Source organism: Microbacterium sp., from assembly GCF_047606685.1.
GTDB lineage: Bacteria > Actinomycetota > Actinomycetes > Actinomycetales > Microbacteriaceae > Microbacterium.
Genome location: NZ_JASGEC010000061.1, coordinates 1 through 115,343, shown reverse-complemented (window position 1 = coordinate 115,343; position 115,343 = coordinate 1). Strand labels below are relative to the sequence as shown.

General features: G+C 70.0%; 99 protein-coding genes, 3 tRNA genes and 1 other RNA gene (1 of these 103 running past the window's edge). 46 read left to right on the top strand and 57 right to left on the bottom strand.

Features of this window, described 5'->3' with window-relative positions:
* The 3 genes in view from QM611_RS07510 to QM611_RS07500 are tightly spaced (at most 20 nt apart) and all read left to right on the top strand, a layout consistent with a single transcriptional unit that may run on beyond the window.
* Window positions 1-274, top strand: the end of a protein-coding gene (locus QM611_RS07510; RefSeq protein ID WP_415079287.1) for a thiolase family protein. The gene continues 935 nt to the left of window position 1, outside the view; only the last 274 of its 1,209 coding nucleotides appear in the window; the start codon falls outside the window, past its left edge; it ends in the stop codon at window positions 272-274.
* Entirely contained in the window at window positions 271-2,415 is a 2,145-nt protein-coding gene (locus QM611_RS07505) for a 3-hydroxyacyl-CoA dehydrogenase NAD-binding domain-containing protein (protein WP_415079286.1), read from the top strand. The genes QM611_RS07510 and QM611_RS07505 overlap by 4 nt, the downstream gene beginning before the upstream one ends.
* A gap of 20 nt (window positions 2,416-2,435) precedes the next feature.
* Entirely contained in the window at window positions 2,436-3,113 is a 678-nt protein-coding gene (locus QM611_RS07500) for a TetR/AcrR family transcriptional regulator (RefSeq protein WP_415079285.1), read from the top strand.
* Window positions 3,114-3,206: 93 nt separating this feature from the next.
* Here the strand turns inward: QM611_RS07500 and dxs are convergent, their stop codons facing one another.
* Window positions 3,207-5,144, bottom strand: a complete 1,938-nt coding sequence (gene dxs, locus QM611_RS07495; RefSeq protein ID WP_415079284.1) for a 1-deoxy-D-xylulose-5-phosphate synthase — start codon at window positions 5,142-5,144, stop codon at window positions 3,207-3,209.
* A 226-nt stretch (window positions 5,145-5,370) separates the two neighbouring features.
* On the opposite strand from dxs, the gene QM611_RS07490 reads away from it, so the two are divergent.
* A complete protein-coding gene (locus QM611_RS07490) occupies window positions 5,371-6,399 on the top strand; it encodes an iron-siderophore ABC transporter substrate-binding protein (RefSeq protein ID WP_415079283.1) in 1,029 nt (342 codons plus the stop codon).
* A 177-nt stretch (window positions 6,400-6,576) separates the two neighbouring features.
* Window positions 6,577-7,428, top strand: a complete 852-nt coding sequence (locus QM611_RS07485; RefSeq protein WP_415079282.1) for an erythromycin esterase family protein — start codon at window positions 6,577-6,579, stop codon at window positions 7,426-7,428.
* An 18-nt stretch (window positions 7,429-7,446) separates the two neighbouring features.
* Here the strand turns inward: QM611_RS07485 and QM611_RS07480 are convergent, their stop codons facing one another.
* From QM611_RS07480 to dut, 4 genes are all read right to left on the bottom strand, one after another.
* Complete coding sequence (locus QM611_RS07480; protein WP_415079281.1) at window positions 7,447-10,296, bottom strand: aconitate hydratase; 2,850 nt, start codon at window positions 10,294-10,296, stop codon at window positions 7,447-7,449.
* Between the two features lie 135 nt (window positions 10,297-10,431).
* Entirely contained in the window at window positions 10,432-11,166 is a 735-nt protein-coding gene (locus QM611_RS07475) for a DUF3159 domain-containing protein (protein ID WP_415079280.1), read from the bottom strand.
* On the bottom strand, window positions 11,163-11,759 hold the full coding sequence (locus QM611_RS07470; RefSeq protein WP_415079279.1) for a DUF3710 domain-containing protein: 597 nt from the start codon (window positions 11,757-11,759) through the stop codon (window positions 11,163-11,165). Before QM611_RS07470 ends, QM611_RS07475 begins: the two co-directional genes overlap by 4 nt.
* Window positions 11,756-12,205, bottom strand: coding sequence for a dUTP diphosphatase (gene dut, locus QM611_RS07465; protein ID WP_415079277.1), 450 nt, complete (start codon window positions 12,203-12,205; stop codon window positions 11,756-11,758). The genes QM611_RS07470 and dut overlap by 4 nt, the downstream gene beginning before the upstream one ends.
* Window positions 12,206-12,236: 31 nt before the next feature.
* On the opposite strand from dut, the gene QM611_RS07460 reads away from it, so the two are divergent.
* Window positions 12,237-12,740: a DUF3093 domain-containing protein gene (locus QM611_RS07460; protein WP_415079276.1), complete on the top strand. Its 504-nt coding sequence runs from the start codon at window positions 12,237-12,239 to the stop codon at window positions 12,738-12,740.
* Here QM611_RS07460 and QM611_RS07455 read toward each other — a convergent pair.
* The gene (locus tag QM611_RS07455) at window positions 12,737-13,030 is read right to left on the bottom strand and encodes a DUF4193 domain-containing protein (RefSeq protein ID WP_415079275.1); all 294 of its coding nucleotides are present in this window, start codon (window positions 13,028-13,030) and stop codon (window positions 12,737-12,739) included. The two genes, QM611_RS07460 and QM611_RS07455, sit on opposite strands and share 4 nt — an antisense overlap.
* A gap of 203 nt (window positions 13,031-13,233) precedes the next feature.
* On the opposite strand from QM611_RS07455, the gene sepH reads away from it, so the two are divergent.
* Window positions 13,234-14,262: a septation protein SepH gene (gene sepH / locus QM611_RS07450; protein WP_415079274.1), complete on the top strand. Its 1,029-nt coding sequence runs from the start codon at window positions 13,234-13,236 to the stop codon at window positions 14,260-14,262.
* 3 nt (window positions 14,263-14,265) lie between these two features.
* On the opposite strand, the gene QM611_RS07445 is transcribed toward sepH, so the two are convergent.
* The gene (locus QM611_RS07445) at window positions 14,266-15,408 is read right to left on the bottom strand and encodes an alkaline phosphatase family protein (RefSeq protein WP_415079273.1); all 1,143 of its coding nucleotides are present in this window, start codon (window positions 15,406-15,408) and stop codon (window positions 14,266-14,268) included.
* 73 nt (window positions 15,409-15,481) lie between these two features.
* Between QM611_RS07445 and QM611_RS07440 the strand changes: the two genes are divergently transcribed.
* The gene (locus tag QM611_RS07440) at window positions 15,482-17,923 is read left to right on the top strand and encodes a DNA gyrase/topoisomerase IV subunit A (RefSeq protein ID WP_415079272.1); all 2,442 of its coding nucleotides are present in this window, start codon (window positions 15,482-15,484) and stop codon (window positions 17,921-17,923) included.
* Between the two features lie 282 nt (window positions 17,924-18,205).
* Here the strand turns inward: QM611_RS07440 and QM611_RS07435 are convergent, their stop codons facing one another.
* Window positions 18,206-20,335 carry a DNA gyrase/topoisomerase IV subunit B gene (locus QM611_RS07435; protein WP_415079271.1) on the bottom strand — a complete coding sequence of 710 codons (2,130 nt, stop codon included), beginning with the start codon at window positions 20,333-20,335 and terminating at the stop codon, window positions 18,206-18,208.
* 202 nt (window positions 20,336-20,537) lie between these two features.
* On the opposite strand from QM611_RS07435, the gene QM611_RS07430 reads away from it, so the two are divergent.
* The gene (locus tag QM611_RS07430; protein ID WP_415079270.1) at window positions 20,538-20,765 is read left to right on the top strand and encodes a hypothetical protein; all 228 of its coding nucleotides are present in this window, start codon (window positions 20,538-20,540) and stop codon (window positions 20,763-20,765) included.
* Window positions 20,766-20,804: 39 nt separating this feature from the next.
* Here the strand turns inward: QM611_RS07430 and QM611_RS07425 are convergent, their stop codons facing one another.
* The 4 genes from QM611_RS07425 to QM611_RS07410 form a co-directional block, all read right to left on the bottom strand.
* Entirely contained in the window at window positions 20,805-21,557 is a 753-nt protein-coding gene (locus QM611_RS07425) for a hypothetical protein (RefSeq protein WP_415079269.1), read from the bottom strand.
* Complete coding sequence (locus QM611_RS07420) at window positions 21,554-22,867, bottom strand: MurT ligase domain-containing protein (protein ID WP_415079268.1); 1,314 nt, start codon at window positions 22,865-22,867, stop codon at window positions 21,554-21,556. The genes QM611_RS07425 and QM611_RS07420 overlap by 4 nt, the downstream gene beginning before the upstream one ends.
* Entirely contained in the window at window positions 22,860-24,269 is a 1,410-nt protein-coding gene (locus tag QM611_RS07415) for an RNA polymerase sigma factor (protein ID WP_415079267.1), read from the bottom strand. The genes QM611_RS07420 and QM611_RS07415 overlap by 8 nt, the downstream gene beginning before the upstream one ends.
* Window positions 24,270-24,488: 219 nt before the next feature.
* Window positions 24,489-25,418: a proteasome assembly chaperone family protein gene (locus QM611_RS07410; protein WP_415079266.1), complete on the bottom strand. Its 930-nt coding sequence runs from the start codon at window positions 25,416-25,418 to the stop codon at window positions 24,489-24,491.
* A gap of 53 nt (window positions 25,419-25,471) precedes the next feature.
* On the opposite strand from QM611_RS07410, the gene QM611_RS07405 reads away from it, so the two are divergent.
* The 3 genes from QM611_RS07405 to sucB all read left to right on the top strand — a co-directional run bounded on the left by QM611_RS07405 (window position 25,472) and on the right by sucB (window position 30,046).
* Window positions 25,472-26,962 (top strand): leucyl aminopeptidase, encoded by a 1,491-nt coding sequence (locus tag QM611_RS07405; protein WP_415079265.1) that lies wholly within the window; start codon window positions 25,472-25,474, stop codon window positions 26,960-26,962.
* Window positions 26,959-28,332 carry a dihydrolipoyl dehydrogenase gene (gene lpdA, locus QM611_RS07400; RefSeq protein WP_415079264.1) on the top strand — a complete coding sequence of 458 codons (1,374 nt, stop codon included), beginning with the start codon at window positions 26,959-26,961 and terminating at the stop codon, window positions 28,330-28,332. Before QM611_RS07405 ends, lpdA begins: the two co-directional genes overlap by 4 nt.
* Window positions 28,333-28,402: 70 nt before the next feature.
* Window positions 28,403-30,046 (top strand): 2-oxoglutarate dehydrogenase, E2 component, dihydrolipoamide succinyltransferase, encoded by a 1,644-nt coding sequence (sucB, locus tag QM611_RS07395; protein ID WP_415079263.1) that lies wholly within the window; start codon window positions 28,403-28,405, stop codon window positions 30,044-30,046.
* Between the two features lie 11 nt (window positions 30,047-30,057).
* On the opposite strand, the gene QM611_RS07390 is transcribed toward sucB, so the two are convergent.
* Window positions 30,058-31,344: a hypothetical protein gene (locus QM611_RS07390; protein ID WP_415079262.1), complete on the bottom strand. Its 1,287-nt coding sequence runs from the start codon at window positions 31,342-31,344 to the stop codon at window positions 30,058-30,060.
* Between the two features lie 128 nt (window positions 31,345-31,472).
* Between QM611_RS07390 and QM611_RS07385 the strand changes: the two genes are divergently transcribed.
* The 4 genes from QM611_RS07385 to QM611_RS07370 all read left to right on the top strand — a co-directional run bounded on the left by QM611_RS07385 (window position 31,473) and on the right by QM611_RS07370 (window position 34,962).
* Window positions 31,473-32,183, top strand: a complete 711-nt coding sequence (locus tag QM611_RS07385) for a DUF4191 domain-containing protein (RefSeq protein ID WP_415079261.1) — start codon at window positions 31,473-31,475, stop codon at window positions 32,181-32,183.
* A 128-nt stretch (window positions 32,184-32,311) separates the two neighbouring features.
* Window positions 32,312-33,202, top strand: a complete 891-nt coding sequence (locus tag QM611_RS07380) for a MetQ/NlpA family ABC transporter substrate-binding protein (protein WP_415079260.1) — start codon at window positions 32,312-32,314, stop codon at window positions 33,200-33,202.
* 70 nt (window positions 33,203-33,272) lie between these two features.
* On the top strand, window positions 33,273-34,310 hold the full coding sequence (locus tag QM611_RS07375) for a methionine ABC transporter ATP-binding protein (RefSeq protein ID WP_415079259.1): 1,038 nt from the start codon (window positions 33,273-33,275) through the stop codon (window positions 34,308-34,310).
* A complete protein-coding gene (locus QM611_RS07370) occupies window positions 34,303-34,962 on the top strand; it encodes an ABC transporter permease subunit (protein ID WP_415079258.1) in 660 nt (219 codons plus the stop codon). Before QM611_RS07375 ends, QM611_RS07370 begins: the two co-directional genes overlap by 8 nt.
* 18 nt (window positions 34,963-34,980) lie before the next feature.
* Here the strand turns inward: QM611_RS07370 and QM611_RS07365 are convergent, their stop codons facing one another.
* Complete coding sequence (locus QM611_RS07365) at window positions 34,981-35,382, bottom strand: RDD family protein (protein ID WP_415079257.1); 402 nt, start codon at window positions 35,380-35,382, stop codon at window positions 34,981-34,983.
* Window positions 35,383-35,511: 129 nt separating this feature from the next.
* Here QM611_RS07365 and glnA point away from each other — a divergent pair, with 129 nt between their 5' ends.
* On the top strand, window positions 35,512-36,936 hold the full coding sequence (gene glnA / locus QM611_RS07360) for a type I glutamate--ammonia ligase (RefSeq protein WP_415079256.1): 1,425 nt from the start codon (window positions 35,512-35,514) through the stop codon (window positions 36,934-36,936).
* Between the two features lie 144 nt (window positions 36,937-37,080).
* On the opposite strand, the gene QM611_RS07355 is transcribed toward glnA, so the two are convergent.
* Genes QM611_RS07355 through QM611_RS07345 form a run of 3 tightly spaced genes read right to left on the bottom strand, consistent with a single transcriptional unit; the run spans window position 37,081 to window position 41,678 of the window.
* A complete protein-coding gene (locus QM611_RS07355) occupies window positions 37,081-40,083 on the bottom strand; it encodes a bifunctional [glutamine synthetase] adenylyltransferase/[glutamine synthetase]-adenylyl-L-tyrosine phosphorylase (RefSeq protein ID WP_415079255.1) in 3,003 nt (1,000 codons plus the stop codon).
* 14 nt (window positions 40,084-40,097) lie between these two features.
* Window positions 40,098-41,435: a glutamine synthetase family protein gene (locus tag QM611_RS07350; protein WP_415079254.1), complete on the bottom strand. Its 1,338-nt coding sequence runs from the start codon at window positions 41,433-41,435 to the stop codon at window positions 40,098-40,100.
* Between the two features lie 57 nt (window positions 41,436-41,492).
* Window positions 41,493-41,678, bottom strand: coding sequence for an SPOR domain-containing protein (locus QM611_RS07345; protein WP_415079253.1), 186 nt, complete (start codon window positions 41,676-41,678; stop codon window positions 41,493-41,495).
* A 90-nt stretch (window positions 41,679-41,768) separates the two neighbouring features.
* Between QM611_RS07345 and ppgK the strand changes: the two genes are divergently transcribed.
* Window positions 41,769-42,530, top strand: a complete 762-nt coding sequence (gene ppgK / locus QM611_RS07340; RefSeq protein WP_415079252.1) for a polyphosphate--glucose phosphotransferase — start codon at window positions 41,769-41,771, stop codon at window positions 42,528-42,530.
* 35 nt (window positions 42,531-42,565) lie between these two features.
* Here ppgK and rnpB read toward each other — a convergent pair.
* Window positions 42,566-42,935: RNase P RNA component class A (gene rnpB, locus QM611_RS07335), an RNA gene on the bottom strand.
* A 211-nt stretch (window positions 42,936-43,146) separates the two neighbouring features.
* On the opposite strand from rnpB, the gene QM611_RS07330 reads away from it, so the two are divergent.
* Window positions 43,147-43,683, top strand: coding sequence for an LPXTG cell wall anchor domain-containing protein (locus QM611_RS07330; protein WP_415079251.1), 537 nt, complete (start codon window positions 43,147-43,149; stop codon window positions 43,681-43,683).
* A gap of 9 nt (window positions 43,684-43,692) precedes the next feature.
* Window positions 43,693-45,480 carry a DUF4012 domain-containing protein gene (locus tag QM611_RS07325; RefSeq protein ID WP_415079250.1) on the top strand — a complete coding sequence of 596 codons (1,788 nt, stop codon included), beginning with the start codon at window positions 43,693-43,695 and terminating at the stop codon, window positions 45,478-45,480.
* 3 nt (window positions 45,481-45,483) lie between these two features.
* On the opposite strand, the gene QM611_RS07320 is transcribed toward QM611_RS07325, so the two are convergent.
* Both QM611_RS07320 and QM611_RS07315 read right to left on the bottom strand, forming a co-directional pair.
* The gene (locus tag QM611_RS07320; protein ID WP_415079249.1) at window positions 45,484-47,190 is read right to left on the bottom strand and encodes a bifunctional 3'-5' exonuclease/DNA polymerase; all 1,707 of its coding nucleotides are present in this window, start codon (window positions 47,188-47,190) and stop codon (window positions 45,484-45,486) included.
* A gap of 31 nt (window positions 47,191-47,221) precedes the next feature.
* Window positions 47,222-47,953, bottom strand: a complete 732-nt coding sequence (locus QM611_RS07315) for a zinc ribbon domain-containing protein (protein WP_415079248.1) — start codon at window positions 47,951-47,953, stop codon at window positions 47,222-47,224.
* 41 nt (window positions 47,954-47,994) lie between these two features.
* On the opposite strand from QM611_RS07315, the gene QM611_RS07310 reads away from it, so the two are divergent.
* Window positions 47,995-48,067, top strand: a tRNA-Val gene (locus tag QM611_RS07310).
* A gap of 1,028 nt (window positions 48,068-49,095) precedes the next feature.
* Complete coding sequence (locus tag QM611_RS07305; RefSeq protein WP_415079247.1) at window positions 49,096-49,662, top strand: hypothetical protein; 567 nt, start codon at window positions 49,096-49,098, stop codon at window positions 49,660-49,662.
* A 15-nt stretch (window positions 49,663-49,677) separates the two neighbouring features.
* Here the strand turns inward: QM611_RS07305 and QM611_RS07300 are convergent, their stop codons facing one another.
* A complete protein-coding gene (locus QM611_RS07300; protein WP_415079246.1) occupies window positions 49,678-50,445 on the bottom strand; it encodes a hypothetical protein in 768 nt (255 codons plus the stop codon).
* Window positions 50,446-50,619: 174 nt separating this feature from the next.
* Here QM611_RS07300 and QM611_RS07295 point away from each other — a divergent pair, with 174 nt between their 5' ends.
* Entirely contained in the window at window positions 50,620-54,309 is a 3,690-nt protein-coding gene (locus QM611_RS07295) for a hypothetical protein (protein WP_415079245.1), read from the top strand.
* A gap of 48 nt (window positions 54,310-54,357) precedes the next feature.
* Here QM611_RS07295 and QM611_RS07290 read toward each other — a convergent pair whose 3' ends face one another.
* Window positions 54,358-54,888, bottom strand: a complete 531-nt coding sequence (locus QM611_RS07290) for a ribonuclease H family protein (RefSeq protein WP_415079244.1) — start codon at window positions 54,886-54,888, stop codon at window positions 54,358-54,360.
* A 185-nt stretch (window positions 54,889-55,073) separates the two neighbouring features.
* Between QM611_RS07290 and aceE the strand changes: the two genes are divergently transcribed.
* From aceE to QM611_RS07260, 6 genes are all read left to right on the top strand, one after another.
* Window positions 55,074-57,803, top strand: coding sequence for a pyruvate dehydrogenase (acetyl-transferring), homodimeric type (aceE, locus tag QM611_RS07285; protein ID WP_415079243.1), 2,730 nt, complete (start codon window positions 55,074-55,076; stop codon window positions 57,801-57,803).
* Between the two features lie 29 nt (window positions 57,804-57,832).
* On the top strand, window positions 57,833-59,035 hold the full coding sequence (locus tag QM611_RS07280; protein WP_415079242.1) for a PucR family transcriptional regulator: 1,203 nt from the start codon (window positions 57,833-57,835) through the stop codon (window positions 59,033-59,035).
* Between the two features lie 95 nt (window positions 59,036-59,130).
* Complete coding sequence (locus QM611_RS07275) at window positions 59,131-60,054, top strand: ACP S-malonyltransferase (protein ID WP_415079241.1); 924 nt, start codon at window positions 59,131-59,133, stop codon at window positions 60,052-60,054.
* Window positions 60,051-61,049 carry a beta-ketoacyl-ACP synthase III gene (locus QM611_RS07270; protein WP_415079240.1) on the top strand — a complete coding sequence of 333 codons (999 nt, stop codon included), beginning with the start codon at window positions 60,051-60,053 and terminating at the stop codon, window positions 61,047-61,049. Before QM611_RS07275 ends, QM611_RS07270 begins: the two co-directional genes overlap by 4 nt.
* 68 nt (window positions 61,050-61,117) lie before the next feature.
* Complete coding sequence (locus QM611_RS07265) at window positions 61,118-61,366, top strand: acyl carrier protein (RefSeq protein ID WP_415079239.1); 249 nt, start codon at window positions 61,118-61,120, stop codon at window positions 61,364-61,366.
* A 65-nt stretch (window positions 61,367-61,431) separates the two neighbouring features.
* Window positions 61,432-62,670: a beta-ketoacyl-[acyl-carrier-protein] synthase family protein gene (locus QM611_RS07260; protein WP_415079238.1), complete on the top strand. Its 1,239-nt coding sequence runs from the start codon at window positions 61,432-61,434 to the stop codon at window positions 62,668-62,670.
* A 214-nt stretch (window positions 62,671-62,884) separates the two neighbouring features.
* Here the strand turns inward: QM611_RS07260 and QM611_RS07255 are convergent, their stop codons facing one another.
* Window positions 62,885-63,388 (bottom strand): DUF3145 domain-containing protein, encoded by a 504-nt coding sequence (locus QM611_RS07255; protein WP_415079237.1) that lies wholly within the window; start codon window positions 63,386-63,388, stop codon window positions 62,885-62,887.
* Window positions 63,389-63,570: 182 nt separating this feature from the next.
* Between QM611_RS07255 and QM611_RS07250 the strand changes: the two genes are divergently transcribed.
* Window positions 63,571-63,644: transfer RNA gene (locus tag QM611_RS07250), tRNA-Ile, on the top strand.
* A gap of 60 nt (window positions 63,645-63,704) precedes the next feature.
* Here the strand turns inward: QM611_RS07250 and QM611_RS07245 are convergent.
* Window positions 63,705-64,481, bottom strand: a complete 777-nt coding sequence (locus QM611_RS07245) for a hypothetical protein (protein ID WP_415079236.1) — start codon at window positions 64,479-64,481, stop codon at window positions 63,705-63,707.
* A gap of 168 nt (window positions 64,482-64,649) precedes the next feature.
* Between QM611_RS07245 and QM611_RS07240 the strand changes: the two genes are divergently transcribed.
* Window positions 64,650-66,653, top strand: coding sequence for a DUF262 domain-containing protein (locus QM611_RS07240; protein WP_415079235.1), 2,004 nt, complete (start codon window positions 64,650-64,652; stop codon window positions 66,651-66,653).
* Here the strand turns inward: QM611_RS07240 and QM611_RS07235 are convergent, their stop codons facing one another.
* Window positions 66,654-67,742 carry a DMT family transporter gene (locus tag QM611_RS07235; RefSeq protein WP_415079234.1) on the bottom strand — a complete coding sequence of 363 codons (1,089 nt, stop codon included), beginning with the start codon at window positions 67,740-67,742 and terminating at the stop codon, window positions 66,654-66,656. It lies immediately after the preceding gene.
* A gap of 42 nt (window positions 67,743-67,784) precedes the next feature.
* Between QM611_RS07235 and def the strand changes: the two genes are divergently transcribed.
* Window positions 67,785-68,351, top strand: a complete 567-nt coding sequence (gene def, locus QM611_RS07230) for a peptide deformylase (RefSeq protein ID WP_415079233.1) — start codon at window positions 67,785-67,787, stop codon at window positions 68,349-68,351.
* 53 nt (window positions 68,352-68,404) lie between these two features.
* Here def and QM611_RS07225 read toward each other — a convergent pair.
* From QM611_RS07225 to dusB, 5 genes are all read right to left on the bottom strand, one after another.
* Window positions 68,405-68,477: transfer RNA gene (locus QM611_RS07225), tRNA-Asn, on the bottom strand.
* Between the two features lie 75 nt (window positions 68,478-68,552).
* Complete coding sequence (locus tag QM611_RS07220) at window positions 68,553-69,344, bottom strand: ATP-binding cassette domain-containing protein (RefSeq protein ID WP_415079232.1); 792 nt, start codon at window positions 69,342-69,344, stop codon at window positions 68,553-68,555.
* Between the two features lie 42 nt (window positions 69,345-69,386).
* Window positions 69,387-71,246: a DNA primase gene (gene dnaG / locus QM611_RS07215; protein ID WP_415079231.1), complete on the bottom strand. Its 1,860-nt coding sequence runs from the start codon at window positions 71,244-71,246 to the stop codon at window positions 69,387-69,389.
* A complete protein-coding gene (locus QM611_RS07210) occupies window positions 71,246-72,601 on the bottom strand; it encodes a deoxyguanosinetriphosphate triphosphohydrolase (RefSeq protein ID WP_415079230.1) in 1,356 nt (451 codons plus the stop codon). The genes dnaG and QM611_RS07210 overlap by 1 nt, the downstream gene beginning before the upstream one ends.
* Window positions 72,591-73,733: a tRNA dihydrouridine synthase DusB gene (gene dusB / locus QM611_RS07205; protein ID WP_415079350.1), complete on the bottom strand. Its 1,143-nt coding sequence runs from the start codon at window positions 73,731-73,733 to the stop codon at window positions 72,591-72,593. The genes QM611_RS07210 and dusB overlap by 11 nt, the downstream gene beginning before the upstream one ends.
* A 144-nt stretch (window positions 73,734-73,877) precedes the next feature.
* Here dusB and QM611_RS07200 point away from each other — a divergent pair, with 144 nt between their 5' ends.
* From QM611_RS07200 to QM611_RS07190, 3 genes are all read left to right on the top strand, one after another.
* Entirely contained in the window at window positions 73,878-74,375 is a 498-nt protein-coding gene (locus QM611_RS07200; protein ID WP_415079229.1) for a glutathione peroxidase, read from the top strand.
* 897 nt (window positions 74,376-75,272) lie between these two features.
* A complete protein-coding gene (locus tag QM611_RS07195) occupies window positions 75,273-75,566 on the top strand; it encodes a hypothetical protein (RefSeq protein ID WP_415079228.1) in 294 nt (97 codons plus the stop codon).
* Window positions 75,567-75,573: 7 nt separating this feature from the next.
* Complete coding sequence (locus QM611_RS07190; RefSeq protein WP_415079227.1) at window positions 75,574-76,128, top strand: MauE/DoxX family redox-associated membrane protein; 555 nt, start codon at window positions 75,574-75,576, stop codon at window positions 76,126-76,128.
* A gap of 289 nt (window positions 76,129-76,417) precedes the next feature.
* On the opposite strand, the gene QM611_RS07185 is transcribed toward QM611_RS07190, so the two are convergent.
* From QM611_RS07185 to QM611_RS07165, 5 genes are all read right to left on the bottom strand, one after another.
* Window positions 76,418-77,101: a DsbA family oxidoreductase gene (locus tag QM611_RS07185; protein WP_415079226.1), complete on the bottom strand. Its 684-nt coding sequence runs from the start codon at window positions 77,099-77,101 to the stop codon at window positions 76,418-76,420.
* A gap of 54 nt (window positions 77,102-77,155) precedes the next feature.
* Window positions 77,156-77,953 carry an isoprenyl transferase gene (locus QM611_RS07180; RefSeq protein WP_415079225.1) on the bottom strand — a complete coding sequence of 266 codons (798 nt, stop codon included), beginning with the start codon at window positions 77,951-77,953 and terminating at the stop codon, window positions 77,156-77,158.
* Window positions 77,950-78,687 (bottom strand): DNA repair protein RecO, encoded by a 738-nt coding sequence (gene recO, locus QM611_RS07175; protein ID WP_415079224.1) that lies wholly within the window; start codon window positions 78,685-78,687, stop codon window positions 77,950-77,952. Before recO ends, QM611_RS07180 begins: the two co-directional genes overlap by 4 nt.
* 203 nt (window positions 78,688-78,890) lie before the next feature.
* On the bottom strand, window positions 78,891-80,651 hold the full coding sequence (gene leuA / locus QM611_RS07170) for a 2-isopropylmalate synthase (RefSeq protein WP_415079223.1): 1,761 nt from the start codon (window positions 80,649-80,651) through the stop codon (window positions 78,891-78,893).
* A gap of 162 nt (window positions 80,652-80,813) precedes the next feature.
* Window positions 80,814-81,266 (bottom strand): nuclear transport factor 2 family protein, encoded by a 453-nt coding sequence (locus QM611_RS07165; RefSeq protein ID WP_415079222.1) that lies wholly within the window; start codon window positions 81,264-81,266, stop codon window positions 80,814-80,816.
* 52 nt (window positions 81,267-81,318) lie between these two features.
* Between QM611_RS07165 and QM611_RS07160 the strand changes: the two genes are divergently transcribed.
* Complete coding sequence (locus QM611_RS07160) at window positions 81,319-81,942, top strand: TetR/AcrR family transcriptional regulator (RefSeq protein WP_415079221.1); 624 nt, start codon at window positions 81,319-81,321, stop codon at window positions 81,940-81,942.
* A gap of 67 nt (window positions 81,943-82,009) precedes the next feature.
* Window positions 82,010-83,401, top strand: a complete 1,392-nt coding sequence (locus tag QM611_RS07155; protein WP_415079220.1) for a DUF222 domain-containing protein — start codon at window positions 82,010-82,012, stop codon at window positions 83,399-83,401.
* Window positions 83,402-83,679: 278 nt separating this feature from the next.
* On the opposite strand, the gene era is transcribed toward QM611_RS07155, so the two are convergent.
* The 11 genes from era to lepA all read right to left on the bottom strand — a co-directional run bounded on the left by era (window position 83,680) and on the right by lepA (window position 95,130).
* Window positions 83,680-84,612 (bottom strand): GTPase Era, encoded by a 933-nt coding sequence (gene era / locus QM611_RS07150; protein WP_415079219.1) that lies wholly within the window; start codon window positions 84,610-84,612, stop codon window positions 83,680-83,682.
* Window positions 84,602-85,885, bottom strand: a complete 1,284-nt coding sequence (locus QM611_RS07145; RefSeq protein WP_415079218.1) for a hemolysin family protein — start codon at window positions 85,883-85,885, stop codon at window positions 84,602-84,604. The genes era and QM611_RS07145 overlap by 11 nt, the downstream gene beginning before the upstream one ends.
* The gene (gene ybeY / locus QM611_RS07140) at window positions 85,882-86,352 is read right to left on the bottom strand and encodes an rRNA maturation RNase YbeY (RefSeq protein WP_415079217.1); all 471 of its coding nucleotides are present in this window, start codon (window positions 86,350-86,352) and stop codon (window positions 85,882-85,884) included. The genes QM611_RS07145 and ybeY overlap by 4 nt, the downstream gene beginning before the upstream one ends.
* Window positions 86,349-87,389: a PhoH family protein gene (locus QM611_RS07135; RefSeq protein ID WP_415079349.1), complete on the bottom strand. Its 1,041-nt coding sequence runs from the start codon at window positions 87,387-87,389 to the stop codon at window positions 86,349-86,351. The genes ybeY and QM611_RS07135 overlap by 4 nt, the downstream gene beginning before the upstream one ends.
* Before the next feature lie 52 nt (window positions 87,390-87,441).
* Window positions 87,442-87,789 carry an HIT domain-containing protein gene (locus tag QM611_RS07130; RefSeq protein ID WP_415079216.1) on the bottom strand — a complete coding sequence of 116 codons (348 nt, stop codon included), beginning with the start codon at window positions 87,787-87,789 and terminating at the stop codon, window positions 87,442-87,444.
* 494 nt (window positions 87,790-88,283) lie between these two features.
* Window positions 88,284-89,012 (bottom strand): 16S rRNA (uracil(1498)-N(3))-methyltransferase, encoded by a 729-nt coding sequence (locus QM611_RS07125; RefSeq protein ID WP_415079215.1) that lies wholly within the window; start codon window positions 89,010-89,012, stop codon window positions 88,284-88,286.
* Between the two features lie 12 nt (window positions 89,013-89,024).
* Window positions 89,025-90,146, bottom strand: a complete 1,122-nt coding sequence (dnaJ, locus tag QM611_RS07120; RefSeq protein WP_415079214.1) for a molecular chaperone DnaJ — start codon at window positions 90,144-90,146, stop codon at window positions 89,025-89,027.
* A 43-nt stretch (window positions 90,147-90,189) separates the two neighbouring features.
* Window positions 90,190-91,227, bottom strand: a complete 1,038-nt coding sequence (gene hrcA / locus QM611_RS07115) for a heat-inducible transcriptional repressor HrcA (RefSeq protein ID WP_415079213.1) — start codon at window positions 91,225-91,227, stop codon at window positions 90,190-90,192.
* Between the two features lie 93 nt (window positions 91,228-91,320).
* On the bottom strand, window positions 91,321-92,538 hold the full coding sequence (gene hemW, locus QM611_RS07110; RefSeq protein ID WP_415079212.1) for a radical SAM family heme chaperone HemW: 1,218 nt from the start codon (window positions 92,536-92,538) through the stop codon (window positions 91,321-91,323).
* Between the two features lie 12 nt (window positions 92,539-92,550).
* On the bottom strand, window positions 92,551-93,195 hold the full coding sequence (locus QM611_RS07105) for a DUF1990 family protein (RefSeq protein ID WP_415079211.1): 645 nt from the start codon (window positions 93,193-93,195) through the stop codon (window positions 92,551-92,553).
* Between the two features lie 75 nt (window positions 93,196-93,270).
* Entirely contained in the window at window positions 93,271-95,130 is a 1,860-nt protein-coding gene (gene lepA, locus QM611_RS07100; RefSeq protein WP_415079210.1) for a translation elongation factor 4, read from the bottom strand.
* A gap of 91 nt (window positions 95,131-95,221) precedes the next feature.
* Between lepA and QM611_RS07095 the strand changes: the two genes are divergently transcribed.
* Together QM611_RS07095 and rpsT are read left to right on the top strand one after the other, a co-directional pair.
* On the top strand, window positions 95,222-95,965 hold the full coding sequence (locus QM611_RS07095; protein ID WP_415079209.1) for an alpha/beta fold hydrolase: 744 nt from the start codon (window positions 95,222-95,224) through the stop codon (window positions 95,963-95,965).
* A gap of 109 nt (window positions 95,966-96,074) precedes the next feature.
* Window positions 96,075-96,335, top strand: a complete 261-nt coding sequence (gene rpsT, locus QM611_RS07090) for a 30S ribosomal protein S20 (protein WP_415079208.1) — start codon at window positions 96,075-96,077, stop codon at window positions 96,333-96,335.
* Window positions 96,336-96,403: 68 nt separating this feature from the next.
* On the opposite strand, the gene holA is transcribed toward rpsT, so the two are convergent.
* The 4 genes from holA to leuS form a co-directional block, all read right to left on the bottom strand.
* Window positions 96,404-97,441 carry a DNA polymerase III subunit delta gene (gene holA, locus QM611_RS07085; RefSeq protein ID WP_415079207.1) on the bottom strand — a complete coding sequence of 346 codons (1,038 nt, stop codon included), beginning with the start codon at window positions 97,439-97,441 and terminating at the stop codon, window positions 96,404-96,406.
* A 57-nt stretch (window positions 97,442-97,498) separates the two neighbouring features.
* Window positions 97,499-99,838, bottom strand: a complete 2,340-nt coding sequence (locus QM611_RS07080) for a ComEC/Rec2 family competence protein (RefSeq protein ID WP_415079206.1) — start codon at window positions 99,836-99,838, stop codon at window positions 97,499-97,501.
* Entirely contained in the window at window positions 99,835-100,458 is a 624-nt protein-coding gene (locus tag QM611_RS07075) for a helix-hairpin-helix domain-containing protein (protein WP_415079205.1), read from the bottom strand. Before QM611_RS07075 ends, QM611_RS07080 begins: the two co-directional genes overlap by 4 nt.
* A gap of 103 nt (window positions 100,459-100,561) precedes the next feature.
* Window positions 100,562-103,162 (bottom strand): leucine--tRNA ligase, encoded by a 2,601-nt coding sequence (leuS, locus tag QM611_RS07070; RefSeq protein ID WP_415079204.1) that lies wholly within the window; start codon window positions 103,160-103,162, stop codon window positions 100,562-100,564.
* 79 nt (window positions 103,163-103,241) lie between these two features.
* Between leuS and QM611_RS07065 the strand changes: the two genes are divergently transcribed.
* Both QM611_RS07065 and QM611_RS07060 read left to right on the top strand, forming a co-directional pair.
* A complete protein-coding gene (locus QM611_RS07065; RefSeq protein WP_415079203.1) occupies window positions 103,242-103,904 on the top strand; it encodes a DedA family protein in 663 nt (220 codons plus the stop codon).
* A 4-nt stretch (window positions 103,905-103,908) separates the two neighbouring features.
* Window positions 103,909-104,943, top strand: a complete 1,035-nt coding sequence (locus QM611_RS07060; RefSeq protein WP_415079202.1) for an App1 family protein — start codon at window positions 103,909-103,911, stop codon at window positions 104,941-104,943.
* A gap of 210 nt (window positions 104,944-105,153) precedes the next feature.
* Here the strand turns inward: QM611_RS07060 and QM611_RS07055 are convergent, their stop codons facing one another.
* Genes QM611_RS07055 through QM611_RS07045 form a run of 3 tightly spaced genes read right to left on the bottom strand, consistent with a single transcriptional unit; the run spans window position 105,154 to window position 106,411 of the window.
* Window positions 105,154-105,588, bottom strand: coding sequence for a hypothetical protein (locus QM611_RS07055; protein ID WP_415079201.1), 435 nt, complete (start codon window positions 105,586-105,588; stop codon window positions 105,154-105,156).
* On the bottom strand, window positions 105,581-106,006 hold the full coding sequence (locus tag QM611_RS07050; protein WP_415079200.1) for a VOC family protein: 426 nt from the start codon (window positions 106,004-106,006) through the stop codon (window positions 105,581-105,583). Before QM611_RS07050 ends, QM611_RS07055 begins: the two co-directional genes overlap by 8 nt.
* Window positions 106,007-106,015: 9 nt before the next feature.
* Window positions 106,016-106,411: a helix-turn-helix transcriptional regulator gene (locus tag QM611_RS07045; protein ID WP_415079348.1), complete on the bottom strand. Its 396-nt coding sequence runs from the start codon at window positions 106,409-106,411 to the stop codon at window positions 106,016-106,018.
* Window positions 106,412-106,502: 91 nt separating this feature from the next.
* Between QM611_RS07045 and QM611_RS07040 the strand changes: the two genes are divergently transcribed.
* The gene (locus QM611_RS07040; protein ID WP_415079199.1) at window positions 106,503-107,228 is read left to right on the top strand and encodes an SOS response-associated peptidase; all 726 of its coding nucleotides are present in this window, start codon (window positions 106,503-106,505) and stop codon (window positions 107,226-107,228) included.
* On the opposite strand, the gene QM611_RS07035 is transcribed toward QM611_RS07040, so the two are convergent.
* The 3 genes from QM611_RS07035 to QM611_RS07025 all read right to left on the bottom strand — a co-directional run bounded on the left by QM611_RS07035 (window position 107,225) and on the right by QM611_RS07025 (window position 111,298).
* Window positions 107,225-108,355 (bottom strand): glycoside hydrolase family 3 N-terminal domain-containing protein, encoded by a 1,131-nt coding sequence (locus QM611_RS07035; RefSeq protein ID WP_415079347.1) that lies wholly within the window; start codon window positions 108,353-108,355, stop codon window positions 107,225-107,227. The two genes, QM611_RS07040 and QM611_RS07035, sit on opposite strands and share 4 nt — an antisense overlap.
* Before the next feature lie 179 nt (window positions 108,356-108,534).
* The gene (locus QM611_RS07030; protein ID WP_415079198.1) at window positions 108,535-109,011 is read right to left on the bottom strand and encodes a VOC family protein; all 477 of its coding nucleotides are present in this window, start codon (window positions 109,009-109,011) and stop codon (window positions 108,535-108,537) included.
* A gap of 91 nt (window positions 109,012-109,102) precedes the next feature.
* Window positions 109,103-111,298 (bottom strand): MMPL family transporter, encoded by a 2,196-nt coding sequence (locus QM611_RS07025; protein ID WP_415079197.1) that lies wholly within the window; start codon window positions 111,296-111,298, stop codon window positions 109,103-109,105.
* Window positions 111,299-111,455: 157 nt separating this feature from the next.
* Between QM611_RS07025 and QM611_RS07020 the strand changes: the two genes are divergently transcribed.
* A complete protein-coding gene (locus tag QM611_RS07020; protein ID WP_415079196.1) occupies window positions 111,456-112,643 on the top strand; it encodes a carbohydrate-binding domain-containing protein in 1,188 nt (395 codons plus the stop codon).
* Window positions 112,644-112,696: 53 nt separating this feature from the next.
* On the opposite strand, the gene QM611_RS07015 is transcribed toward QM611_RS07020, so the two are convergent.
* Window positions 112,697-113,296 (bottom strand): TetR/AcrR family transcriptional regulator C-terminal domain-containing protein, encoded by a 600-nt coding sequence (locus tag QM611_RS07015; protein ID WP_415079195.1) that lies wholly within the window; start codon window positions 113,294-113,296, stop codon window positions 112,697-112,699.
* A gap of 95 nt (window positions 113,297-113,391) precedes the next feature.
* Between QM611_RS07015 and QM611_RS07010 the strand changes: the two genes are divergently transcribed.
* From QM611_RS07010 to QM611_RS07000, 3 genes are all read left to right on the top strand, one after another.
* On the top strand, window positions 113,392-114,336 hold the full coding sequence (locus QM611_RS07010) for a hypothetical protein (RefSeq protein ID WP_415079194.1): 945 nt from the start codon (window positions 113,392-113,394) through the stop codon (window positions 114,334-114,336).
* The gene (locus QM611_RS07005; RefSeq protein ID WP_415079193.1) at window positions 114,336-114,530 is read left to right on the top strand and encodes a hypothetical protein; all 195 of its coding nucleotides are present in this window, start codon (window positions 114,336-114,338) and stop codon (window positions 114,528-114,530) included. Before QM611_RS07010 ends, QM611_RS07005 begins: the two co-directional genes overlap by 1 nt.
* A gap of 541 nt (window positions 114,531-115,071) precedes the next feature.
* On the top strand, window positions 115,072-115,343 hold a 272-nt coding region (locus QM611_RS07000; RefSeq protein WP_415079192.1), incomplete at its 3' end, for a RidA family protein.

The window sequence follows — 115,343 nt, the reverse complement described above, 5'->3', positions numbered from 1 at the left end:
GCTGAACGAGGCCTTCGCGATCCAGGTGATCTCGCTGCTCGACCACTTCGGCATCGCCGACGACGACCCGCGCGTCAACCCGTGGGGCGGCGCGATCGCCGTGGGCCACCCGCTGGCGGCCTCGGGCGTGCGCCTCATGATCCAGCTCGCCGCGCAGTTCGCCGAGCGACCGGACGTGCGCTACGGGCTCACCGCGATGTGCGTCGGGCTCGGCCAGGGCGGCTCGGTCGTGTGGGAGAACCCGCACTTCGACGGCAGGAGGCGGAAGCGATGACCGACGACGACGAGATCGACTTCTCCCCGTTGGCGGGCCTGGCCGCCGACGAGGTGGTCACGCACTCCGTCGTGCGCGACATCCCGCTCCCCTCCGGGCGCGTGCTCGCCCTCGTGACGCTCGACAATGGACGCGACCACACGCGGCCGAGCACGCTCGGGCCGGCGACGCTGGCCGAGCTCGGCGCCACGCTCGACGGGCTACGCGAGCGTGCGGCCGCGGGCAAGATCCAGGCGGTCGGCATCACCGGCAAGCAGTACATCCTCGCCGCCGGGGCCGACCTCAGCGACATCACCAAGCTCGGCTCGAAGGCGAACGCGAAGCTCATCGCGCAGCTCGGCCACAAAGTGCTGGGGTCGCTCGGCGAGCTCGGCGTGCCATCGTTCGCCTTCGTCAACGGGCTCGCGCTCGGCGGCGGGCTCGAGATCGCCCTGAACGCGACCTATCGCACGGTGGACGCCTCGGCGGCGGCGCTCGCGCTCCCTGAGGTTTTCCTCGGCCTCATCCCGGGCTGGGGCGGCGCGTACCTGCTGCCGAACCTGATCGGAATCGAGAACGCTCTCGAGATCGTGATCTCCAACCCGCTGAAGCAGAACCGGATGCTGCGGCCCGCGCAGGCGCTCGAGCTCGGCATTGTCGATGCGCTCTTCCCCCCGGCCAACTTCCTCGAGGACTCACTGCGCTGGGCCGACGGGGTGCTCGGCGGCGCCGTCAAGGCCGACCGCAAGAACGAGCCGGGCAAGCTCGAGCGGCTCACGAAGTGGCCGATCGCCGTCAAGATGGCGCGCGGAATGCTCGAATCGCGCATCGGAACGATCCCGCGCTCGCCCTACGTCGCGCTCGATCTTCTCGACAAGGCCAGAAGCGGCACCAAGGCCGAGGGCTTCGCCCGCGAGGACGACGCGCTCGCCGAACTCGTCGCCGGCGACCAATTCGCGGCATCCATGTACGCCTTCGACCTCGTGCAAAAGCGCGCCAAGCGCCCGGTGGGCGCGCCGGACAAGGCGCTCTCCCGGCCGGTCGCGAAGGTCGGGGTGATCGGGGCGGGGCTCATGGCGAGCCAGTTCGCGCTGCTGTTCGCGCGCAAGCTGCAGGTCCCCGTGCTCATCACCGACCTCGACCAAGAGCGCGTCGACCGGGGTGTCGCGCACATCCGCGACGAGATCGGCACGCTGGAGGCCAAGGGCCGGCTCGACGCCGACGCCGCCAACCGCCTGCGCTCTCTCGTGCGCGGCACGACCGACAAGAGCGAGTACGCCGACTGCGACTTCGTGATCGAGGCGGTCTTCGAGGAGCTCGGCGTCAAGCAGCAGGTGTTCGCCGAGATCGAGGGCATCGTCGCGGAAGACGCGATCCTCGCCACGAACACGTCGTCCCTGTCGGTGGAGGAGATCGGCGCGAAGCTGGCGCACCCCGAGCGCCTGGTCGGCTTCCACTTCTTCAACCCGGTGGCGGTGATGCCCCTGGTCGAGATCGTGCGCACGCCGCACACCGCCGACGGCGCGCTTGCGACGGCGTTCGTGGTCGCCAAGGGACTTGGCAAGAACGCTGTACTCACCGCCGACGCGCCCGGATTCGTGGTCAACCGCCTGCTTGCCAAGGTCATGGGCGAGGCGGCGCGCGCGGTCTACGAGGGCACGCCGCTGCTGAGCGTGGAGCGCGCGTTCGCGCCGCTCGGCCTGCCGATGACGCCGTTCCAACTCATCGACCTCGTCGGCTGGAAGGTCGCCGCGCACGTGCAGGACACGATGGCGCACGCCTTCCCCGACCGCTTCTACGCGAACGAGAGCTTCCACCGGCTCGCCGAGCTGCCCGGTGTCGTGGAGAAGGACAAGACGGGCCGGGTCACCGGGTGGACCCGGGCGGCAGAGAGGGTGTTGAAGGATGCCGTCGGCCAGGCGCCGGCGGCGGAGGACGAGATCCTGCGCCGCGTGCAGGACGGACTCGCGCAGGAGATCCGGATCATGCTGGACGACGGAGTCGTGCCCGAGGTGGAGGACATCGACCTGTGCCTCATCCTCGGCGCTGGCTGGCCGTTCATCGACGGCGGCGCGACGCCGTACCTCGACCGCGAGGGAGCGTCCGAGCGGGTCTTCGGCGACACGTTCCACCATCCGGTGATCCGGGGCGTCGGAGAGTAGCACTGTGCTAATTTCCGAACATGTTCAGTTCTAGCGCGCCCAAGACGGCCAAGAGCGAGCGCACCAGCGCACGCATCCGCGACACCGCATTGCGCTCGTTCCGCGAGCGCGGCTACGACGCCACCACGGTGCGCGCCATCGCCGCCGAAGCTGGGGTGTCGGTCGGGGTGCTCAACTACCACTTCCCGTCGAAGAACCATCTCGTCCAAGAGCTCTACGTCCAGGTGCAGGAGGCGCACCGGCAGGCGGCAGCGCCGGCCCTCGCGGCATCCGATGATCTGATCGACCGGCTGCGCGCCGTGTTCGCGACGGGGCTCGACGGGCTCTCGCCGTACCACGCGCACGCGCCGGAGTTCCTCGCCGCGGCGGTGTCGCCGCGCTCGCCCGTCAATCCGTTCGCGGAGGACTCCGCTCCGGCGCTGGCGATCGTGGAGTCGTTGTTTCGCGAGGCGGTCGACGGGGCCGACACGACGCTGCCCGACGAGCTCACGGCAGCGCTGCCGCGGGCCCTTGTCGTCGGCCATCTGCTTCTCGCGCTGTTCTGGGTCTACGACCGCTCCCCGCAGCAGCGCAAGACGCGGCTGCTCCTCGACCATGGTCTGCGCCTGCTGCGCACCGCCCTGCCGCTAGCCCGGATTCCACTGCTGCGCCGCCCCCTGCAGGATCTCCTCGCCCTGATCGCCGACGCGAGGGGCTGACCTCGCCGCCGACCCCACCCCTTGCTGCCCACCCCACCGCGTGCAAACCGGTTTTTCGGGGTGGGGTCGGCAGCAGAGGGTGGGGTCGGCGCGTCAGGCGGTGTCGTTCGCGAGCCAGATCGCCCCAGCGTCCTCCGCGGGGCGGGCGACGGGCAGGCGGGTGCCGAGCACCTGGGCGACGACGTTGTGCGCGATCTGCGCGGCGGTCAGTCCCGCGTCCTCGAGGATCTGCTCGCGGGTCGCGTGGGCAATGAACTCGTCGGGCACGCCCAGCTCGTCGACGGCGGTGTCCACACCCGACTCGCGCAGCACTTGGCGCACGCGCGTGCCGATGCCGCCGACGCGGATGCCGTCCTCGATCGTGATGACCAGCCGGTGCGCCGCCGCGAGCTCGACGAGCGACTGCTGCACGGGAACGACCCAGCGCGGATCGACCACCGTCGCCCCGATGCCCTGCGCCCGCAGGCGCCCCGCGACATCCACCGCCACGTGCGCCATCGGGCCGATGCCCACGAGCAGCACATCCGGCGAGTCGCCGCGAACGAGCACCTCGACGCCGTCGGCGAGACGCTCCGCCGCGGGCAGCTCGGCGTTCACCGCCCCCTTGGGGAAGCGGATCACGGTCGGCGCGTCGTCGACCGCGACCGCTTCGCGCAGTTCTTCGCGAAGCCGCGCCTGGTCGCGGGGCGCGGCGATGCGGATGTTGGGCACGAGCTGCAGCATCGCCAGATCCCACACGCCGTGATGGCTCGGGCCGTCGGGCCCGGTCACTCCGGCCCGGTCGAGCACGAACGTGACCCCCGCGCGGTGGAGCGCGACATCCATCAGCACCTGGTCGAACGCGCGGTTCATGAAGGTGGCGTAGATTGCGACCACGGGATGCAGCCCGCCGAAGGCGAGTCCTGCGGCGGAGGCGACGGCGTGCTGCTCGGCGATGCCGACGTCGTAGACCCGGTCGGGGAAGCGCTGCGCGAACGGCAGCAGGCCCGCGGGCCGCAGCATGGCGGCGGTGATCGCGATGATGTCGTCGCGCTCGGTGCCGATGTCGGCCAACTCGTCGGCGAAGACATCCGTCCACGCGGTGCCGCCCCCGCCGATGGCCTCGCCTGTCAGCGGCTCGATGCGCCCGACCGAGTGGAACTGGTCGGCCTCGTCGAGCACGGCCGGCGCGTATCCCCGGCCCTTCTCGGTGATGGCGTGAACGATGACCGGCGCGCCATACTCCTTGGCGAGCTCGAGCGTTTCGATGAGCGCGTTGAGGTCGTGGCCGTCGACCGGACCCAAGTACTTGATGTCGAGGTTCGAGTAGAGCGCCTCGTTGTTGACGAAGCGGGCGAGGAAGCCGTGCGTTCCGCCGCGCACCCCGCGATACAGGGCGCGCGCCGCCGGCCCCAGCTTTCGGGCCACCGTCGACGAGCCGCGGTACAGGTTCTGGTAGCTGTCCGCCGTGCGCACACGGTTGAGGTAGCGGGCCATGCCGCCGATCGTCGGGGCGTACGAGCGGCCGTTGTCGTTGACGACGATGACGAGGTTGCGGTCGTTGTCGTCGGAGATGTTGTTGAGCGCCTCCCACGTCATACCGCCAGTGAGGGCGCCGTCGCCGACGACCGCGACCACGTGCCGGTCGCGGCGGCCGGTGCGCGTGAGCGCGCGGGACACGCCGTCCGCCCAGCTCAGCGAGCTCGACGCGTGCGACGACTCGACGACGTCGTGCGGGCTCTCCGCGCGCTGCGGGTACCCCGCGATGCCGTCGCGTGCGCGCAGGCGCGAGAAGTCCTGGCGGCCGGTCAGCAGCTTGTGCACGTACGACTGGTGGCCGGTGTCGAAGATGAACGGGTCGTTCGGCGAGTCGAACACGCGGTGCAGCGCGATGGTGAGCTCGACCACCCCGAGGTTCGGGCCGAGGTGGCCGCCGGTGCGGGCCACATTCTCGATGAGGAAGTCGCGAATCTCCTGCGCCAGCTGTTCCAGCTGCTCAGTCGTCAGGGCGTCGAGATCACGCGGACCGCCGATCTCCTGCAGAATCGCCATCCGGGCTCCTCCCTCCTCCGCGGATCGCTCTGGGCTCGCGGCGGATGCGCGGCGGGCAGTCCCGAGTCTATCCACGGCGCCCGTGAGAGCGGCGAGCGCGCCGTGCGTCCACTTCACCGCCGGATTCGACGGCCGACCCGGCCAGCATTAGTTAGGTAAGCTATTCCTTACCGGATTGATGTTCCGGCCCATCCCTTGACTGTCAGCGATGAAAGGACGACCATCCATGAAGACGACCACGGGAGTACGGCGCATGCTCGCCGGGTGCGCGATTCTCGCGGCGGTGACGACCTCCGCCGTCGCCTGCAGTTCGGACGCCGGATCGACGGCCGCGTCGGAGGGCTCCGCCGCGAGCGCCTTCCCCGTCACGATCGACTCCGCGCTGGGATCGGTCACCATCGAGCAGGAGCCGGAACGCGTGGTCACGATCGGGTGGGGAAGCCAAGACGTGGCACTCGCGCTGGGCGTCGTCCCGGTCGGTATGCAGGACATGACCGGTGACACCGGCGACGACACCGGCATCCTGCCCTGGGATGCGGAACTGCTGGGCGACACCGAGCCCGAGCTGCTCTCCTACACCACGGACGAAGTTCCCTACGAACAGATCCTGGCGCTGGAACCCGACGTGATCCTTGCCGTGAACTCCGGACTGACCGCCGAGCAGTACGCGCGGCTGAGCGACATCGCCCCGACCGTGGCGTACCCCGGCGAGGCGTGGCTGACCAGCTGGGAGGATCAGACGACCATCGTCGGTCAGGCGCTGGGTCTGAGCCAGGAGGCCGAAGACCTCGTCGACCAGACCAACGATCTCATTGCCCAGGCGAAGGCAGATCATCCGGAGTTCACGGGCAAGACCATCGCGTTCGCCTCGGGGACGACAGCCGACGCCCTGAATGTCTACCTCGCCACCGATGCCCGTGTGACGCTGCTGCAGCAACTGGGCTTCACCATCTCCTCCAGCGTCCCGACCGAAGCGGACTCCTTCGCGGTGCCGGTCAGCCTGGAGAACCTCGCCTCGATCGACTCCGACGTACTCGTCTCGTGGTATCTGAGCACCGACATCCAGGAATCGCTGGAATCGTCTCCGCTGTTCTCATCGATCCCGGCCGTGGCCAGGGACGGGTACGTGGCTATCACCGATCCGCCCCTGGTCTATGCGACCAGCGCGGTGTCGGTGCTGAGCCTGCCCTGGATGCTCGATGCCTACCTGCCGCTGTTGCAGGCAGCGGCTGAAGGCGCCTCGCCACCCGCATGACGTGAGGCGCCGACGGGGCGTCGTCGCCACGCAGGGGTGCACGCCGAGAGTTGCCGAGAGCTGATTCTGCCGCACATTGACTCTCTCGGCGTGGTACGCCTCCATCCCGGTGGGACTGGTCACCGTATGCAGTGCCCGCCTCATCTGACTGCCGATCCGCGAAAGCGGGAGGACTCTATGACGCGCTTGCCGAGCCGCGTCGCGACGTCACTGACTGGGCTCGTCATGCCGACGCGCGTGTTCGGCTGGGCGGAGGGGCTGCACAATCGCTCGGAGTACCTCGTCGCGCGCAACGCCGTCGTCGCGCACGGCGTCGATGCCGGCTGGTTCCGGATCCTCACTGCCGAAACGAACTTCGCCGCGTCCCGCGCAGTGGACGCCTATCTCGGCGGCGCCGGCGCGGATGAGCCGTCCCGCGAGATCGTGGCGGCCGCGTGGTCGTGGCATCCCGCACCGCTTCGAGATAACGCGAAGCTGCTGCGGTGGCTCCGGGCTCGCAACCGGCGGAGGGAGGATGGGGCCCGCATCCGGTTCTACGGTCTCGACATGTTCGGCGACCAGCACCATCCGAACCCGCCGGTCTCCGACGAAGCGGACCGTGCTGCCGTCGCGGCGCTGGCCCGGCGCCTCAGCCGTCACCGCGCCGCCGGCGGCGACCATCGCGACCTGACTGTACGGGGCGCCGCACAGTACGCCGTGCTGCGAGAGGTCGCGCGCCGCCACCCGGGTGAGCGGCTGCTGGTGTTCGCGCAGACCGAGCACCTCGATCCGGCTCGTCCGGCATCTCTGGGCAAGCGGCTGGCACGTGGTGCGCTCGGCACGTACACCGCGGTGGGCGCGGTGTGGGATCCGGACGACCCCACCGCGCGGTATCCGCTCGGCCGCTACGCGGCGCTGGCGCAGCACGCCGCACAGACCACGTCGATGGCGCTGCCCGGCGGCGCCGTCTTCTGCGCGCCGACGCCGGCCGGCGCTCCGTTCCCCGCCGTCGTGCACGCATCGCGACTGCATGCGGCGCCCGAGCTGTGACCAGGGCACCCTACGCGGTCAGACCAGCGAGCGCAGCACGTACTGGAGGATGCCGCCGTTGCGGTAGTAGTCCGCCTCGCCGGGCGTGTCGATGCGCACCACCGCGTCGAACTCGACCGTCTGCTTGCCCTCGGGCGAAAACTCGCTCGGCTCGGCGACGACGTGCACCGTCTTAGGGGTGACCCCCTCGTTGAGCTGCTCGATCCCGGTGATCGACACGATCTCGGTGCCGTCCAGGCCGAGCGACTCCCACGACTGCCCGGCCGGGAACTGCAGGGGCACGACGCCCATGCCGATGAGGTTCGAGCGGTGGATGCGCTCGAAGCTCTCGGTGATGACGGCCTTCACACCGAGCAGCGACGTGCCCTTCGCTGCCCAGTCGCGCGACGAGCCGGAGCCATACTCCTTGCCGCCGAACACGACGAGCGGGGTGCCCTGCGCCTGGTAGTTCATGCAGGCGTCGTAGATGTAGGACTGCGGGCCGCCCGGCTGTGTGAAGTCGCGTGTGTAGCCGCCCTCGACGACCGCGCCGTCGTTGACCGCGCTCACCAGCAGGTTCTTCAGACGGATGTTCGCGAACGTGCCGCGGATCATGACCTCGTGGTTGCCGCGCCGCGAGCCGTACGAGTTGAAGTCCTTCTGCGCGACGCCGTGCTCGGTCAGGTACTGCGCGGCGGGCGTGCCGGCCTTGATGTTGCCGGCCGGGCTGATGTGGTCGGTGGTCACCGAGTCGCCGAGCGTCGCCATGACGCGCGCGCCGTGGATGTCGGAGACGGGCGTGAGCTCCATCGTCATCCCGTCGAAGTACGGCGCTTTGCGCACGTAGGTCGAATCGGCGTCCCACTCGAAGACCGGCCCGGTCGGGGTCGGGAGGTTCCGCCAGCGATCGTCGCCGTCGAAGACGGTGGCGTACTGCTTGATGAACTGCTCGCGCGAGATGGACGAGTCGATGATCTCCTGCACCTCGTCGGGCGCGGGCCAGATGTCCTTCAAGAACACGTCATTGCCGTCGCTGTCCTTGCCGAGCGGGTCGGTGTCGAAGTCGAAGTTCATCGAGCCCGCCAGCGCGTAGGCGACCACGAGCGGCGGCGAGGCGAGGTAGTTCATCTTCACGTCGGGGCTGATCCGGCCCTCGAAGTTGCGGTTGCCCGACAACACGGCGGTCACAGCCAGGTCGTGCGTGTTGACGGCGGAAGAGACCTCCTCGATGAGAGGCCCGGAGTTGCCGATGCAGATCGTGCAGCCGTACCCGACGGTGTAGAAGTCGAGTCCCTCCAGCGCCTTGTCCAGTCCTGACTTCTCGTAGTAGTCGGTGACCACCTTGGAGCCCGGCCCGAGCGTGGTCTTCACCCACGGCTTGCGCTTGAGCCCCCGCTCCAGCGCCTTCTTGGCGAGCAGGCCCGCCGCGATCATGACCGACGGGTTGGACGTGTTGGTGCACGACGTGATCGCCGCGAGGGTCACGGCGCCGTTGTCGAGGGTGTACTGCTCGCCGGCGGGCGTGGTCACCGGCACCGGCGTCGACCACGCGGCGCGGGTGCCGCTGTTGATGTGCACGGGGCGCGTGGTCGGCTGCTCCTCCCCGGGGCCCTGGCCGGGATCGGATGCCGGGAACGAGTGCTTCCCCTCCAGGTCGACGATGTCGTCGGTCGTGGAGGCGGCGGCGTAGTTCAGGATGTCTTTGCCGAACTGCTCCTTCGCCTCGGAGAGCAGGATGCGGTCTTGCGGGCGCTTGGGGCCGGCGATCGACGGCACGACGGTGCCGAGGTCGAGTTCCATGTACTCGCTGTAGACCGGCTCGTGGGCCGGGTCGTGCCACAGCGACTGCTCCTTCGCGTACGCCTCCACGAGGGAGACCGCCTGCTCGTCGCGCCCGGTGAGGCGCAGGTAGTCGAGAGTCACGTCGTCGATCGGAAACATCGCGGCAGTGGAGCCGAACTCGGGGCTCATGTTGCCGATCGTCGCGCGGTTGGCGAGCGGGACGGATGCCACGCCCGCGCCGTAGAACTCGACGAACTTGCCCACGACCCCGTGCTTGCGCAGCATGTCGGTGATCGTGAGGACCACGTCGGTGGCGGTGACGCCGGCCGGGATCGACCCGGTCAGCTTGAACCCGACCACGCGGGGAATGAGCATCGACACGGGCTGGCCGAGCATCGCGGCCTCCGCCTCGATGCCGCCGACGCCCCAGCCCAGCACGCCGAGGCCGTTGACCATGGTCGTGTGCGAGTCGGTGCCCACACAGGTGTCGGGGTACGCGCGCAGGACCGTCTCGCCCCCTGAGCTTGTCGAAGGGCGGTCGTAGACGACCTTCGCGAGGTGCTCGATGTTGACCTGGTGGACGATGCCGGTGCCGGGAGGCACAACCTTGAAGTCGTCGAACGCCGTCTGCCCCCAGCGGAGGAACTGGTACCGCTCGCCGTTGCGCTCGTACTCGATCTCGACGTTGCGCTCCAGCGCGTTCGGCGTGCCGAACAGGTCGGCGATCACGGAGTGGTCGATGACCATCTCGGCGGGCGAGAGCGGGTTGATCCGTTTCGGGTCTCCGCCGAGCGCCGTCACGGCCTCGCGCATGGTGGCGAGGTCGACGATGCACGGCACGCCCGTGAAGTCCTGCATGACCACGCGCGCCGGCGTGAACTGGATCTCGGTGTCGGGCTCGGCATCCGCGTCCCAGGTGCCTAGCGCCTCGATCTGCGCCTTGGTGACGTTCGCGCCGTCCTCGGTGCGCAGCAAGTTCTCCAGCAGCACCTTGAGGCTGAACGGCAATCGCTGATAGCCGTCCACCGTGTCGAGGCGGTAGATCTCGTAGTCGGTTCCCCCGACCGTCAAGGTGCTCTTCGCACCGAAGCTGTCAACCGTGGACACGTCTGCCTCCTTTGTCGGCCAGCGAGGCGGGAACGCCCGGCATCCCCATCTTTCCCCCGCGCGCACGCTCTGGCTAGTGAGGTTCGCCTTACCGGCGTGGCTCGAGTATTTATCTTGATATCAAGATAAATACTATCACTCGGCGGGGGCCGTCGCTGCCGCCGAAGGGCGCGCGTGGAGCGCGCGCACGGTGAGCCACGTGACGGCCAGCATGGGAGCGAACAGCGGTAGGCCCATGGCGATCTTCAGCGTGCCGAGAGCCGTGATGTCCGCCGCGAAGTAGAGCGGCAGCTGCACGGCCAGCCGCGCCGCGAACAACCCCGCCCACGCGATCGTCAGCCAGAAGTAGGCGCGGCGCTTGCGCCGGTCTGTCCGCCACGCCGTGCCTTCGCCGAGCAGGAAGCCCGCAGCCAGCCCGATGAGCGGCCAGCCGATGAGCGCGGAGACGAGAAGCGCCGACCCGTAGACGCCGTTGGTGACAAAGCCCCACACGAAGTTGTCCTGCGCGCGGCCGGTCCACAGCGCGAGGCCGGCGGCGGCCGCGGTCGCGACGAGGCCGCCGAGCGCGGCGCTGGGCGTGGACCGGCCGATGAGCCGGGCGGCGGTGAACACCACTGCCAGCCCGACCGAGACCAGCAGCGCCAAAACGAGGTCTTGCCACGCGGTGTAGACGACGACGAACGCGAGGCTCGGCAGGACGGATTCGAGGATGCCGCGCCATCCGCCCATCGCGCCCCACACGACATGCCCGGTGGACGCCTCGGCGGCAGGATCCACGCCCGCCCGGCGCGCCGCCGCGCCGAGCGCCGCGCCCACGAGCTCGGACGCGGAGGGCTGCGCCTGCTCGTCGCCTCGGTTCGGGTCGGTCACGCCGCGCCCGGGGTGGTGGGCATCCGCAGCGGGATCAGATCCCGTGGCGGCATCGGCGAGCCGCCGCGCACCACGACGATCGAGCGGAAGAGGTCCTCGACCTGCTCGGCGGCGGCGACGTCCGAGGTCGCCGCGCCGCCGATGACGCCCCGCAGGAACCAGCGGGGGCCGTCGACGCCGACGAAGCGCGCGAGCCGCCGGCCGACCTTGCCGTCGCTGTTGGACACCACCGGCACCTCGGCCAGCAGCTCCGGCCCGAACGGGCCTTCGCGCTCCTCCACGCGGCCGCCCTGCTGGCGCACCTGGTCGCGGATCTGCTCGCGCGTCTCGTCCCACAGCCCCGTCGTGCGCGGCGCGGCGAACGGCTGGACTTGCAGGGTCGAGTCGGCGTAGTCGAGTCCGACGGCGACGATGCGCTTGGTCTGCTCCTCGACCTCGAGGCGGAGGTTCAGGCCCTCGCGGGGAAGGATCTTCACGCCGCCGAGGTCGATGTAGGGGCGCACCGGGTTCGCCTCGGCCTCGTCGAACGGCCCCTCCGCCGCGCGGTCGGCGGGGGCGGACTTGTCTGCGGGGGCGGTCTGGTCGTCGCTCATGAGGTCGTTCCGTTCTGGTAACCGGTGGAGCCGAAACCGCCCGCGCCGCGGGCGCTGTCGGGAAGCTCGTCCACCGGAATGAAGTTGGCGCGCGGCACGGGCATCACGATCAGCTGCGCGATCCGGTCGCCCACCGCGACGTCGTAGGGCTGCGCCGCGTCCGTGTTGAGCAGCGCAACTTTGATCTCGCCACGGTACCCGGCGTCCACGGTGCCGGGCGCGTTGACGATCGTGATGCCGTGCTTGGCAGCCAGCCCGCTGCGCGGCACCACGAAGGCGACGTGGCCGTCGGGCAGGGCGATGCGCACACCCGTGCCGACGAGTGCGCGCTGGCCGGGCTCGATCCGCAGCGACTCCGCCGACACAAGGTCGGCGCCGGCATCGCCGGGGTGCGCGTAGACGGGCGGCTCGGGTGCGACAATGAGGACGTCGACGGATTCGGGCACTCAACGAGGGTAAACCAGATCGCCACCGCTCATGCAGAACTTCGCACAAGCCTCCGGCCACTCAGGGCAATCGCTCAGCGGCAAGCTCTACCGCGAGCGGCTCACCCCGTCGCTGTGGACCTTCGCCGCCGCCGCCCTGGTGGCGCCGATGGCCTCGCTCGTTTTCGTCCGGATGGACGCCGTCGTCGCCCTCGTGGTCGGCATCGGGGTGGCGGTCGCGGTGATCGGCCTCATGGCCTGGCTGTCGCCGGTCGTGGAGGTGAAGGACGGATGGCTGTTCGCCGGCCGCGCGCGCATCGACGCGCGTTTCCTGGGCGAGCCGGCTCCGCACTCGGGCGAGGCGGCCCGGCTTCAGCGCGGGCCCGGGCTCAACGCGCGGTCGTGGCACCTCATCCGGGGCGGCATCGACGGGCTCGTCGTCATCCCGATCACCGATCCCGCCGATGCGACGCCGTTCTGGGTGATCTCCACGCGCACGCCCGACCGCTTGTCCGCGGCGCTGCGCTGGGCGGGGGCCGGAGACGGAAAGGCTTAGCCCTCGCACTCCGTGCAGATCGGCCCGTCCGGGCCGTCGTGGTCGAGCTGCGAGCGGTGCTTCACGAGGAAGCAGTTCGCGCACGTGAACTCGTCCTCCTGCGGAGGCAGCACCACGACGTCGAGCTCGAGGTCGGACAGGTCAGCGCCGGGCAGCTCAAACCCCGACGGGTTGTCGGCGTCTTCGACGTCGACCGATCCCGACAGCTTGTCCGGAACGCGCTCTTTGAGGGCCTCGATCGACTCGCTGTCGTCCTCGGTCTTGCGGGGGGCGTCGTAATCCGTTGCCATTTCGGGTGGTGTCTCTTCTGTCTGCGGGTGCCGCCGCGGGTCAGCAGGCGGCGATAGTCTGCACGACGCTGATGCATTCCGCAAATGCGCGGCTGCAGGTCGTCGCGGGTGAAACTCGCGGCACGCCCGCGTTATTCCCCGAGTCGCGCCCGGTTGCGTGACACCATTGCGGCACACGCGAACCACCAGGAGAGGCGTTCGGCATGGAACAGCTCACAGTGATCGGAACCGAGGACGAGTCGCTCGTGCTGGCAACCGAAGCGGGCGAGCGATTCTCGCTCGCCCTCGACGACGCGCTTCGAGCCGAGTTGCGGCGCGCGCGGCGCGAGCGCGATGCGGACGGCAGCACGGCGAAGCCGAGCCCGCGAGAAGTGCAGGCGCACATTCGCGCGGGCATGTCCGCCGCCGATGTCGCCGAGCTGCTGGGCGCGCGCGTCGAGGACATCGCGCGCTACGAAGGGCCGGTGCTCGCCGAGCGCGAGCACGTGGTCGGCCAGGCGCTCGCGGTGCCCGTGCTGGTCGCGGGCGACCTCGGGCACGAGGGCACGCCGACATTCGGCGCGGCCATCCGCGCCAAGCTCGCCGAGGCCGGCGCCGTGGGCGAGCGGTGGACGAGCTGGAAGGAGGAGGCCGGCTGGGTCGTCAAGCTCGAGTTCTGCGCCGGAGACGTCGACCGCGATGCGCGCTGGGCCTTCGACCCGAAGCGCAGCACCCTGGCGCCTCAGAACGCCGAGGCCGTGCAGCTGTCGAAACAGGGCGCCCTGCCGGAGGGGCTCATCCCGCGCCTGCGCGCGCTCGACACTCCCGCTGTGCTGAAGGACGAGACCCGGTTCGACAGCGGTGCGTTCGGCCCCCGGCGCCTGGCGGACCCGACCGCCGACCTCGAGGCCCCGGCCGTGACGGAGCCGGTTGCTGCCGCCGTCCAGGACGCGGCGATCAAGCGTGCGCCCGAGACGCCGGCGACCACCCCGGAGACCGCGGACCTGCTCGAGGCGCTGCGCCGCCGCCGTGGCCAGCGCGAGCCGCTGCCCAGCTCCGACGACCACGCGCACGCGCCTATCGCGCTGTTCGACGCGTTGGAGCCCGGTTACGACGAATTGCCCGTCGATGAGCTGGATCTCGGCGAAGACGTCCGCGAGCCCGCGCGGGCGGGAGAGGCTCGCCGCAAAGGCCGGTCGTCGATGCCGTCGTGGGACGAGATCGTTTTCGGAGCGCGCACCGAGGAGAGCTGACGCTCACACCGGCGCGAAAGCGCCGAGCGGGATGAGCGGGACGGCGCGCTCGTCGTCGGTGAGCGAGCCGTGCTGGCCCACCATCCGTTGCGGGCGCTTGTCGGCTAGCCGGTCGTCGTAGTACGCGATTCCCGCGCGGGCGGCGACCAGGACATCGCCGATGCGCGGCGCCACGTCGGGGTCGGTCGGGCCGAACAGCTCGGCGGCCACGGCCTCCTCGCGAGACATCACCCACGAGCGGGCGGCTTCCGACGCCCGCCACCGCTCGCGCACCGCGACCGGGTCGGCATCCGGCTCGACGTAGAGGTGCAGCAGCCGAGGCTCCCCCGCAACGAGCCGCACACCGTCGAGCAGGCCGTCGCCGGCGGCGAGCAGCACGTGCCGGTGGCGCGGCACGTCCACCATGCCGTGGTCGGCGGTCACGACGGCGCCGACCCCCGCGGCCGCCGCGGCCGAGTGCAGCGCCGCTGCCGCGGCATCCGTGTGCTCCAACGCCGCCGTCCACTCCTCGGACTCCCACCCGCGCTTGTGGCCGACGCGGTCCAGAGCCGGCTCGTACAGGTAGACAAACGCGCCGGGATGCCGCGCCGCGACGTCCACGGACAGACCGATCCGCTCGTCGAGGTCGTCGGATGACACGAACTCGGCGCCGCGGAAGACCGCCCGCGTGAAGCCCGACCCGCGGAACTCTGCGCGCGTGACGACGAAGCAAGGCCGACCCCGCGCGGCCTCGCGCGCGAAGAGCGGCTCGACGCGCTGCCACGTGAGCGGGTCGAGGCCGTCGTGCTCCCAACCGGAGAGCTGGTTGGCGAGCACATCCGTTCCGGGCACGCGCACGCGGTAGCCGACGATGCCGTGGCGGCCGGCGGGCGCCGCGGTCATGAGCGAGGTGAGGGCGGTGGCGGTGGTCGAGGGGAACGTGGTGCGCGCGGCATCCCGCTTCCCGCACCGCGCGGACAGGAAGCGCGCGTGCCCGGCGCGGGCGGCGAGGTTGCGGGCGCCGAGCCCGTCCACGAGCATCACGATGCCGCTGCGCGCGGGCGGGAACCACGTGTCGTCCGCGCCGTCGACGGCTGCGCGCACGTTGGGCCACACGTCGGTGAGGCTCCGGGCGCGCGCGGGCGCCGCGGGTAGGCTGAGGGGCATCCGGGCCAGTCTCGCACACGGTCCCCGAGCGGTGCGCGGCCGGCCGATCCGACCCTCCCGAGACCCGAGGCCCATGCCCGCACGACCTCCCCAGCAGCCGATCGAAGAGCGCATCGAAGACATCGACGTGTCGGTCGAGATGCAGGGCTCATTCCTGGAGTACGCGTACTCGGTGATCTACTCGCGCGCGCTCCCGGACGCGCGCGACGGGCTCAAGCCCGTGCAGCGCCGCATCCTCTTCCAGATGGCCGACATGGGCTTGCGGCCCGATCGCGGGCACGTCAAGAGCGCGCGAGTCGTCGGCGAGGTCATGGGCAAGCTGCACCCGCACGGCGACTCCGCGATCTACGACGCCCTCGTGCGGCTCGCCCAGCCGTTCGCGCTTCGGGTGCCGCTCGTCGACGGGCACGGCAACTTCGGGTCGCTCGACGACGGCCCGGCCGCCGCCCGCTACACCGAGGCGAGGCTCGCACCCCCCGCCCTGGCCCTCACCGAGCACCTCGACGAGGACGTCGTCGACTTCGTGCCGAACTACGACGGGCAGTTCCAGCAGCCAGCGGTGCTGCCGGCGGCGTTCCCGAACCTGCTCGTCAACGGAGCCACCGGCATCGCCGTGGGCATGGCGACCAACATGCCGCCGCACAATCTGATCGAAGTGGTGTCGGCGGCCGTGCACCTGCTCGAGCATCCCGACGCGACGCTCGACGACATCATGGAGTTCGTGCCCGGCCCCGACCTTCCCGGCGGCGGCATCATCGTGGGCCTGGACGGTATCAAAGACGCGTACGCGACCGGCCGGGGCACGTTCCGCACCCGTGCCAAGGTGTCGGTCGAGCAGCTCGGTCCCCGGCGCACCGGGCTGGTGGTGACCGAACTGCCGTACATGGTGGGCGCCGAGCGGGTGATCGAGAAGGTCAAAGACGCCGTGGGCTCCAAGAAGCTGCAAGGCATCGCGGATGTCGTGGACCTCACCGACCGCAACAACGGGATGCGGCTCGTGATCGGCATCAAGACGGGGTTCGACCCTCAGGCGGTGTTGGATCAGCTTTACCGGCTGACGCCGTTGGAGGACTCATTCGGCATTAACAACGTCGCACTCGTCGACGGGCAGCCGCAAACGCTCGGGCTGCTGCAGCTGCTGCGCGTCTACGTCGACCACCGACTGCAGGTGGTCACGCGCCGCAGCCGCTATCGACTGGCCCGCCGTCAGGAGCGGCTGCACCTCGTGGAGGGGCTGCTCATCGCCATCCTCGACATCGACGAGGTGATCCAGGTCATCCGCGGCTCCGACGACACCGAGCAGGCGCGCGCGCGGCTCATGGGCGTGTTCGACCTCAGCCAACTGCAGGCGGACTACATCCTCGAGCTGCGCTTGCGGCGACTCACGAAGTTTTCGCGCATCGAACTGGAGTCCGAGCGTGACGCGCTGAAGAACGAGATTGCCGAGCTGGAGGAGCTGCTGGCAGACGACAGCCTGCTGCGGGCACAGGTCGCGCGCGAGCTCGACCTCGCGGCAGAGGCGCATGGGACGCCGCGGCGCACACTGTTGCTCAACGGCGGGGCGCCGCAGCCGAGGTCGCGCAGCGCCACGCCCACAGACCTGCAGATCGCCGACGCGCCGTGCCGCGTCCTGCTGTCGGCGACGGGCCGCATGGTGCGGGCAGAACTCGACGACGCCGGCGCCGTCGTGCCGCCCACCCGACGCTCGAAGCACGACGCGGTCCGCTCGGCGGTGGACACCACGACACGGGGTGATGTCGGCGCCGTCACCTCGTCGGGGCGGCTCGTGCGCTTCTCCCCCGTCGACTTGCCCTCGGTGCCGGGCAATTCCGTGCAGTTGGCCGCCGGCAGCCGCGCCGACCATTACCTCGGCCTCAGCGGCTCTGAGCGCGTGGTCGCCGTCGTGCCGCTGGGAGAAGGGCCGCCGATCGCGCTGGGCACCGCCCACGGCGTCGTCAAGCGGGTGGCGGCGACCGAGCTGCCCGCGGGCAAGTCCGACGTCGAGATCGTCTCGCTCAAGCCCGGCGACCGTGTCGTCGGCGCCGCACCGGCGCCCGACGACAGCGAGCTGGTGTTCGTGACGAGCGACGCGCAACTACTGCGCTTTGCCGCCGACGCAGTTCGGCCGCAGGGCCGCGCCGCGGGCGGCATGGCCGGCATCCGCGTCTCCGCAGGCGAGCACGTCGTCGCGTTCGGAGTGGTGCCGCCGTCGGAGGATGCCGTTGTGGTGACGGTCGCGGGGGCGGCGGGCGCGCTCGCCGGGGCGGATGCGGGCAGCGCCAAGGTGTCGGCGTTCGCCGAGTTCCCGCCCAAGGGACGGGCCACCGGCGGCGTGCGCGCGCACCGGTTCCTCAAGGGCGAAGACACGTTGCGGCTCGCGTGGGTCGGCGCGGACCCTCGCGCGCTCGGCACGGACGGAGCGGTGCGCGCCCTGCCCGAACCCGGCGCGAAGCGCGACGCCTCGGGCTCCCCGCTCGCCGCTGTCGTCGGCGCGATCGGCGCCGCGATCCGCTGACCGCGCGAGGTGCCCCAGGCGCCCGCATCCGCGTCCGCTCAGCAGTAACCTTGTGCGGTTCGGGCCTCGTGGCACCCGCGGAACGCGACTGCTGAGCGTTCGGCTCGACGCTCGGCAGTCACCTTCTGCGGCTCGGGCCCCGTCGCACCCGCAGAACCCGACTGTTGAGCGTTCCGCTCAGCGCTCGGAGCTCGGCCCCACCTCAGCAGTCACCTTCTGCGGCTCGGGCCCCGTCGCACCCGCGGAACGCGACTGCGGAGCGCGGGCGCGAAGGATCGACCGCTACGCGTCGATGGCCTCGCGGTCAAGCATGCCGCTGGATGACACGATGAAGTCGCGGCGCGGCGCGACGTCGCTGCCCATGAGCAGCTCGAACACCGCGGCCGCAGCCTCCGCGTCGGTCACTTGCACGCGCCGCAGCAGCCGCCCGGCGCGATCCATGGTGGTCTCCGCGAGCTGGTCGGCATCCATCTCGCCCAGCCCCTTGTACCGCTGGACGGGCTCTTGCCAGCGCTTGCCCGCGCGCTGCAGCTTCGCCAGCAGCGCGTGCAGCTCCTTCTCGCTGTAGGTGTAGATCGTCTCGTTCGGCTTCGAGCCGGGGTTCACGACGATGACACGGTGCAGCGGCGGCACAGCGGCATAGACGCGGCCCTCCTCGATGAGAGGGCGCATGTAGCGGAAAAAGAGCGTCAGCAGCAGCGTGCGGATGTGGGCGCCGTCGACATCCGCGTCGCTCATCAGGATGATCTTCCCGTACCGGGCAGCGTCCAGATCGAACGAGCGGCCCGAGCCAGCCCCGATCGTCTGGATGATCGCCGCGCACTCCGCGTTGGAAAGCATGTCGCTGATCGACGCCTTCTGCACGTTGAGGATCTTTCCCCTGATCGGCAGCAGCGCCTGGAACTCGCTGTTGCGTGCGAGTTTCGCCGTGCCGAGCGCCGAGTCGCCCTCGACGATGAACAGCTCGGAGTCGCGGACGTCGTTCGTGCGGCAGTCGGCGAGCTTGACCGGCAGCGACGATGACTCCAGCGCGTTCTTGCGGCGCTGGGTCTCTTTGTGGGCGCGCGCCGAAATGCGCGCCTTCATCTCGGAGACGACCTTGTCCAGCAGCAGAGCCGCCTGCGCCTTGTCGTCGCGCTTCGTGGAGTCGAATCGGGCCTTGAGCTCCCGGGCGACGACGGAGGACACGATCTGGCGCGCCGCGGGCGTGCCGAGCACCTCTTTCGTCTGCCCCTCGAACTGCGGTTCGGGAAGCCGCACGGTGAGCACGGCAGTGAGGCCGGCGAGGATGTCGTCCTTCTCCAGCTTGTCGCCCGCACCGACCTTCAGGCGTCGCGCGTTCTGGGAGATCTGGTCGCGCACGACCTTGAGCAGAGCCTGCTCGAAACCCTGCTGGTGGGTGCCCCCCTTGGGGGTGGCGATGATGTTCACGAAACTGCGGGTGACCGTCTCGTACCCCGTGCCCCACCGCAGGGCGATGTCGACCGCGCACTCGCGCTCCACCTCGGTGGCGACCATGTGGCCGTTGGGCTGGAGCACCGGCACCGTCTCGGTGAACGCCCCTTCGCCGGTGAGCCGCCACGTGTCGGTGACCGCGGGGTCGGGGGCGAGGAAGTCGACGAACTCGGAGATGCCGCCGTCATAGCGGTACGAGGCCTCGACGGGCTCGTCCTCCGCGCCCGTCGACCCGGTCCCTGAGCTTGTCGAACCGGTCCCTGAGCCCGTCGAAGGGCGCTCGTCTCGAATCACGAGCTCAAGGCCCGGAACCAGGAACGCGGTCTGACGCGCGCGCTGCTCCAGCTCGGCCAGCTGGAAGGACGCGTCCTTCGTGAAGATCTGCCGGTCTGCCCAGTAGCGGATCCGCGTGCCGGTCACGCCTTTGCCGACCCGGCCGGCCACCCGCAGCTCGCTGCTGCGCTCGAACGGAGTGAACGCGGAGTCGGGGCTGCCGCTGGCGAACACACCGGGTTCGCCGCGGTGGAACGACATCGCCCACGTCTTCCCACCGCGGTCGACTTCGACATCCAGTCGCTCGGAGAGCGCGTTGACGACCGACGCGCCGACCCCGTGCAGGCCGCCCGACGCGGCGTACGAGCCCGTGCCGAACTTGCCCCCCGCGTGCAGCTTTGTGAACACGACCTCGACGCCGGTCAGCCCGGTGCGCGGCTCGACATCCACCGGGATACCCCTGGCGTGGTCGCGGACTTCGACACTGCCGTCGGCGTGCAGGAGGATCTCGATGCGGTTGCCGTGGCCGGCGAGGGCTTCGTCGACGGAGTTGTCGATGATCTCCCACAGGCAGTGCATGAGGCCCCGCGAGTCGGTCGAGCCGATGTACATGCCAGGACGCTTGCGCACCGCCTCGAGGCCCTCGAGCACCTGGAGGTGGTGGGCGGAGTACTCGGCGGTCACAATCCTTAAGAATATCGGCGGACACCGACACTCGAGCCGTGACACTCGGGCCGGGCTCCTTCGGCGGCGCGCGAGAGAATGGATGTCGGAAATCGCCGTACGCGCAGAGCGAAACCGCGTCCGTTCGCGGCATTCTCGAAACGCGCACGTGGTTGTATTTGTAGCCCGTCCCCGAGATCTACCACCATGAGGAGGCACTGAGATGAGCTCTCTTTCGACAACCGCCGAACCGGCCGTCATCGACTACCGCCTCACGGCGGTCGACCGGTGCGACTCGTGCGGAGCGCAGGCGTACATCGCCGCCGAAGTGAACGGCAGCGAGCTCTTGTTCTGCGCCCACCACGGCCGCAAGTACGAGGCGAAGCTGCGCGAGGTCGCCACGAGCTGGCACGACGAGACCGCGCGCCTGGCCGAGCCCGCCGGTCGTTGAGCGAGCGGCGCGACACGAAACGCAGCGAACGTCGAGGCGCTACACCTTGATGTAGTGCAGTTGCTTGCCCTTGGCGTACTCATGGAATTGCGCGCGCACACCGGCCGCGTAGTCGTCCACGGGCTCGTGTTCACGCGGCCCCGAGTAGTCCACACCCGCGTGCGCCGCCGCCAGCGACAACAGCAGATCGGTCATCGCCGGGTTCAACGGCAGCAGTGGGCCCTGCAGCTGCAGCGCGAACACGTCGCCCGCGCGCAGACCGACGCTCGAGGCGCCGTCGAACTCGACGATGCCCTGGCCCACCCGCACTGTGCCGAACGCGCTGGCCGCGGGACCGGCGCTCCACCGCGACGCGTGGTCCTCGAAGCCGACGAGCTCGCCGGCCGGGCTGTCGGCGATCACGTAGCCGATGCGCCGCCCGCGCGTGCGCGCAGCCGTCATCGGCACGATCCCCAAGCCCTCGCGGGACACGCCGTCGAGTGTGGTGATGGCCTCGGACAGGATCTCCGCGCCGGTGCCGATCGCAAGCACCGGCGTGCCGCCGGCCACGAGCTCGGCCAGCTCCGCGCGGCGCCGACGGGCGTCGTCGAGCACGCGGTCGATGACCGACGCGGGACCCGTGCCCCACACGACGAGGTCGGTCTCCCCGATCGGGCCGTCGCCTCTGCCGCGCGTCTGGAAGTCGGCCTCGACTCCCGCGCGCTTCAGGCGCAGCGACAGCGCTTCGATATTGCCTCGGTCGCCGCCGAAGTCGAGGTCGGCCGGGTAGAGCCGTGTCACACGGACGGTCATCGCAGGTCCTCCTCCTGGTCGCCGTGGCCGAGGCCGTGGCGCAGGAACATCATCTGCTCGTAGTTCACGATCCACACCTGCGTCTGGTCGCGGGTGGTCTTCTTGCCGCGCATGATCTCGATCGCGCGGTCCATGTCCGGCTCCACGGCGTGCACGGGCACGCCCGCGTGGGCAAAGCGCAGCGCCGCCAGATGCGCCTTGTTGCCGGTCACGACGTCGACGTGGTCGAGCTTGGTGACATCCGCGTCGTACAGGAACGAGACATCCGGCAGTCCATCGTCGATCGCGAACAGCACGTGCTCGGGCGCCGCGTCGAGCGAGTCCAGATTGAGCTGAATGCTCGGCGCGTTCTTGAACATCAGGAACTGCGCTTTCTCGCCCGCGGGGTCGTCGCTGAGCGCAACGACCTCCCCGCGCCCCCACGTCGGCTTGAGCGCGGCGAATCCCCGCCGGGCAGCGGCGGGATCGAAGCGATCGCCGAGGATGCGGGCCGCCGCCAGCAGCGCCGCTGCGGCGTCGGTGGCGAAGTGCACGCCCTGCACGGGCAGCGTGATGGCGATGTCGTGGCCGTCGACGCGGACGACTGCCTCGCGGCCCTTCAGGCTCACGACCTCGGCGGCGGCGGCGTGCGGCACGGCGCCGCGCTCGTCGTCGCGCAGGTCGGGCGCGGTCATGACCCCGTGCGGCTGCGCCGCCAGCACGTCGCCGGCGACGCCGAAGAACGAGACGGGCGCGCGCTGGGCCGCCACGTCGATCTTGCTCAGGTAGCTGTCGTCGCGGCTGATGACGACCGAGTCGGTCGCGAACTTCGCGGTGTCCAACAGCATGTCGGCGACGCGCTCGGTCTCGAAGAGCCGGTAGAGCTGGTCGACGACGATGTTCAGCGCCACCACGACGCTGGGCGAGAGCCGCTCCGCAAGCTTGGCGGAGTAGCCCTCGTCGACCTCGAGGATCGCAATGTCGGCGTCGACCTTTCCCGTCGGGCTCGACAGTGCCAGCAGGCTGGAGGTCAGCCCCTGCGGCATGTTCGCGCCGCTGGGGTTCGTGAACACCCGCACCCCGTGCGCCCGCACGACCTCGGAGATCATGTGGGTCGTCGTCGTCTTGCCGTTCGAGCCGAGCACGAAGACGAGGCCGTGCTCGAACTGGCCGAACAGGGTTGTCAGCAGTGTCGGCGACATCCGGTTCGCGAGCACGCCGGGGAAGGACGTGCCGCGCTTGCGCAGGCGCAGGATGGCGCGCGCGAGCTTGCCCGTCAGGATCGGCAGGATGTAGCGCGGCCCGGGCCCGGAGGCGGGCCGCTTACTCAAGGTAGTCCCGCAGCGACTGCGAGCGAGAGGGATGGCGGAGCTTGGCCATTGTCTTCGACTCGATCTGGCGGATGCGCTCGCGCGTCACGCCGAAGGTGTCGCCGATCTGGTCGAGCGTCTTCGGCTGGCCGTCGCCGAGGCCGAACCGCATGCGGATCACGCCGGCCTCGCGCTCGGACAGCGAGTCAAGGAGCGACTCGAGCTGCCGCTGCAGCATCGTGAAGCCCACCGCGTCGGCCGGAACGACGGCCTCGGTGTCCTCGATGAGGTCGCCGAACTCGCTGTCGCCGTCCTCGCCCAGCGGCGTGTGCAGCGAAATCGGCTCGCGGCCGTACTTCTGCACTTCGATGACCTTCTCGGGGGTCATATCGAGCTCGCGGCTGAGCTCTTCCGGGGTGGGCTCGCGGCCGAGGTCCTGCAGCATCTGCCGCTGCACGCGGGCGAGCTTGTTGATGACCTCGACCATGTGCACCGGGATGCGGATGGTGCGCGCCTGGTCGGCCATGGCCCGCGTGATCGCCTGGCGGATCCACCAGGTCGCGTAGGTCGAGAACTTGAAGCCCTTCGTGTAGTCGAACTTCTCGACGGCGCGGATGAGCCCGAGGTTGCCCTCCTGGATGAGGTCGAGGAACTGCATGCCACGACCGGTGTAGCGCTTGGCCAGCGACACCACCAGGCGCAGGTTGGCGCCGAGCAGATGAGACTTCGCGCGCTGGCCGTCGCGGGCCACCCACTGCAGGTCGAGGCCCAGCTGGCTGGACTTCTCGGCCGCCGACATGTGCGACAGCTTCTCCTCGGCGAACAGGCCCGCCTCGATGCGCATCGCCAGCTCGACCTCTTCTGCCGCGTTCAGCAGGGGCACTTTGCCGATCTGCTTCAGGTAGTCCTTGACAGGATCGGCGGTGGCTCCGGTGATCTGGGTCGAGTAGACGGGGACGTCGTCCTCGTCGCTGGAGGAGATGACGATGGCGCCTGTGGGCAGAGGCTCAACGGCAGGCTTTGCCTCCCCCTCCTCTTCCTCGTCCTCCTCAGCGGCGGCGTCGGGCTCGGCGGCCTTCTTCCGTGTGCGCGACGCCGGCTTGGCGGGGGCCTCGTCAGCCTCGTCGTCGATGTCGAGCTCGGCCTCGTCGAGCTCTTCCGGCTCGTCCGCCTCGAGTTCCGTGTCGTCGGCGCCCTTGGCCGTGCGCGATGTCGCGGGCGCGGCCTTGCCCTTCGCGGGGGCCTTGGCCGCGGTCTTCACGGCAGGCTTGGCCGCGGCCTTCGTCGCCGCAGCCTTGGTTGTCGGCGCCTTGGCCGCTGCCGGCTTCTTTGCCGAGGCCGTCTTCGTCGCCTTCTCGTCAGTCGACGCCTTCTCGGCATCCTTCTTGGTGGTCCGCTTTTTCTGGGTCGTCGCGGTGGTCACGTTTCGCCTTTCACCGGCGCCGTCGCGAGCTTCGGCCGGCCGATCGGGTTCGGACACTAGTAAGACCCTTGTCAAGCCCTGCTCCCGCAAAGCTCACGCTTTCGGGACCGGTCGACAACGGGTCGGATCATCTATTGTCGCACACGCGCAGAGTGCTCCCGCACGCGGTCGCTGTGGCTGCAACCGCGCGCCGCCTCCGCCCATTCCCCGAAGCGCCGCTCAACCGCGCTTGTCGTCGTCGGCGCGCGGACGCGTGGCCAGGTAGCGCTCCAGCTCTGCGGCGAGCTCGTCGGCACTGGGCAGCTCGGCCTCGTCAATCGCCGTCGTCGACGAAGTGGTGTCGCCGAGCCCTGCCATGTAGGCGTCGTAGCGCTCCTCGAGGCCGCGCACCATGCGGCTGAGATCCTCGTTGCCGGCGACCTGCTCGTCGACGCGCTCGCGGTAGTCGCGATCGTCGGCGCGCAGCTCTTCCGCCGTGAACACGAGTCCCGTCGCGTCACTGAGCTTGTCGAGCGCAAGGACCGTCGCGCCCGGGAATTCCGTGTCGCCGAGGTAGTGCGGCACCAACAGCACGAAGCCCGCGACATCCGCTCCGGCCTCGGCGAACCGGTACTCGAGAAGGTGGCCGACGGTCGCGGGAACCTGCGTGCGCGGCTTCCACACCGAGTGCCCGGCGATCAGCTCGGCACGCGTGCCGCTGACGGTCGTGCCCAGCGGCCGGGTGTGCGGCACCGGCATCGGGATGGCGTGCACCCACGTGATCGTGGACACGCTCGCGCCGGTGGCGAAATCGAGGATGGTGCGCGTGAACGCGTCCCACGCGAAATCCGGCTCGTAGCCGGTCAGCGTGAGGAACGGATGCCCCAGCGCGTCGTGCGCGAGGGCCAGCTCGAGCCGCGCCGGGCGGTATTCGGTCAGGTGGTCCTCGTCGAAAGACACGATCGGCCGACGCGCGCGGTAGTCAAGCAGCACATCGTTCGAGAAGACGAGGAGCGGCGAGGTGTCGAGCTCTTCCCGCACGTACTCGATGAGCCCGGCGACAGCCGAGCCGGCATCGGTGAACCCCGTGAGCGCGATCACGAGAGGCAGCCCAGGCGGCACGGGCGGCGAGCTCGCGACCCGCTCGAAGAGAGGTCCGGGATAGGGCATGGATCCACTCTACGTTCCGTGCTGGAGGGTCGCCCCGAACCTAGGATGGAGGAATGCCGAAGCCCGAGCTCGCGCATAGCCGCGAACCGATCCACGACTCCGTAGCCGACGCGATCCTCTTGGCGCTCCCTCCGCTCGAGGCGGAGGCCGACGACATTCCGGGCTGGCCGGGACTCGTCGCCGCACTCGCCTCGGTCGGCTTCACCGGCGCGCTCGGCTCGTACTGCCGCGTGCACGTGCCGGACGCGACCGCGAAGCCGACCGCCGTGGTGGGGACGGGAGCGAGCCCGGACGCCGCGGCCCTGCGCAACGCGGTCGGGGCCGGCATCCGCTCGCTCACGGGTTTCAACGAAGTCGCCGTCTCCGCCCCGGACGCCGACCCGGCGCTGTGGCGCGCAGCCGCGGAGGGCGCGGGCCTGGGCGGTCACACGTTCGCCGGCTACAAGTCGGACGGCGGCAAGAAGCGCGCCACGCGCGTCACCGTGCACGCCGACGCCGACGGGCGCGACGACGAGCTCCGCGCCGCGCAGTCGATCGTCGACGCGGTCGCGCTCGTGAAAGACCTCGTGTCCACGCCCGCGCGAGACCTCGGGCCGGCCGACCTCGCCGCGCACGCCGCGGCGGCGGTCGAGGGCCTTCCCGTCGAGGTGGAGGTGCTCGACGAGAGCGCGCTCGAGGAGGGCGGGTTCGGCGGCATCCTCGGCGTGGGCGCCGGATCGGAGCGCCCGCCACGGCTCGTGCGGCTCTCCTACGCGCCCGCCGACGCGCGGGCACACGTCGCGCTCGTCGGCAAGGGCATCACGTTCGACACCGGCGGGCTCTCGCTGAAGCCAGCCGCATCGATGGTCGGCATGAAATACGACATGGCGGGCGCCGCGACCGTGCTCGGCGCTCTGTGCGCGGTGGCCGCTCAAGAACTGCCCGTGCGCCTGACAGTGTGGCTGTGCATCGCCGACAACATGCCGTCCGGCCGCGCGACCCGCCCAGGAGACGTGCTGCGCCTCGTCGACGGGACCACCGTGGAGGTGCTCAACACCGACGCCGAGGGCCGGCTCGTGCTCGGCGACGGAATCGCAGCCGCCAGCCGAGAGCGGCCAGACGTCATCGTCGACGTGGCAACCCTCACGGGGGCGATCACGGTCGCGCTCGGCACACGCCACGCCGGTGTCATGGGCGAGGACGAGGCGGTGGCCGACTTCCTCGCCGCCGCCGCGCGGGCCGGCGAGCCGGCCTGGCATCTGCCACTGCCCGAGCACATGGTCGAAGAGCTCGAGTCGCCGATCGCCGACCTCCAGAACGCCAAGATCGGAGACCCCGCCGGCGGATCGCTGTTCGCCGGTCTGTTCCTGCGCCATTTCGTCGGCCGCGTCTCGGACGACGCCGACGCCCCCCGCATCCCGTGGGTGCACCTCGACATCGCGGGCGTCGGCATGAACAAGTCGGGCCCGCACGGCTACACCGACAAGGGCCCCACGGCCGCAACGCTGCGGTCGCTCGTCGAGTTCGTCGCCGCGAAGGCCGGCGACGGGAAGGCAGTCCAGTGAGCGCCCACGACTTCGACCTCGTCGTCCTCGGCGGCGGAAGCGGCGGCTACGCGGCCGCGCTGCGCGCCGCCGAGCTCGGCAGGTCGGTCGCCCTCGTCGAGAAGGACAAGCTCGGCGGCACGTGTCTGCACCGCGGGTGCATTCCAACGAAGGCGCTGCTGCACACCGCCGAGGTCGCAGAACACGCCAGGCACGCGGCATCCGTGGGCGTGCGGGCAGTTTTCGAGGGCATCGACATGTCCGCCGTCACGGCCTACCGCGAGGGCATCGTGGCGAAAAAGCTCAAGGGGCTCGAGGGCCTCATCAAGGCGCGCGGCGTCACGGTCGTCGCAGGCAGCGGCCGGCTCGGCGCCGATCGCACGGTGCACGTGGGCGACGACGCGTACACGGGGACGGCTGTCGTGCTCGCGACCGGATCGCACAGCCGTTCGTTGCCGGGCCTCGACATCGGCGGGCGGGTGATTACCAGCGAGCAGGCGCTTGCGCTGGCGGAAGTGCCCGACCGCGTCGTGATCCTGGGCGGCGGCGTCATCGGCGTCGAGTTCGCGAGCGTGTGGAGCTCGTTCGGCGCGGAGGTCACGATCGTCGAAGCGCTTGCCCACCTCGCGCCGAACGAGGACGAGGCGCTCAGCAAGGGGCTGGAGCGCGCGTTCCGCAAGCGCGGCATCGCGTACCGGCTCGGCGTGCGCTTCCAGGGCGTCGAGCAGACGGATGCCGGTGTGTCGGTCAGCCTGGAAGACGGCGCCGTGCTGGAGGCCGACTACCTCCTGGTCGCGGTCGGGCGCGGACCGGCCACCGACGGCCTCGGGTTCGAGGAGGCGGGGGTGACGCTGGACCGCGGCTTCGTCGTGACCGACGACCGGCTGCGCACGAGCGCTCCCGGAGTGTGGGCCGTCGGCGACATCGTCCCGGGCCTGCAGCTGGCGCACCGTGGATTCCAGCACGGCATCTTCGTGGCGGAGGAGATCGCCGGGCTCGACCCCGTCGTCGTTCCCGAGTCGCTGGTGCCGCGCGTCACCTACTCCAGCCCCGAGCTGGCATCGGTCGGTCTGACCCACGCGCAGGCGGCCGCCGAGCACGGCGCCGACGCGATCGTGGCCCACGAGTACAACCTGGCCGGCAACGGCAAGAGCGAGATCATCGGCACCGGCGGGCTCGTCAAAGTCATTCGGCGCAAGGACGGCCCCGTGGTCGGTGTGCACCTGCTCGGCGACCGCGTCGGCGAGCTCATCACCGAGGGGCAGCTCGCGGTCGCGTGGGAGGCGCACCCGGAAGACATCGCGCCGTTCATCCACGCCCACCCGACCCAGAGCGAGGCCCTCGGCGAGGCTTTTCTCGCCCTGGCGGGCAAACCGCTGCACACGCTGTGATGGCGTCCCGCATCCGAGGGCGCTCCGCTCACTAAGCTAGACACGACATCGGCATCGAAGGAGACACGTCATGAGCACTTCCGTGGTCCTCCCCGCGCTCGGCGAGAGCGTCACGGAGGGAACGGTCACCCGCTGGCTCAAGCAGGTCGGTGACACGGTCGAGGCCGATGAGGGCCTGTTGGAGATCTCGACGGACAAGGTCGACACCGAGATCCCGTCGCCGGTGGGCGGTGTGATCGAGGAGATCCTCGTCCACGAGGACGAGACGGTCGAGGTCGGCGCCGTGCTGGCGAAGATCGGCGACGGCTCCAGCGCGCCTGTCGCGCCCGAGTCGACGCACGAGAGTGCTCAGGAGGCGCCCGAGCCCGAGCCGGCTGCGGATGTGCCCGTCGCGGAGCCCGCGCCGGCCGCCTCGTCGGCCCCGGCGGCCGGCGGCAAGGACGTCGTGCTCCCCGAGCTCGGCGAGAGCGTCACCGAGGGCACGGTCACGCGCTGGCTGAAGCAGGTCGGCGACCAGGTCGACACCGACGAGCCGCTGCTGGAGATCTCGACGGACAAGGTCGACACCGAGATCCCGTCGCCGTTCAGCGGCACCCTCCAGGAGATCCTGGTGCACGAGGACGAGACGGTTGCCGTCGGCTCGGCGCTCGCGCGCATCGGCGACGCTCCCGCACAGCCGGCGACGGCGCCCGCTCCCGCAGAAGAGCCCGCTGCCGCAGAAGCGCCCGCTGCCCCAGAGCCGACCCCGGCGGAGCACGCGGCTCCTGCCCCCGCAGCCGCGCCGGCGGCGGCAGCCAGCGACGACGTGCCCACCTATGTGACCCCGCTGGTTCGGCGACTGGCCCAGCAGCAGGGCGTCGACCTGTCGGCGGTCACGGGAACCGGAGTCGGTGGCCGCATCCGCAAGGAGGACGTGCTGAAGGCGGCGGAGGCAGCGGCAGCGCCCGCCGCGGCGCCGCCCGCTGTTGCGGCGGCTGCGCCGGCGGTCGAGGTCTCGCCGCTGCGTGGCACGACCCAGCCGATGTCGCGTCTGCGCAAGATCCTCGCCGAGCGCGCGGTCGCCTCCATGCAGCAGACCGCGCAGCTGACGACGGTCGTCGAGGTGGATGTCACGAAGCTGGCGGCGTTCCGCGACCAGACGAAGAACACCTTCCTGGAGAAGACCGGCGACAAGCTGTCCTTCCTGCCCTTCTTCGTCCTCGCGGCTGCGGAGGCGTTGCAGTCGCACGCCGTGATCAACGCGACCGTCGACGGCGACAACATCGTCTACCCCGCCACCGAGAACATCTCGATCGCTGTGGAGACCGAGAAGGGCCTGCTCACCCCCGTGGTGCGCGACGTCGGCACGAAGAACATCGCGCAGATCGCGCACGACATCGCCGATCTGGCGAGCCGCTCGCGCAACAACAAGCTGAAGCCGGACGAGCTGGGCGGCGGCACCTTCACGGTCACCAACACCGGTTCTCGCGGCGCGCTGTTCGACACTCCCGTCGTCTTCCTGCCGCAGAGCGCGATCCTCGGCACAGGGACGGTGGTCAAGCGCCCGGGCGTCGTGACGGTGGACGGCAGGGACGCGATCTCGGTCCGCTCCTACGTGTTCCTCGCGCTCTCGTACGATCACCGCATCGTCGATGGCGCCGACGCGGCTGGCTTCCTCGGCGCCATCAAGAAGCGCCTCGAGGCTGCCGATTTCGAGGCGAGCCTGGGAATCTGACGCCCGCTGGCTCATCCGTCGCGGCGCTCGGCGTCGTGCACGTCGCGGATGAGCCATCGGCCGTCGCTGTGCGCGATCACGACGAGCTGGGCACCGCCCTGGTCGTCGTCGACGCGCAGGACGGCGACGCTCCCGAATTCGTCGAGGAGTGTGATTTCGTGCGCAGCGGCGCTGGAGGCGCCGGCGGGCCACGGCGCGCGCGGTCGCTCGACGACGTCGGCGAGGCACTCGAGGTCGTCGCGGCAGGCGATGCGCGCGTCGAGCAGCGCGGCGGCGATCCGCTCCGGTCCGGCTGCCTCCGCCGGCGCACTCGGAGAGCGGGTCGGCGTTGGCGAGGCAGCAGGAGGGCTGGATGCCGCGGACGCGGGCGGCTTCGCCACGGCGGGCGCGGAGTCGCCCGTCGGCCACATCGCGCCGACCACGATCACGGCCGCCGCGGCGCCGGCAGCGAGCAGCCACGGCCTCGGCCGGCCTCTGGCACGCAGCCTGCGCACGACCGCGTGCAAGGCGTCCGACACCAGGCCGGCGATGTCGGCGTCGACATGGCGCTCCACAAAGGCCCGCCTCCGACGGGGAGCGGCGCGGGGCGCGCGCATCGCCTCGTCCGGCCGCGCGCCCAGGCCGGCCGCGGCATCCAGATCCCTGGCCCGCGTCGGAGCGGTGGAGACGGCCGCCGCCGCGGCGAGCTCGAACAGCTCCTCCTCGAACGCCGCGCCCGCCGACAGGTCGCCGTCCTCGGCGTGCCGAGACACCGTGGAGCGCAGGCCGGCGTGCTCGGTGAGCTCGGCGCAGCGCCGCCACAGCGCGCGGGCGCCGTCGTCGGCGCTCACGCCGTCGGGCGTGTGCACGAACACGGGCCTGGCGCGGTCCGTCATCCACCACTCCCCCGCCGGCCACCCGCGCTCCCGGCGGGGCCTGGTCGCCGCCAACTCCGCCAGACCGCGGCTGAGGCTCACCGCGAGGGTCACGCACTCCCCCGCGGCCAGGGCCGACCGAGCCGCCTCACGCCGAGCGAGCAGGCGGTCGACGCGCTCGGTGCACCACTCGAACTCCACGCGCAGCCCGGCGCCGCAGCGCACCAGGTCGCGCGGCGCCAAGACGTGCCCGCCGGGCTCAGCCGGCGACACGAGCGCCGCCGGCACGTCGTCGGGCGCGACCAGCACCACCGTGGCGCCGTCTCCGACGCTGGCTAGCCAGCCCGGCAGCGGCGACTCCGGCGGCGAGACCCGACGCAACAGCCGGTAGGCGTCGGTGAGCGGCGCGTCGTCGCCGGCGCCGGCCTCGGAAGCGGATGGCATCACGCCTCGAGTCTCGCCCCCTGCGCGAGCGTGGAGGGCGCGGAAGGCCGCAATTGTGGACAGCGTGCCGCGCGGACCGCCTGGGGAGGAGCATGAGCCGCGCCACGCTGCGGCGGTAGGCTGGACCCATGGCGAGACGACCCCGCGACCCGAACAAGAAGCCCGGGTTCTTCCGGCAGATCACGACGCTCTACAACTTCACGAGAGCGGAGTACCCGTGGCTGCCCTGGGTGCTGATCGGCATTCTGCTCGCGTGCATCGGCCTCGGAGTGGTGCTGGGCCTGGTCTTCCCGGCATCCTCGGTCTGGAGCGCGGTCATGTGGGGCTTCATGGGCCTGGCGACCGGCTTGATGATCGCGATGTTCACGCTCACGCGCCTGTCCACCTCCGCCATGTACAAGAAGATCGACGGCATGCCCGGCGCAGCGGGCCACGTGCTGTCCACCAGCCTCCCTCGCTCGTGGAGCGCCAGCGACACGCCGGTGGGCGTCAACCCGCGCACACAGGAAGCCGTGTACCGCGCGGTCGGCCGAGCCGGAATCGTGATCGTCGGCGAGGGCTCTCGCGGCCGGCTGACGCGCCTGGTCAACGAGGAGCGCTCGAAGGCACAGCGGGTCGCCCACGGCGTGCCCGTGACTGTCTTCTACCTCGGTCACGGCCAAGACGAAGTGCCCATCAAGATGCTGACGACCCGGATCAAGGCGCTGCCCTCGAAAATCGACAAGGCGACCATGGCGGCGGTGATCAAGCGGCTCGAGTCGGTGTCGCAGACCTCCGCCTCGCTGCCGATCCCGAAGGGCATCGACCCGCTGAAGGTGCGCGCGTCGCGGCCCCGGTAGCCGCCGGACGCAACGAACCCCCACGTGTCGGCGTGTTACGGCCGACGCGGAATACTCGCCCGGTGAGCCCTAGCGTCGAGTCATGCCGGGGCGGGTTCCCTCCTCGGCACCGATCCGAGGAGTGTCACATGGTCACCAAGTTCGCCAAGGCTGCCGCCGTAGCCCTACCGCTCGCATTGCTGCTCGCCGGTTGCTCCGGCGGCGCGGACCCCGCCGAGAGCGAGGACAGCGAGCCGGTGCGCATCGGCGTCGTTGGCGCGGGCGATCCGTACTGGACGACGTACAAGGAGGCGGCGGCCGCCGAGGGCATCGAGATCGAGCTCGTCAACTTCACCGAGTACACGCAGCCCAACCCGGCCCTCACCGCGGGGGAGTTGGATCTCAACCAGTTCCAGCACATCGTCTACCTCGCCACCTACAACGTGGGCACGGAAAGCGACCTGCAGCCGATCGGCGCCACCGCGATCTACCCGCTGGGGCTGTACTCCACGCAGTACGAGTCGGTCGCCGACATCCCGGAAGGCGCCAAGGTCGCCGTCCCGAACGACGAGAGCAACCAAGCCCGCGGCCTGCTCATCCTGCAGTCCGCCGGCCTCATCACGCTGACCGGCGGCGGCACGATCTTCTCCACGCTCGATGAGATCGACAAGGCCAACTCGAAGGTCGAGGTCGTCGCGCTGGACGCCGCCGTGACCGCCACCTCGCTCCCCGACGTCGCTGCCGCGATCGTCAACAACGACTTCCTCGAGGACGCCGGCCTCAAAGCATCCGACGCGATCGCGCAGGACGACCCGTCCGACCCGAACGCGCTCCCGTACGTGAACATCTTCGCGGCGCGTGCGGAGGACGCGGACAACCCGACGTATCTGAAGCTTGTCGAGATCTACCAAAACAGCCAGGACGTGCTCGACGGTGTGTTCGAGTCGTCGGGCGACACCGCGGTCTTCGTGAAGACACCCGTTGAGGACCTCGTCTCGTCACTCCACGAGGTCGAGGACGACATCCGCGCCAAACAGTGACCGACCGGCGCTTGCGCGGCCCGCTCGGCGAGCGGGCCGCGCATCGTCCACTAGCGCTCAAGGAGCCGCAATGACCCTCATCAGCCTCACCGGGGTGACCAAGTCGTTCGAACCGGCCGCGAAGGGCGGGCCGCCCATTGTCGCCGTCGACGACGTGAGCCTGTCGATCGCAGAGGGCGAGGTGTGCTGCATCATCGGCTATTCGGGCGCAGGGAAAAGCACCGTGCTGCGCCTGCTCAACGCGCTCGAAACGGCGACGGCGGGGTCGGTCGAGATAGACGGACGCGACATCACCCGTCTGTCCGAACGCGAACTGCGCGCGCTGCGCGGCGACATCGGCATGATCTTCCAGCAGTTCAACCTGTTCGGATCGCGCACCGTCGCCAAGAACGTCGCGTATCCGCTCGAAGTGGCCCGCCGGCCGAAGGCCGAGATCGCGGCGCGGGTGGACGAGCTGCTCAGCTTCGTCGGTCTCTCTGATCGCGCCCGAAACTACCCCGAACAGCTCTCCGGCGGGCAGAAGCAGCGCGTGGGCATCGCGCGCGCCCTGGCCAGCAACCCCCGCATCCTCTTGGCCGACGAGGCCACGAGCGCACTCGACCCCGACACCACGCAGGAAGTGCTCGCGCTGCTGAAGCGCGTGAACGTGGAGCTCGGAATCACGATCGTGGTGATCACCCACGAGATGGATGTCGTCCGCGAGATCGCGGACCGGGTCGTCGTGATGGAGAACGGCCAGGTCATCGAGCAGGGCGAGGTGTTCGAGATTCTCGCCTCTCCACAGCATCCCGCCACGAAGCGGTTCGTCGCCAGCACGATCGAAGACGTCCCGTCGGGGCCGCAACTGGCGGCGCTGCGGCGGCGCCATCCGGGCCGCATCGTCACCTTCACCGTGCGCGACGGCGAACGCGCCCAGTCGGACGTGTTCAGCGCGCTGGGCCGCCACGGGGTGCGCTTCGAACTCATCCACGGCGGCATCAATGACATCAGAGGGCGCGTCTTCGGCCACCTCACCTTGGCCGTCGACGGCGAGCCGCAAGCGGTGCAGCAAGCGATCGAGGCGGCGTCTGCCATCGCGCCGATCATCGAGGAGGACGCTCGTGGATAGGCTTGTCGACCTCCTTCCCGACCTGTGGCTGTCGGCCGCGGAGACTCTGTACATGGTGGCCTTCAGCCTGGTCTTCGGCGGCCTGGCCGGGCTCGTGCTGGGCCTGGCCCTCTACGCGACGCGGGCGGGGAGCCTCTTTCCCAACAAGGCCGTGTTCGGGGTGCTCAACGTCATCGTCAACACCTTCCGGCCGATTCCGTTCATCATCCTGATCGGCGCGGTGCAGCCGCTCGCACGAGCGGTCGGCATCAGCGGCATCGGGATCGACTTCGGCATCTTCGCAATCGTGATGGCGTCGCTGTTCGCCATCAGCCGCATCGTCGAGCAGAACCTGCTCACCGTGCAGCCCGGCGTGATCGAAGCGGCCCGAGCGGCCGGCGCCAGCCGGTCGCGCATCCTGTTCCGGCTCGTCCCACGCGAGGCCCTCGGTCCGCTCGTGCTCGGCTACACGTTCATCGTCGTGGCGCTGGTCGACATGAGCGCGATGGCGGGCGTCGTCGGCGCCGGCGGCCTCGGCGAGTTCGCCCAGGTGTTCGGGTTCCGCCAGTTCAACCCGTGGGTGACGTGGGCGGCGGTCATCGTCATCATTGTCATCGTCCAGGGCGTGCAGTTCTTCGGCAACTGGCTGGCCCGCCGCATCCTCCGTCGGTGAGCGAAGCAGCAACTCGCCTCACACGCGGACCAACACCGTGCCGATGGCCTTGTCGTGCAAGCCGCGCTGATCTGAGTCCCAGATGACAGCAGGGATCAACAGCACGATCAGGGCCGTGCGCACGATCGGCCGCCACAGCCCCACCCAGCCGCCGCCGAGCAGCACCACCCGCATGCCGACGAGCCGGTGCCCGGGACTGCCCCCGATGGTGGGAACAAACACGATCTGCACGGCCGCGAACACCGCGAGCGTCGCCCACGCCTCCGCGCCGAAGAACGCCGACGAGACCACGGACGCGCACATCGCGTCGATGAGGTACGCGCCGATGCGGCGGCCGATGCGGCCCACGCTGCCCGGGCCGGTTTCGGGGAGTCCGAGCCGCTCGCCCGGGTAAGCGCTGGGCTCGAGGGATCCGGACACCGGTCCAGCGTAACCAGTCGCGCGTAACCTCCCCGAAACATGCGAGATACTGGCGAGCAATGCCCGCTCGATAAGTTCGATCCAGCCTGCCTGGAGCAGGCGCGTTCCGCACCCGACACTGGAGACTCCATGTTCAAAGACTCTTCCGAGGTGCTGAAGTTCATCAAGGACGAGGACATCAAGTTCCTCGACATCCGGTTCACGGACCTCCCTGGTGTGCAGCAGCACTTCAACATCCCTGCCTCGACCGTCGACGAGGAATTCTTCACGGTCGGCCAGTTGTTCGACGGCTCGTCGATTCGCGGCTTCGCGAACATCCACGAGTCGGACATGCAGCTGATCCCGGATGTCTCCACCGCGTATGTCGACCCGTTCCGCGAGGCGAAGACCCTGGTCATGGTGTTCGACATCTACAACCCGCGCAACGGCGAGATCTACGCGAAGGACCCGCGCCAGGTCGCCAAGAAGGCGGAGAAGTACCTCGCCTCGACCGGCATCGCCGACACCGCGTTCTTCGCTCCGGAGGCGGAGTTCTACATCTTCGACGACGTCCGCTACGAAGTGAAGCAGAACGAGAGCTTCTACAAGGTGGACTCCGAGGAGGGCGCCTGGAACACCGGCCGCGTCGAAGAGGGCGGCAACCTCGCCAACAAGACCCCGTACAAGGGCGGCTACTTCCCCGTCTCGCCGGTCGACAAGCAGGCCGACCTGCGCGACGACATCAGCCTCAAGCTCATCGAGTCGGGTCTGATCCTCGAGCGCGCGCACCACGAGGTGGGCACTGGCGGCCAGGCCGAGATCAACTACCGCTTCGACACGATGGTGCACGCGGCCGACGACATCCTGAAGTTCAAGTACATCGTCAAGAACACCGCGCTGGAGTGGGGCAAGGTCGCGACCTTCATGCCCAAGCCGCTGTTCGGCGACAACGGCTCGGGAATGCACACGCACCAGTCGCTGTGGCTCGAGGGCAAGCCGCTGTTCTACGACGAGAAGGGCTACGGCGGCCTGAGCGACATCGCCCGCTGGTACATCGGCGGCCTGCTCGCGCACGCCCCGGCGGTGCTCGCGTTCACGAACCCGACGCTCAACAGCTACCACCGGCTGGTCAAGGGCTTCGAGGCCCCGGTCAACCTCGTCTACTCGGCGGGCAACCGCTCGGCCGCGATCCGCATCCCGATCACGGGGTCGAACCCGAAGGCGAAGCGCATCGAGTTCCGTGCGCCGGATGCCTCGGGCAACCCGTACCTCGCGTTCGCGGCGCAGATGATGGCCGGCATCGACGGCATCATCAACCGCATCGAGCCGCACGAGCCGGTCGACAAGGACCTGTACGAGCTGCCGCCCGAGGAGGCCAAGGGCATCCCGCAGGTGCCGAACTCGCTATTGGACTCGCTCGAGGCCCTGCGCGAGGACCACGAGTTCCTCACCCGCGGCAACGTGTTCACCCCCGAGCTCATTGAGACCTGGATCGACTACAAGATCGAGAACGAGATCCAGCCCCTCGCGCAGCGCCCGCACCCGTTCGAGTACGAGCTGTACTTCGGGGTCTGACGCCACACGCCCACACGGCGCGTGAGCGCCGAGACCCGCCTGTCGCACCGAGACACGTCTCGCGCAGGCGGGTCTCGGCGTCGAAAGCGGGTCTCGGCGCTCAAGCGGCGCGCCAGGCTTCGGCAGGCTCAGGCTTCGGCAGGCTCACCCATAGAAGAGCTTCTCGAACGCCCGACGCGACCTGCGCGTCGCCCGCAGGTACTCCTCCTCGACGGCATTGGCCGAGCGCGGCGGATAGACCAGGATGCGGCCGAGCCCGTCGAGCTGGCGGCGGTCCACCGGCAGCACGTCGCTGGTCTGGCCGGTGTAGAGGGTGTTCGCCGAGCGCAGGCGGCTGGCGAGGCGCCAGGCCTCGCGCAGGCGGGCGGCCGCGGCATCCGGCACCAGCCCCTCGGCTCTCGCGGCCTCCAGCGCGTCCAGGGTGGATGTCGTGCGCAAGCCGGGCACGCGGTGCGCGTGCTGCAGCTGGACGAGCTGCACGAGCCATTCGACGTCGCTGAGCGATCCCGGCCCGAGCTTCAGGTGCCGCGAGGGGTCGGCGCCCTGCGGGAGCCGCTCGTTCTCGACCCGCGCCTTGATCCGCTTGATCTCCCTGATGCCTTGGGGGTCGGCGGCGACCGGGTAGCGGATCTCGTCGGCCAAGGCGGTGAAGCGCTCGATCAGCCCGACGCTGCCGGCCACGCCGCGAGCGCGCAGCAGCGCCTGTGCTTCCCACGAGAGCGACCACCGGCGGTAGTACTCGGCGTACGCGTCCAGCGAGCGGGCCATCGGGCCATTGCGGCCTTCCGGGCGCAGCCCGGCATCCAGCTCCAGCGGCAGGCGATGGTCCTCCGAGTGCCGGCGCAGCTCGGCGACGAGCTTGAGCGCGAGCTCGTTGGCCCGCTGCGGGTCGACCCCGTTGGCCTCGTAGACGTACATGACGTCCGCGTCCGACCCGAACCCGAGCTCGGACCCGCCGAAGCGCCCCATCGCGATCACGGCGAACTCGAGCGCGTCGTCGTCGGGAGAGACGACCTCGCGGCGCACGGCGCGCAGGGCGGCTTGGATCGTCACTTCCGTGATGGTCGTCAGCGCCTGAGCGACCTCGTCGATCGTGAGCACCTCCAAGACGGCTCCCATCGCCGTCCGGAGCATTTCGCGGCGGCGCAGCGCGCGCACGGCGCGCATCGCGTCCTCCACGGTCGAGGCCCGGCTCTGGATCGCCAGTGCCTCCTCCTGCAGCACAGGGCCGGGGCGCGGCCGCAGCTGCTCGTTCGAGTCGAGCCACGCCACAGCCTCCGGGATCCACTCCATCAGCTCGCCGATATAGTGCGAGCCCGACAGCACGCGGGTCAGGCTCTCGGCGGCGCCGGCCGAGTCGCGCATCATGCGCAGGTACCAGGGCGTGTCGCCGAGCCGCTCGCTGACGCGGCGAAAGGCGAGCAGCCCGTAGTCGGGGTCGACGCCGTCGGCAAACCAGCGGATGAGCACCGGCATGAGGTGGCGGCGGATGGTCGCGGTGCGGCTCAGGCCGCCGGTGAGCGCGCCAATGTGGCGCAGCGCGCCGGCGGGGTCGCGAAACCCGATGGCCGCGAGCCGGTCGCGCGCCTGCTCCGGCGACAGCGCCCACTCGTCCTGCGGGAGCGCGGCAACGGCGCTCAGCAGCGGACGGTAGAAGAGACGGACATGGATGTCGCGAACTTCCCGCTTCACCCCCTCCCAGAGCTCCCACACGCCGTCGCCGGTCTCCGCCAGGCGGCTGGCGCGCGCCAGCACGCGCAGGCCCTCGTCGTCGGCGGGCATCAGGTGGGTGCGCCGCAGGGCTTTGAGCTGCATGCGGTGCTCCAGCACACGCAGCACGCGGTAGTCCCGCGCGAACGCCGCCGCCTCCGGACGGCCGATGTAGCCCTCGGAGACGAGGGCGTCCAGCGACTCCAGCGTGCCGCGCTGGCGAAGCCGCTCGTCGCTCAGGCCGTGCACGAGCTGCAGCAGCTGCACGGTGAACTCGATGTCGCGCAGTCCGCCCGGGCCGAGCTTGATCTGGTAGGAGACGTCCTCGGGGCGGATGTGCTCGGTGACCCGCTCGCGCATGCGCTGCACGTTCTCCACAAAGCTCTCCCGCGCCGCGCTCGTCCACACCTTCGGCTGCACAGCCTCCACGTACGCGCGTCCGAGCGACTCGTCCCCCGCCATCCACCGTGCTTTGAGCAGCGCTTGGAACTCCCACCCCTTCGCCCACCGGTCGTAGTACGACAAGTGCGAGTCGAGCGTGCGCACCAGGGCCCCCTGCTTGCCCTCCGGCCGCAGGTTCGCGTCGACCTCCCACAGCGGCGGCTCCACCTCGGCGCCCGAGATTCCGCGCATCGTCTGCACCGCCAGGCGCGTCGCGATGTCGATCACTCGGCTCTCGCCGAGCTCGGCGAGAGCGTCGTCCCCGGCGCCGCCGACGAAGATGACGTCCACGTCGCTCACGTAGTTGAGCTCGCGCGCGCCCGCCTTGCCCATGCCGATGATCGCGAGGCGAGTGCGTGCCACGTGCTCCGGGGGGATGCGAGCGACGCCGACGGCGCCCGCGGACACACGCGCGCGAGCGACGGCGAGGGATGCCTCCAAGGCCGCCGCCGCGGCATCCGCCAATGCCGTCGACACCTCCGCGACGACCGCGACGGGGTCATCGCTGAGCAGGTCGTAAGCGGCGATGAGGGCGAGCATGCGCCGGTACCGCACGCGCAGCGCCACCCACGCCGACTCGTCCCCACAGGAGGCGAACCCGTCGGCGGCGCCGACCGCGTCGAGCAGCTCTGCCCGCAGCGCGTGCGCGGAGGGGAGCGCGCGTCCTGCCTCGGCGAGGTGCGCGAGCTCGTGGGGGTGGCGCAGGTAGAAGTCGGCGAACCCGGATGACGCGCCGAGCAGTGCCCACGTCGCGCGGCGCGTGTGCGGGTCCCACATTGCGCCGCGCACGGCGTGCGGGTCGCGCCGGGCGATGCGCGACAGGCCTTCGAGCGCCGCGTCCGGGTCGGCCGATGCCGCAGCGGCCTCCACAAGCTCGTCACGGCCCGCGCCTGTCGAGGAGGCGAGCTCGGCGAGAAGCTCTGCGGCGTGGCCGAGACTGCTAAAGCCCGCTCGAGCCAGCCCCGCCAGGGGCGACGTCCGTTCGGTGGTGCTCACGCGACGCGCTCCGCTCAGAGCATCTCCAGGTTGCTCTTCAACTCGAAGGGCGTCACCTGGGTGCGGTACTCCTGCCACTCTCTGCGCTTGTTGCGCAGCACGTAGTTGAAGACCTGCTCGCCCAGTGTCTCGGCCACCAGCTCGGAATCCTCCATCTGCCCGAGCGCGTGGTCGAGGCTTGCCGGCAGCGGAGCGTAGCCGAGCGCGCGGCGCTCCACGTCGGTCAACGACCACACGCTGCCCTCTGCCTCGGCGGGAAGGTCGTAGCCCTCTTCAATGCCCTTGAGCCCCGCCGCAAGCAGCAGCGCGAAGGCGAGGTACGGGTTGGCCGCGGAGTCGAGGCCGCGGTACTCGACGCGCGAGGACTGCCCCTTGTTCGGCTTGTAGCGGGGCACCCGCACGAGCGCGGAGCTGTTGTTGTGGCCCCACGTGATGAAGCTCGGCGCCTCGTCGCCGCCCCACAGCCGCTTGTAGCTGTTGACGAACTGGTTGGTCACGGCCGAGATCTCGCCCGCGTGGCGAAGCAGCCCGGCAATGAACTGGCGGCCGACGTGCGAGAGCTCGTACTTGGCCCCCTCGTCGTAGAACGCGTTGACATCGCCCTCGAACAGCGACATGTGGGTGTGCATGCCGCTGCCGGGCCGCCCCTCGAGCGGCTTCGGCATGAACGTCGCGTACACGCCCTGCTCGATCGCCACTTCCTTGACCACGGTGCGGAACGTCATGATGTTGTCGGCGGTGGCCAGCGCGTCGGCGTAGCGAAGGTCGATCTCGTTCTGGCCGGGACCGCCCTCGTGATGGCTGAACTCGACCGATATGCCGAGGTCCTCGAGCATGCGCACGGAGCGCCGGCGGAAGTCGTTCGCCGTGCCGCCCGGCACGTTGTCGAAATAGCCGGCCGAGTCGACGGGCTCGGGGCCGTCGGGACCGTACCGCGACGACTTCAACAGGTAGAACTCGATCTCGGGGTGCGTGTAGAACGTGAAGCCCAGATCGCCCGCGCGCTGCAGCGCGCGCTTGAGCACGTTTCGCGGGTCGGCGACCGCGGGCGCGCCGTCGGGGGTCGTGATGTCGCAGAACATCCGAGCCGTGGGGTCGATCTCGCCGCGCCACGGCAGGATCTGGAACGTCGTGGGGTCGGGGTGGGCGAGCAGGTCGGACTCGAAGGTCCGGGTCAGCCCCTCGATCGCCGAGCCATCGAACCCGAGCCCCTCGGTGAACGCGCCCTCGACCTCCGCGGGCGCGATCGCGACCGACTTCAGGGTGCCGATGACATCGGTGAACCAGAGGCGGACGAACTTGACACCGCGCTCCTCGATCGTGCGCAGTACGAAGTCACGCTGTTTGTCCATCGCATCCCCTCATCGGGCGGTTTCCGAATGCCAGACTACTGCCCGCGGGGCAGATGGTCAGTCGCCGTCGCGGGCTTCCTCTTCTGCCCAGGCGCGGGCGCGCTCCTGGATGATCTCCGGCGCGCGGGCTGCCTCTTCGGCGGAATCGAAGGGCCCCGCCCTGTCGATGCCGAGCGACTGCGGACCATGTTCGACTTCGCCGCTTTTGAGGTTGTACCAGTACCTCGCTTCGTCGACCGACATGGCGCCCTCCTCTGCCCGCTTCCTCGATCCTATCCAGCGACAGACATCCGAACTCGATGCCGCGCGGCGACTGTCGCTAGGGTATGAGCCATGGCTGCAGCGAATCGTCAGGCAATCGGGGTCGACATCGGCGGGACGGGTATCAAGGCGGGCGTCGTCGATCTCGTCGAAGGCCGCTTGATCACTGACCGCATCAAGGTAGCAACGCCCCCCGGCGCGGAACCGAAAGACGTGCTTGCGGCGGTGACGCAGGTGCTCGAGACGCTTGAGGTCGCCGACAGCGACCTGCCTCTCGGCGTCGCCTTCCCGGCCATCGTGAAGGGCGGCCGCACGATGTCGGCTGCGAACGTCTCCGATCGATGGGTGGGATTTGCCGCGGAGAAGTTCTTCGAGCAAGGCCTAGGGCGCGACATCACGTTCGCCAACGACGCGGATGTCGCCGGCGTCGCCGAGCAGCGCTACGGCGCCGCCAAGGGCGTGGACGGCATGGTTGTGCTCACCACGCTCGGCACCGGTATCGGCACCGCCCTCGTCTACAACGGCATCCTGGTGCCGAACACCGAGCTCGGCCACATCCAGCGCGCGAACCACGGCGGGGATGCGGAGACGTACGCGGCCTTCTCCGCCAAGGAGCGCCACGGGCTCTCTTACGAGAAATGGGCGCGGCGTCTGCAGTGGTACTACAACTACGTCGAGTTCTTGCTCTCCCCCGACCTGTTCGTCGTCGGCGGCGGCGTGTCGAAGCACTCGGAGCGCTTCCTGCCGCTGCTGTCGTTGCGCGCGCCGATCGTTCCCGCTGTGCACCGCAACAACGCGGGGATCATCGGGGCGGCGGCGTTGGCCGCCGACTGAGCGCGGCGCCGCGGCGCTGGCCGCCGGCACAAGCGCGAATGGGCCGGCCTGTACGCCGGGTTCTGTCCGGGGGCCGAAGCCCCGTGGACGGTCATCTCTCTCGGCGACGCGTTGCCGCGCCGCTCTAGCGGCCTACCCGGGGACTCGGCGGGCCGCGTCGTCATCCCCTGTCTGGCCTTGCTCCGGGCGAGGTTTGCCATGCGAGCCGTGTCACCACGGCCCCGGTGGTCTCTTACACCGCCCTTTCACCCTTGCCATCCGGTCCCGTCGGGACCGAATGGCGGTCTGCTCTCTGTGGCACTGTCTCGCGGATCGCTCCGGGTGGGTGTTGCCCACCGCCCTGCCCTGCGGAGCCCGGACGTTCCTCGGTGCGGCCTCCCGCAACGCGACCGTCCAGCCGACCCATTCGCGCCACGCAGTATACCCACCCACGCTGCCGCTTGCTCAGGTTCTGCCAAAGACTCGCGCCCTGATGGTGAGGATTCTCGCCGCCATGGGCTACGGTGGGAGCAGGGAAACACGAGATGCCCCGACACGCGCCTGTGGGAGGTCGCGTGAGCGCTCGACAGAGTACTCAGGTCATCTCGGCAACACAGCTTTTGGGGAGGCTGATTTCATGCGCAGGATCATTGCTGCGACCGCACTTTCGATCGCCGCGGTCGGCTTGTCGTCCGGGGCCGCGCTCGCGGCTGACGACTACACGCCGACGACGTCCGGGGAGACGACTCTCGCCGGCTCCGGCGTGACCGCCACCTGCAACGGCGAGAACCCGTACATCGACTACAACGTCGACCTCACCGGCTCGTCCGGCTCGGGCCACACGGCGTACCTGGAGCTCAGCAAAGGCGGCAACACGAGCACCATCACGCTCGGCGCGCTCGTCGACGGCCAGCTGTCCGGTTCGGTGGAGCGCCCGAGCGGCTGGGCCGCGGGCGACGTGACGGCGACGCTGTACGTCGACCCGGCCGACGCCGCCTCGACGTCGATTCCGCTGTCCGGCGCGTCGTGTGGCGACACGGCCGTGCTGGCCGACGACCCCGACGTGCTCGCGACAACGGGTGGCACCGTGTCGCTGGTCGCCGCCGGTGCAGGCGTCGCCGCTCTGGCCGTGGGCGCGGGCCTGACGCTCCGCCGCCGCCGCGCCGAACGATAGGCTCGCTCTATGGCCGAAAGGCGGGCGATGCGTCCCGACGGGCGTGTCGCCCGTCGGCCGCGTCCGCTCGTCGTCGTGTTGGTGACCGTGGGGCTCGTGCTGGTCGGCGCCATTGGCTGGCTCGTGTTCCGCGGCCTTCAGGCCAAGGACGGCCTTGAGGCATCCGTCAGCGACGCCAAGCAGCTGACGGCGGCAGTCGGCGCCGGCGACTTCGCCGCGGCCGACAAAGCGACAAGCCACCTGGCGCAACACAGCGGGGACGCGGCCGGTGCGACGGGCGACCCGGTCTGGCGAGTCGCCGAGAGCGTTCCGCTTGTCGGGCCCAATCTGACAGCCGTGCGCGTGGCAGCCGAGCAGGCGCACGCCCTGGCCACCGGCGCAGCCGAGCCTGTCCTGGACGCGGCGCAGACTCTGCTCGCCGAAGACGACGCGAGCGACGCCCTGCTGAACGTGGCCGCCTTGCGCGATGCCGAGCCCGCATTGGCGCGCGCCGACGACACCGTCGACACGGCCGCCGACGCGCTGGCGCAGCTGGATGCCAGCGCGCTGCTGCCGACTGTCGCCGACGGCGTCACCCGGTTGCGCGGCGCCGTGGAGCAGGCGGGTCCGGCGGTGCACACCCTCGCTCAGGCGAGCTCGGTCGTGCCCACCATCCTCGGCGCGGATGAGCGCCGCCGCATCCTGCTGATGGTGCAGAACAACGCCGAGCTGCGCACCGGCGGCGGCATCACGGGCACGTTCATCGAGCTCGCGGCCGACAACGGCGCGCTCTCCATCGTGCGTCAGGCCGACTCGTCCGATTTCCCGCGCGCCGACAACCCCCCGGTTCCGCTCCCCCGGTCCACCACTGCCCTCTACGGCGCCACGATCGGCGAGTACGTGCAGAACGTGTCGATCACGGCGGACTTCGTGCTCACCGGACAGTTGGCGTCGGCGTGGTGGAAGGAACGCTTCCACCGTGCTCCCGACACCGTCGTGTCGGTCGACCCGGTGGTGCTGCAGGCGGTGCTGCGCGCACTGGGTCCGGTCAAGACGCCCGACGGCAAGCTGACCGCCGACAACCTCGTCGAACGCCTTCTGGTGGAGCCGTACCAGAAGCTGTCGCAGAGCCAGCAGACCAAGGTCTTCGAGCACGCTGCATCCGCCGTCTTCACAAAGCTCACGCGCGGAACCGACCCGATGAGTCTGACGAAGGCTCTCGCCGAGCCGTTGGACCAGGGGCGCGTCTCGGTGTGGAGCTCGCACGAGGCAGAGCAGGATGTCCTGGCGCAGACGCCGCTGGCGGGCCCCGCCGCCCGGCAACGCGCGGCCGGGCGAGACGCGTACGCCGTTTACTTCAACGACGCGACCGGCGGCAAGATGGACACGTTCCTGGATGTCTCGATCGCCGGGAGCTCTGGTCGATGCGAGGCGGGCGGCTCCGAGCTGGTCGAGGTGTCCGTCACGCTGAAGAACACGGCGCCGGCGCAGGCGGGCAAGCTGTTCCCGACGAGCGTGACCGGCGGAGGCCAGTTCGGGACCAAGCCCGGCGACATCGCGACCTCGGTGGCGGTGTCGGGGCCAAGCAGCGCGTTCTTCGGCGCCGTGACCGTGGACGGCAAGGCCGTGGGTCCGGTGCAGCGCAACGACAACGGATTCATGGTCAGCGCGACGCAGGTCACCGTGGCGCCGGGCGAGTCGACCACCGTCGCGTTCCGCTTCGCCACCGTGGCGACCGAGCCGCGCTCCCCCACGATCCTGCACACGCCGCTCATCTCGGAGCCGAAGCTCGCGGAGGGCGAGCTCGCCTGCGGCTGACACTCACGGCTTGTCGGCTGTGTCCGCGATTCTGAGGTCGAGGGGGAAGTCGACCGGGAAGTCGCCGAACAGCAGCCGTCCTGCCGCCGCGGCGGCGTCTCGCACTGCGTCAGCGACCGCTTCCGCGTGCACCGCCGGGGTGTGCACGATGATCTCGTCGTGCAGGAAGAACGCGAGGTGCGGGCGGGTGGCGAAGGCCGGGCCGGATGCCGGCGCGGCATCCTCCTCTCCTACCGGCGGGAACTGCGCGAGTCTGATCCGCACGTCGGCCAGCCACGCCAGGGCCCATTCTGCGGCCGTTCCCTGCACCACGAAGTTGCGGGTGAAGCGGCCGCGATCACGCGCCCACCGGCGCGCTCGCGTCTCGTCCGCCTCGCGGGCGTCGGGCTCGGCGGCGCGGCGTTGCGCGCCGACCCAGGCCTCGGAAGGCGAAGGAGAGGTGCGGCCGAGCCACGTCGAGACGTGGCCGCCCTCCTCGCCCACCCGCGCAGCCTCGTCGACGAGCCGCATCGCCTTCGGGTAGCCGTTGCGCAACCGGGGCACGAGCCGGCCGCTGTCTCCGGTCGTCGCTCCGTACATGGCGCCCAGCAGAGCGATCTTGGCTTCTGCTCGCGTGGCGACGGCTCCGCTGGACACGACGCCCTCGTACAGGTCACGGCCGCGCGCGGCGCCGGCGAGGCGCTCGTCGCGCGACATCGCGGCGAGCACGCGGGGCTCGAGCTGGGCGACATCCGCCACCACGAGCCGCCACCCCGGGTCCGCGCGCACCACGGGCCGCAGCTGGCGGGGCAGCTGCAGCGCGCCCCCGCCGGACGACGCCCACCGGCCGGTGACGACGCCGGCCGGCACATACACCGGCCGGAACCGGCCTTCGTGCACCCAAGTGTCGAGCCACGCCCACCCGTTCGCGCTGAGCAGCCGCGCGAGCTTCTTGTACTCCAGCAGGGGCGCGATCACGGGGTGAGCCTGCCCCTGCAGCTCCCACTGGCTCGTGGACTCGACGAGCACGCCCACCCGGTGCAGCGCGCGCAGCAGCTTCGGCGGGGAGTCCAGACTCGCGCTCGTGTCGCCGAGCGCGGCGCGGACGCGTTCGGCTGCGTCCTGCACCTTCGCCGGAAGGCCGCCTCCGGACGGCCGGCGGCCCAAGAGTGCGACGAGCAGCTCGTCGTGCGCGGCGGCGTCCCACGGCAACCCCGCCGCCCGCAGTTCGACGGCGATGATCGCGCCCGCCGACTCGGCTGCGAGCAGCAGGCGCAGTCGGCCCTCGTCGGCCGCGTCGAGCGCCTGCTGCTGCCGAGCGAACTCGGCGATCACCTCGTCGACGTCGTGGGGCACGCCGGTCGGGGCCGCGCCATCCAGCTCGAACAACGTCGGCTTCGGCGCGATCTCCTCCGCCGACGCCGCATCCCACGCTGTCGCTGCCCGCAACGAGGCGGCGTGGGGCGCCAGCTCGCTGTCGCGCAAGATGGCGTGGCTCAGCCGCAGGTCGTGGCAGCGGGAGACGCGCACTCCCGCCGCAAGCAAGGGCGCGTACCAGGCCGGCGTGTCGTTCCACACCCAGCGGGGCGCGGTCGCCCCCTCCTGCGACGACACCCACGCGGGCAGATCCGCGACGTGCACGCGTGCCAGTTCTGCGCCCGACCGGTCCAGCGACACAGCTACGACCGTGCTGTCCGCGCGACCGAGGACGACCCACGACGCCGCTGGCATCGTATCGGTCACCGGTGGCGGACGCGGCGCCTCACAGGCCGGACTCCTCGGTCCGCACCAGAATGCACTCGCACTCTGGACACGTCACGACCGCGTTCTCGTCGGCCTGGCGAATCGTCTGCAGGTCGGTGCCGGACAGCACCATGTGGCATCCCTCGCAGGTCTGGCGACGCAAAAGGGCCGCGCCCGCGCTGCGGGTCGCCAGGCGCTCGTAGAGTGCAAGCAACTCGCCGGCGAGGCCTCCCGCGACCGCGCTGCGATCGCGCGTCGCCGCATCGAGAGCCGCCGTCGCGTCCGCGACGACCGCCTGCGCCTCCGTGCTGAGCCGCGCTCCTTCGTCGTTGGTGACCGCGATGAGCGCCTCTTGCGCGGCCACTGCCGCCTCTGCCTCTTCGAGCCGCTCCATCACCTCGAGCTCGGCATCCTCGAGGTCGCTCTTGCGTTTGGCGAGGGAGGCGATCTCGTGCTCGAGCCCCTGCGCGTCCTTGGCGTTGGTGACGGCCTGGAGCCGCTGCGCGTCGCGCTCAGCGCGGGCGTCGACGATCGAGACATCCGATTCGATCCGGGTGAGCTCCGCCTGCAGGTCGTCGCGCGCGCCCAACCTGGTGGCGAGCTCTTGCGACAGTTCTTGGCGTTGCGCGATCAGAGCCTGCACACGCACGGCCTGCGGGGGCTGGCGGCGGGTCTGGTCGGCGTGGCGGATCCGCGCGTCGAGGGCGGCGAGATCGAGGAGTCGCCGCTGATCGGCGGGTGACGCGTTCACGCGTCCAACCTACGACACCGGCCTGCCTAGACTGAACCCGAGGGCCTTTAGCTCAGCGGGTAGAGCAACTGGTTTACACCCAGTAGGTCGTCGGTTCGATCCCGGCAGGGCCCACCCAGAGTGTCTTACGGGAACACGCGACATCAGTAGATGTTGGGTGTTCCCGTTTCGCTTCCTTGCCTCCGCGCGCTTCGCTGACGATCGTCTTGAACGGCTCCGCGAGGCGCGGGCGTAGCTGCTCGTCGTCGGTGATCTCCAGCCGCGTGTAGTACGCCTGGTTCGCCAACCTCCGATTCCCGTCGTCCGAGCGCTCGTAGGCGCGGTGTGGGTCGGTCAGCAGGCGCAGGGAGTCGTGGAGGAACGCCCGCGCCCGTGCGTGGTGTTCATCGTCCTGGGCGAGACGTTGTTCGATGTCGGCAAGGCCCGCGCGGATGCGGTCTTGGTGCCGCTTCAACGTGGGTAGGTCGATGGCGTCGGCGAAGTGCGCCGCCAGCAGCTTGTCGCTCTCGGCTTCGAGCCTGGCGCGGTTGGCGGTGAGGTCGGTGAAGTCCTGGTCCCATCCGGCGCTCTGCTCATCGAACGCGGCATCGACTTCGGCGGCGAGATGTCGGTAGTCTTCCTCGCTGATCGTAATGTCTCTGTAGGAGTCCTCGACCGGACGCTCAGCAACCTGGACGGGCACGGCGCGTCGGGTGCAGGTGGTCTTCTTCGCGGCGCGGCTGGAGCAGACGAAGTAGGCGTAGGTGGTGCCGCGCGGGTTGGTCTACCTCGACCGCCGGGCCGAACTCATCCACCGCTTCATGATCGAAGTGTGCAATGGCAACCAGCCGCACCTGCACGACCTCTTTGACGGAGCCTGATCGGCAACAGGGCCGGTGTGGACTCGCCGACTCGTCGCGCTTCCGAGTGGGAGAATGTTGAAACCCCGGCCGTGTGATCGGCTCCGAGGAGCTACAGGGACGGTTCCGGGGTGTTCACACGCCAGACTACCTCAGGAGCAGCGATGACGCACCACTCTGGCGAGACGTCGGAGTGGGAGTTGATGCGTCGGCACTTCTCCGACGAACGCCTCCGCCTCTACCTGACCGCGACCGACGGTGATGAAGAGGCCGCGGCACGCTTGTACCAGTGGAACAGCCGCTGTGTACCAGTGGAACAGCCGCTGCTCGGCAGCGTTCTGGGAAGCCCTCGGCTACCTGGAAGTCTCCCTCCGCAACGCTCTCGACGCACGCCTGATGCTACGTCAGCGCAATCAGGGGCAGGCTCGGCACTGGGTGTTCGACGACGCTCGACTGTTGGGCCGTGACGCCCGTGGGGTTGGTCGTCACTCTTATCCATACCTAGACATCGCAACCGCGATCCGCCGGGTACAGGCCAACGGGAAGCCGCTCGACCCTGCGCAGATCATCTCGGAACTGCCTTTCGGGTTCTGGCATCAGCTTGTTGCCCGGAGGCAGATGTTCCTCTGGCCGGACCTCGCCGCCGCGTTCGCCCATGCCCCGAACCGTTCCCCGGTCCCGGTGCGGAATCGACTCGCCAGGATGCGTGATCTACGCAACCGCATCGGGCACCATCACCGCATCTGGTCGCTCGACCTCGATGCTCGGTGGGATGACTTGCTGACCCTGGCCGGGTGGATCGACCCCGTGTTGCGCACCTGGATCGAGACAAACACGGGCGTCCCCCTTGCACTCACAGTGCGCCCATGAAGTCGCGTGCCGTTCTCACCGCAACTCCCGCGTCTTCGCCCACACCGTGCCCCGGTGAACCCCGAACCGGCGCGCCAGCGCGTTCACGCTCACGCCCTGCGCGCGGGATGTTCGCATAGCGTCCACTTCCGCCTCAGTGAGCCGTGTTCGAGCGCGTCTCCTTGGCTCCGCCGCCGCGATGAGTGGATCGTCGGGCTCGCCCACGGGCTCGACGGCGACCCCAAGCTCCTGATTCCATGCGTAAACCAGTCTCTCAACCCGTGGTCGTCTGTTCCCGCAGCGTTCCATTGCGCCCACCCAATGTTGGATGTTCAAGCTTCCGACAAGAGCAGTTTTGGCGTCTGCCCCTGCCTGTACCAGCTCGTCGTAGGCGAGCGCATCGGCATGGAGCGCGGTGGCGAACAGGGCATCGAAGGGTTTGCCGTGGTCGGCGGTCACGATGTCGGTGCCGTCGTGCTCGTAGACGCTGATCCGGTCGAAGAACGCTTGGTTGCAGATGCGCCGCAGGGAGTCGTCCAGGCTCATGTAGATCGCGTGGGCGTTGCCGGCCAGGGCCAGGCAGTCCCAGATCCACCGTTGTTCTGACAGTCCCGTGGTGCGCCAGGTCGCGCAACTGCTGCGAGAGCGCCGAGCAGCTCGCAAAGCACTTGCGAGAAGGCAACCTGACCGTGACGGCCGCGTGCTGATGCTGGTCGCCAGCGCGCGATACTGGTTCCGAATACCCACGGTCGGTATCTCACTGGCGACGGGCACGTGCGTGCTGGGAGCCTTGTTCGGAGTCATCGGCTGACGAGAGCAGCGTCTCAGCGACGAGGACGCTCCGAGCACACAGCGTGCCGCACACTCCCCTGCCAGCCCTCACCGCCGGCACATATCACATTGATATCCAGGCTAGGATCACTTCTCAGGTTGGCGGTGGAAGCCCGCGACCGTCCCCACCGACGACCGAGGAAGCCTGTGTCCGATCGCCGCATCCCTCCGCGCCCGCGCCTTCTCGTGACCACCCTGATCGCCTCTCTCGTGCTCGTTGCCGCCGGGGCGGGCTCCGCCCACGCCGTGCGTGTCGAGGACAATGTCTCGCCGAACACGACCAATTACGACATGCAGGGCAGCAATGCCTACCACGCCTACGCGGCCGAGGGGGAGTGGATCCACTTCTGGGGCAGTACCGGCTCCACGACGATCACCGCTCCCGACGGCACCGTCATCGGGCCCGCTACGGCGAACAGCGCCACGATCTCCACGCCGATCCAGGTGACGGTGGCGACGGAAGGCGTGTGGGTCGTGCAGACCGGGGGCAGCCTCAACAGCGAAAGCAGCACCGCCCAGAACTGGTCGTTCGCCGTCTACGACGGGAATCCGGGATTCACGGGCGGCACCAATCCTCGTAGCCAGACCGTGGCGACCGGCGTCAGCGAGATCACGGGGCGAGTGTGGACGGAGGCATACAACATCAGCCAGAGCGGCGGAACCAGCTACCTGAAGGAGCTCACCTTCTGGCTGCTCAATGACAGCGGCTACCAGTACGCGCTGACCCTGCGCAACTACAACGGGGTCAACTCGACGGTCACCGCGACCTCCCTCGGCTTGCCGGTCGGACTGACGAGTGCCGGCGTGGCCACCGAGGACCAGTGCACGCCCTCCTACCAGTCGTTGGATGCGAACACCAACCCGACCGGCCCGCCGACGGTGCCCTGTTCCGTGCCCTACCGCGTCTTCTTCGAGGAGCCGAACACCGACCTCCCGGTGAGCGCCTCAGCGTGGGATTCGACCGCGGCGGCCACCGTCACCCAGGTGATCAAACCTGAGCCGGTCGACCCGGAGACGCTGTCGGCGACGGATTTCACGTACACGCCGACTTCGTCGGAATCCGCGGCGGGTGTGTTCTCCTACGACCTGGGAGACAACTTCTTCGGAGGGTACAGCCTGCAGATCGACGTCAACAACGACGGCGACTACGACGATGCCGTCGACCGTGTCATCGAGCTCGGCGCCGCGGGGGAACCGATCGAGTACGAGTTCGACGGCCTCGACGGCGAAGGCAACACGATCGCCCCGTGCACGCAGCTGAGCGCCCGCGTCTACGTCGACCGGATCGGCGAAGTGCACGTGGTGCAGACCGACGTGGAGGCCCGCACGATCGAGCTGATCCGGCAGAACGGCCCGTCCACCGGCACCGACGTCATCTACTGGGACGACACCAACACCTCCTCTCGCGGCAACACCACATCCGTCACGGATGGCACCTCGGGCGTGGCCAGCACGGGCGGCGTGCACGGGTGGACGTACGGGACCAACTCCTGGGGCAACAACAAGTACATCGACGACTGGACGTACGTGGAGGCCGACCGCGACGCGGCCACCCTCGTCACCCCCGGCACGTGCCTGCAGGTCGCGAAGACCTCGTCAGCCGACGACAACGACGCCTCCGCCTCGGTCGGGGACACCGTCGAGTACACCGTGACCGCGACGAACATCGGCGACGCCGACTTCACGGCGGACGACCCCGCGGTGCTGGTGGACGACCTGTCAGGCGTGCTGGACGTCGCCGACTACAACGACGACGCCCAATCCGATCCCACCGATGGCGCGATCACGTATTCGCAACCGCGACTCACGTGGACGGGCCCCCTGGCGGCGGGCGATTCGGTCGAGCTGACCTACTCCGTGACGGTCACGGATGCCGGAGGCGACGGCGCGGGCCGCAACGTCGCCTTCGGGATCCCGTCGGGAGAGGATGCCGACGATGTCGACACGCCGGCGTGCGACGAGGACGGCTACGACAGCGACACCAATCTGTATTGCGCCTCGACGTCGTTCTCGGTGCCGAGCCTGCGCATCGAGAAGCAGTCCGACGTGACGAGCCTGCCCGCCGACGGCGCGACCGTGACGTACACCGTGACGGCCACCAACACCGGCCCCGGCGCGTACACGACCGCCTCCCCCGCGATCGTCGTCGACGATCTCAGCGACGTCCTCGACGACGCGACACTCGACGAGGACTCGCTCACGGCCAGTGTCGGCGATGACCCGACGCTCGACGGCGAGCGTATCGTCTGGACGGGCGCCCTCGTGTCGGGCCAGTCGGTCGCGATCACGTACACCGTGACCTACGAAGAGGGGGCGGGCGACGCGACGCTCGTCAACGTCGCTTTTGGCCCCACCGACGTCGATGAAGACACGCCGACGTGTGATCCGCGCACGGACGACGGCCTTGACGAGGCGACGGGTGTGCCGTGCGACGCCACCTCGCTGCCCGGATCGGATCTGACCGTGACCAAGAGCGCGAGCGCTGCGTCCGGCACGAACGTGGAGCCTGGCGACGTGCTGACCTACACGCTGACGTTCGCCAACGACGGCGAGGCCGACGCGACGGTGGACTACACCGACACGACGACAGGCCTGTCGGACGACGCCACGATCGCGGACATCGTCTCCGAGGACCTGACCGCGGTCGCTTCGGGAGATCCGCTCGAACAAATCGTCGTCACCGGCACGGTGCCGGCCGGCGCGTCGTACACCGTCACCTACACCGCCACAGTCCTGCCCTTCGCCGACCAGGGCGACAGCATCCTGGCGAACTTCCTGCTGCCCACCGGAGCCGAGCCGCCGGCCTCTGTCGGACTCGACTCGTGCGTTCCCGGCTCCGATGACTGCACGATCCACTTCGTGCCGCACCTGATCGTGACCAAGACGGCCGACCCGGCCTCCGGCACTGCGGTGCAGAGCGGCGACGTGCTGACCTACACGCTGCAGTTCGCGAACGAGGGCACCGGCGCGGCCACGGTCGATCACGTCGACGACCTTTCCGGCGTGCTGGACGACGCGACGCTGACGGCCGACCCATCGACTCCCGGCGACACCCTCACGCCCGTCGTCGACGGAGAGACGGTGGTGATCGCGGGCGCGGTCGCGGCCGGCACGACCGAGACCGTCACGTACCGGGTGACAGTGAACCCGGACGGCTCCCATGGCGACAACGTCTTGTCGAACTACGTGTTCGCGGCCGACGCGACCCCGCCGACGACCTGCGAGTCCGATGACACCGCATGCACGACGCACGCGGTGGGTGAGTTGTCGGTTGCCAAGAGCGTCGACCCGGCATCGGGATCGGACGTCGCTCCGGGAGACACGCTGCGCTACACGCTGAGCTTCGAGAACGTCGGGACCGGCGCCTACGACGTCGACCTCGTCGACGACCTTTCGAACGCGCTCGACGACGCCGATCTCACTGATGAGCCGGCGTCGCTGTCAGGGCACGTCCTGCCCGGCGCCGTGACCGCCGATCAACGCCTGCCGCTGACGGGCACGCTCCCGGCCGGCGAGAGCGACCAGGTCGGCTACACGCTCACGGTGCACGACGAGGCCGACCTCGGCGACGGCGTGATCGCGAACTGGGTGCTGGATCCGGATGCGGCAACGCCCAGCACCTCCTGCGAGGTGGACGCCACGACCCCGTGCACGGTCAACGGCGTCGTGCTGTCGGCGAACGACAACACGAGCGACGACGACACGACCGACGACGAGGCGAGCGACGACGAGCTGGCAGCGACGGGGGCGCAGCTGACCTCTGCTGCAGTCCTGTTCGCGCTGCTGCTCACTGCGGCCGGCGGCGTGCTGTACGCGCGCCGCTCTCGTCGAGCCTGAGTCCCCTGTGCCGGGCCGGCGCTTCCCCACGCGCCGGGCACGCGGCGCCTAGCGTCGCGTTCGTGACGGAGCGGCCGAGACGTCGAGTTGAGGATGGCGTCCGCCCAGCGACGACCACGCGCTCGCCGTGCCCGCCGCAGCGTGCTCCGCGGCCCGCACGGCCCGCTCGTCCGCCCACTCGTTGAGGACATGCCCGCGGTGGCCGCGGACGTGCTCGAGCACGGCGTCAGGCAAGCCGGCCGCGCGCCGCGCGTCGCGGACGGCGATGAGCTGCTCGAGGATGGCGCGGTTCTTCGTCGGCGCGCCCGTGGAGGTCTTCCACCCCCGGCGGCGGTGGCCGTCCATCCACGACACGTAGGTGTCGATCGCGTATCTGGAGTCTGCCTGCACCACGAGCTCGTCCACCTCTGGGTGGTCCTCGAGCGCGTGCAGAAGGCCGAGCAGCTCGCCGATGTTGTTCGTGCCCTCCGTCAAGGCCCCGGCCGCCCAGTGTCCGTCCTCGCCGACCCACGCCCAGCCGGTGGGGCCCGGGTTGCCCTTGCACGCGCCGTCGGTGGCCACGACATAACGGGAAGTCACGGCGCAAGGCTACCCACATCGCCGCGTCGTGGCGCACTCGAGGCTGCGAACCGCAGGATCGCGAGGCGTCAGCCGTGCGAAAGTGGCTAGGCTGAGGAGCGCCTGCCGTTTGTCAAATGGCGACAAGTGACGGGCGCCTGCTGTTACTCACTTGGCACAACCCGCCAGTCGACGAAAGGCCGCACGTGACCGTCCACAATCAGGATCCGTACTCCCAGGGCCACACCGACAGCGATCCCGACGAGACCGCGGAATGGCAGGAGTCGCTCCAGCAGCTCGTCGACGCGAAGGGCTCCGGCCGCGGTCGCGAGGTCATGCTCAGCCTGCTGCAGAAGTCGCACGAGCTGCACCTCAACGTGCCGCAGGTGCCGACAACCGACTACATCAACACCATCGCTCCCGAGAACGAGCCCGAGTTCCCCGGCGACGAGTCGGTCGAGCGACGCTACCGCCGCTGGATCCGGTGGAACGCCGCCATCACCGTCCACCGAGCGCAACGCCCGGGCATCGGCGTGGGCGGGCACATCTCCACCTACGCCTCGTCGGCGTCGCTCTACGAGGTCGGCTTCAACCACTTCTTCCGCGGCCTTGACGACCCGTCCGGCGGCGACCAGGTCTTCATCCAGGGGCACGCCTCCCCCGGAATCTACGCGCGCTCGTTCCTCGAGGGCCGGCTGAGCGAAGCCCAGCTCGACGGCTTCCGGCAGGAGAAGTCGCAGGCGCCCAACGGCATCCCCTCCTATCCGCACCCCCGGCTCATGCCGGAGTACTGGCAGTTCCCCACCGTGTCGATGGGCATCGGCCCGATCAACGCGATCTACCAGGCGATGACCAACAAGTACCTCACCAACCGCGGCGTCAAAGACCTGTCCAACAGCCGCGTGTGGGCATTCCTCGGCGATGGCGAGATGGACGAGGTGGAAAGCCGCGGGCAGCTCCAGGTCGCCGCGAACGAAGGCCTGGACAACCTGACCTTCGTCGTCAACTGCAACCTGCAGCGCCTCGACGGGCCCGTGCGCGGCAACGGCAAGATCATCCAGGAGCTCGAGGCGTTCTTCCGCGGCGCGGGGTGGAATGTCATCAAGGTCGTGTGGGGCCGTGGCTGGGACCCGCTGCTGGCCGCCGACCGCGACGGCGCGCTTGTCCAGCTGATGAACGCGACCCCCGACGGCGACTACCAGACGTACCGTGCCGAAGACGGCAAGTTCATCCGCGACCACTTCTTCGGGCGCGACGAGCGCGCGGCCGCGCTCGTGAAGGACTGGTCGGACGAAGACATCTGGGGCAAGCTCAGCCGCGGCGGCCTGGACTACCAGAAGGTCTACGCGGCCTACAAGACCGCCGTCGCGCACAAGGGCCAGCCGACGGTCATCCTCGCCAAGACGATCAAGGGGTACAGCCTCGGCTCGCACTTCGAGGGGCGCAACGCGACCCACCAGATGAAGAAGATGACGCTGCAAGACCTCAAGGACTTCCGCGACACGCTGCGCATCCCGATCTCCGACGGGCAACTGGAAGAGAACCCGTACCTCCCGCCGTACTTCAACCCGGGCGCCGAAGACGAGACGATCCAGTACATGCGCGAGCGCCGGCGCGCCCTCGGCGGGTTCCTGCCGGAGCGGCGCGCCACCCACGTGCCGATCACGCTCCCCGACGACAACACGTACGCTCAGATGAAGAAGGGGTCGGGCACACAGGAGATTGCCACGACGATGGCGTTCGTGCGGCTCCTTAAAGACCTACTGCGGGTCAAGGGCTTCGGACACCGCATCGTGCCGGTCATCCCCGACGAGGCGCGCACGTTCGGCATCGACGCGTTCTTCCCGAGCGCCAAGATCTACAACCCGAACGGCCAGAACTACACGGCGGTCGACCGCGAGCTGCTCCTCGCCTACAAGGAGAGCCCGCAGGGCCAGATCGTGCACGTCGGCATCAACGAGGCCGGCGCCGTCGCGGCGTTCACGGGGCTGGGCACGTCGTACGCCACGCACGGCGAGCCGCTCATCCCGGTGTACGTCTTCTACTCGATGTTCGGATTCCAGCGCACCGGCGACGCCCAGTGGGCTGCCGCCGACCAGATGGCGCGCGGGTTCGTGATCGGCGCCACGGCTGGCCGGACCACACTCACCGGCGAAGGCCTGCAGCACGCCGACGGGCACTCGCTGCTGCTCGCGTCGACAAACCCGGCGACGGTGTCGTACGACCCCGCGTACGGCTACGAGATCTCGCACATCGTGCAGTCCGGGCTCGATCGCATGTACGGCGGCAACCACCCCGACCCGAACGTCATGTACTACCTGACCGTGTACAACGAGCCCATCGTCCAGCCCGCCGAGCCCGAGGGAGTGGATGTCGAGGGCATCGTCCGCGGCATCCACCGCATCTCCGTCGGCGAAGGCGACGGTCCGCGCGCGCAGCTGCTCGCGTCGGGGGTCGGCGTGCCGTGGGCACTGGAGGCCCAGCGGCTGCTGCGCGACGACTGGGGCGTGCAGGCGGATGTCTGGTCGGTCACCTCGTGGTCGGAGCTTCGCCGCGACGGCCTCGCCGCCGACGAGCACAACTTCCTCCACCCGCACGAGGAGCCCCGCACGGCCTACGTGACCGAGAAGCTGCGCGACGCCGCAGGCCCCGTGATCGCGGTCAGCGATTTCATGCACGCCGTGCAAGACCAGATCCGCCCGTGGGTGCCCCAGCGCTTCGCCACGCTCGGCGCCGACGGGTTCGGGTTCTCGGACACACGCGCCGCGGCGCGTCGGTTCTTCAAGATCGACGGCCCCTCGGTCGTGGTGCGCACCCTGCAGGCCCTCGCCGAGGACGGCGCGGTCGATCGAGGCCTCGCAGGCCACGCCATCGAGAAGTACCGGCTCTTCGACGTCAACGCCGGCACGAGCGGCAGCGCGGGCGGCGAGAGCTGACCCGCAGGATGTCGTCGCCGACATCGCCGATGGACAAGACCGACACCCTCGCGTGGCTGCGCCGGATCTCCGGCGACCTCGCGACAGCCACTCTGCGGCGCCTGGAGGAGTCGCTGCCGTGGTACGCGGAGATGCCGCCGGCGCGGCGATCCGCGGTCGGGCTCGTCGCGCAGGCGGGCATCACCTCGTTCATCCAGTGGTACGACGAGCCCGCCTCCACGCCGTGGATCGCTGCCGACATCTTCGCCGCTGCGCCGCGCGAGCTGCTGCGCAGCGTCAGCCTGCAGCAGACACTGCAGCTGATCCGGGTCACGGTGGAGGTGACCGAGGAGCGCGTCGCGGGCAAGGGCGCGCACTTGCGCGAGGCGATCCTGCTGTACTCCCGCGAGGTGGCCTTCGCCGCCGCCGACGTGTACGCCCGGGCCGCCGAAGCCCGCGGGCTGTGGGACGCCAGGCTCGAGGCGCTCGTGGTCGACTCGATCCTCACCGGCGAGACCGACGAGGAGCTCCCGAGCCGCATCGCGGCCCTCGGCTGGCACGGCCACGGCGCGGTGTGCGTGCTGGTCGGCACGACTCCCCCGCAGTTCGACGTCGACCAGCTGCGGCGCACGGCGCGCAAGCTCGGCGTCGATGTGCTGATCGGCGTGCAGGGGTCGCGGCTCGTGCTGGTCATCGGGCGCGCACAGCTTCCCGCCCGGGCGGGAGACGAGCGCGCGCCCGACCTGCCCTTCACCGAGATCGCAAAGCAGCTCGAACCGGGATTCGGACCGGGCTATCTCGTGCTCGGCCCGGCCGTCGCAGCCCTCGTCGACGCGAGCCAGAGCGCCCGTGCCGCCCTTGCCGGCTTCGCGGTCGCCCGCGGCTGGCGCAACGCGCCGCGCCCGGTCGAGGCCGACGACCTGCTGCCGGAGCGCGCGCTCGCAGGCGATCCGCTGGCCAAGCACACCCTCGTGGAGCGCATCTACCGCCCGTTGCAGGCGCACTCGAGCGACCTCGTCGCGACGCTGTGGAGCTATCTCGACAACGGCCGGTCGCTGGAGGCGACCGCCCGCGAGCTGTTCGTGCACCCGAACACCGTGCGGTACCGCTTGAAGCGCGTCTCGGACGTGATCGGCTGGGATGCCACAGGCCCGCGCGAGGCGCTGATATTGCAGACCGCGCTGATTCTCGGCTCCGTCGGGCACGCGGATGTCCGACGCCGCCCGGGCGCGGCGCGGCGGGCCCAGACCTGACGCTCGGGCCCGATTGTCCGGCGCGCACAACCGAATCCGGCATTCTTGTCAGAGCACGACCGGTAGCGGGTATCAGAGTTTGGCAGACTAAGACGGTGATCGTCGTCGTATGCCCTGGTCAGGGCTCGCAGACCCCCGGCTTCCTGGAACCCTGGCTCGCGCTCGACGGCGCGCGCGAACGCTTGGAGCAGTACGCGGACGCGGCGGAGGTGGATGTCGTCGAGCACGGCGTGCACTCCGAGGCCAGCGTCATCCGCGACACGAGCATCGCGCAGCCGCTGATCGTGGCGGCCAGCCTGCTCGCGTGGCACGCGCTGAGCGAGCGCGTCACGAAGGGCGAAGTGGGCGGCATCGCCGGGCACTCGGTCGGCGAGCTGGCCGCGCTCGCGGGCGCGAACGTGCTCTCCGATCTCGACGCCATGCGCCTGGTCGGCATCCGCGGACGGGCGATGGCCCACGCGGCCGCCTTCGAGATCACCGGAATGAGCGCGGTGCTCGGCGGAGTCGAAGACGAGGTGCTCGCTCGGCTCGACGATCTGGGGCTCACCGCGGCCAACCACAACGGCTCCGGCCAGATCGTCGCCGCGGGCGGGATCGGGCAGCTCGACGAGCTGCGCCAAGAGCCGCCGCGCGGGTCCCGCATCGTGCCCCTGCAGGTCGCGGGCGCGTTCCACACGGTGTTCATGGCCTCCGCCGTCGACCGCCTACGCGACGCGGCCGCCGAGGTCCCCGTCTCCGACCCCACGATCACGCTGTGGACCAACCATGACGGCTCGGTCGTGGCATCCGGCCGCCAGGCCCTCGACCTGCTCGTCGGCCAGGTCGCCTCTCCTGTGCGCTGGGACCAGTGCATGGCCTCGTTCGCCGACCACGGTGTCACCGGCATCATCGAGCTCGCCCCCGCCGGCACGCTCGTGGGGCTGGCCAAGCGCGCGCTCAAGGGCGTTCCGGCGGTCGCGGTGCGCACCCCCGACGACCTCGACGAGGCCGTCGCTCTCATCGCCGGGGACCACTCGTGACCGCGTTGAAGCAGGCCGCAGGGCCCGCGTGCACGCGGATCTACGCGTACGGCGCCGCCCGCGGCGAGAACGCGGTGCCCAACGACGACCTCGTGGGCCCGATCGACTCCAGCGACGAGTGGATCCGCCAGCGCACCGGCATCGTGACGCGGGCGCGTGCCCACCACGGCACGAACGCGATCGATTTGGCCTCGGCGGCCGCCGCCGAGGCGGTGCGCCGCTCGGGCGTGGAGCCGTCGAGCGTGGACGCGGTCATCGTCGCCACGATCAGCAATCCGCGCCAGACCCCGTCGGTGTCGGCCATCGTGGCCGACCGCATCGGCGCGAACCCGGCGGCCGCGTACGACCTCAACGCGGCGTGCGCGGGCTTCGCGTACGGCGTGGCGCAGGCCGACGCTCTCATCCGCGCCGGCGCCGCGCACTACGCGGTCGTGGTCGGCGCCGAAAAGCTCAGCGACATCGTCGACCCGACCGACCGCAGCATCTCGTTCCTGCTCGGCGACGGCGCCGGCGCGGTCGTCGTCGGCCCCAGCGACACCCCCGGCATCGGCCCGACGGTGTGGGGGTCGGATGGCTCGAAGTCCGACGCCGTCACGATGAACCACACGCTGACCGAGTTCCGCGACGGCCAGTCGCCGTGGCCGACGCTGCGCCAGGAAGGCCCGACGGTCTTCCGCTGGGCCGTGTGGGAGATGGTGAAGGTCGCCCGCCAGGCCCTCGAGGCGGCGGGCGTGGAGGCATCCGATCTCGCCGCTTTCGTGCCGCACCAGGCCAACATGCGCATCATCGACGAGTTCGCGAAGCAGCTGAAGCTGCCCGACACGGTCGTGATCGGGCGCGACATCGAGACCACCGGCAACACGTCCGCCGCGTCGATCCCCCTCGCCACGCACCGTCTGCTCGAAGAGCACCCAGAGCTCAGCGGCGGGCTCGCGCTGCAGATCGGGTTCGGGGCCGGTCTCGTGTTTGCCGCGCAGGTCGTCGTGCTGCCGTGATCGACCGACCCTAGACTGAACAGCGGCCTCGCGCCCTCATCAGATCCACCGACCCAAGGAGACACCCCATGGCATTCACCAACGACGAGGTCCTCGCCGGACTCGCAGAGCTGATCACGGACGAGACCGGAATCTCAGCAGACGAGGTCGCGCTGGAGAAGTCCTTCACCGACGACCTCGACATCGACTCGATCTCAATGATGACGATCGTCGTCAACGCCGAGGAGAAGTTCGGCGTGACGATCCCCGATGACGAGGTGAAGAACCTCAAGACCGTGGGTGACGCCGTCACCTACATCGCGTCGAACCAGGCGTGACATCCGCGGGCGGACGCTGCGCGCGTCCGCCCGCCTCCCTGCCCCCCGAACGAGGATCCCCACGAATGAGCAATCCGCGCATCGTCATCACCGGCATCGGAGCCACGTCGCCGATCGGCGGCACGGCCCCGGACAGCTGGTCCGCCCTGCTGGGCGGCGCGTCCGGCGCGCGCCCCCTCGAGCACGACTGGGTGGAAGAGCTGCAGCTGCCCGTGACGTTCGCCGCCGAGGCGCTCGTTCGGCCCGACACGGTGCTGGCGCGTCCTGTCGCCAAGCGACTCGACCCGTCGTCGCAGTTCGCGCTCGTGGCCGCGATGGAGGCGTGGGAGGACGCGGGGAGCCCCGACGTCGAGCCCGACCGGCTCGGGGTCGACTTCGCCACCGGCATCGGGGGCGTGTGGACCCTGCTCGACGCGTGGGACACCCTGCGCGAGAAGGGCCCGCGCCGCGTCATGCCCATGACGGTGCCGATGCTCATGCCGAACTCGGCCGCGGGCAATCTCTCCCTCCACTTCGGCGCGCGCGCCTACGCGCGCACGGTCGCGAGCGCGTGCGCGTCGAGCACCGAGTCGATCATCGCCGCTGTCGAGCACCTGCGCGACGGCCTCGCGGACGTCGTCATCGCCGGCGGCACGGAGGCCGCCATCCACCCCATCACGATCGCCTCGTTCGCCTCGATGCAGGCATTGTCCAAGCGCAACGACTCCCCCGCGACCGCGTCGCGCCCGACGAGCGTCGACCGCGACGGCTTCGTCATGGGCGAGGGCGCCGCGGTGCTCATCCTCGAGCGCGAGGACCACGCGAGGGCCCGTGGCGCCAAGATCTACGGCGCCGTGGTCGGCGGCGGTGTGACGGCCGACTCGTACCACATCACCGCGAACGACCCGGAGGGCGTCGGGGCGGCCCGCGCTGTGCGCATGGCGCTGGAGATGGCGGATGCCTCGCCCGACGACGTCACGCACATCAACGCGCACTTGACCTCCACGCCGGTGGGCGACCCCAACGAGTACCAGGCGCTGAAGACGATCTTCGGCTCGCGCGTGGACGAGATCCCGGTGTCGGGCACGAAGTCGTCGACAGGCCACTTGCTCGGCGGCACTGGCGCGCTCGAGGCCGTGTTCACGATCCTCGCGCTGCGCGACGGCGTCGCGCCGCCGACGATCAACATCACCGAGCAGGACCCCGACGTGCCGTTCCGCGTTTCGACCGAGCCGCAGCCAATCGGGTCTGGCCCGCACCTCGCGATCAGCAACTCGTTCGGCTTCGGCGGCCACAACGCCGTCGCCGCCTTCACGTCGGCCTGACGCGCCCCAGACGAACGGACGCCCCTCGGTGAAGCCATACCGAGGGGCGTCCCCTGTGTGTCGAGTCAGGCGGCGGCGATTCGCTTTTCCAGCGCCGGGAAGTGGTCACCGGCATCCGGTAGTCGCGCCTCGCCGCGCCTGAAACCTTCTCTTGAGTTGTGTCGTGTCGCCGCTGTTCGTCTCACGTCGCGGCGTGTCTCATCCCACCCGTGTCTCATCCCACCTTGTGCAGCCATACCACCGGCGCGTCGTCGCTCGCGTGCCGGAATGTCTCCAGCTCGTCGTCCCACGCGGTGCCCAGCGCCACGGCAAGCTCGCGCTGCAGTTCGAACGCGTCGCCGGCAGCGACCTCCATCGCGTAGCGGATGCGGTCTTCGCCGATCACGACGTTGCCGGCCGCGTCGGTCTGTGCGTAGTGGATGCCCAGGCCCGGCGTGTGCAGCCAGCGACCGCCGTCGCTGCGCGGCGTCGGGTCTTCGGTCACCTCGAAGCGCAGGTGCTCCCAGCCGCGGATGGCCGTGGTCAACTGCGCGCCGGTGCCGGCGGGGCCCTCCCAGTAGAACTCGGCGCGGCGCGAGCCGGCGAGCACGGGCTGGTCGGCCCAGTCGAAGCTGACCGGCCGCCCAAGCGCGCGGCCGACCGCCCACTCCAGGTGGGGGCACAACGCTCGTGGCGCGGAGTGAATGAAGATCACTCCCCGCGCCTGTGGTGTCGCCATCCGTCTCTCCGTTCCTCAGGTGCGTCTTCCCCTACGACCTGCGTCACGCGAGCATGGCTCTTGCGTTGTGGCCCCATTATCACCCATGCGGGCGTCGAATGACAAGCGTGTGATTCGGCGCGTCTCCTCGGCTATGAGCGCGGATGCCGAAGACACCCGCCCGTAGGATGGACTCGGTTCGAGCCCCGATAGCTCAGCCGGTCAGAGCAGCGGACTCATAATCCGTCGGTCGCGGGTTCAAGCCCCGCTCGGGGCACGAGGCACAGCAAGGAGCCCCGGTCCGAAGACCGGGGCTCCTCTCGCGAGCTGAGGCGGATCAGGCCTCGCTCATGACCTGCGCGACCTCGGCCTGGCCGCGGGCGGCGTAGTACGCCGCGCGCGCGGCATCCTTCCGCGCCTGCTCGGCGTAGCCGGCGTCGAGGATGTCCTGCGCGACAGGCACGCTCTCGACCTTGTTGCGGCCGTTGTGCTGCGCGATGTAGGCGTCGAGCTCGGGGCCCGAGGTCCACGACGTGATCAGGCAGTAGCGCGGCTCGCTGCCGACGTGCGTCGCGGCGTGCCACAGGCGCTGCGTGTCGATGATCAGCTGCGCGCCGGCAGGAAGGGCGAGACGCGTCTCGCCCTGCGGGTCGGTGCGGTTCTCGCGCAGCACGAAGAAGCTGTCCTTGTCGTCGGACAGGTTGAAGAACCCGCGCACGACCCAGCCGGTGCCGTCGGGGTTCAGGCGGTTGTTGTCGTCCTGGTGCAGGTTGTACAGGCAGTCGCCGTACGTGTTCGGCTGCAGCTCGATGACGCGGCAGCGGCCGACGTTGGCGCCCGGCTCCAGGGCGCGGCGCGTGAGGTTCGGGGCCTTCTCGACCTGCGAGGGGATCCACACGCCGTCTTTGTCGGTGCGCGGCGGCACGGAGTTCCAGAAGCCGTTGCACTCGATCTCGCCGTGCGCCGACGCGAGCGGGGCGAAGCGGGTGTCGCCCGACGACTTCCAGTCGACGTACTCGATGTCGAGCCACTCCTTCGGGTCCAGCTCTTGGTTGTAGGGGTCGAGGACGACGTAGCCCGTCTCCTCGAGAGCAGCGCTCTTGATGTAGCCCATGTGGGAATTGACCTTTCGTAGGAGGGCCAGCACGTTTTTACAGGCCCAACTTAGGCAAGCCTACCCCGGGGCCCTGAGCAGTCCCTGGCGACGCCGCCGGGAATGCCCAGGACCGCGTCTGACTGGTCGTAGGGTATTGGGGGCAACGCACGACGGGAGCGCGAACACATGAGCAGGGCGACGAACATCGATGCGACCGCGGTGAACACCATCGCGTGGCTGTCGGCGCCCGAGACGAACATCGTGGTGCCCGTGTACCAACGCCAGTACCGCTGGGACATCGGCGGGTGCGAGCAGCTGCTCGCCGACATCCGCGCCGTCGCCGACACCGACGGCCGCCACATGCACTTCATCGGCTCGATCCTGTCGTCGCGGGGCCCGTCGGGGTCAGAGCCCGAGCTCGTGCTGATCGACGGCCAGCAGCGCATCACGACGATCATGCTGCTCGTCGCCGCCCTGCGGCACACCCTGCTCGAATCCGACCCGGGCCTGGCCGCGGAGCTTGAGCGGGTGCTCGTGCGGGCGACGGATGCCGGGCGCACCAAACTGCGCCCGCACCGGGCGTGGGCGCGCGTCTTCGAGGACGTCGTTCTCGACCGCACCGACGGGATGCCGCGCGAGTCGCGGTTCGACGACAACTACGCGTTCTTCCGCAGCCAGGTGTCGGCCGACGAGGCGCCCGCCGTGTGGAGCGGCCTGCAGAAGCTCGAGCACGTCGCGATCACCCTCGGCGCCGGCGCCCACGCGCAGCAGATCTTCGAAAGCCTCAACTCGACCGGAGCGCCACTGCGCGACCACGAGCTGATCCACAACTATGTGCTGATGGGCCTCTCGCACGACGAGCAGACCGCGATCGAGGACGCCTTCTGGGTGCCGATCGAGCAGAACACCACCGACGCCATCGGCGCGTTCTGGCGGCACTACCTCGTGATGGTCACCGGCCGGGAGGTCACTGTCGCCGGGGAGCGCGGCGTGTACGACGCGTTCCGCCAGCGCTTTCCCCGGCTCGACGCCGAGACGCTGCCCGCCCTGGCCGACCAGTGGCGCGCCTATTCCGAGGTGTACCGCACTCTGCTGAACCCCGGCGAGGCGCCCGATGAGGAGATCGCCCGGCAGCTCGCCTATGTCAACACGTTCGGGCGCGGCATGTACCCGCTCGTGATGCGCGCGTACCGCGACCACCTCTCCGGCCAGCTCGAGCGCGACGCGCTGATCGAGACCCTCGAGTTCGTGCAGGCGCTGCTGCTGCGCCGCTCGGTCGTCGGCATCCCGAACGAGCGGCTCGTCGCCAGGCTGTGCCGCGCGCGCGAGGAGGGCCGCGACGCGTTCGTGCACGCCATCTCCCGCATCACGCCCTCCGACGAGCGGGTGCGCGTGGCGCTGAAGTACAACGACCTCCCCCACGCCGCGTACGTGCTCGGGCGCATCGCCGGGGTCGACAGCCTCGCCGGCCTCGAGGTCGAGCACGTGTTCCCGCTCGCGCCGTCTGACGAGTGGACCGGCGACGGCGTGCGCGCGTGGGCGGACTACACCGACGACGAGCAGAACAGCCATCGCGCCCTCGCGCAGTCGTTGGGCAACATCACGCTGCTCGAGCAGCCGCTCGCCGAGCGCGCGTTCGACGCGTCGTTCCCGGACAAGCGGGATGCCGCGTACGCCCGCAGCGCGATCGCCCCCACGCGCGAGCTCGCCGAGGCGCCGTCGTGGGGAACCGCCGCCATCTCGGCGCGCACGGCCGCGCTCACCGACCGGTTCGTGCGGGTGTGGCGGCGCCCGCTCGCGACGCTCATCGACGACGACGGGCTCACGCCGATCCTCGACGCCAAACGCCGCCGCGGCTGGCCGCGCGGCTGGGACCGCGAGTTCGCGTACGTGGAGTACCGCGGCGAGCACTGGGAGGTGCACGACGTCAAGCACCTGTTCAACCGGGTCTTCCGGCGGCTGTGGGCCGACGCCCACGACGAGGTGGTGGCCTTCAGCGCGCGCCGCGGCGGACCGATCTTCCCCGCCCAGTCGTGGAACGGCCACTGGGACCGCCTCGACGACGAGAGCTTCCTCTACATGGGATGGGACTCCCGCTACATGCTGACCGCGGTGCAGGGAGTGCTCGACGAGGCGGGCATCGCGCCCGAGGTGTTCGTCAAGTACTCGTACATCGGCGCCGCGATGTAGCTAGCGCCTGTGCTTGTCCGCCTTGTCGTCCCGGTCGTGGATCGGCGGATCCGGCCACACCTTCGCGACGGCCTCGGTGACGCGGATCGAGCCGGTCTTCGGGTGCGGCTCGACGCCGCCACCGCTGCCCCGAGGAATCGGCAGCTCCTGGCTCTCACTGACCACCTGCGGGTGGTGTCGCGCGAGCTCGAAGACGCCGAACACCGCGATGGCGCCCGCGATCGCGAACAGCACGAAAACCCACGGCGGCGCGTGCGAGGCCTCGCCAAGGACGAGCAGGCCAATGAGGATCGCGACGATCGGGTCGATGACCGTGAGCCCGGCGATCACGAGGTCGGGAGGGCCTGACGAGTAGGCGGTCTGCACGAAATACGCGCCGACGGCTGCCGCGACCACGAGGAAGACGAGACAGAGCAACGTGAGCCATTCGAAGTCGGAGGCTTTGATGCGGCTGATCACCACCTTCGCCAGGGTTGCCACGAACCCGTACATGACGCCCGCCCCGACGATGTAGAACAGTGCCGTCATGCGGTGGCGCAACCAGAGCCACAGCGCCGTGCACGCGATCGAGACCACCGCCAGGATGATGAGGATCGTGATGAGCCGGCGGTCGGCGACCGGCTCCTCCTTGGCGAACAGCGCGGCCACGATGACGAACAGGAAGATGCCGCCGACGCACTCGAAGATCGCTCGAACGGAGCGCTTGGTGGGCTGGTGCCCGCTGATGCGCGCGTTCAGAAGCGTCGTGATGACGAGCGCGATCGCGCCGAGCGGTTGCACCACGATGAGCGGGGCGAACGACAGCGCCGCTAGCTGGCACACGATCGCCAGCCCGAGCATGGCGGTGCCGATGACCCACGACGGCCGCGTGAGCAGCCTGCCGAGCTGGGCCGCCTTCAAACCCGTCGTGCCGGACTGGCCGCTCAAACGCTCGACCTTGAGCACGCCGCGGTGCTGGTACTGCGCCCCGAACGACATGAAGACGGCGCCGAGCAGCGCGAGCGGGATGCCGAGCAGGATGCCCGGATCGGCGAAGACGCCGATCAGCACATCGGTGACCTCCCCGAGATCGGCCTCCTGGCTCAACACGCCTCGACACTACCTGCCGAAGGTGGCGGCTAGGCTCAGGACGTGGCCGTTCTGCCGATTCGCATCATGGGTGATCCCGTCCTGCACGCCCCCGCCCATCCGGTGGAAGAGATCACCGACGACATCCGCGCTCTCGTCGCCGACATGCTCGAGACGATGGATGCCGCGCCCGGCGTGGGCCTGGCGGCGCCCCAGGTCGGAGTGCCGTTGCGGATCTTCACGTACGCCTACGCCGACGACGACGGGAACCCGTGGCGCGGGGTGGCGATAAACCCCGAGCTGTGGATTGCTCCGCTCGAGCCGGGCGCGCCGGACGAGGAGACGGAGGCGGAGGGATGCCTGTCGTTCCCCGGCGAGCGATTCCCGCTGCGACGCTCGGAGCGCGCGCTGCTCACCGGCACCGACCTGGACGGCGAGCCGGTGCGGCTCGCCGTCGACGGGTGGCGCGCCCGCATCCTGCAGCACGAGTTCGACCACCTCGACGGCGTGCTCTACATCGACCGCCTCGACGACGGCGCGTGGAAGACCGTGCAGAAGATCGCCCGCAAACGCGGCTGGGGGCGCCCCGGCCAGCAGTGGACGCCGGGAGTCGACGACATCGACGCCTGACACGCCGGCCCGCGAACGAAGAACGGCCCCGGGGTGGAGCCCGGGGCCGTTCGCTCCCCGGCTTGGACTCGAACCAAGAACCTGCCGGTTAACAGCCGGCTGCTCTGCCAATTGAGCTACCGAGGATCGTGCCCGCCGTGCGGACAACTCGACAAGCTTAGCAAAGGCCCGGGCCGCCAGACGACGGCCGGGACCGCGCGCTCAGGAGGCGACGACGCGGTGGTCGGGCCCCGAGCCTGGCGTCCAGATCAGCTCGCCGTCCGGCCCGTCCTGAGCGACCACGTGGCCCTGCCGCAGCACGATGCGGGCCGCGTCGAGCTCGGTCGGCAGCTCGGTGTCGTTCGTGGCGATGACGGCTGCCATCCCGTGCTCTAAGCGGCGGCGCAGGATGGCGTCGCGCACGACGTGGCGCACTTCGATGTCGAGGTTGGCGAGCGGGTCGTCGGCGAGCAGGATGCGGGGCTCGAGCACGAGCGAGCGCGCCAGCGCGACCCGCTGTAGCATCCCCGCGGACAGCTCGTACGGGAACTTGCCCGCCGCTCCGAGCGGCAGCTCCACCTCGTCGAGCAAGGCCGCGGTGCGCACGGCGAGCGCGCGGGCGTTGACCTTGCGGTCGCGGCTGGTGATGGGCTCCGCGATGATGTCGCCCACCGTCATCCGCGCATCCAAGTGGGCGCCCGCGCCCTGCGCGAGGTAGCCCGTGTACGCCACCAGCATGCGCTTGGCCTTGCCCGGGCGGCGGACGCTGATGCCCTCGACGATCGCGTCGCCCCCGTCGACGTGCAGCGCGTAGTCGGCGCGTCCGCTCAGCATCGCGAGCAGGCTCGACTTGCCCGACCCCGTCGGCCCGCTCACCGACAGCGCACCCCCGCGCGCCAGGGTGAAGGTGACTCCCTCCACCACCCGCGCGCCGGCCGGCCGGCCCGACCCGGTCCACGCGAGGCTCAAGTCGGCGCAGGCGATCGCGGCGTGCGTGTCTCGCTCTGTCGGCATGGCTTCATCCTGCCTGTTCTCGTGCCCGATCGCCAAGGCGGCTCAGGGGTCGGCGAGCACGCGCCGGCGCTCGAGGTCGAGGTCTCGCAGCCGCACCCGCAGGGCGCGGCCGTCCTCCGAGTCGGCGGGGACACGCTGCACAGCGCCCAGCAGCTCCGCCTTCTGCGCGTCCAGCTCGCGGGCCACGAGGGCCCGCGCGAGGCTCGCCGCCGACGCCACGGCGCCCTCCTCGTCGCGCGCCGGGAAGTCGGCGGCCAGCAGCTCCTCGCCGAGTCCTCGGTAGGGCTCGCGCACGGCCTCCACCGCGTGCATCGCCCAGCCCGACCGTGCTGCGTCGCCGACGTGCTCGGCCACCGCTGCGCGGACGGCGTCGAGGGCGGGATGCCGGAAGCCCAGCGCCGTCGCCCGGCGCAGCAGGCCGGGATCGATGCGGTGGCCGTACTGCAGGAAGCCCATGAGCGCGTCGCGCTCGAGCGCCACGTCTTTGTGGCGCGGCAGCGACGCGAGCGTCACACGCGCGAGCGGGGCGTCAGCCGCCTGGTCTGGTGGCGGCTCCTGCCGCTGGCGCGAATCTGGCCCCGAGCGGCCGGCGCGGGAGACTTCGCGGCGCACGTCGTTCGGGTCGAGTCCGAGACGGCGCGCCAGAACCCGCACGTACTCGGGCTGCAGCAGGGGGTCGCGCAGGTCGGCGACGACGGGAGCCGCCGCGCGAAGGGCAGCGACCCGGCCTTCGACGGTGGCGAGGTCGAAGCCGGCGATCCGCTGGTCGATCACGAACTCCACCATCGGCGCCTTCGCGTCCATCAGCGCGCGCACTGCGCCGTCGCCCTTGCGGATGCGCAGGTCGCACGGGTCCAGCCCGTCGGGCGCAACGGCCACGTAGGTCTGCGCGTTGAAGCGCTTGGCCTCGGCGAAGGCGCGCAGCGCCGCCTTCTGGCCCGCGGCATCCGGGTCGAAGGTGAACACGACCTCGCCCGCCGAGCTCTCGTCGCCCATGACGCGGCGCAGCACCGTGATGTGCTCGGCGCCGAACGCCGTGCCGCACGTGGCGACGGCTGTCGTGACCCCGGCGAGATGGCACGCCATCACGTCGGTGTACCCCTCGACGACCACCACCCGCTTCGGCTCGCCCCGGGCGATGTCGCGCTTGGCGAGGTCGAGGCCGTAGAGCACGTGCGCCTTGTGGTAGATCGTCGTCTCGGGGGTGTTCAGGTACTTCGGCCCGTTGTCGTCGTCGTGCAGCCGCCGCGCCCCGAACCCGACGGTCTGCCCGGTGACATCCCGGATCGGCCAGACCAGGCGGCCGCGGAAGCGGTCGTACACACCGCGCTGCCCCTGGGAGACCAGGCCCGCGGCGCTGAGCTCGTCGCGGGAGAAGCCCTGCTTCTCCAGCGCGCCGGTGAGGTTGTCCCACCCCTTCGGCGCGTAGCCGACGCCGAAGTGGGCCGCCGCGCCCGCGTCGAAGCCTCGCTCGCCGAGGAAGCGACGGCCGATGTCGGCTTCGGCGCTCGCGAGCTGGGCGCGGAAGAACTCCGCCGCGGCGACGTTGGCCGCGAACAGGCGTGTGCGCCCGCTCGTCTCGGGGGCCGCTCCCCCGTCTTCGTAGTGCAGCGTGTAGCCGATGCGTCCGGCCAGGCGCTCCACCGCCTCCTGGAAGGAGAGGTGGTCCATGTTGCGCAGGAACGAGTAGACGTCACCCGACTCGCCGCAGCCGAAGCAGTGGTAGAAGCCCGACTGGGGCCGAACGTTGAAGCTGGGGCTGCGCTCGTCGTGGAAGGGGCACAGGCCCTTGAGCGAGCCGATTCCGGCGGGCTTGAGGGCGACGCGCTCGCCGATGATGTCGGCGATGTTGGTGCGCGCCTTGACCTCGTCGACGTCGGCTTGCGCGATGCGCCCCGCCATCAGCGCTCATCCTTGTGTCGGCGGCCCTTCGACAAGCTCAGGGACCGGGGGCGGGAGCCGGGGGCCCAGATGCCAATGGACGCGGCGTCGACTTCGCCGACCAGGCGCGTGTGCCATCCGATCGCCAGTTGGTCGGTGAGGCTGGCGACCTGGTCGACCACGACGCGGCGTCGCTCCGCATCCGATTCGGCCGCCGCATGGTCGGCGGCGAACACCGGGTCCAGTGCGTCGGGCCCGGCCTCCCACAGCGCCGTCGCGAGCCGATTCAGCACCTGCCGCTGCTCGCGATAGAGCTGCTTTCGTCCCTCGATCGACACGACGAATGCGCCGATGATGCCCTTCAGCACCGCCATCTCCGCCTCGATGACGCGCGGCACGACGACGTGGGCGTGGTACCGGGTGAGCACGGGCCCAGAGTACGCCTCGCGCGTGGCGACCGTCGCGGCCCGGGCGAACCGGCCGATGAGCTCGGACGTGAGGTTCTTCAGGCGCGCGAGGTCGGCGCGCGACGCCTCGTAGGCGGGAAGCCACTGCTCCAGGCGCATGAGCCGGAACAGGGCGTCGTCGAGCTCGTCGCGCGAGAAGTCGAAACCCACCCACGCCTGCACCGCGTCGACGAGCGCGGCGTGCTCGGCGGGGTCGGCGAGCCGTGCCGGGTCGAGGTAGCCGTTGACCACCGCGTCCTCGAAGTCGTGCACCGAGTACGCGATGTCGTCGGAGAGGTCCATCGCCTCTGCCTCGATGCAGCGCACGCGCCCGGGGGCGCCGTCGCGCAGCCACCGGAACACGGGCTCGTCGTCGGGGTACACGCCGAACTTCAAGCGCCCGCCCGGGTCGGGCAGCGGGTGGTCGGCCGTCCACGGGTACTTGCACGTCGCATCCAGGCTCGCCCGCGTGAGATTGAGCCCGTGGCTGCGGCCGGCGTCGTCGAGCGCCTTGGGCTCGAGCCGAGTGAGGATCCGCAGGCTCTGCGCGTTGCCCTCGAAACCGCCGATGTCTTCCGCCCACTCGTTGAGGGCGCGCTCGCCGTTGTGCCCGAACGGCGGGTGCCCGAGGTCGTGGCTGAGGCACGCCGTGTCGACGACGTCGGGCGACAGCCCCAGCGCCGTGGCCAGCTCGCGGCCGACCTGGGCGACCTCGAGCGAGTGCGTGAGCCGGTTGCGGGCGAAGTCGGCGGGGGATGCCGGGCTGAGCACCTGCGTCTTGGCCGCCAGGCGGCGGAGCGCCGCCGAGTGCAGCACGCGCGCCCGATCGCGGGCGAAGTCGTCGCGCCGCGAGCGATGCTGCTCAGGCAGGACGCGTTCGGTGTCGTGGGCGCCGTAGCCGGCCGGGGCCGGCGGCGCGCTACCCGCCACTGTGATCGAGCTCCGCGCCCGCGAGTTCGCACGACGATTCGGCGCCGAGGTCGCGGGAGTCCAGCCACCGGTCTGGAAGGGCCGGGCGCTTCGGACTGCCCGCACGGCCGCGCTGGCCCTCCGCCGCAGAGCCGGGGTACGGCGCGGTGTGGTCGAGGGTGGCGAGGAGGTCGTCGATCTCGGCCAGCGAGGAGACGGTCGCCAGGAGTGCCCGGATGTCTCCGCCCACCGGGTAGCCCTTGAAGTACCAGGCGACGTGCTTGCGGATGTCGCGGCATCCCCTGCCCTCGTCGTCGAAGAACTCGACGAGCAGCTCGGCGTGGCGGCGGAAGGCGGCGGCGACGAATCCGAGCGTGGCGTCGACCCCGGCCCCTGAGCCTGTCGAAGGGCACCGCACCACGCTCATTGGCCCTTCGACAAGCTCAGGGACCAGGACAGCGGCAGGGGCCAGGGCGCGGGCGAGGTCGCCGAACAGCCACGGGCGGCCGAGGCATCCTCGCCCCACGACGACACCGTCGCACCCGGTCTCGTCCATCATGCGCACCGCGTCGTCGGCCGACCAGATGTCGCCGTTGCCGAGCACCGGAACGCTCGTGACCGTCTCTTTCAGGCGAGCGATCGCCGACCAGTCGGCGGCGCCGGAGTAGAACTCGGCGGCCGTGCGCGCGTGCAGGGCGACGGCGGCCACACCCGCGTCTTCCGCTATGCGGCCCGCGTCGAGGTACGTGAGGTGGTCGGCGTCGATGCCCTTGCGCATCTTCACGGTCACGGGCACGTCGCCGGCCGCGCGCACGGCGCCGCTCACAATGCTCTGGAACAGGCCGAGCTTCCACGGCAGCGCTGCTCCCCCGCCCTTGCGGGTGACCTTCGGCACCGGGCACCCGAAATTGAGGTCGATGTGGTCGGCGCGGTCCTCGGCGACGAGGATTCGCACAGCCTCGGCGACCGTCGCGGGGTCGACGCCGTACAGCTGGATGGACCGCGGCGTCTCGGTCTCGTGGTGGGTGATCAACCGCATCGTGGTCGCGTTGCGCTCCACGAGCGCCCGCGACGTGATCATCTCGCTGACGTAGAGCCCCGCGCCGTACTCGCGGCACAGGCGGCGAAACGCCGTGTTGGTGATCCCCGCCATCGGCGCGAGCACGACCGGCGCGTCGAGTTCGATCGGCCCGATGCGCAGCGGGCGCACGGCCTGGTCGGCAGCGAGGGCGAGAGTCACCGCCCTATTCTCCCAGAACGCGAGCCCTCGCCGGCGGCGGGGCCGTAGCCTTGTGGAATGAGCGACACGCCCGACCTTCGCGACATCCCCTTCCAGACTGCGGACGGCGGCTCCGCAACCCTCGCCGACTACGACGCCCAGGTCGTGCTGGTGGTGAACGTCGCCTCCAAGTGCGGAATGACCCCGCAGTATGAACAGCTCGAGCAGCTGCAGCGCGCGTACGGCGATCGCGGCTTCACGGTGCTCGGGTTCCCGTGCAACCAGTTCATGGGCCAGGAGCCGGGCTCGATCGAGCAGATCCTCGACTACTGCGCCACCACGTGGGGCGTGACCTTCCCTGTGCTCGACAAGCTCAAGGTCAACGGCAAGAACGCCGCACCCCTCTACAAGGCGCTCAAGCAGGCAGAGGACGCCGACGGCAAAAGCGGCCGCGTGCAGTGGAACTTCGAGAAGTTCGTGCTGACGCCGGATGGCGCGGTGCACCGGTTCCGCCCGCCGGTCAAGCCCGACGACCCCGCGATCGTCGAGCTGATCGAGGAGAACCTGCCGGCCTAAGGATCACCGCCCTCGTCAGTGCTCGGCGGCGATGGTCACGACGCCCGGGCGGCTCACATCGATCACGAGTCCGAGACCGGAACACCGGGCGCCCTCACCTGACCGACTTGATCGGCTGGGGGTGGTCACCGCTTGGCGCTTCCCGTCGAGGTGGGCCCCGCATTTCACTACTAGGCCTACGAGCCAACCTGACTCATGTGCATACAGACTCGCGGTAAGAGTCCGCTTGCCCGAGCAAGGTGGGCATTGTTGCTCTCATTTTCTTGCGAGTCGTACAGAGCCTCCGGACGTGCGCACGTCAGTGGGCTGGTACCGGCCGACAGTCATCGAGCTCATCACAATCACTCCGCCGTCAGCGCTCGCGCCAACGCCCGCAAGGTCGCCGTGCCGTCTCGTTCGACGCGCTGCACCGTACACCCATCGAACGATCGACCCGTCGATGATGATCACTCGCTCATCCCTCCAAGAGCCAACAAGGGGGTTGACAATTTCGGCAGACTGATATACGAAGATCGTGGTAGTTGAGCATCTCCAGATTGGATACAACGAAGTTCTCATCTTCGCTCCTCCTCTTGAGTACTCCGGTTTGGATTGGAGAATTATATGTCGCAAGATTCCAACTCGGTCACTACTTCAAAAGACCGCTTCTCGAGACGCGGCTTCGTGGTAGGAACACTGGCAGCCTCCCTAGGTTTTGTCGGAGCGGGCCTTGAATTGGTCAACCCGAAGAGCGCCAGAGCGGCATATGAGCCTTGTTCGAGGGTTCATTGCCACATCCAAGCTATTACAAACCCCGCACAATCAGTATGCATCGAGCACTGCTTTGACGTTCGTTTTGGTTACTTTTGCTATGCCTTCACCTACCCTTGCTAACCGCAACCTGAAAGGAGCTCGGGAATGATCACCACCAAGGTAATAATCGGAGTTGTGGAGCAGACTCAACTCAAGAGCTCGGCAAAGATTCGCGGACTGAAGACGTTGGGCTGGTATCGACAGAAGTTGCCCGAGTGGGGCGGAGTAATCCCGGTCGCTTTCGGTGATCCAGTTTCGATCTCTCTCGACGAATATTCGTCCTACCCCGACGAGACGCCGTTTCGTGTTTGCATTGAGCAAACGAACTCAGAGTTCCCTGGCGTCGATCCAAGGACATTGGAGGGAAAGTCGATCACAACGCGGGACGAGATGATTTGAGTACCTGATGATTCAAGATATTCTTGTCTTGGTCTTCTCAATAGTCGCTGGCGGTCAATTGCTTGTATCGGGGCTCGGTAAGATCTCTGCTTTTCCGGAGTTTCGACTCCGAGTCAAAAATCTTTTGATAGCGACTGCAATTATAGTAGTTGATATAATTCTGGGAGTTTGGCTGCTGGCTGGCTGGCCGTACCCAACTCTCTCGCTTTGCGTGGCCGCAATTTTTTTTGCTACCGGTGCCGTTTTGCGAGCCACATTGGTTATACGTAAATCAGATTCGGATTGCGGATGTTCCTCTACGCCCCATCGAAACACTTGGACGGACGTCGTATCGAGCCTAGTCATGGCGGGATGTGCGCTCCTTCTCTATGCGTTCGGCTTTGAGCGCGTGGACTGGTCCACCATAGCGGGCGCTGCCATGGTCTGTGCTTATTTTGCGTTTTGGGTCCGGGCCGAGCTGTTGAGGATCCGTTCTCGCCGAAATTTCAAAGCAGAGAATGCTGCCATCGCTCGTCTCAACGCCGAAGGCGCGATGAGTGTATACGGAACTCGCTCACCATAGCGCCTCTGGTCGGTGACGACAGGCTCGCCGAACGCGTGCAGTCTGCAGATCTGGATATGGCGGCGGCGTCCTGGCCACCACTGTTGTTCGTAGGAAGGCGTCAGCGGGTTAGCTGGCTCTTCGCATCTATAAGGGTGTAGGTGTGGACCGAATCCGCCGGTTTCGAGGAGACTCCGTGTCGTGAGGTTCCGGGCAGTGAACCGCCCGGGGTGTCCGGACCCATCGGCCTCGACCTCCACACGGCGCCCGACCGCACCCCACAGCTACACGGTCAACTGCGAAGAGCCGGTTAGCTGTTGGAAGGGGAGGCCGCGTCGCGATGCTCGGCCCACACCTGGCGCGCGATCTGGGTGAACGCCTCGACAGGCTGGGCGCCGCTCACCCCGTACTTCCCGTCGATGACGAAGAAGGGCACGCCGTTGATGCCGTAGGAGGCGGCCTGGGCCTGGTCGGCGCGCACGGCATCGAGGTGACGACCGCTCTCCAACGCGTCTCGCGCGGCATCCGGGTCGAGCCCCGCCTCGGTCGCAAGCGCGACGAGGTCGTCGACGCGGCCGACGTGCCTGCCCTCGGTGAAGTACGCGGCCATGAGCCGCTCGGCCACCTCGTGCTGGCGGCCTTGCTCCTTCGCGAAGTGCAGCAGCTCGTGCGCCTTCACCGTGTTCGTGTGCTGCAGCGTGTCGAACCGGTACTCCAGCCCGACCTCGGCCGCCACACCCGTGACGCGGTCGAGCATCTGCTGGACCTGCTCGCGAGGCACCCCCTTGTGGCCGGCGAGGAAGTCGATCTCGTCGCCCTCGAAGTCGACCGGCGTGTCGGGTGACAGCTCGAACGAGTGGTAGACCACCTGCACGTCGGGCGCGTCGTCGTCTTCCGCCGTGGCAGCGAGCCCGTTCTCGAGGTTGCGCTTTCCGATGTAGCACCACGGGCAGGCGATATCGCTCCAGACGTCGATGGTGATGGGGCCTGTCATGCCAGGCACAACCGCGGCACGCCCGAGTTCTATTCCGATAGGCCTGGCCCCGCCTCACTCAGCGGGCGCGTCGACCGCCCCGCCGAACCGCCGCTCACGGCTCAGATAGAGCTCGATCGCCCGCCACAGCTCGCGGCGCGAGAAGTCGGGCCACAGCGTGTCGAGGAACACCAGCTCCGCGTACGCCGACTCCCACAGCAGGAAGTTCGACGTGCGCTGCTCACCGCTGGAGCGCACGAACAGGTCGACGTCGGGCATGTCGGGAATGTAGAGGCGCCGGCGCACGAGCTTCTCGGTGATCGCGCTCGGCTTCAGGCGCCCCGCCGCGATGTCGTCGCCGATCGAGCGCATCGCGTCGACCAGCTCGACGCGCCCGCCGTAGTTCACGCACATCGTGAGGGTGAGCACGTCGTTGTCGCGCGTGAGCCGCTCGGCGAACTGCAGCTCTTTGATCACCGAGCCCCACAGCCGCGGTTTGCGGCCCGCCCAGCGCACGCGCACGCCCCACTCATTGAGCTGGTCGCGGCGGCGGTGCAGCACGTCGCGGTTGTAGCCCATCAAGAAGCGGACCTCGTCGGGAGAGCGGGCCCAGTTCTCCGTGGAGAAGGCGTACACGCTGAGGTGCTTGACGCCGGCCTGGATGGCTCCGGCCACCACGTCGAGCAGCACCTCCTCGCCCGCCTTGTGGCCCTCGATGCGGCTGAGGCCGCGCTGGTTCGCCCAGCGGCCGTTGCCGTCCATCACGATCGCGATGTGGTGCGGCACGGCGGGAAACGCGGGCGGCTGCTCGCCCGTCCAGTCGACGGGGCGGTACGGCACCGCGTCGCGGTGGGTGTACGGCTTGGGCGTCACGATGCGGTCTCCGCAGCGGCGACGTGGCTGAGTGATCGGATGCCGCGCTCCAGGTGCCACTGCGCGTACGCCGCGATCACACCCGAGGCGCCGGACGCGGCGCGGGGGCCCGCGGCATCCACCGTCTCCCAATCACCGGCCATCAGCGCCTCGAGCAGCTGCACCGTGGCGGAGTCGATGCGGGGACTCCCCGCCGGGGCGCAGTCGCGGCAGACCACGCCGCCCAGCTGCGCCACGAAGGTGTCGTGCGGCCCCGGCGTGCCGCACCGGGCGCACGCCGACAGGGCCGGCGCCCATCCGGAGAGCGCCATGACGCGGAGGAGATAGGAGTCGAGGATGCTGCGCGCCCCGTGCTCTCCGCGCGCCAGGGAACGCAGGCCGCCCACGAGCAGCAGGTACTGCTGCGGGTTCGCCTCGGCCTCGCTGAGCCGGTCGGCGGTCTCCACCATCGCGCTGGCGGCGGTGTAGCGGTCGTAGTGCGCGGCGATGTCGGCGCCGTACGAGCCGAGCGACTCGGCCTGCTGCACGATGTCGAGGCTGCGCCCGGCATACAACTGCACGTCGGCGACCATGAACGGCTCAAGGCGCGCGCCGAAGCGCGACGACGTCCGGCGCACGCCTTTCGCGACCGCGCGCACTTTGCCGTGCCGGCGGCTCAGCAGTGTGACGATGCGGTCGGCTTCACCCAGCTTGTGGGTGCGCAAGACCACGACGTCGTCGCGATAGGTGGGCACTCGACCATTATCGTGCGCGGGCTGCGCCCGGGCCGCGGGGCGCGCCCTCCGTCGCGACGTCCGGAATCTCCTGATCTCGCGATGCCGAAGCCCGTGCTCGCGCGTTGCCCAAATCTCCTGATCTGGCGTGGTCAGGCCGCTTCGTGGTGAAACGTCCTGACCACGCCAATTACCCTGATCTGGAGAAACGCCAAGCGCGCGGGTCAGGCCGACACGAGCGCGCCGGCAACCTCGCGCGTGCGGATAGCGCGGTTCACACCCGACACGATCGCCTTGAGGCTCGCGGTCGAGATGTCGCCGTCGATGCCGACGCCCCACAGGCGCTGGCCCTCGACCTGCAGCTCGACGTAGGCGGCCGCCTGCGCGTCGCCGCCCGAGCTGAGCGCGTGCTCGACGTAGTCGTACACCGACACGTCGAAGCCCTGCTCGCGGAGAATCTCGACGAACGCGGCGACGGGGCCGTTGCCGTGGCCGGTCGCCGCGAACTCGGCATCACCGTCGCGCAGCGAGACCTCGAGCGCGACGTCGCCCGACATGTCGCTCCGCGTGCGCGTGGAGAGCAGCTCGAACCGCCCCCACTTCTCGTCGTCGACGTTCGACGGCAGGTACTCGTCGCGGAAAATGGACCAGATCTGCTCGCTCGTGACCTCGCCGCCCTCGGCGTCGGTCTTGGCCTGGACGACGCCGGAGAACTCGATCTGGAGGCGGCGCGGCAGGTCGATGGCGTGGTCGGCCTTCAACAGGTAGGCGACGCCGCCCTTGCCGGACTGCGAGTTGACGCGGATGACCGCCTCGTACGACCGGCCCAGGTCCTTCGGGTCGATCGGCAGATACGGCACTGCCCACTCCAGGTCGTCGACGCTCTTGCCGGCGTCCGCCGCTGTGGCGGCCATGGCCTCGAAGCCCTTCTTGATGGCGTCCTGGTGCGAGCCGCTGAACGCGGTGAACACCAGGTCGCCCGCCCACGGGCTGCGCTCGTGCACCGGCAGCTGGTTGCAGTACTCGGCGGTGCGCTTGACGTGGTCGACGTCGCTGAAGTCGATCTCGGGGTCGATCCCCTGCGTCAGCAGGTTGATGCCGAGGGCCACGAGATCGACGTTGCCGGTGCGCTCGCCGTTGCCGAACAGGCATCCCTCGATCCGATCGGCGCCGGCCAGGTAGCCGAGCTCCGCGGCCGCGATCGCCGTGCCACGGTCGTTGTGCGGATGCAGCGACACGATCACGTTCTCGCGGTGGTTCAGATGCCGGTTCATCCACTCGATCGAGTCGGCGTAGACGTTCGGCGTGGTCATCTCCACGGTCGCCGGCAGGTTGATGATCACCTTGCGGTCAGGCGTCGGCTCGAGGATGTCGAGCACCTGGTTGCACACGTCGACGGCGAACTCGAGCTCGGTGCCCGTGTAGCTCTCCGGCGAGTACTCGTAGTACACCGCGGTCTCGGGGATGCGCTTCTCGAACTCGCGGCACAGCCGCGCGCCGTGCAGCGCGATGTCGATGATGCCCTGCTTGTCGGTGCGGAACACCACCTCGCGCTGTAGCACGCTCGTGGAGTTGTACAGGTGCACGATCGCCTGCTTGGCGCCGGCGATCGACTCGTACGTCCGCTCGATGAGGTGGTCGCGGGCCTGCGTCAGCACCTGGATGGTGACGTCGTCCGGGATGAGGTCCTCTTCGATGAGCTGACGCACGAAGTCAAAGTCGGTCTGGCTCGCCGACGGGAAGCCGACCTCGATCTCCTTGTAGCCCATGCCCACCAGCAGGTCGAACATGATGCGCTTGCGCTCGGGGCTCATCGGGTCGATGAGCGCCTGGTTGCCGTCGCGCAGGTCGACCGCGCACCAGCGCGGCGCCTTCGTGATCCGCTTGTCCGGCCACGTGCGGTCGGGCAGGTCCACGCGGATCTGCTCGTGGAACGGACGGTATCTGTGCGCCGGCATGCCGGACGGCTTCTGCGTGTTCTCCATGTGTCGCTTCTTCTCTCGCTCGGGTGGCGGGCCGACGACGAGCTCCGCGGCGAGAGTGGCCCTAGATCGAAGCCTCGCCGCGGCGGCTAAGGAGAAGCGTGCCGACGCGCATGGAGACAGACTACACCCGGTTTCCGCGGGGGGCGGCGACGCGTCGATCGCTCAGTCGGCGATAGGGGCGGCGCGCGCCTCGGCATTGCCCGCGTCGGCGACTGCGGCCAGCGCGCGCTCGAGCACCTGGAGGTCTTCGACTGTCTCCACCGACGTGACCCGGCCCCACGCGAGCGTCATGAACTGGAAGACGGTGTTCTCGTAGCGGCCGCCGTCCGGCAGGTCGCCACGTACGAGCGATCGCACAGCCACGCGGGTGTGCCACGGCCCGCCGCCGACCAGCACGTCCTGCACGTCGAAGCTTGCGCCGGGCAGCAGCCGCAGCGTGCGCTCCCACCACCGCACCATCGCCTCCCGCGTCGTGCGACGGCCGCCCAGCGCGTGCTCGCCGTGGAAGCGGTACTCGAACTCCGGCGCGAGGCTGTCGACCATCTGGAGGTAGTCGCCCGCGTTGATCCGCTCGAACGTCTTGCGCACCTTCGCGCGCACGATCGCTGTGTACACGCCGACCTCGTTCCCCGTCGTCCATGACCATTACGTTACTATTAGTAACACTATGGCTCAGGCGGGACGACCACGCAAGACCGCGATCGATGAGGCGATCATGGCGGCCGTGGCCGAGCTCGTCGTCGAGCGCGGGTACCCCCGGGTGACGATCGACGACGTCGTGGCGCGAGCGGGCACGAACAAGCCCGCGTTCTACCGCCGCTTCCGCGATCTCGCTGACGTTGTGCCCCACCTGCTCGCCGCGCGGCACGGGTTGGACGACGACATCGACACCGGGTCGCTCGTCGGCGACCTTGTGGAGGCGCAACGTCGACAGCACCTGTTGTTCACCGATCCTGTCGTCACGCGGGGGTTCGCCGGGTGGGCAGCGGAGATGGATGCCTCCCCCGCGCGGGCCGAGCCGTTCATCGCGGGATACCTCGCTCCCCGGCGCGCGCAGACGCACGTCTTCCTCGAGCGCGCCATCGGTCGCGGCGAGATCGCCGGGGGTGTGGATGCCGGGTGGATCGCCGCTCTGCTCACCGGCCCCCTGCTGATGCACGCCGTGATGCCGGGCCTGCCGCCCGCCGATGCGAGGCTCGCGATCGGGACCGTCCACGCGGCGCTCGACGCACTCGGCTACACCGCAGACCGGGCAGCCGTGGCGTCGCTTGCAGCCTCCGAGGAGAAGTAGTTTTTTTATCCCTGAGCGGGGAAAACGCAGGCCGTGAATGTCGTACCCCCTCGCTTGAATGGAGGGTATGAACGCACTTCTCGACAGCCTCAAGAGCCTGCAGGCTCACGCTGCCGAGGTGAGTGCGCGGCTCGATCAGCTGTCGCTGGCGACCGAGTCGCAACTGGTCGAAACGCTCGCCCTCGCCGGGCAGGCCCAGCGGCGCCTGGACGCGCTTCTCATCGAGACCGTGGGCGAGGTGGCGGCCCGGTCGGCCTCCGCGATGCGCGAGGACCGCATGACCAGTCGCTTCGACTGCCACGACGTCAACGAGCTCGTGCAACGCACCACGCTTGTCTCCGCCTCGTTGGCGTCGCGGTACCAGCGCGCGAGCAAGCCGGTGCGGCGCGAGGCATCCATCGTCACGGGCGAGCTTCTCGAGCCGATGCTGCCCTCGCTGCGGCAGTCCATGCTCGACGGGCGGGTGGGCGTCGACGGCGTCCTCGCTGTTGCCGCGCCGTTGCAGGCAATGGGCACGCGTGTTGACCGCGAACGCGTGCTGCTCGCCGACGAGACGCTTGCCGCGCACGCGCGGGGCGAGGGGCCGGATGCCGCGCCTCCCGCCTGCGCAGACCAGTTGAAGATGCACGCGCAAGCGTGGGCAGCCGTGCTCGATCAAGACGGAGCGGAGCCGAGGGAACGCAAGACGATGCACCATCGGGGCGTCGCGCTGCGCACGCCGACCGACCGGGGTGTACCGATCGACGGCATCTTGATGCCCGAGGTCGCCGCACAGCTGCAGCGCATCTTCGACGCGCACCTCTCACCTGCCGCGGGTGTCGCGTTCGTCGACGCCGACGCGCCGGTGGGCGATGTGCCGCTCGACACCCGCACCCGGGCGCAGAAGCAGCACGACGCTCTCGCCAACGCGCTGTCGGTCGCCGTCGCCAGCGGCAAGCTGCCCACCATCGGCGGCGCGGCGCCCACCCTGATTGTCTCCGCCTCGGCCGAAGACCTCGCCGCCGGCAACGGATACGCGCATGTCGAGGGATGCGACGAGCCCGTCGCCCTCGCCGCGGCGCACCGCGTCGCGTGCACCGGCGCGGTGCAGCGCATCCTGCTCGGCGAGGGCGGCCGCATCGAGCGGATCGGCACCGAGGAGCGCACCTTCAACCGGCACCAGCGGCGGGCGATCGCGCTCCGCGACGGCGGGTGCATCATTCCGGGATGCGGCATTCCGGCCGGATGGTGTGAGATCCACCATGTCGTCGAGTATGCGAAGGGCGGTCCGACGCACTGCGACAACGGCGTCTTGCTGTGCTGGTACCACCATCGATTCTTGGACTGGCACGGTTGGCGCATCCGCATGAACGGCGGTGTTCCCGAGGTGCGCGCGCCGGCCTGGTTCGACGCGAGTCTGCGGTGGCGACGCGTCACCTCGTCGAAGGTCCGCCTCAAGAACGCGGTGCGGCGGACATGACGTGGCGTTGAGCGCGCTGCGCTCAGACGTCGACAATGATCGCGACAATGCCCCGGATCTGCGGAAGCACAGCGAGCCCCTCGTTGCGTGTAGCCTCGGCCAGCAATGGGACACACGCGGACGGTGAGGGCGGTGATGAGTGGAGCCGATCGACCTGCGCTACCCCTTCCGGAGCACGCGACCGCCGCGCCGCTGGCCGTCGACAGTTCGCTGCCGCGCAACGGCGAAGTCGTCACCGTGCCGGAGGCGTGACGGGCGGCTCGCTCAACGACCGGGAGTCAGAAGCCGAGGCGCCCGAGCTGCTTCGGGTCGCGCTGCCACTCCTTCGCCACCCGCACGTGCAGCTTGAGGAACACCCTGGTGCCGACGAGCGGCTCGATCTGCGCCCGCGCGCGAGCGCCGACATCCCGCAGCCGGGAGCCCTTGTGGCCGATGATGATCGCCTTCTGGCTGTCGCGCTCGACCACGACGCTCGCGTAGATGTCAGTGAGTCCGCCACCCTCGCGCTCGGCGATGTCGTCGATCGTCACCGCGATCGAGTGCGGCAGCTCGTCGCGCACGCCCTCGAGCGCCGCCTCGCGGACGATCTCGGCCACGCGCTCCTCGAGCGACTCGTCGGTGACGACGTCGTCGGGGTACAGCGCGGGGCCCGCCGGCATGAGCGAGAGCAGCTCGTCGACGAGCACGTCGAGCTGCTCTCGCGTCAGCGCGGACAACGGGATGACCGCGTCCCAGTCCTCGCGCAGGCTGTCGACCTCGATGAGGCGCTGCGTGATCTGGTCGCGGGAGGCGGCATCCGTCTTCGTCACGATCGCGACCTTGCGCGCGCGGGCATAGCCGTCGAGCGACTCGGCGATGCGCCGGTCGCCCGGCCCCACCTTCTCGGTCGCCGGCACGCAGAACCCGATCACGTCGACATCGCCGAGCACGTGCTCCACGAGGTCGTTGAGGCGCTGGCCGAGGAGCGTCCGGGGCTTGTGGATGCCGGGAGTGTCCACGATCACGAGCTGGCCGCCGGGGCGGTTGACGATTCCGCGGATGGCGCGGCGCGTCGTCTGCGGCTTCTCACTCGTGATGGCGACCTTCTCGCCGACGAGCGCGTTGGTGAGCGTCGACTTGCCGACGTTCGGTCGGCCGATGAAGGTGGCAAACCCCGACCTTGCGTCACTCGGCGGCCCTTCTACGGGCTCAGGGACCGGGTCACTCGTCATCTGTGTCCTCCTCGTCGTCGGCCGCCGCGCGCTCCACGAACACGGTCGCCAGCCCTCGGCCGCGGCCCGCCGACGTGCCGCCAGTGAGCACCAGCCCGCCCGCCTCGGCAGTCGCGCCCGGCTGCGGCACCTGGCGCAGCGCTTTGCCGAGGAGCCCGCCCACCGAGTCGACGTCCTCGTCCTCCAGCTCGATGCCGAACAGGTCGCCGAGGTCGTCGAGCGACAACCGCGCGCTCACGCGGAACTTGCCCGGCTCGAGCTCCACGACCTCCGCCGAGCGCGGGTCGTACTCGTCGGAGATCTCGCCGACGAGCTCTTCGATGAGGTCTTCCAGCGTGACGAGCCCGGCGATGTCGCCGTACTCGTCCACCACGAGGCACACGTGCACGGCGTCGCGCTTCATCTGCTGCAGCAGCGTCTCGGCCTTCATCGACTCGGGAACGAACACAGCCTTGCGCGAGATGCGGCCCACCGACGAGTCGCCCCACGCGCGCTCGTCGCGGAAGGCGAACCGCACGAGGTCTTTGAGGTAGAGCACGCCCACGACGTCGTCGGCGTCGCCCGCCACGACGGGCACACGCGACACGCCACGGTCGAGGAAGAGCTGCATGGCCTCGCGCGTTGTGGCCGTGGCATCCACCGTCACCATGTCGGTGCGCGGCACCATGACGGCGCGCACGATGCGGTCGGTGAAGTCGAAGACGGAGTGGATGAGCTCGCGGTCGTCCTGTTCGATGAGGTCTTTGGAGGCGGCCTCGTCGACCATGCTGAGCAGCTGCTCCTCCGACGTGAACGACGCGCCGCGCGGCACGCCCGGAGTGACCCGGGCGCCCAGCGCGACGAGCCCGTGCGCGAGGGGGCCGATGATGACGCGCGCCGCGCGGGTCACCGGAGCCGACCCGCGCAGCAAGCCCTTCGCGTGCTGGCGGCCGACCGTGCGCGGACTTGCCCCGACCAGCACGAACGAGATGCCCGTCATCAGCACCGCCGCGGCGAGGATCGCCCACCAGATGTTGTTGAAGAGGATCAAAAAGGCGGCGGTCACGAGCACCGCCGCCGCAGTCTCGACCAGCACGCGGATGAACACGACGGCGTGGGCGTGCGCGTCGGGGTCGGCGGAGATCTTGCGCAACGCCGCCGCGTTGCGGCCGGTCTCTCCCAGCTCGGCGATGTCGGCGCGCGAGGTGACGCCGAGGGCGGAGTCGATCGCCGCCATGAGGCCGCCGAGTCCGACGAGCACGACGGCGCCGGCGAGGAGGAGGACGGGTGTCATGATCGCCGGCGGCGGCGTTCGGAGTGCTCGAAGCCGATGATGATCTCGCGCTGCAGGCCGAACATCTCGCGCTCTTCTGCGGGCTCGGCGTGGTCGAAGCCGAGGAGGTGCAGCAGCCCGTGCGTGGTCAGCATGACGAGCTCGGCGAGTGTCGAGTGCCGCGCCTCGCGGGCTTGCGCCTCCGCGACCTGCGGGCACAGCACGATGTCGCCGAGCAGCCCCGCCGGCGTCGGCATGTCTTCCGTGCCCGGCCGCAGCTCGTCCATCGGGAAGCTCAGCACGTCGGTCGGCCCAGGCTCGTCCATCCACTGCACGTGCAGCGCCTCCATCGCGCCCTCGTCCACGAGCACGATCGCCACATCGGCGTCGGGGCTGACGTGCAGGTCGCTGAGCGCGTACGACACGAGCCGCAGCAGCTTCGCCTCGTCAACCTCGACACCGGACTCGTTGGTGATCTCGACGGTCATCGCGTGCCCCTCTGGTCGCGCCGGGGGAAGCGGTCGCGCGGCCCCGGCCGGCCTGACGCCTGTTTGCGCCGGTCGGCGCGGTTGGCGAACTCCGCAGCCTGCTCGCGCTCGTGCCGAGACGCCAGCTTCTGCTCGTCGTACGCGCTGTACGCGTCGACGATCTTGCCCACGAGCGAGTGGCGCACGACGTCGGCGCTGCTCAAGTGCGCGAAGTGGATGTCGTCGACGTCCTTCAGCACGCGGGTCACAAGCCGCAGCCCGGAGGCGCCCTCGGGCAGGTCGATCTGCGTGATGTCGCCCGTCACGACCATGCGCGTGCCGAAACCGAGTCGGGTGAGGAACATCTTCATCTGCTCGGGCGTCGTGTTCTGCGCCTCGTCGAGCACCACGAACGAGTTATTGAGGGTCCGACCGCGCATGTACGCCAGCGGGGCCACCTCGATCGTTCCCGTCGCCATGAGCTTGGGCACGATCTCGGGGTCCATCATCTCGTTGATCGCGTCGTACAGCGGCCGCAAGTAGGGGTCGATCTTGTCGGTCAGCGTGCCGGGCAGAAATCCGAGCCGCTCCCCCGCCTCGATCGCGGGGCGGCTCAGGATGATGCGCTCGACCTCTTTGCGCTGCAGCGCCTGCACGGCTTTCGCCATCGCCAGGTAGGTCTTCCCGGTGCCGGCGGGGCCGATGCCGAACACGATCGTGTTCTCCTCGATCGCGTCGACGTACGCCTTCTGCCCGAGCGTCTTGGGGCGGATCACCTTTCCGCGCGACGACAGGATCGCCTCGCCGAGCACTTCCGATGGCCGCGGCGAGCCGTCGCTGCGCAGCATGCGACTCGACGACGACACGTCGGCGGGGCCGAGGTCGTGCCCGGCCCGGGTCATCGCGAGCAGCTCGTCGACGAGCACGCGCGCGGCAGCCACCGCGGCGGCGTCGCCGGTCAGCGTGATCTCGTTGCCGCGCACGTGCACGTCGACGTCGGGGTGCTCCCGCTCGACCATGCGCAGCAGGCGGTCTTGCGGACCGAGAAGCTGCACCATCGCCACGCCGTCGGCGAGAATCGTCTCCACCGTGCGGTCGGAATCGGATGCGTCAGCCACCAAGCCCCGCTTCGTCCAGCCCCCCGGCGAGCACGTGCGCGTGCACGTGGAACACCGTCTGCCCCGCGCCGGCGCCGGTGTTGAAGATCAATCGGAAGTCGCCGTCGGAGTGCTCGTCGGCGACCCGCCGCGCGAGGGCGACGACCTCGGCGAGCAGCGCGGGGTCGCCGGCGGCGAGCTCAACGACATCCCGATAATCCTGCGTCTTGGGAATGACGAGCAGGTGCACCGGCGCCTGGGGCGCGATGTCGCGGATCGCGAAGACGTCCTCGGTCTCCGCGATGATCTCCGACGGGATCTCCCCGTTCAGGATGCGGGTGAAGATCGAGGGCTCGCTCATGCCTCCCAGTCTAGAAGCCGCCGGGCCCGGTCGATGGGCGAGCGACCACCGACCCCCGGTCGTTGAGCGAGCGAAGCGAGACGAAACGCGCCGAGCGTTCTGGCACGGTCGCCGCGTTTCGTCTCGGGCGTCACCAGCGGCTCTGGGGCGGGGGCGGTCCTGTCACTCTGCTCCTCTTGTTGCAACAATGTGCGCTACTCCCGCCGGGCGAACACGCGAAAGAGCCCCGACCTCTTCGCATGCAAGACCCGTGTCAATGAGCGACAGAATCGGACCACGAATCACCTCAAGAACAACCCGCTGATCCTTGGACCTGCCACCCCGCGTTCGTAGACGCGATTCAATATCGGCAAACAGCTCTTCTTGCTGCCGAGTGAGGCGAAGGGCCTTGCTAGGGGAAGTTGATGTGCCGGGCGGAGGATCGAGACCGCCGGAAGCATCCTCCGCCCGGCACATTCCCTCCGCTCGGGACGGGCGGGCCTTGCCGCCCCGCGTCACCAGCGGCCGAGCGTCGCGCTCACGACGGCGATGGCGGCGGGGCCGGCCGTGGAGGTGCGCAGCACCGTGTCGCCCAGGCGCACGAGTGTGGCCCCGGCATCCCGCAGCGTCGCGAGCTCTTCCGACGCGATGCCGCCCTCCGGGCCCACCACCAGCACGAGATCGCGCCCGCCGTCGAGGCTCACGCTCGACAGGGCCACGTCGGCGGTCGGCTCCAGCACGAGGAGACGGGATGCCTCGGCTCGCCGCGCGAGCTGGCGCGTCGTCTCGACGGGCGCGACCTCGGGCACCCACGCCCGGTGCGCCTGCTTCGCCGCTTCCCGCACGATGGCGGCCCAGCGGCGGCGGCCCTTCTCGGCCTTCGCCGAGTCCCAGCGCGACACGCTGCGGGCCGCCTGCCACGGCACGATCGTGTCGATGCCGAGCTCGGTGGCCGCCTGCACCGCGAGCTCGTCTCGGTCGCCCTTCGCGAGCGCCTGCACGAGCGTCAGCCGGGGCGCGGGGGCCGCCACGTCCTCCCGCGCGGACACCCGGACCACGACCTCGCGCGGCTCGACGCTCTCGACCGCGCCGGCCAGCCGCACGCCGCGCCCGTCACCGACGGTCACCGCCTCGCCGGCGCGCACGCGCCGCACGACGGCCGCGTGATGCGCCTCGGCGCCGGCGAGCACAATGGTCTCGCCGGGCTGGGCGGTCGCCTCGTCGACGAGGAAGTGCAGCACCACGACGCGGCTGCCTCAGGCGCTCTGGCGGAAGCGGTCGCGCAGCTTCGCGAACAGCCCCTGGTGGAACTCGGCGAGCTTGGGCGGCGGGGCCTTCGTGCGCTTGGCGAACTCCTCGATAAGAGCTCGCTCCTTGGCGTCGAGCCGCGTGGGCGTGACCACGTGCACGCCCACGCGCAGATCGCCGCGCTCTGTGCCCCGCAGCGCCGTGATGCCCCGGCCCTTGACGGTGAGCACGTCGCCGCCCTGCGTGCCAGGGCGAAGCTCCAGCTCGACCGGCCCGTCGAGCGCCTCGATGGTCGTCGAGGCGCCGAGGATCGCATCGGCCATCGAGAGCTCGAGAGTCGCGAGGAGGTCGTCGCCGTCGCGGCTGAACACGTCGTGGCCCTGCACCGTCACCTCCAGGTAGAGGTCGCCGTTCGGGCCGCCCGCCGGCCCGACCTCGCCCGAACCCGGCAACTGCAGCCGCATCCCGGTCTCCACGCCCGCCGGGATGTCGATCGACACCGTGCGGCGCGAGCGCACGCGGCCCTGCCCTTGGCACGTGGCGCACGGGTGCGGGATGACCGTGCCGTAGCCCTGGCACGAGCCGCACGGCTGGTTGGTGACGACGTTGCCCAGGAGGCTGCGGACCGTGCGCTGCACCTGCCCGGCGCCGCCGCAGATGTCGCACGGCACGGGTTGCATGCCGGGCTGGCAGCACGAGCCCTGGCACGTCTCGCACAGCACCGCGGTGTCGACCTCGATGTCGCGGTGCGCGCCGAAGACCACGTCGCCGAGCTGCAGCGTGACCCGCACGAGAGCGTCGTGGCCGCGCTCGCGGCGAGAGCGCGGCCGCCCCTGCCGACCGCCCGCGGCCGCCCCGAAGAACGTCTCGAAGATGTCGCCGAACCCGCCGAAGCCCTCGCCGGAGAAGCCGCCGCCGAACGCGGAGTCGCCGCCGAGGTCGTAGCGGCGGCGCTGCTCGGGGTCGCTCAGCACGTCGTAGGCGTGCGTGACGAGCTTGAAGCGCTCCGAAGCCTCCTCGCCCGGGTTCACGTCCGGGTGCAGCTCGCGCGCAAGCCGCCGGTACGCCTTCTTGATCTCGTCGGGGCTCGCGTCGCGGGCAACTCCGAGGACCTCGTAGTGGTCAGCCATCCTGCCTTCTTCTGCGCGCCGCGCGCGCGTGTCCGTGTCCGCCTCAGCGGTGCTTCTCGTCCTCTTCCAGCAGCCGCGACAGGTAGCGCGCGACCGCGCGCGCCGCGGCGAGGTTCGAGGGGTAGTCCATGCGCGTGGGGCCGAGCACGCCGACGCGCGCCTGCCCGCCCGCGGCTTCGTAGTCGCTCGTCACGACGGATGCCTCCGCCAGGCCGAACGGCTCGTTCTCACGGCCGATGCTCGCCGCCAAGCCGTGCTCGTCGGCCACCATCTCGCCCATCAAGCGCAACAGCGTCACCTGCTCCTCGATGGCCTCGAGGAGCGGATAGATGCTGCCGCGGAAGTCCTGCTCGCGGCGCGCCAGATTCGCGGTGCCCGCCATGACCAGGCGGTCCTGGCGGAACTCGTCGAGCTCCTCGGCCACGACGCGCGCGATCGCGCGCAGCGCGTGGTCCATGCGGCCTGCCGCCTCCGGCCGCCGCATCAGGGCGTCGATACGGTCGGCGCCGTCGCGAACCGGGATGCCGGTGACCAGCGTGGCGATGCGGGCGCGGACGACCGCGACATCCGCCTCGTCCAGGTCGGCCGCCAACTGCGCGATCCGCTGCGATACGCGCCCGGTGTCGGTCACGATGACCACGAGCAGCCGGCTCGGCCCGAGGGCGACGAGCTCGACGTGCGTGACCGTCGCCCGCTCGAACGACGGGTACTGCACCATCGCGACCTGGCCGGTCAGCTGCGTGAGCACGCGGACCGTCCTCGACAGCAGGTCGTCGAGGTCGCCCGGCGCGGCAAGGAACGCGGAGATGGCGGTGCGCTGCGCGGAGGTCAAGGGCCGCACATCGGCGAGGTGGTCGACGAAGACCCGGTACCCCTTGTCGGTCGGCACGCGCCCCGACGACGTGTGCGGCGCGGCGATCAGCTCCTCGTCCTCGAGGAGCGCCATGTCGTTGCGGATCGTCGCGGCCGACACACCGAAGTGGTGGCGCTCGACGATCGACTTGCTGCCCACCGGCTCCCGGGTGTCGACGTAGTCCTGCACGATCGCCCGGAGCACCTGGAGGCCGCGCTCGCTGACCATTCCCGCTCCCTTCACTGGCACTCGCTGACGCTGAGTGCCAATTCTACGCGGTCCCGCTCACGTTTCCTCTCGCTTCGCTCGCTCGGATCAGTCTCATTCGGTCAGCGCGCGCACGACGGCGTCGGCGAGCAGCCGGCCCTTGAGCGTGAGCACGATGCGGCCGCGGACGGCCTCCGCCCCCTCGACGAGGCCGTCGGCGATGAGGGATGCCACGGCCCGGCGGCCTTCTCCCTGCACCTCCGAGACGGGGATCCCCTCGCGGATGCGCGAGCGCAGCAGCACGTTTTCCAGGGCCCGGGCGGCGGCGTCCGGCCGTTCTCGTCCGGCCGCCGGCGACTCCCCCGCCGCCAGCCGCTGCGCGTACGCCGCCGGGTGCTTCACGTTCCACCAGCGGGTGCCGGCGACGTGGCTGTGCGCGCCGGGTCCGAAGCCCCACCAGTCGGCGCCGCGCCAGTACGCGAGATTGTGCCGCGAGCGGTGGCCGGGGCCGCGGGCCCAGTTCGACACCTCGTACCAGTCGTACCCGGCCGCGGCGAGAGCAGCGTCGGCCAGCTCGTACATGTCGGCCTCGAGGTCCTCGTCCGGCTCGGGCACCTCCCCGCGGCGGATCTGCCGGGCGAGCTTCGTGCCGTCCTCGACGATGAGCGCGTACGCGCTGACGTGGTCGGGCTCGAGGGCGAGCGCGGTGTCGAGCGACGCGCGCCAGTCGTCGAGCGACTCGCCGGGCGCTCCGTAGATGAGGTCGAGGCTGACATCCAATCCCGCGGCACGCGCGGCCCGCACCGCGGTCGCGACGTTGGCGGGATCGTGCGTGCGGTCGAGCACGGCGAGCACGTGCGGCACGGCCGACTGCATGCCGATCGACAGGCGCGTGACGCCGGATGCCGCGAGCTCGGACACCGAGGCATCCGTCACCGTGTCGGGATTCGCCTCGACCGTGACCTCCGCGCCGGCGGCGAGCCCGAACGCCGATCGCACACCGTCGAGCATGCGGCCGAGGTCGCCCGGCGGCAGCAGCGTGGGGGTGCCGCCGCCGAAGAACACCGTCTGCGCCGGCCGCAGGGGTCCCACGTCGCCGAGCACCCGTCGGGCCAGCTCGACCTCGCGCAGCAGCGTGTCGGCGTACTTGTCTTGCCGGGCGCCGCGCAGTTCGTCGGACGTGTAGGTGTTGAAGTCGCAGTACCCGCAGCGCACACGGCAGAACGGCACGTGCAGGTACGCCCCGAAGTCGGCGGCGGGGTCCGCGCTCGTGCCGACCGGCAGCGCGCCGTCCGGCGGCGCGGGCTCGCCGAGCGGCAACGGGCCGCCCATGTCAGAGAGCGCTCACGTCGCGTACAGCGGCGAGATCGCCCGGAGGTAGCGCGTGAACAGCTCACGGCGGCGACGGCGCACGAGGCCGCGGAACAGCTTGTACGCCAGCGCCTGCGGGGCGTCGAAGGCGCGGACGGTGAACCACACCTCGTCGTTCTCGCGCCAGTCGAGCATGAACGACTCCTCGCCGCTGACCACCGATCCGCCCACGGTGCCGAGGGCGAAGCCAACGCGCCGCGGCTCCTCGACGACGAGGATGACGCGCAGCTCGCCATCGGCCTTGAGCCCGCCGACCCGCCCATGCAGGTGCACGGTCGTGCCCGCGCCGACGAACGGAGTGCCGTCCGCGTCGAACCGCTGGTCTGCCTCGGTGCGCGTCGGCGCGACGGGATGGCCCTCGTGGTCGAAGCTGACCCCGGAGTACATCGGGCCGGAGGCCGGGCGGACGTCGCTCAAGGTGAGCCCCGCGGCCTTCTGCGCGGTCCACGACAGCAGTGCCTCGCTCGCCGTCTGGAAGCGGGCCTCGCCGCTGCCGACCCGCCACGACTCCTCGGCCGGGATGCTGCGCTCGGGCGGATAGCCCATGAGGTCGGGGGCCTGCGTCGCCCCGACCGCGGCGTAGTCGACCGTGTCGTCTGTGAAGGTCCCGCGGCGCATGGGCTCCAGCCTACGCTTTCCGGCCAGCCGTTCACTCGCGAGGAGAAGGAACGGCTGCGCGCCGCGCAGCGGGCGTTACTTCTTGCTCTCGACATCCCCCGACAGCGCGGCGATGAACGCCTCCTGCGGAACCTCCACGCGGCCCACCATCTTCATGCGCTTCTTGCCCTCTTTCTGCTTCTCGAGCAGCTTGCGCTTGCGGGTGATGTCGCCGCCGTAGCACTTGGCGAGCACGTCTTTGCGGATGGCGCGGATGTTCTCGCGGGCGATGATGCGGGCGCCGATCGCGGCCTGGATCGGCACCTCGAACTGCTGCCGCGGAATCAGCTTGCGCAGCCGCTCGGTCATGAGCGTGCCGTACGCGTACGCCTTGTCGCGGTGCACGATCGAGCTGAAGGCATCCACCTTCTCGCCCTGCAGCAGGATGTCGACCTTCACAAGATCCGCCTCCTGCTGGCCGCTGGGCTCGTAGTCCAACGACGCGTAGCCCTGCGTGCGGGACTTCAACTGGTCGAAGAAGTCGAACACGATCTCGCCGAGCGGCATGTTGTAGCGCAGCTCGACCCGCTCCTCGGAGAGGTAGTCCATGCCCAGCAGCGAGCCCCGCCGCGACTGGCACAGCTCCATGACGGTGCCGACGTAGTCCTTCGGGGTCAGGATGCCGACCTTGACCATCGGCTCGGAGACGGCCGCGACCCGCCCGTCCGGGTACTCGCTGGGGTTGGTGACAGTGACCGACTCGCCCGTGTCGGTGGTGACCTCGTAGGTCACCGACGGCGCGGTCGTGATGAGGTCCAGGTCGAACTCGCGCGCGAGCCGCTCCGTCACGATCTCCAGATGCAGCAGCCCGAGGAACCCGCACCGGAATCCGAAGCCGAGGGCGACGGATGTCTCGGGCTCGTACTGCAACGCGGCATCCGACAGCTTGAGCTTGTCGAGCGCCTCGCGAAGGTCGGCGTAGTCGCTGCCGTCGATCGGGTAGATGCCCGAGAACACCATCGGCTTCGGATCGGTGTAGCCGGGCAGCGCACGGTCGGCGGGCTTGCGCTGGTCGGTGATCGTGTCGCCGACCTTCGACTGCCGCACGTCTTTCACGCCGGTGATGAGGTAGCCCACCTCGCCGACCCCGAGCCCCCGAGTGGGCGTCGGCTCGGGGCTCGACACCCCGATCTCGAGCAGCTCGTGCGTCGCCCTGGTCGACATCATCTGGATGCGCTCGCGCGGCTGGAGCTTGCCGTCCACCATGCGCACGTAGGTGACGACCCCGCGGTACGAGTCGTAGACGGAGTCGAAGATCATGGCGCGCGCCGGGGCGTCGGCGACGCCGCGGGGGGCGGGGATGTCTCGCACGATGCGGTCGAGGAGCTCCTCGACGCCCGCGCCGGTCTTGCCCGACACGCGCAGCACGTCGTCGGGGTCTCCGCCGATGAGGTTCGCCAGCTCGGTGGCGAACTTGTCGGGGTCGGCCGCGGGCAGGTCGATCTTGTTCAGGACCGGGATGATGTGCAGGTCGTTCTCGAGCGCGAGGTACAGGTTCGCGAGCGTCTGCGCCTCGATGCCCTGCGCGGCGTCGACGAGGAGGATCGCGCCCTCGCACGCGGCGAGCGACCGCGAGACCTCGTACGTGAAGTCGACGTGCCCCGGGGTGTCGATCATGTTGAGCGCGTACACCTGATCGCTCGCTGAGCGGGAGCCGACAGCCCACGGCATCCGCACGGCCTGGCTTTTGATCGTGATGCCGCGCTCGCGCTCGATGTCCATGCGGTCGAGGTACTGCGCCCGCATATCGCGTTCGGCGACCACGCCGGTGATTTGCAGCATCCGATCGGCCAGTGTGGACTTGCCGTGGTCGATGTGGGCGATGATGCAGAAGTTGCGGATCAGCTCCGGCGGGGTCGCAGACGGCTCGAGGGGCTTGTGGGCGCGCGGTGACATGTCCGCTCGATTCTACGGGGCGGGCGCCGTGCGCCGTTCACGCAGCGACCACGCGCGGCGACCTGCCAGATCGGCGATCTAGCCTGGAGGCATGTCAGTGCAGGTTGTGTTCGTGCACGGCATCCGCACGTCGGCGAGCATGTGGCGGGCCCAACTCGCGCACCTCTGGAAACGCGGTGTCCCGGCGCTCGCCGTCGACCTGCCTGGCCACGGCATGCGGATGGCTGAGGAGTTCACCCTCGACGGCGCGCTCGAGACGATCGAGGGCGCCGTCGCGGACGCGGCCTCCCGCGGACCCGTCCTGCTGGTCGGGCACTCGATGGGCGGCCTGCTGTCGATCGCGTTCGCCGGCCGGGAGGACAAGCCGCCGATCGACGGCTTCATCGCGGCATCCTGCACCGCCATCCCGCGGGGCGTCGGGCTCGCCACATACCGCATGCTCGCGCGCGGCTTCGACTCGCTGCCCGACCGCGGCATGTGGCTCACCAACCTCGTGCTCGACCGGACCCTTCCCGCCCAGACGCGGGCCGACTTCGGCGCGGGCGGCTACGCGTTGGACGCGCAAGACACCGCGCTGCGGAGTCTGTCGGTGCTCGACCTGCTGGCTGCGCTGGGCCGCATCGACGTGCCGCTGTGGTTCATCAACGGGCAGTACGACCAGCTGCGCGTGAACGAAAGGCTCTTCCAGCACGTCGCGCCCCACGCGGAGCTGATCGTCGTGCCGCGCACATCGCATCTGGTGAGCGCGATGCGTCCTCGTGTGTTCAACGCGCTCCTCGACGTGGCTGTGGCGACCGTTCGACAGGTTCAGGGCAAGCGGGCACGCAGCACCTGATAGGATCAGTTTTTGGCTTGCGTGTGGATCCGTCCGCACCCGCCGGAGGCGCCCTCTCTCGCCGCCCGGCACCTTCCAGCACATCATCGAACGAAAGAACGTCGGCACAGTGGCGAACATCAAGTCGCAGATCAAGCGCAACAAGACCAACGAGAAGGCGCGCGAGCGCAACAAGGCTGTCAAGAGCGAGCTGAAGACCGCGGTGCGCCGCACGCGCGAGGCCATCGCCGCGGGCGACAAGGCCGAGGCGCAGAAGGCGCTCGGCGCGGCGACCAAGAAGCTCGACAAGGCCGTGAGCAAGGGCGTCATCCACGAGAACCAGGCGGCGAACCGCAAGTCGGCGATCGCCAAGCAGGTCGCGTCGCTCTGACCCGCGCTGTTTTCACGATGCCCGTCCCTTCGTGGGCGGGCGTCGTCGTTTCCGGCGGGTCGCCCCGGCTACCCCCCGAAGGGAGCGCGGGTCGCGATGACTGTGACCAGCCGCTCGAGCGCGAAGACCGGATCGCGCGAGGCGCCCTTGACCTCGGCGTCGGCGCGCGCCGCCGCCTGGATCGCCATGGACAGCGTGCCCTCGTTCCAGCCGGACAGGTCGCGTCGGGCGCGGTCGACCTGCCAGTCCTTCATGCCCAGGCGCGCGGCGAGCGTGGCTGACGGCTCGCGCGAGCCGGCGACGCGTGCCATCGCGCGCAGCTTCATCGCCACCGCCGCCACGAGCGGCACGGGGTCGACCCCCGACGCGAGCGCGTGTCGCAGCGCGACGAGCGCCTCGCCGTAGCGGCCGGCGATCGCGGTGTCGGCCACGACAAAACCGGTCGTCTCCACGCGCCCGCCGTAGTATCGCTCGACGATCTCGGCCGTGACATCGCCCGGCACATCCGAGATGAGCTGCTGGCATGCCGCCGCGAGCTCGGTGAGGTCGTCGGCGAACGCGGACACCAGTGTCCGCAAAGCGGCGGGCGCGATGCGCTTGCGCGCGCCGCTGAACTCGCCCGCCGCGAAGTCGAATCGGTCGGAGTCGCGCTTGACGGCAGGGCAGGCGACCTCCACGCCGCCCCCGGCCCCGGAGCGGATGGCGTCGAGGAGCTTCTTGCCGCGCACACTCGCGCCGGTGTGGCGCAACACGACCGTCGCGCCCTCCTGCGGGTGCTCGAGGTAGGCGAGCGCCTCGGCCAGGAAGGCGTCGGAGCACTTCTCCACGCCCTGCACTCGCACGAGCCGCGGCTCGCCGAACAACGACGGCGACGTGAGGGCCAGGAGCGTGCCGGACGCGTAGTCGTCCGCCCGCAGGTCGCTCACCTCGAGAGAGGGGTCTTCGGCCCGCAGGTACTCGCGCACGCCGGCGATCGCGCGTTCCGCGCACACCTCTTCCGGCCCCGACACGAGCACGACGGGCGCGGGCTGCGGCTCGCGCCACGACAGCTGCGGGATGGCGGACTTCGTCGCGCGCGCCGCGGGCCGGCGGTTCGAAGCAGCCATACCAGGAGCCTAATGCGGACCTCCGACGCTCGCCGGGCCTCGGTCGGCCGGCGCGACTCACCCCGAGCCGGGCGGCACCCGCTCTCGCCACACGTCGAGGCCTCCCGCTGTAGGCGTGAGCAGCACCAGTCCGTCGCGGTCCGAGCGTGCGACACGCGTGCCGGTGCTCGCCAGCAGCGCGAGCACCTCCGCCCGCGGATGGCCGTACGTGTTGTCGGCTCCGACGCACACGAGCGCGACCGCCGCCCGCGCCGCGCGATAGAGGTCGGGATGCTGGTCGGCGCTGCCGTGGTGCGCCACCTTCACGATCGCGTACGGCGGCCGCAGCATCCCGCTCGCGGTCAACGCCGCCTGCGGCGACGCGGACAGGTCGCCGAGGAAGAGGGATGCCGGCACGCCCCCGCCACGCACGTCCACGACGACACTGGAGTCGTTGCCCGCTTCGAACGCGCGAGAGCCGTCCCGCGGCCAGAGCACCCGCCAGCGCGCGTCGCCCAGGCTCCCCGACATCCCCGCGTGAGCCGCGACCACGCGCGCCCCGCCAGCGTCGAGACGCCGCAGCAGGGCCGCGTCGTCGGCGCCGTCGACGGGGCCGTGCAGCACGATGCCCGCACGGCCGATGATCGCCTCGGCGCCGCCCACGTGGTCGAGGTCGTAGTGGGTCAGCACCGCGAGGTCGATGCGGTCGACGCCGAGCCGCGCCAGGCATGCCCGCAGAGGCGCGGGATCGGGGCCGGTGTCGATCAGCGCGACACTGCCGGCCGAGCGCACGAGCACCGCATCTCCCTGCCCGACATCGCACGCGGCCACCGCCCAGCCGCTTGGCGTGGTGAGCCTGCCGAGCGGGCCGGAAAGCGCGGCCAGTCCGCTCAACGCGCCCACAGCGCCGGCGACGACCACGACGGCAACGCCGCGCAGCACGAGCACACGCCGCGGAGAGCCGCGGACGCGGACGATCAGCACCACGATGCACGCGCCGAGCAGGGCCAGGGCGGCGAGTCCGCCCCATCCCTCCCACCACGGCACGGAAGCCGCCGGCAGCGCGCTCACCGTCGTGGCCGTCGCCGCGACCCACGCCGCCGGAGCCCACGCGACGCCCGCGATCGCGCTCGCCAGCCACGGCAGCACCGGAGCGAGCAGGCACGCGGCGAGTCCGAGCACGGTGGCGACGGGTGCGGCGGGCCCGGCCACGAGATTGGCGACGACCCCGTGCAGCGGCACGACGGGGTTCACCAGGATGAGCAGCGGCCCGCACGCGAGCTGCGCGGCCAACGGGACAGCGAGCACCAGGGCGAGCGCGCGGGGCATGAACCGGCCGAGTCCGCGGGCAAGCGGCGGGGCGAGCACCAGCAGCGCTGCGGTGGCCGCGGCCGACAGCGCGAACCCGAGCGATGTGGCCAGCCACGGGTCGCCGACGAGCAGGACGACGATCGCGACGCACAGAACCGACAACCCGATCGCGGTGCGCCCGAGCAGGACCGCAAGCATCGCCACGGTCGCCATCGCCGCCGCCCGCACCACACTCGGCTCGGGCGTGACCAGCACGACGAAACCGCCCAGCGCCGCCAGTGCGCACGCGACCCGCACCCATCGCCGAGCGCCGGCGAGCGCGCACGCGCCGAACACGAGCCCGACGATGATGGCGCAGTTCGCCCCGGACACGGCGGTCAAGTGGCTGAGCGACGACAGCTTCATCGCGCTGTCGAGCTCCGCCCCCACCGCGCTCGTGTCGCCGACCGACAGGCCGGGCAGCAGCCGGCCGCCGTCGCCCGGCAGGGTGGACGCGAGCCGCACGAGCCCGTGGCGAAGGCCGGATGCCACCGCCGCCCCGTCGCCCGAAAGGTCGACCACCTCGACCCCGCGGGAGGCGAAGACGACAAGCACCGCACGGTCTCCGGCGCCCGCCACCTTCGCGGTGCCGCGCGCGACGACCCGCGCGCCCAGATCGAGACCGCGCGGGCCGAGCGCCACGTTCTCAGGAGCGACCGAGACAGCGATGGGCACGGCGACGCGTCGCGAGACGTCGCCAGCCGTCAGCAGTCCCGCGTCCGCGTCAAACCACAGCGCGCCGCTCGCGGCCGGGCTGACCTTGGATGCCACTACCGCCGTCACCTCAACCGCCCGGCCGTTCTCCACCCCGAACGACGCGGCCGCGTCCCGCGCCGGGCCCGCGAGCGCGACGTGTGATGCCGCCGCCGCGCTGACCGCGAGGGCGACAGCAAGCAGCGCGATCCCCCGCCGACGCCGCACCGCCGGCAGCGCCACGAGCCCTGCACACACTGCGACGACGGCGCCCCACAAGCCGAGTGCGATCCACACAGCGGCGCCGGGGAACATTACGGCAACAAGCGCCGTCGCCCACACCGTCGCGGCGGCGGGAACCAGCGGCGCCCTCACACCGTCACCAGCGGCCGCAGCGACTCCACCGTCTTCTCGCCAATGCCCGGCACGGCGAGCAGGTCCTCCACGCTCGTGAACCGGCCGTTCGCCTCGCGCCACTGCAGGATGCGCTGCGCCATCGCCGGCCCGATCCGCGGCAGCGTGTCGAGCTCCGCCTCGGTCGCGGTGTTGAGGTTGACGAGGCCGTCACCGGCAGCCGGCGGGGAGGCGCCGGCGACCGGAGTGGATGCCTCGCCGCGCTTCGGCACGACGAGCTGCTCGCCGTCGGCGACCACCCGCGCGAGGTTGACCGCCGCGTCATCGGCACGCTTCGTGAACCCGCCGGCCGCGGCGATCGCGTCGACCACTCGTGACCCGTCCCGCAACCGGTACAGGCCGGGCGCGCGCACCGCGCCCGACACGTGCACGTACACCGTCGCAGGGTCGGCGGCATCCACTCCTGCGCCGGGCTCGTCCCCCTCGCCCCCCACAGCGACAGGCACGGTCTCGGTCGGCGTCGTCACGCCCCGCACGACGGCGACCGCCACCGTCACGGCGACGGCCAGGACGACGACGACAACGGCCGCGCCCACGCCGATGCGCCGGCGCGGCTTGGCGTACTCCTCGGGTGCGTCCACGCCGGCAACGCTAGGCGCGCCGACAGCTCGCTCGGGCGCGAAAGGACGCATCCGTGCACAACTCGCGACGGGCCGCGCCTGTGCAGGGCCAGCGGCCGCGGAATCAGGCGGGGCGCGTCGAGAAGCTCACGACCTTCGGCGGGCGCACAATCGCCTTGACGACCTCGCGCCCCTCCAGCGAGCGCACGACGCGGGCATCGCCGCGCGCGAGCGCCTCCAGCTCGCCGCCGTCGATGCGGGCGGGCACGTCGATCGTCGCGCGCAGCTTGCCGTCGACCTGCACCACCGCGGTCACGGTGTCTTCCACGAGGAGCGTCGGGTCGGCCTGCCGCCACGGCACGAGGCCGACGAACGGCTCGTGGCCGAGGATCTCCCACATCTCCTCCGCCGTGTGCGGCGCGAACAGGTCGACGACCATCGCGATGGTCTCCGCCGCCTCGCGCACGGCGGGGTCGGCGGGCCCGGGGCCGGAGTCGATCGCCTTGCGGGTCGCGTTGACGAGCTCCATGAGCCGGGCGACGACGACGTTGAACTTCGTCTGCTCGACAAGCGCCGGGGCATCCGCCCACAGGCGGTGCGTGACGCGCCGCAGCGCCTCGTCGCCGTCCTTCCACACGACGTCGGGAGCCGACGTGACGTCCTTCGCGATCCGCCACGCGCGCGCCAGAAACTTCTGCGCGCCGGTGGTCGAGACATCCTCCCAGTTCATGTCGTCTTCGACCGGCCCGGCGAACGCGATCGCGACGCGCACGGCGTCGGCGCCGGGGTCTTCCATGCTGGCGGCGAACTCGACGAGGTTGCCCTTGCTCTTGGACATCTTCGAGCCACCCAGCAGCACCATGCCCTGGTTGATCAGGGTGGAGAACGGCTCGGTGAAGTCGATGAGCCCCATGTCGTACAGCACCTTGGTGATGAACCGCGCGTACATGAGGTGCAGGATGGCGTGCTCCACGCCGCCGATGTACGAGTCGACCGGGGCCCACTTGTTCGACTCGCGCGACGAGAACGGCTCGTCCTGGGCGCCCGGCGTCAAAAAGCGCAGGAAGTACCACGAGCTGTCGACGAACGTGTCCATTGTGTCGGGGTCGTGCCGCGCCGGCTCCCCCGTCTCGGGGTCGACGGCCGCCATCCAGTCGTCGATGCCGCCCAGCGGCGACGTGCCCTTCGGGAGCAGGTCGAGCCCCTTCGCCTTCGGCAGCGTGAGAGGCAACTGGTCGTCGGGGATCGGCACGATGCGGCCGTCCTCGGTGTGCACCACGGGGATCGGCGTACCCCAGAAGCGCTGCCGCGAGATGAGCCAGTCGCGCAGGCGGAAGGACTTCGCGGCACGGCCAGAGCCGGATGCCTCCAGCTCGTCGATGATGCGCGCGATGGCATTCCGCTTGCTCAGCCCGTTCAGCGATCCCGAGTTGACCATGCGGCCATCGCCGGTGAGCGCGATGCCGGTCACCGCGGGGTCGACCGAGTCGAGGGATGGCTCGTCGCCACCCGGATCCAGCGGCACGCCCTCGTCGTCGAGCTCGACGACCGGGATCGCGCCGGTGACGGGCGCGGTCGTGTCGACGACGGTGCGCACCGGCAGGTCGAAGACGCGCGCGAAGTCGAGGTCGCGCTGGTCGTGCGCGGGCACCGCCATGACCGCGCCGTGGCCGTAGTCGGCGAGCACGTAGTCGGCGGCCCAGATGGGCAGGCGCTCGCCGTTGACCGGGTTGATCGCGTAGCGCTCGAGGAACACGCCGGTCTTGGGGCGGTCGGTGCTCTGCCGCTCGATCTCGGTCTCGCGCTGCACGCGCTCGAGGTAGTCCTGGAAGCGCAGGCGCACCTCGGCGCTCGCGCCCGCGACCAGCTCCGCGGCCAGGTCGCTGTCGGGCGCGACCACGAAGAACGTCGCGCCGTGCAGGGTGTCGGGGCGGGTCGAGAAAACGGTCACCGTGCCATCCCGGCCCTCGATCTCGAAATCGATGTCGGCGCCGACCGAGCGGCCGATCCAGTTGCGCTGCATCTGGATGACCTTCTGCGGCCAGAACCCCTCCAGCTGGTTCAGGTCGTCGAGCAGCCGGTCAGCGTAGTCGGTGATGCGGAAGAACCACTGGTTGAGCTTGCGCTTGACCACGACGGCGCCGCTGCGCTCCGACGTGCCGTCCGGCAGCACCTGCTCGTTGGCGAGCACCGTCTGGTCGACCGGGTCCCAGTTCACGAGCGCGTCTTTGCGGTACGCCAGCCCCCGCTCGTAGAGACGCTGGAACAGCCACTGGTTCCAGCGGTAGTACTCCGGGTCGCTCGTGTGCAGCACACGGCTCCAGTCGTACGACATCCCGAAGTTCTTGAGGCTCTCCTTCTGCTGCGCGATGTTCGTGTACGTCCACTCGCGCGGGTCGGCGTCGCGCTTGATCGCGGCGTTCTCGGCCGGCAGCCCGAACGAGTCCCACCCCATCGGATTGAGGACGTTGTAGCCGCGGTGCCGCCAGAAACGCGCGACCGCGTCGACGTACGCGTAGTTCTCGGCGTGGCCCATGTGCATGTCGCCGGACGGGTACGGGAACATGCCGAGCACGTACTTGCGGGGGCGGGTGTCGTCGTCGCCACCGGCGCGGAAGGGGTCGTCTTCCGCCCACCGCGCCTGCCACTTCCGCTGGATCGCGTAGGGATCGTAGCCGTCGGCGGAGGGGCTGCCGGAAGCATGCGGAACACGGGTCTGAGACACGAAAAGAGCCAATCGATGCGGAGTCGGGGCCGTCGGGACGGGAGTTCAAGATTACCGGACCGCGCCGTAGGCTCGTTCCGTGAACGAGTTCCTCACCTGGCTGCTCGACCTCGTGCAGAGCGTCGACCCGGTGGCGAGGATCCTGCTGGCAGGGCTCGCGATCATGCTCGAGACGAGCGTGCTGATCGGGTTGGTGGTTCCCGGCGACACCGTCGTGATCGTGGCCTCGACGGCGGTCGACTCTGCCTGGTCGGGGGTCGCGCTCGGCGTCGCCGTGGTCATCGGCGCGCTGAGCGGCGAGAGCATCGGCTTCTGGCTGGGGCGCTTGCTCGGGCCGAAGATCCGCGACTCCCGCCTCGGGGCACGCATCGGCGCGCACCACTGGCGGCGGGCCGAGGTCTACTTGCGGCGGCGGGGCGGGCCCGCCATCTTCATCTCGCGTTTTCTGCCGGTGCTCCACTCGCTCGTGCCGCTGACGGTCGGGATGAGCGGGTTCGGGTATCGGCGCTTCCTCGCCTGGACGCTGCCCGCTTGCGTGCTGTGGGCGGGCCTGTACATCCCGGTGGCGGCCATTGCCGCCGGCACGTATCGCGAGCTCGCCGACCGGCTCCACTTCGCCGGCTACATCTTCGTCGGCGTCATCGTCGTCTTCCTCGTCCTCCTGTACGTCGCCAAGCGACTGCTGCAGCGCTCGGAGGCCAAGCACCTCGCGCTCGACGGCGAAGACGACGTGGAAGACTGAGAGGATGCCTGAGCCCTCCACCTCGTCGCGCGCTCCGCGCCCGAAGGTGCTGTGGCTGGCGCGGCTGGAGTACCGTTACCACGCGTGGCGCGAGCGTCGCGCCCGTGCGCGCGGCCTGAAGCCGACGGTCGCGGCGTTCCCCGGCTACGGGTCGACCGAGTGGGTCCGCGTGGTCGGTCGCGTGCTCATCGTTCCGCCGCGCCGGCGCGGCGGCGGCGAGTTCGCGAGCGTGCGCGGGTGGCGCAGCTTCGCCGGCATCCCGATCGGCTTCGCCCAAGTCTCGATCACCGTCGACGACGCTACCCATGAGGTGGTCGCCGACCGCGGCGGCGTGGTGGACGCGGTGATCCCCGCGTCGCTCGCTCCCGGCTGGCAGACGGTGCGGATGTCGGTGGAGGGCGGCGAGCCCGTCACCACCCGCGTGTTCGTGGTCGGGCGCGACGTGCGGTTCGGTGTCGTCTGCGATGTCGACGACACCGTGATGGTCACGGCGCTTCCGCGGCCCCTTGTCGCGGCCTGGAACTCGTTCGTCGTCGACGAGCACGCCCGCCAGCCCGTGCCCGGCATGTCGGTGCTGCTCGAACGCCTGGCGCGCGACAACGCCGCCTCGCCGCTGGTCTACCTCTCCACCGGCGCGTGGAACGTGGCTCCCACGCTGTCGCGGTTCCTCAGCCGCCACCTGTTCCCGGCCGGCGCGATGCTCTTCACCGACTGGGGGCCGACGCACGACCGCTGGTTCCGCAGCGGCACCGAGCACAAGCTGTCGAACCTGCGCCGGCTCGCGCTGGAGTTCCCGCGCGTGCGGTGGCTGCTCATCGGCGACGACGGGCAGCACGACGACGCGATCTACACCGCCTTCGCGGGCGAGCACCCCGACAACGTTCGGGCCGTCGCCATCCGCCGCCTCTCTCCCGCCGAGGCCGTCTTGGCCGGCGGCCGCACCCACGTCGACGACCACAGTGCCGCCGCGGTGCCGTGGGTGACCGGCGACGACGGCGCCGCCCTGCTCGAAGAGCTCGAGGCCGCCGGCGTCGTCTGACCCGCGCGGCCTCGCTCCCGGCGAGCTGTCACCCCTGCTCCCGCCGCACTTCAGTTGCCGCGTTCTGCAACGCGTGACGCAGATTGCGACAACCGAAGCGCGCGTCGCGCCTGCATCCCGTCTCCGGGATTGTTCAGTTGCCGCGAAACGCGACGCGGGGCGCAGAACGCGGCAACTGAACGGTGGTGCCGGAGCCGTTCGGGCGACCGCTCAGGCGACGGCGCGGGTGACGAGCTCGCGCAAGCGCGCGGCCACGGCGTCCGTTGGCCCGAGCACGGCGAACGAGGTCGCCCACATGGCGCCGTCGTCCAGCTTGGCCGTGTCATCGAACGCGACCGTGCCGTACCTCGTGCCGAATTTCGTCGTCGGCTGGTAGAACACGACGACTTTGCCGTCGCGCGCGTACGCGGGGAAGCCGTAGTACGTCTTCGGGTCGAGCTGAGGCGCGACCTCGGTGACGATGTCGTCGAGCAACTGCGCGATGTCGTGGTCGGAGCCTGTCAGATCGGCGATCGCGTCGGCGCACGCCTGCGCCTCGCGCTCGCGCTTCGCCGCTCCTTTGAGCCCCTTGCTCGCACGTAGTTCGGCGGCGCGCTGCTTCATCGCCTCGCGCTCAGCGTCGCTGAAGCCACTGTTGTCAGCCATTGCTCGTCTCCTTCTGCTGGATGCGGATCATGTTGCCCGCGGGGTCGCGGAACGCGGCGTCGCGCACGCCGTAGTCCTGTTCGATGGGCTCTTGCACGATGTCGGCGCCCGCCGCCTCGATGCGCGCGAACGTCGCGTCGAGGTCGTCGGTCGCGAGGTTCACGCCGAAGTACGAGCCGCGCGCGATCAGCTCGAGCAGCAGTCGATGCTCGTCGTCCGTGATGTCGCGGCCCACCCCGGGCGGGTGCAGCACGATCGCCGTGTCGGACTGGTTCGGCGGGCCGACGGTGATCCAGCGCATGTCGGCGTAGCCGACGTCGAGCCGGACCTCGAAGCCGAGGACGTCGCGGTAGAAGGCGAGGGATGCCTCCGGGTCGGTGTGCGGCAGGAAACTGGAGTGGATCGTGATGCTGCTCATACCCTCACGCTACGGGCGCGCGCCGTCGGGCGCTTCTCGATTCCTGACCGGTCTGGTGATCTGCCGAACGATACACGGCAGCATGCCGGGGCGCACCTCGGCGCCGCGGTCGCGGTACACACTCGGTGCGACGCCGACCAGCTCGGTGAACCGCGTGCTGAACGTGCCGAGCGACGGGCATCCGACCGCGAGGCTCACGTCGGTGACGCTGAGGTCGCCGCGTCGCAGCAGCGTCATCGCGCGCTCGATGCGGCGCGTCATCAGGTACGAGTACGGCGACTCGCCGTAAGCGAGCTTGAATTGCCGGCTCAAGTGCCCCGACGACATGTGCACCTCGCGCGCGAGCGTGGCGACATCCAGCGGCTTGGCGTAGTCGCGGTCCATGCGGTCGCGCACTTTGCGCATCAGCACGAGGGTCTGCAGGTCGGGGCGGGCGCTCACGTCTCGATCGTGCCACGGCCGCGGCGGTGTCGGGGGCCCGGCGTACGCTGACGGTGTGTGCGGACGATTCGTGGTGGCCGATGTCGGATCCGAGCTCGTCACGGTGCTCCGGGTCGACCTCGAGGCCGATCAGCTGCCCGCGCCCTCGTACAACGTCGCGCCCACCGACCGCGTGGCAATCGTGCTCGACTCCGCCAAGACCGACCCGCCGACGAGGCGGCTCGAGCCCGCGCGATGGGGACTGGTGCCCGCGTGGGCGAAGGATGTCTCGATCGGCGCCCGCGCGATCAACGCCCGCGCCGAAGAGCTCGAGGCCAAGCCGATGTTCCGCCGGGCGCTCGACAAGCGCCGCGCGGTGGTGCCGGCCACCGGCTACTACGAGTGGAAGCACGTGCCCGGCCCGGACGGCAAACTGCAGAAGATCCCGCACTACATCCACCCCGCAGGCGGCGACCCGCTGTTCATGGCGGGCCTTTACGAGTGGTGGAAGGATGCCTCGAAGCCCGACGACGACCCCGACCGCTGGCTGCTGAGCTTCACCATCCTCACGCGCGACTCGATCGGGGAGTTCGGCTCGGACCACGACCGGATGCCACTCCTGCTGGCCCCCGACTTCGCCGACGCGTGGCTCGACCCGACGACCGGGAACGTGCGCGACATCCTCGACGCCGCGATCGACGCCGCGCCAGAGATCGCCGCCACCCTCGACAGCCATGTCGTCTCGAAGGCCGTCGGGAACGTGCGCAACAACTCCCCCGCGCTCATCGAGCCTGTGGACTAGTCCCGCACCGGCTCGCACCCGTCGCACGGGGTCAAGCCCCGCCCCTCCGCGGCGAGGCGAAGGCGCAGCGCCATCACCCGTGTTGCCGCCTCGTCGAGCCGCTCTTCAGAGAGCCTCCCGGCGCGCACGGCCGCCATGATGCCGCGCGTGAGGCGGGCCGCGGTGTCGGGGGTCGTGAACATCACCGACAGCACCATGTCGTTGCCCGCGCGCAGCGCCGCGACCGCGTTGGCGACCGGGTCGCTGTACGCATCGAGGCCACTAGCCTCCAGCATCCCCAGGTCGTCGGTGATCGAGACCCCGGTGAATCCGAGCTCGTCCCGCGCGATGCGGTGCCACGTCGCCGACAGCGACGCGGGCGCCTTGTCCACGGCGCGGTAGCGCAAGTGCCCGAACATCAGCAGCGGCACGCCCCGCTGGATCGCCGCCTCGAACGGCGGCGCCTCGCCACGCCGCCATGCCGACTTCGACATCGACGTCGTCGGAATGCCCGCGTGCGAGTCGCCCGCTGCCCCGCCGTGCCCCGGGAAGTGCTTCACCGTCGAGAGCACTTGGCCCGCCTCGCCGTCGACCGCCGCCGCGACCCGGCCGGCCGCACGGCCGGGGCTTGTGCCGAGCGCGCGCCGGCGCATGAAGCCACCGTCGGCGACATCCGCCACGATCCCGAAGTTCACGCCGATGCCCGCGCGCTGCACCAGCGACCCTCGACCCAGGAATGCGTCGCGGGTCGCCGCCGGCTTCTCCCCCTTCAGCGTCACGGCGCCGGGGAAGCCATCCCACGCGAGGCGGCTGACATCGCCGCCCTCCTGGTCGATGGAGATCAGCGGGGGCAGTGCCGCGTCGAGGGTCATCGCCTCCGTCAGCCGGCGCAGGGAGTCTTCGTCGCCCGGCACGTTGGCGCCCATCAGGATGAATCCGCCGACGTGCGTGGATTGCATGTACTGACGAAGCGTGTCGGCATCGGTCGTCGCGATATGGCCCATCACAACACTCGCGGCTTTGCGCCTGAGGCTCATGCCGGCGACGATCTCGGCCGCGTGATCGGGGATGTCGGCGGCCCCCGCCGCCTCCACGCGCAGCGGCGCCGGCTCGTCGGCGGACTCCGCTGACGAGGTCAACGCGCTCACTGGAACCGGCGGCGCCAACGCGGCCGCCAGGGCGCAGGCGACTGCGGTCACGATTCCCCGACGCAGACGGCGGTCCACGGGTCAAGCCTAGCCACGCGCCTCACCTCGCCGGCAACGCCGCTGCGACCGCGCAAAACGCTCGCACTCCCCCATGACTCGCTGACCGGGCGCGGGTGGGGCTACGCGGCATTCGCCGCCGCCTCCAGCGCCGCGATATCGATCTTCCGCATCCCCAGCATCGCCTGCACCGCGCGGCGCGCGCGCTCCGGGTCAGGGTCGCGGATCAACGCGAGCAGGCGGTCCGGCACGATCTGCCACGACAGGCCCCACCGGTCCTTGAGCCAGCCGCACGGCTGCTCGACACCGCCGTCGGCGACCAGGGCGTCCCAGTAGTGGTCGACCTCGGACTGGCTCTCGCAGCCGATGTACAGCGAGACCGCCTCGGTGAACCGGTACTGGGGTCCGGCATCCATCGCGTAGAAGTCCCGATTGCCCAGTCGGAAGTGCGCGTGCATCACTTTGCCGCCGAGCCCGGGCATCTCCGGCCGATAGTGCTCGATCGACACGATCTCCGAGTCGGGCAGCAGCTCGGTGTAGAACCGCATCGCGCCCTCGGCGTCGTCGTCGAACCAGAGGAAGGGAGTCGCTACCGTCATGGGATCCTCCTGGGCTTTCGTCCAGACTCACCGATGACCGTGGTCGGCGCAAGGCGCCGCGCTGCACGCGCCTTGCGCGCCCGGTCGCCGCTCACCGGCCGAGCTTCGAGGGCCACCACACCGGGCGCCCGATGTCGTGCAGCAACGCCGGAACGAGCAGCGCGCGCACCAGGAAGGTGTCCAGCAGCACCCCGAACGCGACGATGAACGCGATCTGCACGAGGAAGAGGATCGGGATCACCGACAGCGCGGCGAAGGTCGCGGCCAGCACGAGGCCGGCCGAGGTGATGACGCCGCCGGTGACCGCAAGGCCGCGCAGGATGCCGTCTCGCGTGCCGTGCCGGCGCGCCTCCTCGCGCACCCGGGTCGCCAGGAAGATGTTGTAGTCGATTCCGAGCGCGACCAGGAACACGAAGCCGAACAGCGGCACCGCCGGGTCGGCGCCCGGGAAGTGAAAGACATTGTTGAACACGAGCGCCGACACCCCGAGCGCGGCGCCGAACGACAGCACGGTGGTGAGCACCAGCACCACCGGCGCGACGATCGAGCGCAACAGCAGCATCAGGATCACGAGGATCACCGCGAGCACCACGGGAATGATGAGGCTCCGATCGTGGATCGAGGCGTCGTTCGTGTCGATCGCCGTCGCGGTCACGCCTCCGACCGCGGCATCCGTCCCGTCGCTCGCGAACGCGACGCGCAGGTCGCGCACGGTTTGTTGGGCCGCATCCGAGTCGGCGGCATCGGCCAGCGTTGCCTGCAGCATCACCGCGCCGTCCACCACGGTCGGCTCGGGCGAAGGAGCTCCCGGCTGCCCGACGGCCGTGATGCCGTCGGTGGTGATCGCGGCGGAGCCGCCCGGGGCGTCGCCGCTCAACACCGCCACGCCGTCCACGCCTGGCGCGCCCAGCAGCACGTCGGCCGCGGACTGCAGTTCGCCCTGCGGCGCCAGCACGTACACGGGGCTGCCGGATCCGCCTGGGAAGTGCTCGCCCAGCACGCGCTGCCCGTCGCGTGCCTGCGACGAGCCGAGCACGAGGTCGGACTGCGGCACGCCCTGCGCGTGCAGTTGCGCAATCCCCACACAGCCGCCCAGCAGCACGAGAGTCGTGACGATCCAGATCGCGCGCGGTCGGCGTCCGATCATCTGCCCTGCTCGCCACCACAGGCCCGTGCGCACCGTGCCGCCTTCGGCCGCCACGACATCGGGCTCGTGCCGCGGCCGCTTCGGCCAGAACGCCGCACGCCCGAAGGCGAAGAGGATCGCAGGCAGCAGCGTGAGCGCCGCGAGCATGGCGAACACGATGCCGATGGATGCCACCGGCCCGAGTGTGCTGTTGGATTTGAGGTCGCTGAACAGCAGGCAGACCAGGCCTGCGATCACCGTGCCACCCGACGCGAGGATCGGCTCAAACGAGGCGCGCAGCGCCCGCATGCTCGCCACCCAGGTGTCGCGCTGCACACGCAGCTCTTCGCGGTAGCGCGCGACGTACAGCAGCGAGTAGTCGGTGGCCGCGCCGATCACGAGGATGAAGAGGATGCCCTGGGTCTGCCCGCTGAGCAGCAGCATTCCCGCCTTCGCCAGCCACCACACGGTCAACAGCGCCACAGTCAGCGCGAACAGGCTCGTCGCCAGCACGGCGACCGGCAGCAGGAGCGAGCGGTAGACGACGATCAGGATGACAAACACCGCCACCAGCGCCACGAGCAACAGCAGCCCGTCGATTCCGCTGAACGCCTCGAGCAGGTCGGCGGTGAACCCAGCGGGCCCCGTGACGAACACCGTCACGCCGGAGGGTGCGGATTCGCGAAGGGTTGCGGAGACCGCCGCGACAGCGTCTCCGGTATCGGCGTCGCGGTCGATGGGGACGAACACCTCCGCCGCGCGGGCGTCGTCGGACGGCAGGAGCGGCGACAGTTCGTCGAGAACCCCCTCGATCTGGGGCAGGTCCTCGAGTGCCTCCTGCAGCACGGCCGTGTCGGCATCCGTCAGCTCGTCCGCCCCTTCGAAGACGACGACCGCGGGAATGGCGTGCGTGTCGCTGAACCCGCCGAGCGCCTCCTGCACCCGCGTTGCGTCCGCCGAGGCCGGAAGATACGTCGTCTGATCGTTCGACGAGACCTCGCCGACCTTGCCGAAGTACGGCCCGCCGATGCTCGCCCCGACGAACCAGGCGAGGATCAGGATCGCCGGCAGGACCACTCGCGCCCAGCGCGGCACGCGGCTGTGCCGCTCCCGGCTCCGGCGGCGCAGTGCGGGGGCGGGCGCGTCAACGTGGTCAGTCATGAGGGAATGCTCCGGGACGCCTCAAGCGTATTCCGTGACGACAGTGAGCAGATCCTCACACCATTGATCCGCCCGTCATAGACGCTCCAAAGAAATGCCATAGGGATGCTTGGTGCACTCGTTTCAGTCAGTCCCGCAGCTTACGAACGGAAGACCAATGAGACACCCCAAGAAGATCACCGCCGGACTCCTCGCCGCGGCCCTGCTGCTCGCCGGCTGCACCGCGACGACCACCGAGCCCCTCGCCATCGGCACCACCGCGGAAACCACGACCACGTCGACCACCACGACGACAACCGCGTCGACGTCCACCGACCCCGACATTGACGTCGACTGGAGCGATCTGCCGACAACCGAGGTGACCTTGACCGACGACGGGCTCGCCATCACCGAGGCCGGCACCTATGTGCTCACCGGCTCCTCGACCGGCCAGATCACCGTCGACACCGACGGCTACGTGCGGATTGTCCTCGACGGCGTCACTATCGACAGCTCAGACGGCGCCGCCATCCAGATCGACAACGCCGAGGCGACCGTCATCGAACTGGCCGACGGGTCCACCAACACGATCTCCGACGCCTCGACGCGCGGCGACGAGGAGATCGACGGCGCGATCTACTCGTCGGACGACCTGTACATCACCGGCGACGGAGCCCTCGACGTCACCGCCGCGTTCGCGGACGGCATCGTGGGCAAAGACGACCTGTGGATTCTCTCCGGCACGATCTCGGTGACCAGTGTCGACGACGGCATCCGCGGCAAGGACTCGCTCAATATCAGCGGTGGCACGATCACCGTCGACGCGGCGGGCGACGCGCTCAAGGCGACCAACGACACCGACCTCGGCGCCGGTCAGCTCAACATCTCGGGTGGAGACATCACGATCGCATCGGGCGACGACGCGGTCAAGGCGGAGCAGCAGGTCTGGATCTCCGGCGGCTCCATCGAGATCACCGAGACCGTGGAGGGCATCGAGGCGCCGGTGGTCGTCATCGACGACGGCGAAATCGCCCTCAACGCTTCGGACGACGGCATCAACGCGGCGGCCTCCGACATCGTCACGTCGGGGCTCAGCGTCACCATCAACGGCGGGGACATCACCATCGTGATGGGCGCCGGCGACACCGACGCGATCGACAGCAACGGCGACCTCACCATCAACGGCGGCACGCTCGACATCACCGCGCAGTCCGCTTTCGACTACGACGGCACCGGGACGCTCAACGGCGGCACGATCACCGTGAACGGAGAGCAAGTCACCGTCCTCGAGAACCAGATGATGGGCGGCGGCGGCGGTGCCGGCGGTGGCGGTGCCGGCGGCGGCGCTGGCGGTGGCCAGCCGTGAGCCGAACCCGCCCGCACCCTCGCCGCGCACGTCGCGCGGCGAGGGTGCGGGCTTTACAGCGTGCGCTCCAGCGCGGACATGATGATGCCCAGTTGCCGCTCGAACCTGACGTGGTCGTTCTCGCGGGCATGTCCGGCGGCACGCGCCAAGGGCGCAGACTCGCCCACGGCGGCGTCGCGGCGATCGAGTGCGTAGCGGGTCGGATCGGCGATGTTCGACTGCGCTCGCTCCTGCTCTTCGATGACAAAGCCGACGACGAACGCCGTGATCAGGTCCGCGGCCGTCACGATGTCTTCGACAGCGTGCCCACTGGCCGTCAGTTGCGCGAGCCAGGGCTCTTGCGCGCGCAGCACGTCCGGATCGGTCAGGCGTGTCCCGCTGAACGTTCGCGCGCCGTCGCGATGCTGCAAGTACTCGGCGCGAAGAGCGCGCGCGTACGCAGCGAGCCCTGCGCGCCAATGGTCATGCTCGATCGCCGCGAGGCTGCGCTGCACGCGCCGCTGGATCTCGGTGCCCATCTCGTCGAGCAGTTCCTGCTTGTTGCGAATGTGCCAGTACAGCGCCGGCGCCTGCACGTCCAGACGCTTCGCCACGGCGCGCACGGTCACGGCGTCGGCGCCGCCCTCGTCGAGGACGTCGAGGGCCGCCGACACGATCCGCTCCCGGGTGATGCCTTTCGCCACGGTTGACAGCTTAACGGCGTTAAGCGACACTGGAACCCCACATAACTTAGTTAAGGAGCACCATCGTGCGTGCTGCCGTCCTGACCTCACCGGATGCCGCTCCGATCTGTGCCGACTTCCCAGACCCCGAGCCGATGCCCGGCCGCGAGCCGCTGCGACTCGTCGCGGCCGGCATGCACCAGATCGTGCGTTCTCTCGCCTCCGGCACTCACTACGGCAGCACGGGCGAGTATCCCCTCGTCGTGGGTGTGGATGCCGTCGCCCGCACTGCCGACGGCACCCTCGTCTACACCGGGGGCACACGTGCCCCGTGGGGCACGATGGCCGAGAGGATCGTGACGCCTTTCGACATCCGCCTGCCGGACGGCGCCGACCCCTACGCGATCGCCGCGGGGATGAATCCGGGGATGTCGGGCTTCATGCCGCTCACTCGGCATCTGGAGCGCCGCGGCGAGCTCGGGACCGTCCTGGTCGTGGGCGCGACGGGAGTCGCGGGCCGCATGGCGGTGCAAGCCGCACTCGCTCTCGGCGCGGCAGGCGTGATCGCCGCCGGGCGCGACTCTGAAACGCTCGCTGGCCTGGACGCGGTGGCTGGCGTCCAGGCCGTCTCGATCGCAGCCTCCGCCGCCCCACTCGCGGAGGCGGTGCGCGAAGCGACTCCCTCGCTCGTGCTCGACTATGTCTGGGGAGCGGCGGCTGAGGCAGCGTTCGCCGCGCTCGCTCGTCGCGGCATGGACGAAGACGACGCCGACATCTCGTATGTGCAGGTCGGCGCGCTGGCCGGATCGAGCGCAGCAGTCCCCGCCAGCTTGCTGCGCAGCCGGCGCCTCACCATCACGGGGAGTGGCGCAGGGTCTGTCTCGATGGCGGCGACGTACGCCCAGCTCCCGAGACTGATGACCCTCATCCGCGACGGCGCCATCAGCGTGCCCTACACCGCGTACCCGCTCGACCAGGTCGCTGCGGCGTGGACCCACACTGGTCGCACGCGCGCGGTCGTCACCCCCTGATGCCGCGCGAGGCCCGTCCTGCTCGCCGCCACGCAGGACGCCGGGCCGCGATCACGGCAACGTCGCTGGAGGAAGCGTGCTCAGACATCCTCGAACTCAGTCGCGAGGGCAACGGCCTCGATGCCGTGCCGAAGAACCCGCGTGCGCCGGTGATGCACCACCGGCCGTTCACGAGCACGGCCGCGTACGTGTGACGACGCGGCTCTGATGTCCAGTGTTCGAGTAAGACAACCACGGTGGACGCCGCCGGATTCAAACCGAACCGTTGGCGTCGGTTCGAGCGCCTTGATTCTAGGTGGCAGCAGGCCAGAACCGCCCGGGAGAACGGCGAAAGCGTCGTCTCGATCACGAGACGGTTCGGTGTCCACCGGATGACGGTGTGGACGCACACGAGAGACCTGATCGCCTGAGAGGCCTCAGTCGCCGAGGACGCGACAAGAAGGTCACGAAGATGCGGACTCAGTTGGATGTGGGAGGCCGCCGGGGCTGGTCTCGGCGCCGTGCCGTCACTGGCGGCCATGGGCGTCGGCACCGCGATCCTGGTGTCCTCCGCGCTGAGCTATCGAGTGCAGCGTGGAAGAAAATGGGGAGTCCATCTTCGCGGCGCGCTACGCTTGTGGTCCGCATGCCCGCGAGGCGCTCCCTCGTTCCCGCGCAACCAGACTGACGAAAGCGAGTGTGAACGCCATCAGCTCCATTTAAGAGATCCCTGCGACCGGTATCGCGCGGTCTGAGATGCCGCTCACGCATGTCGTGCGCGCCGGCGACTTCGTCTACATCGCTGGGCAGATTGCGGTGCGGCCAGACGGTTCGCTGGTCACGGGTGACTTCACGGCGGAAACGCGCGCTGTGCTGGACAACGTCAAGTCCGGAGTGGAAGCCGCCGGGGGCACGCTCGCAGACATTGCCAAGACGACCGTCTTCCTTCTCAACGCCACGCTGTTCGAGCCCATGAACGCTGTCTACCGGGAGTACTTCTCCGAGCCTTATCCCGCGCGATCCACTGT

Excerpts from the sequence above, each read along its gene's own strand:
- QM611_RS07505 (WP_415079286.1), top strand. The coding sequence starts at position 271 with ATGACCGACGACGACGAGATCGACTTCTCCCCGTTGGCGGGCCTGGCC.
- QM611_RS07500 (WP_415079285.1), top strand. The coding sequence starts at position 2,436 with ATGTTCAGTTCTAGCGCGCCCAAGACGGCCAAGAGCGAGCGCACCAGC.
- dxs (WP_415079284.1), bottom strand. The coding sequence starts at position 5,144 with ATGGCGATTCTGCAGGAGATCGGCGGTCCGCGTGATCTCGACGCCCTG.
- QM611_RS07490 (WP_415079283.1), top strand. The coding sequence starts at position 5,371 with ATGAAGACGACCACGGGAGTACGGCGCATGCTCGCCGGGTGCGCGATT.
- QM611_RS07485 (WP_415079282.1), top strand. The coding sequence starts at position 6,577 with ATGACGCGCTTGCCGAGCCGCGTCGCGACGTCACTGACTGGGCTCGTC.
- QM611_RS07470 (WP_415079279.1), bottom strand. The coding sequence starts at position 11,759 with ATGAGCGACGACCAGACCGCCCCCGCAGACAAGTCCGCCCCCGCCGAC.
- QM611_RS07460 (WP_415079276.1), top strand. The coding sequence starts at position 12,237 with ATGCAGAACTTCGCACAAGCCTCCGGCCACTCAGGGCAATCGCTCAGC.
- QM611_RS07455 (WP_415079275.1), bottom strand. The coding sequence starts at position 13,030 with ATGGCAACGGATTACGACGCCCCCCGCAAGACCGAGGACGACAGCGAG.
- sepH (WP_415079274.1), top strand. The coding sequence starts at position 13,234 with ATGGAACAGCTCACAGTGATCGGAACCGAGGACGAGTCGCTCGTGCTG.
- QM611_RS07445 (WP_415079273.1), bottom strand. The coding sequence starts at position 15,408 with ATGCCCCTCAGCCTACCCGCGGCGCCCGCGCGCGCCCGGAGCCTCACC.
- QM611_RS07440 (WP_415079272.1), top strand. The coding sequence starts at position 15,482 with ATGCCCGCACGACCTCCCCAGCAGCCGATCGAAGAGCGCATCGAAGAC.
- QM611_RS07430 (WP_415079270.1), top strand. The coding sequence starts at position 20,538 with ATGAGCTCTCTTTCGACAACCGCCGAACCGGCCGTCATCGACTACCGC.
- QM611_RS07425 (WP_415079269.1), bottom strand. The coding sequence starts at position 21,557 with ATGACCGTCCGTGTGACACGGCTCTACCCGGCCGACCTCGACTTCGGC.
- QM611_RS07410 (WP_415079266.1), bottom strand. The coding sequence starts at position 25,418 with ATGCCCTATCCCGGACCTCTCTTCGAGCGGGTCGCGAGCTCGCCGCCC.
- QM611_RS07405 (WP_415079265.1), top strand. The coding sequence starts at position 25,472 with ATGCCGAAGCCCGAGCTCGCGCATAGCCGCGAACCGATCCACGACTCC.
- sucB (WP_415079263.1), top strand. The coding sequence starts at position 28,403 with ATGAGCACTTCCGTGGTCCTCCCCGCGCTCGGCGAGAGCGTCACGGAG.
- QM611_RS07390 (WP_415079262.1), bottom strand. The coding sequence starts at position 31,344 with ATGCCATCCGCTTCCGAGGCCGGCGCCGGCGACGACGCGCCGCTCACC.
- QM611_RS07385 (WP_415079261.1), top strand. The coding sequence starts at position 31,473 with ATGGCGAGACGACCCCGCGACCCGAACAAGAAGCCCGGGTTCTTCCGG.
- QM611_RS07380 (WP_415079260.1), top strand. The coding sequence starts at position 32,312 with ATGGTCACCAAGTTCGCCAAGGCTGCCGCCGTAGCCCTACCGCTCGCA.
- QM611_RS07375 (WP_415079259.1), top strand. The coding sequence starts at position 33,273 with ATGACCCTCATCAGCCTCACCGGGGTGACCAAGTCGTTCGAACCGGCC.
- glnA (WP_415079256.1), top strand. The coding sequence starts at position 35,512 with ATGTTCAAAGACTCTTCCGAGGTGCTGAAGTTCATCAAGGACGAGGAC.
- QM611_RS07350 (WP_415079254.1), bottom strand. The coding sequence starts at position 41,435 with ATGGACAAACAGCGTGACTTCGTACTGCGCACGATCGAGGAGCGCGGT.
- QM611_RS07345 (WP_415079253.1), bottom strand. The coding sequence starts at position 41,678 with ATGTCGGTCGACGAAGCGAGGTACTGGTACAACCTCAAAAGCGGCGAA.
- ppgK (WP_415079252.1), top strand. The coding sequence starts at position 41,769 with ATGGCTGCAGCGAATCGTCAGGCAATCGGGGTCGACATCGGCGGGACG.
- QM611_RS07330 (WP_415079251.1), top strand. The coding sequence starts at position 43,147 with ATGCGCAGGATCATTGCTGCGACCGCACTTTCGATCGCCGCGGTCGGC.
- QM611_RS07325 (WP_415079250.1), top strand. The coding sequence starts at position 43,693 with ATGGCCGAAAGGCGGGCGATGCGTCCCGACGGGCGTGTCGCCCGTCGG.
- QM611_RS07320 (WP_415079249.1), bottom strand. The coding sequence starts at position 47,190 with ATGCCAGCGGCGTCGTGGGTCGTCCTCGGTCGCGCGGACAGCACGGTC.
- QM611_RS07300 (WP_415079246.1), bottom strand. The coding sequence starts at position 50,445 with ATGACTCCGAACAAGGCTCCCAGCACGCACGTGCCCGTCGCCAGTGAG.
- QM611_RS07280 (WP_415079242.1), top strand. The coding sequence starts at position 57,833 with ATGGACAAGACCGACACCCTCGCGTGGCTGCGCCGGATCTCCGGCGAC.
- QM611_RS07265 (WP_415079239.1), top strand. The coding sequence starts at position 61,118 with ATGGCATTCACCAACGACGAGGTCCTCGCCGGACTCGCAGAGCTGATC.
- QM611_RS07260 (WP_415079238.1), top strand. The coding sequence starts at position 61,432 with ATGAGCAATCCGCGCATCGTCATCACCGGCATCGGAGCCACGTCGCCG.
- QM611_RS07255 (WP_415079237.1), bottom strand. The coding sequence starts at position 63,388 with ATGGCGACACCACAGGCGCGGGGAGTGATCTTCATTCACTCCGCGCCA.
- QM611_RS07245 (WP_415079236.1), bottom strand. The coding sequence starts at position 64,481 with ATGGGCTACATCAAGAGCGCTGCTCTCGAGGAGACGGGCTACGTCGTC.
- QM611_RS07240 (WP_415079235.1), top strand. The coding sequence starts at position 64,650 with ATGAGCAGGGCGACGAACATCGATGCGACCGCGGTGAACACCATCGCG.
- QM611_RS07220 (WP_415079232.1), bottom strand. The coding sequence starts at position 69,344 with ATGCCGACAGAGCGAGACACGCACGCCGCGATCGCCTGCGCCGACTTG.
- dnaG (WP_415079231.1), bottom strand. The coding sequence starts at position 71,246 with ATGGCGGGGCGCATCGCGCAAGCCGACGTCGACGAGGTCAAGGCGCGC.
- dusB (WP_415079350.1), bottom strand. The coding sequence starts at position 73,733 with ATGGCGGGGATCACCAACACGGCGTTTCGCCGCCTGTGCCGCGAGTAC.
- QM611_RS07200 (WP_415079229.1), top strand. The coding sequence starts at position 73,878 with ATGAGCGACACGCCCGACCTTCGCGACATCCCCTTCCAGACTGCGGAC.
- QM611_RS07195 (WP_415079228.1), top strand. The coding sequence starts at position 75,273 with ATGATCACCACCAAGGTAATAATCGGAGTTGTGGAGCAGACTCAACTC.
- QM611_RS07190 (WP_415079227.1), top strand. The coding sequence starts at position 75,574 with ATGATTCAAGATATTCTTGTCTTGGTCTTCTCAATAGTCGCTGGCGGT.
- QM611_RS07185 (WP_415079226.1), bottom strand. The coding sequence starts at position 77,101 with ATGACAGGCCCCATCACCATCGACGTCTGGAGCGATATCGCCTGCCCG.
- leuA (WP_415079223.1), bottom strand. The coding sequence starts at position 80,651 with ATGGAGAACACGCAGAAGCCGTCCGGCATGCCGGCGCACAGATACCGT.
- QM611_RS07160 (WP_415079221.1), top strand. The coding sequence starts at position 81,319 with ATGGCTCAGGCGGGACGACCACGCAAGACCGCGATCGATGAGGCGATC.
- QM611_RS07155 (WP_415079220.1), top strand. The coding sequence starts at position 82,010 with ATGAACGCACTTCTCGACAGCCTCAAGAGCCTGCAGGCTCACGCTGCC.
- era (WP_415079219.1), bottom strand. The coding sequence starts at position 84,612 with ATGACGAGTGACCCGGTCCCTGAGCCCGTAGAAGGGCCGCCGAGTGAC.
- QM611_RS07145 (WP_415079218.1), bottom strand. The coding sequence starts at position 85,885 with ATGACACCCGTCCTCCTCCTCGCCGGCGCCGTCGTGCTCGTCGGACTC.
- ybeY (WP_415079217.1), bottom strand. The coding sequence starts at position 86,352 with ATGACCGTCGAGATCACCAACGAGTCCGGTGTCGAGGTTGACGAGGCG.
- QM611_RS07135 (WP_415079349.1), bottom strand. The coding sequence starts at position 87,389 with ATGGTGCAGCTTCTCGGTCCGCAAGACCGCCTGCTGCGCATGGTCGAG.
- QM611_RS07130 (WP_415079216.1), bottom strand. The coding sequence starts at position 87,789 with ATGAGCGAGCCCTCGATCTTCACCCGCATCCTGAACGGGGAGATCCCG.
- dnaJ (WP_415079214.1), bottom strand. The coding sequence starts at position 90,146 with ATGGCTGACCACTACGAGGTCCTCGGAGTTGCCCGCGACGCGAGCCCC.
- hrcA (WP_415079213.1), bottom strand. The coding sequence starts at position 91,227 with ATGGTCAGCGAGCGCGGCCTCCAGGTGCTCCGGGCGATCGTGCAGGAC.
- hemW (WP_415079212.1), bottom strand. The coding sequence starts at position 92,538 with ATGGGCGGCCCGTTGCCGCTCGGCGAGCCCGCGCCGCCGGACGGCGCG.
- QM611_RS07105 (WP_415079211.1), bottom strand. The coding sequence starts at position 93,195 with ATGCGCCGCGGGACCTTCACAGACGACACGGTCGACTACGCCGCGGTC.
- lepA (WP_415079210.1), bottom strand. The coding sequence starts at position 95,130 with ATGTCACCGCGCGCCCACAAGCCCCTCGAGCCGTCTGCGACCCCGCCG.
- QM611_RS07095 (WP_415079209.1), top strand. The coding sequence starts at position 95,222 with ATGTCAGTGCAGGTTGTGTTCGTGCACGGCATCCGCACGTCGGCGAGC.
- holA (WP_415079207.1), bottom strand. The coding sequence starts at position 97,441 with ATGGCTGCTTCGAACCGCCGGCCCGCGGCGCGCGCGACGAAGTCCGCC.
- QM611_RS07060 (WP_415079202.1), top strand. The coding sequence starts at position 103,909 with ATGCCTGAGCCCTCCACCTCGTCGCGCGCTCCGCGCCCGAAGGTGCTG.
- QM611_RS07055 (WP_415079201.1), bottom strand. The coding sequence starts at position 105,588 with ATGGCTGACAACAGTGGCTTCAGCGACGCTGAGCGCGAGGCGATGAAG.
- QM611_RS07050 (WP_415079200.1), bottom strand. The coding sequence starts at position 106,006 with ATGAGCAGCATCACGATCCACTCCAGTTTCCTGCCGCACACCGACCCG.
- QM611_RS07045 (WP_415079348.1), bottom strand. The coding sequence starts at position 106,411 with ATGCGCAAAGTGCGCGACCGCATGGACCGCGACTACGCCAAGCCGCTG.
- QM611_RS07030 (WP_415079198.1), bottom strand. The coding sequence starts at position 109,011 with ATGACGGTAGCGACTCCCTTCCTCTGGTTCGACGACGACGCCGAGGGC.
- QM611_RS07025 (WP_415079197.1), bottom strand. The coding sequence starts at position 111,298 with ATGACTGACCACGTTGACGCGCCCGCCCCCGCACTGCGCCGCCGGAGC.
- QM611_RS07020 (WP_415079196.1), top strand. The coding sequence starts at position 111,456 with ATGAGACACCCCAAGAAGATCACCGCCGGACTCCTCGCCGCGGCCCTG.
- QM611_RS07005 (WP_415079193.1), top strand. The coding sequence starts at position 114,336 with ATGCCGCGCGAGGCCCGTCCTGCTCGCCGCCACGCAGGACGCCGGGCC.